Source organism: Agrobacterium sp. 22-221-1, assembly GCF_053522445.1.
Map to the genome: position 1 here is coordinate 1 of NZ_JBNWCL010000015.1, position 111,396 is coordinate 111,396.

Sequence of the window (111,396 nt, forward strand, 5' to 3'; positions counted from 1 at the left end):
ATGATCTGTTCGTCTGTAAAACGATTGCGCTTCATTCCCTGGTCCTCTCAATGGGCCAGAGCTTACTTCAAAATGGATTATTTCAACGGGGCAAGGTCACTCATCAGCCGCCCCAAAAGCTTATGCCGGTTATTCGTGATCCGAATTGTTTTCCGCTGGATTAATCCGCATCTTCTCCAAGACTTCTGGATTAACAAGTTGCGCTACAACAGGATGTACGCGAATAGGCTGATCTTTCACAACCTGTTTAAAATTCGCGAGCACTGCGGTTGCAATCTTCTGAGACGGCGCGATCACATCGAACAGCCAGTTTATTTCTCCGCTATTCCAGTCACCGTCCTTCAATCGAATCGGAAAAACGCGCGCCTTGATCTGCTCGCGAATGCTGGCGTCCACCTCTTCCGAAACACTGGCCCAGATGGCGATGCCCGCGGTTTCTTCGAGCGCACCCTCACCACCCGTCTTGGCGATTGCGATGCGGTCCCGCGTCAGCGGAGCAACGACGAGATGCATCACATCTGCGAGTGCCTGGTGTCGATAACGAGGCAGATTCATCATCGACAACACCACTTCTCCTATGCTCGCCTGAAGGCGCAGGCGGAAGGCGGATATCTGAGCGGACACCGCAGGATCAAGCGGCGACGCCTGGTCTGCGGCCTTTGCTCCTTCCATCAGGCCTTCGACAGAAATTTCTTTGGTTTCAGCCATCACGTCCGCATTCGTTGACAAAGCGCTTCCTTTCCAATCTCAACCAAGGTCTTTTCATCCGACCCGACAGGGCCATCTGAAACGACATCATTCGGCCAACGCCACATTTCCTTTTCTATAATCGCAATCAACACAATAATTAAGCTATTGTAAACAGCGTATATCACAATATATACCCTGTGATACGCGATATTTATGAGTATTTCTTGATTATAATATTTTAAAAGTATTTAAGTATGCTTCTAGTTTTAGATTTCACAAATATTATGTTTGACGAATTCAAGATAAAACGTTCTGCCCCGGCACCGACGGCCTTTAATTGTCTGTCTAGACATGGCTGCGGGCTAAAACGCTGTAGAAGAGGCTATTTGCACGGTGAATGCGGGCGTCTTTTGCCCCTGGAATTCCAACCCCATTCCACTTTGAAGACGGGCGCTTCATTGGCCACACGGTTATTCGGCAGCAAAGCGGCAAGCGCCGGTCGAGTTAGGCAGAACATAAAGAGCAATTGGCTATGTCCATGATTATCGACGGTAAAATGGATATCCAGAATAGCCAAGTTCCGCCCGGACCGATTTATCCGGAATCTCTTCTGGCGTTCATACTCACCGCAAAATTTCTTGGCATTCCGGCGGACGCTGGACAAATAGCGCATGATCGCGGCGACGAGGGCGAAGATTACCGCCTCGAAGATCTCGCACGAATCGCAAAGCGTCTGAATATTATTGCCAAGCTCAAAACAGCATCATTGCCGTCCCTTAAAAAGCTACCTCTCCCGGCGCTGGCGGAACTGAAAAACGCTACCGCGGTCATTCTGTTGAAAATCGACGAACAACCGGACGGCATGCGCTTTCTCGTCCAGCGCGGCAATGGCGATCGGCCGGAGATCTGGTCCGAAACAGATTTTGCCGCGCATTTTAATGGGCGCGTTCTTCTGATGACCACCCGCGAATTGTTGGGAGGCGCCGCGCGGCCATTCGACATCAGTTGGTTCATTCCTGCACTCGTAAAATATCGCGGGCCGTTGAGGGATGTTCTCATCGGCTCTTTCTTCCTGCAAATCATGGGGCTGGTCTCGCCGATTTTCTTCCAGCTTGTCATCGACAAGGTGCTGGTTCACCACTCGCTGACGACCCTTGACGTACTCGCAATCGGGCTAACGGCGGTTCTTGTTTTCGAGACTGGGCTATCGGGGCTTCGCAATTGGCTTTTTGCGCATACCACCAACCGGGTCGATAGCGAACTTTCCGCGCAGCTGTTCCGGCATCTTCTCAATCTGCCTCTGTCTTATTTCGAAGCGCGACGGGTGGGAGACAGCATTGCGCGTGTGCGTGAACTGGAGAACATCCGGGAATTTTTGACCTCAAATGCCGTTACCGTTGTCATCGACCTCTTCTTTACGCTCGTCTTTTTCGCAGTGATGTATCTCTATAGTCCGCTGCTCACGCTCATCGTTGCGCTCTCAATTCCGTTGTACATTGCCATATCCGTCATTATCACGCCTCCGCTACGGACCCGGCTCGATGAAAAATTTCGTCGCGGCGCCGAGAACCAGTCTTTCCTTGTCGAGAGCGTCACCGGAATCGCCACGCTTAAAGCAATGGCTGTCGAACCGCAGATGCGCTCCCGATGGGAAAAGCAGTTTGCGGGATATACGAGCACCGGTTTTAAAGTCGCAAGTCTTGCAAACTGGGGAAGCCATCTCATTCAGCTTGTCTCCAAGCTGACCACAGTCGCGATCCTTTATTTTGGGGCCAAGGCCGTCATAGCAGGCGATCTTTCGGTAGGAGCCCTTGTCGCTTTCAACATGCTCTCGGGTCGAGTGGCGCAACCGATCTTACGTCTTTCGCAGCTCTGGCAGGATTTCCAGCAGGTGCGCATCTCCGTCGATCGGTTGGGCGACGTGTTGAACGCTCCGGCTGAGCCGGAACACAATCCAAACCGTTCCAGGCTGCCGCCTATCGAAGGCGCGGTAACCTTCGATAGGGTGCGATTCCGATATAGGCCAGACGCGCCTGAGGCTTTGCGTGGAGTCTCGCTTTCGATTGAAGCAGGCGAAATGATAGGTATCGTTGGCCCCTCCGGCTCCGGAAAATCTACTCTGACGAAACTTGCGCAACGCCTCTATGTCCCGGATCAGGGAAAGGTGCTTGTCGATGGGGTCGATCTTGCGCTGGTTGATCCAGCCTGGCTGCGGCGACAGGTCGGTGTCGTTCTACAGGAAAACATTCTTTTTAACAGGTCGGTCCGGGAGAACATCGCTTTGGCGGATCCGACCATGCCCATGGATCGCGTGATTGGTGCCGCTCAATTGGCGGGTGCACATGATTTCATCCTGTCGCTTTCGCATGGTTACGATACGCCGATCGACGAACGGGGTGGTAATCTTTCCGGAGGCCAGCGCCAGCGTATAGCAATCGCACGCGCCTTGATCGGCAATCCCCGCATCCTCATTCTCGATGAGGCAACCAGCGCCCTCGATGCCGAGAGTGAGGAAAGTATTCAGAAAAACCTTTCTCTCATCGCAAGAGGCCGGACTGTCATCATCATTGCGCATCGCCTCTCCGCGGTCCGTCAATGCCACAGAATCGTTACCGTCGAGGGCGGTGAAATCACCGAAACCGGCGATCACACAACGCTGCTCAAACGAGGCGGTCGCTACGCTCAGCTTTACGCTAAACAAACGGGATACGCCGTATGATTGGCCGGCTCTCTCGCTATCTGCCGAACCTTACACGACACGTCGCGATTCTGCGCAGCAGCTGGAATTTGCAGAATGAAGCAGAGCGAAACAAGCGCTCCATAACGGATCATGAATTTCTTCCGGCTGCACTGGAAATCATGGAAAAACCGCCGAGTCCCGGCTTGCGCAGGCTCATCCTGATGACTTGCGCTTTCTTCACATGCGCGCTGATCTGGTCGATCGTCGGCGCCATTGACATCGTTGCAGTAGCAGCTGGCAAGACGGTGCCGTCTGGCAAGGTAAAAATCATCCAGCCGATCGAAATCGGGGCGGTCCGGGCCATCCACATCACGAATGGGCAGCATGTCGAAGAGGGCCAGCTCCTGGTGGAGCTTGATCCGACCCTCGCTTTGGCCGACGAGTCTCAAGCGCGCGCGGCGCTGCTCGCTTCACGCCTGATCGAGGCGCGCAATAGCGCCATCTTGAGCTATCTCCAAGGAGACTTTTCTGGATTCGAGTCCCCCGAAGGCACGCCGCCGGCGAACGAACTCATCGAAAGGCAGTTTGTGCAGACAGCCATCGCGGAATATGAAGCACAGGTTGCGAGCCTCAAGCAACAAATTGCTCAGCGTTGGGCCGAGCGCAATTCAACCTGGGCTGAAATCGCCAAGTTGCGCCAAACGCTGCCGCTTGTTGACGAACAGCTCGAAGCGCGCCGGGAACTCACCAGACAAGGCACCTTCGCCAAGCTGAATTTACTCGATTACGAACAGCGGCGTGTCGAGCATACGCAAAACATCGAGATCCAGCTTGCCAAAGCGGAACAGGCATTGGCGGCAGCAACCTCACTCGAGGCGGAAATACGCAAACTACGCGAAACATTCACCAAAATTGCGGTCACCGATCTGCTTCAAGCCCGCGACAAGTCTGCGCTCGCGGCTGAGGAACTGCGTAAAATGATCCGTCGCCGGGAAATGCTCCAATTGCGGGCCCCCGTTTCAGGAACGGTACAGCAGCTCGCGCTTGCTACAATCGGCGGCGTCGTGCAACCCGCGCAGACGCTGATGATAGTCGTTCCGGATGGTGCGGGCCTTGAGGTCGAAGCCTATGTCCTCAACAAAGACATCGGATTCGTTCGCGAAGGTCAGCAGGTGCGGGTCAAGCTCGAGGCTTTCCCTTTCACGGATTACGGCTTGGTGCCTGGCGTTGTCGAAAGTATCAGCAGGGACGCCATAGATCTGTCGGAATCTCCAGCGCCGGAACCTGGTGCCAATGGACGCCCTGTCCAACAGGGTCTCGTCTACGCCGCGCGTATCCGCTTGCTTGCGAAAACAATCAAAGTGCAAAACAAGGAGCATAAGTTGGGATCTGGCTTGGCTGTGCAGGCCGAAATCAGGACCGGTCAGCGAAAGATCATCCAGTACCTGCTATCGCCGATTGCTCAATCGCTTGATGAAGCCGGGCGTGAACGATAATCGCGATGAACCAACGCCATGACATCGCCAATCGACCATCCGCAGCGTTTAAAAGAAACGGAGGATAAACAGAGTGAAAAGGAGCAAAAGCGGCAGGCCAGCCTGCCAGCCGCCTGTGTGCCGCAGACACCGCTTACGACAGCGACACACTGATCGGTCGAGCACGTCGCCCTGAACGACGGATGCGTTCCTGGGAGTGCTGGACAACTTGCCGGCATCGCGCATGAACAGCGTCATGCCGATACCATCATCGCCCGCAATATCCTGCACGACGTGGCGAGCGATCTGGCCGCTCGCCCCCAGAACGAGCGTTTTGGTCATTGCCCTACCGCCCCGTTCAAATGCGTCTTGAAGAACGGCACCAGCTTTTGCAGCGCAAGGTCGACGGGCTCGGGCTTGTCGTAAAGATCGTAGTGAGACCAGTTCTCCAGCGAGACGATCTGCCGGTCCCTTGAGGCTGTGGCGCGGCCGTAGATTTCCATCCCGTCGCGATAGGCGCCGAAGGCGCCGACCTTCTGGCCGATCACCACCATCATCGGTTGGGTCATCAGCATCTCGGCAAAGGCGAAGGCGTCCCAACCGAGCGTGTTCTGGGCATGGCTGAACAGCATCCGCGTCCCGCCGCCGGGCTGCTGGCCGCGCGGCGTCTTATAATAATCGGTCGCCTCGAACACGTCGCGTTCGGTAAGGCCAGCGGCCCACGCCGCATCGGGGCTGGCGGGGAGAAGTTCGTTTACCTGCAATTCGCCGCCGCGCGCTTCCTTGGTTCGCTGCGCCGCCATCGCTTCAAGCGCTCCGAGCGGATCGTAGTTGCTGAAGCCCTCGCGGAACAGCCGGCCGATATTGACCGGGGTGATCGCGACAACGGCCTTGATACGCTTTTCGGTCAGCGTGGCGTTCAACACATAGCCACCGCCGCCGCAGATGCCGATCACGCCGATCCGGTCGGCGTCGACATAGGGCAGTGTAACCGCATAGTCGATAACGTGGCTGATATCCTCCACCCGCTGGGTCGGATCCTCGATCCAGCGCGGCTCCCCGCCGGATTCGCCCTGGAAGCTCGCGTCATAGGCAATGACGACAAAGCCCTGTTCGGCGAGCGCCTTGCCGTAGACATTGCCCGAAGTCTGCTCCTTGCAGCTTCCGAATGGATGAACGGCGACGATCGTCGGCCAGCTCCTTGCTGCATCGAAATTCGGCGGGAACTGGATGTTCGCGGCGATGTGCCAGGCCATGTCCCGGTTCTGGATTTTCACGGATTCCATGATCGTTTCCTCTCGGTGAGGGCGGCATCGGTGGTAAGCGCCGTCCCGATGCACGCCAGTTTCGTCACTCGGCAGCCTGCGCAGCCGTGGCGTTGGCGGGGAGCTTCGCCTTGAAGAACGGCGCCAGAACCGAAACCGCCTCATCGACGAATGTCTGTCCGTCATAGAGGTCCATGTGATTGGCCCCTTCGACGATGTGAAACGCCTTGTCCGTGCTCGCAGCACGGTCGAAGAGGTCGTCGCTCATCCACTTGCTGCCCGCCACGCTGCCGGCGACGATCTGGATCGGTTGCGTCAGATAGACGTCGGCCATGTGATAGGCATCGTAGGTGATGATCTGATTGAGGCTGCGCAGCGTTGCGAAGCCCGGCGCAGTCGCGCACTCGGCGCGCGGCGTGTGGTAATATTCCCAGGCCTGCCGCAGCTCTTCGTTCGGCGCGTCCTTTTCGGTCAGCGGCGCCAGCGGCATGGTGGCGTAACCCTTGCCTGCGGCGTCCGTCGTGCGGGCGTTCGATCCCGCCTCGACATAGGGCAGCGCGTCGATAGACTTGACGGTGTTTTCCCAGCCATTGCGGAACATCGAACCGATATTGACTGCGCTCACCGTGCCGACCGCCTTGATGCGGCGATCCTGAATGGCGGCATTGGCAGTGTAGCCCGCACCGGCGCAGATGCCCATCGCGCCGATCCGATCCTTCGCGACGTAAGGCAGCGTGGTCAGATAATCGATGACGGCGCTGACATCCTCGGTGCTGACATAGGGATTTTCGAGCTGGCGCGGTTCGCCGCCGCTCTCGCCCTGATAGGAACGGTCGAAGGCGATGGTGACAAAGCCCTGTTCGGCGAGCTTCCTGGCGTAGGTGCCAGCGGTCTGCTCCTTCACGCCGCCGCCGGGATGCGAAACGACGACAGCCGGCCAGGTTTTCGTTTCATCGAAACCTTCGGGGAAATTGATCACGGCCGACATGACGATGGTCGGGTTGTTGGAATTGCTGAAGCTGATCTTGCCCATTTCCAGTCTCCTTCTGTTGAGCCAGCGGCCGTTTGAAATTCTTTCCGGGTATCCGCTTGCCGATGGAGGTAATCTACGCCAGAAAGATTGTGTCGATTAGACAGGGAATTCATATTGGGCCTATCACTGGAGTGATGAATGAGGCGGGATGAGATTGCCGATCTGGCGGCTTTCGTCGTCGTCGCCGAGGAGCGCAGCTTCACCAAGGCGGCGGCGCGTCTCGGCATGGCGCAGTCCGCCCTCAGCCAGATCGTGCGGCGGATCGAGGAAAGGCTCGGTGTGCGGCTTTTGTCGCGCACGACACGGAGCGTCGCGCCGACCGAAGCGGGCGAGCGGCTGATTGCGACGCTCGGCCCCATGCTGCACGATCTCGACGTGGCCGTCGCGTCGCTCGGCGATCTGCGGGATCGACCGTCTGGCACGATCCGCATCACCACCGTGGAGCACGCGGCCAAGACAATCATCGTTCCGGCAATGAAGCGGCTGTTGCCGGACAATCCCGACATCAAGGTGGAAATCACCATCGACTACGGTCTGGCCGATGTCGTTGCCGACCGCTTCGACGCGGGTGTCAGGCTCGGCGGCGATATTGCGAAGGACATGATCGCTGTGCGCATCGGACCGGACACGCCGATGGCGATTGCCGGTTCACCCGATTACTTTCTGAAACATCCGGCGCCAACGTCGCCGTCGCAACTCGTCGATCATCGTGCGATCAATCTGCGGCTGCCGACGTCCGGCACGCTGAACGGCTGGCGTCTCACACCCGGCGGCCGGGAGACACGCGTTCGCATCGACGGGCCTCTGGTCCTCAACACCATCGACCTTATTCTGGACGCGACACTCGACGGGCACGGCCTCGCCTATCTGCCGCTCGATCAGGTTCAGCCGCATCTGGATGCGGGCCGACTGATGCGGGTGCTCGGCAAGTTCACGCCCGACCTGCCCGGCTATCACCTCTATTATCCCCACCGGCGGCATCCATCCGCCGCCTTCAGCCTGTTCGTCGAGACCCTGCGGTTTCGCGGGTAAGATTGAGAGCGCCGGATGAAACGATCCGGCTGGGGCTGCGTCAAAAGGCCCCTGCCCGAGGGCATGAATTGGCGTTGTTGAAGCAGCCGGTTTGAGGTACCCCTATCCTCGATATATTGTGTCAAGTAACAGACTGGAAATACTCAGATGATGGAATGGGATTGGGTAGATTTGTTCCCCTTGGTCTTCTTTCCGTTCAAGATTATCGTGTTGGGCACGGGCATGTTCTTCGCCATCAAGTGGCATCACGATCAGGCGAAGAAGGAAAAGGGCCCCAGCGGCCCGTAAGCGCCCGCCGGTCGGGCAGCGGAAATTTCAGATTTCATCAGATGGATGTTTTCGCGCGTGAACCGGTGCCGGGGAAGCCCATGGCGATGGTTGCCGATGCGGATGATCCAGCCGTCGCGAAGATGTTGCGTTTCGCACGGTGGACATCGATTTTGCCAGAACGGCTTTCGATTGCGCCACATCGTCGTTGAACGCCGGCGGGGATGCCTCCCCGCCGAAGCGCATGCTGGAAACGGACCGCCGCTCAGAATTCCTGCCAGTCGCCCTTTGCCGTATCCACAGCAGCATTGCCCGAAAACGCCGAGGCGATCTTGCGGCCCAGCGCGCGGACGGGAGAGGCGACATATTTGTCGCTGCCACCGGCGCTGCGAACCGGCGCAGGCTGGCTCTTTGGCTGATACGCGCCGTCGGCGAGCCGGAACTGGGAGAGCAGCTGGTTGAGCGACGCCACTTCCTTGGCAAGGCTATGGCTTGCGGCATTGGTTTCTTCCACCATGGCCGCATTTTTCTGCGTGTCCTGATCCATCTGGTTGACCGCCGTATTGATCTGCTGCAGGCCGGAAGACTGTTCCTGCGCGGCCTCCACGATGGAGACGACGTGCCGGTTGATTTCCTGCACTTCCGAAACGATGGTCGCCAGCGCCTTGCCGGTGTCGCCCACCAGCTGAACGCCCTGCTGCACCTGATCGTTCGAGGTGTTGATCAGCGCCTTGATCTCCTTGGCGGCATGGGCGGAGCGCTGGGCAAGCTCGCGCACTTCCTGTGCGACGACGGCAAAACCCTTGCCGGCCTCGCCCGCACGCGCGGCTTCCACGCCGGCATTCAGCGCCAGAAGGTTGGTCTGGAAGGCGATCTCGTCGATAACGCCGATGATGTTGCTGATCTCATTGGCGGATTTCGCAATCTGCTCCATGGCGACCACGGCGCGGCGCACCACATCGCCGGATTGTTCGGCGCCCGCCTTGGCACGGCTGACGATCAGGCCCGCCTCCTGCGCACGCTTGGTGGAATCCCTGACCGTCGTGGTGATTTCTTCCAGAGCGGCGGCGGTTTCCTCGACAGCCGCAGCCTGCTGCTCGGTGCGCTTGGCCAGATCGTCGGCGGCCGATTTAATCTCGTCCGCACCCGCGCCGATGCCGCTGGCGTTCTGGGCCACCTTGGTCAGGGCCGCCTGCAGCTTTTCGGCGGACATGTTGAAATCGTTGCGAACGGCGTCGAGCGTGGCGGTGAACGGCTGGCCGATGCGATAGGAAACATCGCCTTCCGAAAGCCTCGAAAGACCGGCTGCGAGATTGTCGACGGCGAACTTGACGTCGGCCGCTTCCCTTGCTTTCTGCTGTTCGCGCTCGATCCGGTCTTTCTCCGAGAGGCTGCGATTGGCTTCGGTTTCCTGTTCGAGACGAATGCGCTCGATGGCGTTTTCGCGGAAGACCTGCACGGCCTTCGCCATCTGGCCCACCTCGTCGCGGCGCGCCATGCCGTCGATTTCCGTCGCCGTCTCGCCGCCGGCAAGCGACACCATCCGCTCGCGCAGGCGGGCGATAGGGGTTGTGATGCCGCGGGACGCCACGAACAGCGCCAGAATGATGCCGACCGCAAAAGCGATACCGATAACCACCAGCGAGGTGAAGATGGTCGAGTTCGTCTGATCCGTCAGTTCGTCGCTTCCTTCGACGACGCCCTTGGCGAGCTTGTCCAGTAGCGCCGTCAGGGCAACCGAAGTCGCCTGAATGGAGGCGTCCGCCTTGAGCAGCTGGGCAGCGGATTCCTCATTACGGTTTGCCATACCAAGTTCGACAGCCTTGTCCGTCATGGCGGTTATGGCCTGCGACTGCGCGATGAAGGCGTCCATGGCGGCGGACTCTTCGGGAAAAACAGTCTTCACATTATTGAGACGCTGCAGGAGCGCGCCCTTGCTGTCACTGTAGGCCTGCTTGGCGGCCTTTATCTCCGGCCCGTTCACGTCATACGCCATGACCTGATAGGCGCCATAGGCCAGGGCAACCAGATTTCGGTTGGCACGCGCAAGCTCCACCAGAGCGGCGTTATCGTTGGCGATAAAGAGCGAGTAGGCCGTGTCCGCTTCCTTGTAGCGGGTGGACATGAAGGCGGCGGCGCCAAGGCCGACGATGCAGAGCGGAAGAATGAGCGACAGGATTTTGGTGCGGATACTGGCGTTTTGAAGAAAAGACACGGAAAGCCTCACGTCATTGAAAAAACCGCTCCTTCCCCGTGCCGGAGGTGTTCGGCAAGACTGACATTGCACGTCGAACGCCCCGATCATCGAGACTTCGCTAGCCGCATCATAGGCTCTGGCCGCATCTGCATCATGCATGCGCCGCAGAAAGCCGCCCGTCCCTTCCAATACGGGAGGCCGCTCACCACGGTTGGCGCGGCGGCCCGCCAGCAGGCGGAAACACCAGGCCAAATTCCCTGAAAAAAGCGGAAGCGAGCGAATTTTCAGCCGTCGCTCCCGGTCATTTTCCAGTAAAATGATTATAGTCAAAAACTTTACAATTCCTTCACGCCACGGTTGGCAAAGCACGGGTGTTTTTTGCCCCCGGAGACCGGTCGTCAACCGCCCGGCGCAAAGGGCCGCGCCCTTCGCGTGGCCGCCCATCGCTGCAAAATGGCGGCCATGACGGCAAGTCCGGCCATGGCGGCGAATATCATGGCAATGTCGCGATAGGCGGCGGCGAAACCGAAGCGGGCAATCCATGGCTGACTTGCCAGCGGCGAGATGAAATGCCCGAGAAACATCGAAGCGGTGACGATGCCGGCGATACGCCCGCGCAGTCTGAGCGGCGCCAGCATGATGGTGGTGGACATGATGCCCGGCATCACCACGCCGAGGCCGAACCCCACCACCGCAAGCGATGACAGCATGGCGACCAGCCCTTCGGCCATGGCGAGCAGCGCAAAACCCGTCGCCATCGACACCAGCCCGGCGGCAATGATGGCGGTCACACTGGCCCTTGCCCGCAATCGCCCGAAATTGAGCGCCGCCAGCGCCCCGGCCAGATTGAAAATGCCGATGGCGTATCCCGCAATGCTGCCGGAAAACACTCCGAGCTCCCGCAGGAAGAACGGCAATTGCGAGGGAATGGTGTAAAACAGGGCATTGACGAGGAATACCGCCAGCGCCAGCACACCCACCAGCAGCCAGTTGACCGCAAAGTCCTGTTCGCCGCCGGCTTTAATACGGCTGTCGCTTCTGACCGGTTCCGTCAGAAAGAACAGGGCCGCCGGCAGAATGAGCAGGGCGACGGCATAGACCGCGAAAGGCGCGCGCCAGTGCAGATCCGCCAGCAAACCGCCGGCCACCACAAAAACCACGCCGCCGATCTGGGTAAAGGCCTGCTGCAGGCCGAGATAACGCTCCCGCGCCGGGCCTTCGAAATAATCGCCCACCAGCGCCGTGCCGATCGTCATGATGGCGCCGATCGCCAGCCCCAGAAAGGCGCGCCCGACGAGCAGGCCGACAAGGCTATCGGCAAAAAGGCCGGACATGCCGGAAAGGCTGTAGAGCAGGATCGCGCCGAGCAGCAGCCGCTTGCGGCCGAAGCGATCCGCCAGCACCCCGGCAATGGGGGCGCAGAAGGCCACGAAGACCGAGGGCAATGTCAGCACCATGCGGCTCATGATATCCACATGCGGCGTCGACAGGAAAGTCTGCTCGATGGCCGGCAGCGAAGGTGCGACCGTGGTTCCGGCCATGATGGTGAGCGTGGCGACGAACAGCAGCGTCACTTTCAAGGCGAGGGATTTTTCGGCCATCTCACGCCCCCTTGTAAGGCGTTGCGGACCGCGCCTGCTTCAGCGCACGCGCCCACCAGCCGAGCTTGTTCATCATCGTCTCCAGCGCGCCCGCCGCCGGCGCGCCGGCGTCGAACTGGCCGGCAGCATCGACACGATCCCAGGGATTGGCGAAGCTGACGACATCGCGGATCGTCACCGCATGCAGTTCCGCAAAGACGGGACGAAGCTGCTCGGCGGCGCGCAGGTCGCCGGAAATCCCGCCATAGGACACGAAGGCCACCGGTTTGGCGCCCCATTCGTCATAGGCGGAATCGATCAGCACCTTCAGCGCGCCGGGGTAACTGCGATTATATTCCGGTGTGACGACGATGAAGGCATCGGCGCCATCGAGGCTTTTCCGAAGCTCCCGCACCGCGGCGCGCTCGGGCGCGTGGTCCTGCGGCAGATCGAGTTCGCGCGGGTCGATGACCGCAAGCTCCAGTCCCGGCCGGACCTCGAGCCGCTCCAGCAGCCATTTGCCGATGACATCGCAGAAGCGCGGATTGCGGGCGCTGCCGAAGATGATGCGGATGGAAAGTGTATTGTCGCTCATGGAACGTCCTTCAACAGTGTGTTCCATGTCCTGATAATTCCTCAACTATAGTTGAGGTCAATAGCTGCGCATAAAAAAAGCGGCAGGTTCAAAACCTGCCGCATCCGTCTCTTGCAGTGGCGTGGGGCGCTTCAGGCCGCCGCGCGCCGCAGCGCTGTCGCAACCTTGTGGATATGCGCCGCACCAATGCCGCAGCAGCCGCCGATCATGGTCGCGCCCGCATCCGCCCAGGAGCAGGCAAAACGGGAATAGACATCGCCGGTCAGATCCGCGCGCGTGCCATGCAGCCCTTCATTGGCGGCGGAATCGCCCTGCTCGCCTTCGAAGGCATTGGCGTAGACGCCGATTTCCAGCGAAACAGCCTTTTCCGCGAAGACGGAGGCGGCCGTCTCGACGGCGGCATTCATGACTTCTGGCTTGCTGCAATTGAACAGAAGGGCGGCGGCACCCGATTGCGCCGCCCATTCGGCGGCCGCCTTGACCGTTTCACCGGAGCGAAGCGCGGGCTCGCCGCCGGCCGCAGCCGCATCGTCGTTGAGCGTGAAGGAAATCCAGAACGGTTTGCCGGCCGCGGCAACGGCCTCGCGCACCGCTTCGCCCTCGGCGATCAGGCTGAGCGTCTCGCCGAGCCAGACATCGACATGAGGCGCGAGATTGTCGACCAGCACCTTCAGATAGGCCTGCACCCGCGTAGCATCGAAATTCTGCGGCTCATAGGAACCGAAAATCGGCGGCAGCGAACCCGCCACCAGCACCCTGCGACCGGAAGCATCCGCCGCTTCGCGCGCCAGCCTGCCCGAAAGGGCGATCAGCGATGCGCCATCCTTCTGGAAACGCTCTTCGCCGATGTGGAAGGGCACCAGCGCATAAGAATTGGTGGTGACGACATCGGCGCCGGCTTCGATGAATTCCGCATGCACCTGCCGCACGATATCGGGCGCGTCGATAAGCGCCAGCGCCGACCATTCCGGCTGTTTCAGCTCGGCCCCGAGCCGCTGCAATTCGCGGCTCATGCCGCCGTCGAGGATACGGATTGTGCTCATGGTCATACTCCCTGAATGTTTATCGCCTGACCGGCACCTGCTGTTCGACAAGGCCGAAACAGCGGGCGATGATGGCGGTGAGAATGAGATAAAAGACGGTGACGACGATCAGCGGTTCATAGACCAGAAGCGTATCCTGCCGCACCTTGTAGGCGACGGCGTAGAGGTCCATCACCGTCACGGTGAAAGCAAGCGGCGTGGCTTTAAGCTGCATCACCACCTCGCCGGCAATGGTCGGCAGCGCGATGCGGATGGCGCGCGGCAGCCAGATGCGGCGAATAAGGGTGAAACGGCCCATGCCGAAAGCCCTGCCCGCTTCCAGCTCGCCTTTCGGCACCGCCAGCAGCGCGCCGCGCAGAACTTCCGCCTCATAGGCCGCATAATTCAGCGTGAAGCTGACGGCCGCAAAGAAGAACCCTTCGCGCAGCACCGGCCACATGAAGCTCTGGCGCAGGCCGGGGATCATCGGCAGAAGCGAGCCGACGCCGTAATAAAGCAGCCAGAGCTGGATGAGCAGCGGCGTGCCCCGGAAGAAGGTGCAATAGGCCCGCGCCAGGATTTTCGTCACCCGCCCGCCGCTCACCTGCGCAAACGCAAGCCCGATGGCCAGAAGAAACCCGATGCTGACGGAGATGGCGAGCAGCGCCACCGTCTGCCATGCACCCGAAAGGAGAAGCGGCCAATATTTCGCGACCCAGGAGAAATCCATGCCGTCCCCTCCTCAGGCCAGGGCCGGCTGGCCGCGCCGCACGCGGCGTTCGATCAGCGAAAAAACGAGGTTCGAAACGAGCGTGATGGCAAGGTAAAGCAGGGCGGCGGCAAGGAAGAACAGGAAATATTGCTTGGTGCTGGCCCCGGCGAGACGCGTCGCGAGCGCCAGTTCCTGATAACCGACGACCGCCACCAGGGCGCTGTCCTTGGTCACCGCAAGCCAGAGATTGCCGAGCCCCGGCAAGGCGTTCGGCAAAAGCGCCGGCAAGACCACCCGACGGAAACGTAAGGCCGGCGACATGCCGAAAGCGCGCGCCGCCTCGATCTGGCCGCTCGGAATGGCAAGGATCGCCCCGCGCAGCACCTCCGTCATATAGGCCCCCTGCACGAAACCCAGAACCGCAACGGCGGCGACGAAACCGTTCACCTCCAGCGGCGGCATGCCGGCGAGCAGCAGCAGCCGGTTGAGGCCGTCAGTCCCGGCATAATAAAGCCCGACGATGAGGATCAGCTCGGGAACCGCACGGATCGCGGTGGTATAGAGATTGAGCAGCAGGCCAAGCGGCCTGTTGCCCGAAAGCTTGCCGAGCGCCCCGGCCATGCCGATGGCAAGACCGATCAGATAGGCGCCGGCGGAAATGGCAAGCGTCGACGCCGCACCCTTCAACAGAGTGCCGCCCCATCCCGGAGGATAGGGAGACAGAAGTTGCAACGTGGTTTCAAGGCTTGCCATATGCGTGACCGATCAGACCGAATTACTGCCCGTAAATATTGAAGCTGAAGTACTTCCGGGTGATCTCGTCATATTTGCCGCTGGCGCGCACGGCGGCGATTGCCGCATTCAGCTTGGCCTTGAGTTCGGTGTCTTCCTTGCGCAGGCCGCCCGAAACGCCGAGACCGAGGATTTCCTTGTCGTCGGCGACATCGCCCATGTCGGCGCAGCAATCCTTGCCCGCATCGCTCTTCACGAAAGCGTCGAGAACGATGGAATCGCCGAAGACGTAGTCGATACGGCCGGCCGCGAGATCCTGAAACGCCTCGTCCAGCGTCTGGTAGGTCTTCTCATCGGCGACACCGGCGAAATATTTCTTGTAATATTCGGACTGGATCGTCGCCACCTGAATGCCGATGGTCTTGCCCTTGACGTCCTCGGCCGTCGCACCCGCCTTTTCGCCCTTGGCGCCGATCAGCTTGCTCGGCGTGTTGTAATATTTGTCGGTGAAATCGATGATCTTCTGACGCTCCTCCGTGTTCGACATGGAGGACCAGATAACGTCGAATTTCTTCGTCTGCAGCGCCGGGATGAGGCCATCCCAGGAGAGTTCCACGATCGAGCATTTTTCCTTCATTTCCGCGCAGACGGCATCCATGAGGTCAATTTCCCAGCCCTGCCACTTGCCGCTGGCATCCTTGGCGAAGAAGGGCGGGTAGGCCTCGTTCATGATGCCGAAGCGCACCTCGGCGCTGGCGGTGAAGGCGGAAAACGCAAATGCCGTTCCGGCAAGCAGCGTGGCGAAGAATTTCATTCAAGTCTCTCCTGTTAAAACGGACTGTCAGGCAAAAGGGTCAATTGGCGAGCGCGCCGGTAAATTCACGGCAGCGGGCGCTCAAGGGGTTTCCGAACACCTGCGCCGGCGGCCCCGCCTCCTCCACCCGGCCCTGATGCAGAAACACGACCTGCGAGGATACATCGCGCGCAAAGCGCATTTCGTGGGTAACGAGCAGCATGGTGCGGCCTTCCTCGGCCAGATCGCGAATGACCTTCAGAACCTCGCCCACCAGTTCCGGATCGAGCGCTGAAGTGGGTTCGTCGAACAGCATCACCGCCGGTTCCATGCAGAGCGCACGCGCAATGGCGGCGCGCTGCTGCTGCCCGCCGGAAAGAAATGCCGGGTAGGCGTTTTTCTTGTCATAAAGCCCAACCTTGTTCAGCAGGGCTTCGGCCTTTTCGACCGCCTCCTGCCGCCTCACGCCGAGAACATGAACGGGCGCCTCGATGACGTTTTCGAGAACGGTGCGATGGGCCCAGAGATTGAAATTCTGGAACACCATGCCAAGGCCGGTGCGCAGTTTTTCCACCTGCCGCCAGCTTTTCGGCACCGCCTTGCCGTCGCGGCCGGTTTTCGTGGCGATTTCCTCGCCATTGACGATGACGCGGCCGCGATCCGGCGTTTCGAGAAAATTCATGCAGCGCAGAAAGGTGCTTTTGCCGGAACCGGAGGACCCGATGATCGAGATGACATCGCCCTTGTGGGCTTGCAGCGAAACGCCCTTCAAAACTTCATGCGTGCCGAAGCTCTTGTGGATATCATCCGCCTCGAGCGCGCAGGCGCCTGTATCTGCCATCGATTGACCTAGCCGATCCGTTTTTTCAGTGCCGCCGCGCCAATAACCGGGGTTTCGCGGTGCGACGTGCACAATAACAAAGACTTGAGCCGCGCATGTTTAGCGAAAATAGCCGCAGACGCGCGCAACAATCGGCTCTTTTACATATTTATGACGAAAAATCATTTCAAAATATCATCTGGAGCGAACGACAGGGGAAGCCTGCCCCCGCAGCGGTGTCGGGGCAATGCCCGCTCCACCGACGGCTCTCTCCGCTTCCCCCTCCGCCTCGTCCTCCACGAGGCTGGCATTGGCCTGAAGATGCAGGCCCATCACGGCGACGATGAGGAAGAACCAGACGAACCCGGTGCTGAGGAAAAACAGCGTTTCCAGAAAGCCGTAGAGCAGCACATAAAGCCATACGCCGACATAAAGCCGCGTCAGCGGACTGTTGCGCGTGGCCTCGTTCATTTTGCCGAGATAATGCAGCGGCAGGAGATAGATCCACACCATCACCAGCACCAGACCCGGCACGCCGCCGGCCAGCAGAAGGTCGAAATAACCATTGTGCGAATCCGGCGCGGTCGTCGCCCAAGTATTGTTCTCGGTGAAACTCGACATCAGGGCGTCGCTGCGCCAGAAGGCCTGATAGCCGTATCCGAGGAGCGGGCTTTGACGGATGTAATCGATGGCGACGGTCCAGATATCCCTTCTGCCGGTAAAGCTGGCATCGAGCCCCAGCTTCGTCAGCATCTGCGAAAAGACGGGATCGACCGTGGTGCCGACGGTCACCAGCGCGAAAACCGCCAGAAACAGGGTCACGACCGTGTAACGCCAGCGGGGCCAGCGCAGGATGAACCAGCCTGTCGCAATGATGATCGGCATCAGCCCGAGCGCGGTCTTGCCGCCCGACTTGACCAGAAAGACCAGCGACAGCAACAGCACCGACAGCCCGCCGATGAAGGACCAGCGCTTGCAGAGATAAATACCGACGATGATCAACACCGCCATGACCGAGGCGGCCTCGTTCTTATGGCGGAAAACCCCGCGCCAGTCCCCCGCCAGCAGCGGCTCCAGCGCATCGCTGGCCTGATGGATCGAGCGCGAGGGCAGCACGGTGATTCCGAAATAGCACAGGAACAATATGATCAGGGCGCATGTGGCGAGCAGCGTCGTAAAATGCCGCTCGGTGCGCGGCAATTGCAGGAAGCCGCCGGCAAGCACACAGATAATGGCGCACATGACCAGCCGCCTGAGCGAAAATAGCGGCGCTTCGCCCGCAAGCGAGGTCAGGACAAACCAGCCGAAAATCGCCGCCATCAACAGGCGCGGCATGAAGAGGATGGAAAACGACCGCTCCTTCGCCATGAAAGCCAGGAAACTGAAAAACAGGATGATCGCGGTCAACTGGTTGAGCAGGTTGGACCCGGCCGCCATGGCGGAGCCCTGATAGGTCGATGAGAGCGAGATATAGGGCGAAAAGCCGACCGTGAAAAACAGGAACGTCACGTAAAACAACGCGTCCCGCCAGTAGCCACGCCCCTGTTCGCCATGCGCTGCATCCATAAGGGGTTTTTCTCTCCCTCTTTCCTGAAGCCACCCGCATTGAAACTCGTGCTTCGCATATTCGACAATACGAATATCCCGCGCAAATCCTATTTTTTAGTTATCCATGATGCACGGGAAAATAGCACCGCGATTGTGCGCTTTTCCTCGGGAAATCGGAGCCCGGAGACAAAGGACAAGACGGAAGCTTGCCAAAATTGACGCCAGACTCCAAAAAATCGCCTACAAAAATTTATCCATATTTCATCCAAAGGTTGCTTGCTTGAGCGTATTTTGTTAACCTCAACCGAGGCGGTTGATACAGATTAATATATTGATATTAATATGATTTATTCCAAATCCGATACTTTCGATCCCACCGGATTGCAGGTTTTATATCTATATTAATACATTCAAATATACGCTGCCTATGGTTGATTTCGTCAATGCACAAAAGGTGGGGGCCGACGGTGGACGTTCCGATACACACCCATATGGACGATGGCGATAGCGGTCACTTGACACAACGCCCGGTTCAAATCGGTGTGTCCGGCATCCGCCCCATGCGCAGGGAAGACGTTCCGGCTGTCGAGACCGTGCTCAACAGCGCTTTCAGGAAGACCGGGCAGGAGCGGAACTTCGATTTCGGCTCCTATATAGAAAAACTGTTTTTCGGCAGTCCCGCCTTCAGTCCGGAAAACGGCAGCGTTGTCTACGATGCCGGGGAGAGCGGGGTCACCAGCGTCATCCTCGCCGTGCCCATGCGCTTCGTTGCGAATGGAAAAACCATTACCGCAAGGCTGCTCTGCGCCTTCGCATCGGACGGGAAACGCGGCGCACTCGGCGCGGCGCGTCTGTCCCGCGGCATGCGGGCCTCCAAACACGACATGTTGTTCTCGGATACGGCTTCACCCGTCAGCGCCGATCATTGGGTGGCGACCGGCGGCAACATGCTGCCGATTGAAAGCCTGCAATGGCACAAGGCGCTCAAGCCCTTCTGCACCATCGCGCTGCGCATGCCGCGCCGTTCCAAACTGGCAAAGACGACGCTGGCGCTCGCCGCGCTCGGATTTGTGGATGGAATCCTGCGACGGTGGAAAAAGGGTCTGAGACCGCAGGAGGCCGCCGGCGCCACGGTGAGAACCGTGGATTACGAAACCTTCCGCCGCAGGGCGCTCGCGATGATCGAGCGTTTTTCCATTCGCCCGGAATGGTCTCACGAGGAATTCCACTGGCTGATCGAGATGAGCAGGACCAATGAAAGCCTCGGCGAACTGAAGGGCGTGGTGATCGAGAATGCCGAAGGCCATGCCATGGGCGCTGCGCTGTTTTTCGGCCAGCGGGGGAGAACGGCCTATGTGCTCAATCTCGTCTGCGATGCCGGTTGCGAAAACGATGTGCTCAACACCCTGTTCCGCCATTTCGATGACGAGAACTATGCCCATGTCACCGGCATGGCGCAGCCCTTTCTCATCAACGCGCTTTACCGCCAGAACCACATGAGCTTCCGCCATGACGGTTATTTCTGCATGGCGACTCGCGATGACGCCCTGCGGGAAAGGGCGTTGGCCGGCGACATCTATATTGGCGGACTGTGCTCGGAGAGCTGGAGCAAGCTCATCACCGACTATTGAGCCCCCGCCCCGCCTCACGACGGAAGACGAATCGAAATCCTCAAGCCTTGCTGAACCGCCCGACATTGGCCGAGATGAGATGCCGCAGCGCTTTCGCATAACGTTTGGAGCGCGTCTTGGCCGCCAGCGCGCTGGTCCAGTCCACCATCGACCCGTTAATATCGAAATCGCCGAGCTGGCCTTCCGGAATATCGCCCTTTTCGATGCGCTCGACGATGGAGGCGAGCGCCGTATAAAATTCCGGCGAGCGATAGGGCGGATGCAGTGAATACATGCCCTTGCCCGTACCGAGAAAATCGAGGCGATAAACACCCGTGCGCATCATGTTCGTGCTCAGCACCTCCTCGGCGGGCATCGAGACAGGCTGCTGGTTGTAGGCATAGGAGCGAATGCGCCGTTTGACATCGGGCTTGAGCAGTTCCAGCGAGCCGATGCGTTTCGCAAAACGTTCCATGTCGATCATGAAAAGCCGGGTGGAAACGGTGGCGAAACGCCAGGTGGGAATGCGCGACGGCAGCTTGCGCGGCGCAGGTATGTTCTTCACGCCGGGCATGCCGACATGGCGGGAAATATCCAGATCGCCGCGCACCGTCGGCGGCCCGGAAAAGGGCGTGATGCACAGCGCATCCGGATTGGCCTTCTGGAGCGCGATGGCCTCGCCGAACCAGCTCTGGCTGCCGCCGCCGAACATCATGTCGCTGTCCATATGCAGCACATAACGGGCATTGGCGCGTTTCAGCCCGTAGAAATAGACATGGAAAGGCCCGCCATCGAAAGCCTTGGCGGGATAGGGGATCGGCGAGCGGGGAAAGAAGGTTTCCGTCACGGCGCTGCGCGCCGCATCGCTGTAATCGACGATATCCACATGCAGATGCGGATAATTGGTCTGCATTTCCTCCAGCATGTCGAAGAGACGCTGGCGCGCCGCATCGAAACCATTGCCCTTGTAGCGGCCGGCCCCCACCTGGCCCGTATCGACGGTGAGGAGAATGCGGTCCACCTGTCCGCCCCAGACCCTGAGCTGATGCGGCAGGGTCAGGGCCGCATGCGGGGCATCGAAGGGATGCAGGTTGATTTGCAGCGCCTTTTGCACGGGAGGAAGCGGCATTTCAGCATTCATAGTCATGCACCACGGTTCCGGAATTCATTGATGATGGCCATCATGGGTTTTTGGTTGAAACTCCAGTCCAGCGGCAGCGGCCGGTTGGCGGTGCCATCCCGGCGCGGATAGGCCCAGCGAATCCAGCTATATTGATCCGAGATGCCCCATGTGGTGATGGAGGAAAGCGCGCCGCCCGCCGAGGCAGCCTCCAGAAACTCGCGGACCTGGCCGTTGATCAGCATATCGCGTTCGGCCTCCGGCGCGGGCAGCGTCTGGTCCATCACATCCAGCTCCGTTACCAGAACGGCAAGACCGTAGCTGCGCATTTCCGTCGTGAAGGCGGCAAGCTCGTCCTTGGCGATCGGCCAGCCGCCGCGCAAATGCCCCTGCAGGCCGACGGCGTTGATCGGCGCACCCTTCTCCAGCAGTTCGAGAATGAGATTGCGGAAGGCCGCGCGCTTGGCCGGCGATTTCTCGGCGGCAAATTCCACATCATATTCGTTGAGCACGAGCTGCGCCTTCGGATCGACGGCATGGGCGATCTCGAAAGCTTTCTTGATGGCGTCCGGCCCGGCGCCGTAATACCAGGCATCGCGCCGCGCGCGCACATTGCCCGGCACGTCGGGGATCGGCTCATTGACCACGTCCCAGCTATGGATCACGTCCTTATAACGCTCCATCACCGTGACGATGTGGGTCTCCATCAGCTTCTCGACCTTCACGCCGCCGCCGATGCTCGCAAGCCAGGGCGCATTGGAGGCATACCAGATCAGCGGATGGCCGTGCATGGAAAGCTTGTGCTGACGGGCGAAATTGGCGATTGCATCGGCAGCGGCGAAATCGAATACCTCCGCCGAAGGCCGCAGAACCTCCCATTTCATTTCGGTAACGGGGGTGATGCGCGAGCAATATTTCACCACCGCCTCGCCGATGCGGCTATCGGCGGTGAGATCCGGCAGGTAAACAGCCGCGCCATAAGGGGCGGTTTTGCTCGCCGCTTTCTTCTGCGCGGCAAAGGCGGGGCCGCCCACGGCATGCAGCAGACCAGCGCTTGCCGCACCGCCCATAAAATTCCGCCGCCCGATCCGCATGCACCCGCCTCCGCAACCTTTATTCCCAAAACATAACATTCCGATCATAGGAAAAGGATATTAAAGATTTGCAAGGTTAACCGACGTTATACCACGTCATAATTGGCCAGACCCGCTTAATGCGGTAGTAACTTCGCTGTGCGAATTCTTGGCCCACGCCGCATGGAGTTTGAAGTCTTGGTTTCCGTTTCGATTGTCATTCCCGTTCGCAATGGCGAGCGTTACATCGTGGAAGCGATCGAAAGCGTGTTGCTGCAGGGCGAGACCATCGGCGAAGTGCTGGTGGTCGATGACGGCTCCACCGACACCACCGCACAAAAGGTGGAAGGTTTTTCCGACCCTCGCGTCAAATTGCTTGCCCGGCCGCAGGGAAGGCAGGGCGTTTCCGCCGTGCGCAATTTCGGCCTGTCGCAGGCGCGCGGCGAGTGGACGATGTTTCTCGATGCCGACGATCGCCTGAAACCGGGCGCCATCGCGGCCCTTTGCGCCGGCATTTCCGGGCCGGATGTCGTCGCCGTTTATGGCGATTACGAGCGCATCGATGAAAACGGCGTCAAGATCGGCCGGCGCAATCTCATTCGCCGCCGGGAAAAACCCGATGGTTTCATTCTCCAGCCGCTGCTCGGCGGCAACTTCATCGTCAATGGCGGCATCATGCTGGTCAGAACCCGCATCTTTCAGGAATTCGGCGGTTTCGACGAGACTTTGCGTTATGCCGAAGACTGGTATGGCTGGTGCAGGCTCGCCGCCGCCGGCCGTTTCGTTTACCTGCCCGGCTGCCATGTGCTGGATTACCGTGTGCACAGGACGAGCGTGATGATGAACCGGCTTTTGACCTTCCGGGATTGCGAACCGGCGATCGAGGCCGTGTTTTCCGACCCGGCCATCGTCGCTGCCGTTTCGCCGCCGGAGCTGCGGCGGCTTCGCCGCCGATCCGAAAACCACATGAATGCCTATACCGTGGCGCAGGCCTTCCGCGCCCGCCGCTACCGCGAGGCCTTTTCGGCGCTGGCCGATACCTTCCTCAATCGCCCGCGCCAGAGCCTCAGGGCCGTCGTTTTTTCCGCCGCAGCGCTTGCCGGAATTTAGGAGTTTCCATGTCCGAGATCATGCCGGAAGCGGTGGTGTGCATTCCGAGTTTCCGCCGGCCGGAAGGCCTGAAAAAGACGCTTCGGTCACTCGCGGCCCAGAAGGTCGATTTTCCCTTCGCCATCGTCGTGGTCGATAATGACGGCGCGGGCCAGGCGGGTCTTGCGGTCGCGCGCGCCTTTTTCGCCGAAAGCGGCATGGCCGGCGAGGCATTGGTCGAACCGACGCAGGGCAATTGTTACGCCATCAACACCGCCTTCCGCACCGCCCGGCAAAGCTATGCTTCGGCTGAGTGGTTCCTGATGATCGATGACGACGAGGCCGCCTCCCCCGTCTGGCTTACCGAAATGGTTTCGGCAGCGAAATCCTTCGGCGTCGATATCGTCGGCGGCCCGGTCAACCGGGAATTCGACGCACCGGCTTCGAAGGCGGTTCTCTCGCATCCGCTGTTCGGCTCCATCGAAGCGCCGACCGGCCCCGTCGAGCAAATCCACGGATCGGGCAACTGCCTGATCTCACGGCGGGTTTTCGAGACGCTGGCGAAACCGGAATTCGACGTGCGCTTCAACTTCCTCGGCGGCGGCGACATGGATTTCTTCACCCGCTGCCGCAAGGCAGGTTTCAAATTCGCCTGGAATGCGCAAGCCCTCATCATCGAATATGTGCCGGAAAACCGCATGGCGCCGCGCTGGATCATGGAGCGCTCGCTCCGAACCGGCATCATCAATTACAGCATCGACCGCGCCCGACGCCCCGGCCTGAAAGGCGGGCTGCTGCTTGCCGCCAAAAACGCCGTCAGCCTGTGCCTGTCTCTTGTCCGCGCCGTTTCCGCCTTCGTGAAAACCGGAACCCTGCTGCCAGCCACGCATCCGCCGCTGATGTCCATCGGCCGCGTGATGGCAAGCCTCGGCATTACGCTCACGCCCTACAAGGCGCCGGCGAAGAAAACCTGAAGCAGGATAGTTTCGGCTCAGCTAAGGGTTTTTTGCCTGCCGAGCGAGATCGTATTCGTGAACCGTTTCTGGAAACCGAACGACGACAAGGCCGTCGCGAGGACGAGGAGCGGCACGAGCACCGGCCAGAAGAAACAAAGGACAATGCCGGTGACGCGATAAAAATCCCAGTCCTTGTCGCGGCGGGCGCCTTCGATATAGGTCATGGCGAGAGAGGTAACGGTGCCAATTCCATATATAAAAAGAGAAATGGACGTAATCACCATTGGTGGCCTCAATAAATCTATGATTCGAATAAATTTGTAATATTGATGCAGTGTAGCGCAGATGTTCGCAGTTGCAACGGATTTCAGCGACACAGCGCATCCATTCAATACGTTAGGAAAATCTTATATTGTCGGGCGGGAGGCGCAGGCGCGCTTTATTCTTCGCGTAGCAACGGCTTGTCGCGATGATCTAGCGACCTTGTCCCGAAGCTCCGAAGCGATACTTCAGCAGCGAATATATGGCGATAGGATTGGTCAGTAGGTAACGTTTTCCGAGCCGCTTCGGCTCGAGCATGGCCCGGTAAAGCCATTCCAGCCCCATATCCTGCATCCATTGCGGCGCCCGGCTGTTCTTGCCGGCGAGGAAATCGAAAAGGCCGCCGCAGGTCTTGATCACGGCGATGCCGGAAAGCCTGTCCAGATTGCGCGAGACGAAACGCTGCTCCAGCGGTATGCCGAAGCCCACCCAGAGAATATCCGTCCCGGATGCCGCGATATCGGCGAGGATCGCCTCTTCCTCGGCCCGGCTGAAATAACCGTTGCGCCGCCCCGCAAATACGAGGCGCGGATAAAGCCTCTGCATTTCCTCGACCGCCGCGCGGTTCACCTCTTCGGAGCCGCCGAGGAAATAGAACCGGCTGCCCGTCTCTTCGGCGCGCTTCGCAACCGCATGAACGAGATCCGTGGTCGCAACCCGTTCTCTCAATGCCTTCGGGCAGAATTTACGGGAAAAGATCACCAGCGACATGCCGTCCGCATGAATCTGGTCCGCCTGCCGCAGCATGGCGTCGAATTCCCTATCGTGATGGCAGAGCGCGATGACCTGACCGTTTGCCGATGTCGAATAAAACGGTCTTGCACCGGCCGCACGCGCCGTCGTCGCGCGCAGGATGAAATCCCGCGCCGTTTCGTCGATGGTCGCGTCGGTAATGGGCAACGCCGCAAGCGGAATAACCGGCCAGACCTGGCCAGTCCCCTCCGCATCCGGCATCTCTCTCCCTGTCATAATCTGTCCGGTGTCCAAGATAGGCATCGTTTCATTGTTATATTCACGCTTATGCTTAGGGTATAAGGCTTCAAACACTACGAAGAACTATCATTAATATTTTTATAAATCCCCGTATGCGGCAGGCATTTTACACGCCTGAAGGTTGTGCGCCACATTTTCCGCCTATTCCGGTTTTCCAGCCGATGGGTTAAGGGACGCGGAAATCAAACCACGGAAGGGCTCCGGCCATGGAAACAATCTCGATCGACAATCGCGGCGATTTCGGCCTCTGGGCGATAGAACGGGCGAAAGAAATCGTCGCCAACGAGGCGTCCGATCTTGCCATTTCGGTTCGCGACGGCGACGAGGCGGGAATTCGCGATGCCGGCAATGCGCTGGGCGCGGCCATCGCCGCCGCCCTGCTCGAAGTTTATGACGGTCTGATTTCGGAAGAATAAGGCGACGCGCAGCCGCCTTGTCTTACCGCACCGCGACATCCGCGTGATCGTCCCTACGAAGATAACCCCAGAGGCCGAGCGCCACGGCAATTGCGAGACCGAGGAACAGGCCGCCCATGCCGCCGGCAATCAGGAACGTCAGCTTGCCCGGCGGCCAGCTTCTGGAATTGGGCGCAACCGGCTGCGAAATCACCCGCACATTGGTAGAATCGATCGACTGCTGTTCGGCAAGCTGGCGCGAGCGCGTCAGATAGGTTTCATAGATCGCCGCCGCCGAGCGGGCGTCACGATCGAGATCACGCAGCCGCACCTGCGCCTCATTGTCGGTAAAGACATTGGCGCGTTCCGCCACCGCTTTCAGCCGCAGGGCATCGAGTGAGGAGCGCGCCTCCGCGACATTGATCTTTGCCGCTTGAAGGATACGCCGCGCCTCATCCGCCATTCCCTGTTCCAGCATCGCCCGCTCCGCACCCGCGGTCGCAAGACGCGGATGGCGCGCGCCATAGGTCAGCGTCATCGCACCGATCTGCTGTTGCAGCGTGCTGTATTGCGCGCGGATCGTATTCATCGTTTGGCTGTCGAATATGGCGTCGCTCTGGGTGCGGTTCTGCGCAATCGCCGCCTCCATCTGCTTGAGGCGCGATTCTTCCTGAATGAGGCGCTGCTGGGTCGCAAGCACCTGAGCGTTCAGCTCACCGGAAGCCAGATTGCTGACGAGCTGGCCGTTATTTTCCTGCAGGCCGTTCTCACGGCGGAAATCGGCCACGCGCTTTTCGGCGGCGGTCACATTCTCGCGCATTTCCTCGAGCCGCTTCCTGAGATCGTCAACGACGCGTTGACTACTGTCGGAGTTTGTCTGGAATAGCTCGCTTTCGAAGGCCTTCACGATGGCCTTGGAGACAGTCACGGATTTTTCGGCATCATTGGTCCAGACCGAAAGCGTCACGACAAAGGAGCGCGGGTCGCGTTCCGCCGCCACCCGATCGCCAAGCGAACGAAGCGCGCCGACCCGGTTGTCGTCATCTTCCGGTTTCGATGAGAACATCGCCTTCAGCCGGGCGAGCGGCGGCGGGCTGATGAATTCGGCGTCCTTATCGAGCTTCAGCTCGTCCACCACCCGCGCCAGCACGTTGCGCGAGGTGATGGTGCGCAGCTTGCTTTCCACCTCGAGAATTTGCGTGTCGCGCTGCTGGTTGGGTGAAAACACCCCGTCATTGACGACGTTCAGGTTGGAAGGATTGACGACAATATCCGTATAGGCCTTGTAGCGCGGCGGTGTCATAGAGGCGTAGGTCAGCGCGCCGGCGACGCAGAGAACGATTGCCAGCACGATCCAGACGATGCCTTTGCGAAGCCAGAGGATGACGTCATCCACACCGATCCTGTCGATATGTTTCAGGCCCGGCAGCGCAGCCGCCAGACTGCCGCTCGGCGAAGCCGCCTTCACCCGCGTCTCGGCCGCAGCCGGCTCGGCGACGGTCTTCGCCGGTTTCGGCTCCAGATGCTCCTTCAGCACCGTGCGCTCGAAAACCTCGTCCTCATCCACCAGATCGTCCAGGAGGGAACCATGGGTTCTCGCGGCAGGCGCCGTTTTTTCATCGAGCGGACGTGCCTGCTTATGTCCCGCCTTTTGAAGCCTGTACATCAGCCAATCCAACTCGAACGAACCACAAAAAGGCCGGCAACAGAGGGTTCCCATCGTCGCCAGAGCCGCTATCGACGGACAAGTTTAAATATGACGGGTGAATTTTAGGTTACCCGCATCAGTCCCGCCATCATCGCCTATTCGCGGCCACGTTGAAAGGGATGATTGACTCGAATGGATCGATACGGTTCTTTCAACCGTTATATTTTTGCATTATCCATTTGACCCTCAAAGATTTTATCGAAACGGAGTTTGGAATGAGCCTGAAATTTGGAACGAGCGGCCTTCGCGGCCTCTCCGTCGATCTGAAAGGAAAAGCCTCGGCCGTTTATGCCACGGCATTTGCGAGGCACCTTCTCACATCGGGCCAGGCAAAGGCGGGCGATCCCATTCTCGTCGGCCGCGATTTTCGCGATTCGAGCCCGGATGTTTCCGCCACCTGCATCGCCGCGCTCAAAAAAGCCGGCGTGACCCCGTTCGATTGCGGCACGGTGCCGACACCCGCGCTGGCGCTTTATGGCCTGTCGCTGAAGGCCGGCGCGCTGATGATCACCGGCTCGCATATCCCGGCCGACCGCAACGGCATCAAGTTCTACCGCCCGGACGGTGAAATCGACAAGCAGGACGAGACGGCGATTGCCGCTCTTGCCGCCGAAATCGAAGCGGAAGGCATCAGCGACGAGGCGGCGACCGCCGAAGACCATTCCGCCACCGCAGCCGAACTTTTCTACGAGCGCAACATCGCGCTGCTGCCGGAAAAGGCGCTTTCCGGCCTCAAGATCGGCGTTTACCAGCACAGCACGGTGGCGCGCGATCTCTTTGTCGACGTGCTTGCCCATTATGGTGCGGATGTCGTTCCGCTCGGCCGCTCCGAAACCTTCATCCCTGTCGATACCGAAGCGGTCTCGCCGGAAACGCTGGCCCTTCTCAAAAAATGGTCGCCGGAGCACGGTCTCGACGCCATCGTTTCCGCCGATGGCGACGGCGACCGTCCCCTGCTGACCGATGAAAACGGCGTGCCGCTGCGCGGCGACCTCATCGGCCTGATCACCGCCAATTTCCTCGGCGCCGGCGTGGTCGTCACCCCCGTCACCTCCAATTCCGGCATCGAGGCGAGCGGTTCGTTCGACGTCGTCCGCACCAAAGTCGGCTCCCCCTTCGTGATCGCGGGCATGGCTGAGGCGCTCGCCGCCGGTAAGAACGGCGTCATGGGTTTCGAGGCCAATGGCGGTCTGCTGACGGCCTCCGCCTTCACACTTAACGGCAGGGCGCTTTCGCCGCTGCCGACGCGTGACAGCTTCCTCCCGGTTCTCGCCGTGCTGCTTCTCTCGGCAGAACAGAAAAAGCCGCTGTCGCAGATCGCCGCCGCTTATAACCTGCCGGTCGCCGCCGCCGACCGTCTGGAGAACTTCGCGCAGGAAAAGAGCGCCGCCCTGATGACGCATCTGCGCGCTTCGCGCAGCAATCTCGAGGCCTTCCTCGCACCGGTCGGCACCGTGAAGGCGCTGAGCGACATCGACGGCCTGCGCGTCGCGCTCACCGATGGCAGCACCATCCATTTCCGCCCTTCCGGCAATGCTCCCGAAATGCGCTGCTACGTCGAAGCGGCCAATCAGGATGAGGCCGAAACGCTTCTGAAAAAGGGACTCGATCTCATCCGTAATTTTGGGTGACGCTTGCGCGATGCCGGGCTTGCCCGGCATCTGTCCTCCTTGACCTGTCCCAAATGTCGCACCCCGCCCGTGCCCTGTTGCTCTTCCGGCTCCATGGAGCGATAAGGACCGGAGGGCCACAAGAGGCGGATTATGAGCGGCGAGACCATTACCCTTTATGAAGCGATCGGTGGCGATGCGACCGTCAGGGCGCTGACCCGGCGCTTTTACGAATTGATGGATACCCTGCCGGAAGCGGCGCGCTGCCGCGCCATCCATCCCGCCGATCTTTCCGGCAGCGAGGCGAAGTTTTACGATTATCTGACGGGATATCTTGGCGGACCGCCCGTTTATGTCGAGAAACACGGCCATCCGATGTTGCGGCGTCGTCATTTCGTCGCCCCCATCGGCCCCGCCGAGCGGGATGAATGGCTGCTCTGCTTCCGCCGCGCCATGGACGAGACCATCGAAAATCCGAAGCTGCGAGAGATCATCTGGGCGCCGGTCGAACGGCTGGCTTTTCACATGCAGAACCAGGAGGCGGACAGCCAATGACCACGCAGAGCGCGACCATCGCAAGCCTGCCGCGCGAAAGATTGCGGGCCTTCATTTTGTTGCTGGGCGGCCTGCTCGGCGCGGCCGGCGTCATGCTCGCAGCCGCCGCCACCCACACCGGCGAAACCTATATGCTCGGCAACGCCTCGGCCATGGCGCTGGCGCATGCGCCGGTGCTGGTGGCGCTCCATATCGGCGCGGATCGCATCAGAACCGCCATTCCGGCAGGCCTGATCCTCGGCCTCGGCACGGCGATCTTTGTCGGTGATCTCGTTACCAGGCATTTTTCCGGCCACAGCCTGTTTCCCTACGCCGCACCCACGGGTGGCCTCGGCATGATCGCCGGATGGCTGGTGCTGTGCGCCGGGGCATTTCTGAAGCCGAAGGGCTAGAGCGCGCCCGGTTTAAACCGAACCGTCGGACGTGCCCTACCTCTTTGTTTTACGCATTTTCCGGGCGTAAACTGCTGCGCACTTTTACTGGAAATGCTTCAGCTTTAGCCCTTACGCCGCGTCCAGCAAAACGAGAGGATATTGCGGCCCTCTTCGGCCGCCGCGCCGATTTCGAAGGACGGCGTTTCACCGGGCTGACGCGTGCGCAGATAGGGAAAGGTCACGACATTGCCGCCGCTTCTGGCAAGGCGGTTGCGCCTTTCGCGTTCACCGATGATTTCATAGATATCCGTCAGGGCCGGATCGGCAGCCTGCTCGGCCATCTTGTGCAGTTCCACACGGCAGGCTTCCGCCGCCGGCTCTTCACCCTTAAAATTATTGCGCTCGTCGCTCATCGCTGGAGGTCCGTTCATTCATGGTCTGCAGCGCCCGCTCCAGACTGGATTTGCTGCCGTTGCGCAGCGGAATGAACGTCTTGCCGAATTTCTTGCAACCGGACTTCACCCGCAGACACGCATCGTGGCTGATACAGTCGATCGGGCAGAAAACGCAGTCGACGGAGGGGAGCACAGTATCGATGCGGGAGACGGCTTCACGCAGGCCGCCATCGTGATGAATGAGCTCCGCGCCGAAATTGCTGGCGATCTGGCGAAGATGCGCAACCTGACAGTCACGGCCGCCGACATAAAGAAAGCTTTTCGGACCGGAAAGCTGCTGTTCGGCCACGTCCCGCTCGGTCTGGGGAGCGCCCTTGCCCTGCTTGCCGCCGCGTTCGGCCTTCTTCTTTTCCTTGCGTGCCATTCCCTCACCTGCCGGTTGATTTTTCAATGCCCCGACGTTGGGGATGCCGGCACCATAATAAAGATGAGTTTTGGAGTAAAGTATAAAGGTGATAATTTTCCTCATGTTTTGACATAAAGAATCGATCACATATTCGCGAGAACGGTTCCGTTCAGCCGTTTATCCGCAATCCGCCCATAAAAAGCTGCTCCAGATGCCGGGCCGCATCCTCAAAACGGCCCTCGCCACCATTCTTCTCGCCGAGCACCGCCCGCACCTGCACATCGAAGTCCGCATAATGCTGCGTGGTCGACCAGATCGAGAAAATCAGGTGATAGGGATCGCATTTGGCCATCCGCCCCGCCTTCACCCAGGCGCGGATGACCTCGGCCTTTTCATCCACCAGTTGTTTCAGCGGCCCCTTCAGCTCATCTTCGATATGCGGCGCGCCCTGCAGGATCTCATTGGCGAACAGGCGGCTTTCACGCGGGAAATCGCGCGACATTTCCAGCTTGCGACGAATATAGGAGCGGATCTCGCTTTCGGGATTGCCCTTGGCATCGAAGGCGCGCAGCGGGTCAAGCCATGTGTCCAGCACCCGCTCGATCAGCGCGCGATGCATCGCCTCCTTGGTGCGGAAATAATAAAGCACGTTCGGTTTCGACATGCCGGCCGCCTCGGCGATCTGATCGATGGTGGAGCCGCGAAACCCGTTTGTGGAAAAAACACTGAGCGCGGCTTCAAGAATCGCTTCCTGCTTTTCTTCCTGAATGCGGGTCCGCTTCTGTGTTTTCGCTGCGCGCGGTATGGCCATTCTCAGCTCTCTGTTTCTTTTCCATGCAATTGCCGTTACAGTATGCTTAAAAAATAATCTACGCGTACAGTTTAGGCAAAATTACTGCGATTCGTCACGAAAATCCCTTGCTGACGCCACCGCGAATTTGCAATGTTTACCAGCCGGTCAATTTATCCCCCATCGCCATCACAAGGCAATGGCTGTTATCTTAACCGGTAAAAAAGGGAACGGCACAAGCTTTGCTTCGATAAAAACAAAACAGGTGAGGACGACACTTCATGGCGGCGGGTAAGAACTTGACGGTCAATGGCGACCGTCTGTGGGACAGTCTGATGGATATGGCGAAGATTGGCCCCGGCATTGCCGGCGGCAATAATCGCCGCACGCTGACGGATGAGGATGCGGAAGGCCGCCGCCTCTTCCAGCGCTGGTGTGAAGCGGCAGGGCTGACGATGGGCGTCGACCGCATGGGCACCATGTTCGCCACCCGCCCCGGCGAGGACCCGGACGCGCTTCCCGTTTATATCGGCAGCCACCTCGACACCCAGCCGACCGGCGGCAAGTTCGATGGCGTGCTCGGCGTGCTGGCCGGGCTGGAGGTGGTGCGCAGCCTGAATGACTTGAACATCAAAACCAAACACCCGATCACCGTCACCAACTGGTCAAACGAGGAAGGCGCGCGCTTTGCCCCGGCCATGCTGGCCTCCGGCGTCTTCGCCGGCATTCACGATCTCGATTATGCCTACAGTCGCACCGATACCGACGGCAAAACCTATGGCGAAGAGCTGAAGCGCATCGGCTGGCTAGGTGAGGAAGAGGTGGGCGCGCGCAACATGCACGCCTATTTCGAATATCACATCGAGCAGGGGCCGATCCTGGAGGCGGAAAGCAAACAGATCGGCGTCGTCACCCATTGCCAGGGCCTGTGGTGGCTGGAAGTGACGTTGACCGGCAAGGAGGCGCATACCGGCTCCACCCCGATGGCCATGCGCGTCAATGCAGGCTTAGCTGCCGCCCGCATTCTCGAAAAGGTGCAGGAGGTGGCCATGGCCCACCAGCCGGGCGCCGTAGCCGGCGTCGGCCAGATGATCTTCACACCCAATTCCCGCAACGTGCTGCCCGGCAAGGTGGTCTTCACCATCGACCTTAGAACCCCCTCACAGGCGAAACTCGACAGCATGCGCGCCATCTTCGAGCGCGAAGTGCCGCAGATCGCCGAAGAACTCGGCGTCGGCTGCTCAATCGAGGCCATCGGCCATTTCGATCCTGTCACCTTCGATCCGGTTCTAGTGGGCCGCGTGCGCTCCGCTGCCGAAAAACTCGGCTACAGCCACATGGACATCATTTCCGGCGCCGGCCACGATGCCTGCTGGACGGCACGGGTCGCCCCCTCCACCATGATCTTCTGCCCCTGCGTGGACGGGCTTTCCCACAACGAGGCCGAAGAAATTTCACCGGAATGGGCCGCCGCCGGCTGCGACGTACTGCTGCATGCGGTGCTTGAGACTGCGGAGATCGTGGAATGATCGTACCCACGATGGCAAGCCCCCTCATCCGGCCCTTCGGGCCACCTTCTCCCCGGCGGGGAGAAGAAACGCGCGGCAATGTTTTCGCCACCACCACCGACGTCATAAAAACCTGCGACGGTGCCTCCCATTTCTTCTCCCCGCCGGGGAGAAGGTGGCCCGAAGGGTCGGATGAGGGGGCAAGCGTCATGGCCGATCACACCGGCAAAAAAGCGTCGAAACGCCATTCCGGCAAAACCCCGCAAGCCCGTAAACTCCGCCGCGACGAAACCGATGCGGAATACCGCCTCTGGTACGAACTGAAAAATCGAGGACTCAACGGCTTCAAATTCAGCCGGCAAGTTCCTCTTGGCCCTTACATCGCGGATTTCGTCTGCCGCGAGAAAATGCTGATCGTCGAGCTGGACGGATCGCAGCACGCCTCTTCCACACATGATCGGCAGCGGACGCTATGGCTGAATAAACAGGGCTATGCGGTGCTGCGGTTCTGGAACCATGAGGTTTTCGAAGAGCACTCCTCTGTGCTCAATACCATCCTGGCCGTCCTGAACGCCGAGACTTTCCTGCCCGATCATCCCGACCGTTATTCGCCAGTCCTCGTTACCGGGAACATCCACCAATGACCGCCACCATCATCAAGAACGGCACCATCGTCACCGCCGACCTCACCTATAAGGCCGATGTGAAGATCGAAGGCGGCAGGATCACCGAGATCGGGCCCGATCTGAGCGGCGGCACGGTACTCGATGCCACCGGATGTTATGTCATGCCCGGCGGCATCGACCCGCATGTGCATCTGGAAATGCCCTTCATGGGCACCTATTCCGCCGATGACTTCGAGAGCGGCACGCGCGCGGCGCTTGCCGGCGGCACGACCATGGTGGTGGACTTCTGCCTGCCGGAGCCCGGCCAGTCGCTTCTTGATGCCCTGCAGCGATGGGACAACAAGGCGACGCGCGCCAATTGCGATTATTCCTTCCACATGGCCGTCACCTGGTGGGGCGAGCAGGTCTTCAACGAGATGAAGACGGTGGTTCGGGAAAAGGGCATCAACTCCTTCAAGCACTTCATGGCCTATAAGGGCGCTTTGATGGTGAATGACGACGAGATGTTCGCCTCCTTCTCGCGCTGCGCGGAACTGGGCGCCATCCCCTTCGTGCATGCGGAAAACGGCGATATCGTCGCGCAGATGCAGGAAAAACTGATGGCGGAAGGCAATGTCGGGCCGGAGGCGCATGCTTACTCCCGCCCGCCGTCAGTGGAAGGCGAGGCCACCAACCGCGCCATCATCATCGCCGATATGGCGGGTGCGCCGCTTTATGTCGTCCACACCTCCTGCGAACAGGCGCATGAAGCGATCCGCCGCGCCCGGCAAAACGGCATGCGGGTCTATGGCGAGCCGCTGATCCAGCACCTGATCCTCGATGAAAGCGAATATGCCAATACCGATTGGGATCACGCCGCCCGTCGGGTGATGTCGCCGCCCTTCCGCAACCGGCAGCATCAGGACAGCCTCTGGGCGGGCCTCGCCTCCGGCTCGCTGCAATGCGTGGCAACCGACCATTGCGCCTTCACCACCGAGCAGAAACGCTTCGGCCTTGGCGATTTCCGCAGGATTCCGAACGGCACCGGCGGGCTGGAAGATCGCATGCCGCTGCTCTGGACCCATGGCGTGGCGACCGGCCGGCTGACGATGAACGAATTCGTCGCCGTCACCTCCACCAACATCGCCAAGATTCTCAACATCTATCCCAGAAAGGGCGCGATCCTCGTCGGCAGCGATGCCGATATCGTCGTCTGGGATCCGGCGCTGGAAAAGACCATCAGTGCGGCGAGCCAGCAATCGGCCATCGATTACAACGTGTTCGAAGGGCAGAAGGTCAAAGGCCTGCCGCGCTACACCCTGTCGCGCGGTCTCGTCAGCATCGAGGAGGCCACCATCGAAACGCAGCCGGGCCACGGCCAGTTCATCGCCCGCGATCCCTATCCCGCCGTCAGCCGGGCGCTTTCCACCTGGAAGGAACTCGTCGCGCCGCGCAGGGTGGAGCGCAGCGGCATTCCGGCATCGGGTGTATGACCGTGAGCGCCGGGCCGAAACGCGAAATCGTCATCGCCGCAGCCGTTCTCCTCAATGAGCGACGGCAGATGCTTGTCGTGCGCAAGCGCGGCACCACGCAGTTCATGCAGCCGGGCGGCAAGATCGATCCGGGCGAAACGCCGGAACAGGCGCTTCACCGCGAACTTGCCGAGGAAATCGGCCTGACGCTGCCCGAAAATGCCGCCCGTTATGAAGGCGTCTTTCGCGAGGAGGCCGCCAATGAGACGGGGGCCGACGTCGTCGCCCATACATTCATCGCCAGACTTCAGACAGAGGTCGCCCCGCAGGCGGAAATAGAGGAAGTGCGCTGGCTCGATCTCGACCGCCACACCGGCATAACGATCGCAAGGCTTACGGAAACCCAAATGCTGCCGCTGGCGCGCGCGGCCCTGACGGAAAGCGAAACCAAGCCCAGATGAACCAGGCCTCCCCCTATTCCGTCGTTTCCGCCAGAAATCTCGGCCTCACCTTTGAAACGGGCGATGGCCCGGTGCACGCACTCTCCAATGTCGATCTGGAGGTCGGCAAGGGCGATTTCGTCTCCTTCATCGGCCCTTCCGGCTGCGGCAAGACCACCTTTCTGCGGGTCATCGCCGATCTGGAAAAACACACATCCGGCGACATCACCGTCAACGGCACGACGCCGGAAAACGCCCGCCGGGACCGCTCTTACGGTTACGTTTTTCAGGCCGCCGCTCTTTATCCCTGGCGCAGCATCGAAAAGAACATTGCGCTACCGCTCGAAATCATGGGCTGTACCAAGGCCGAGCAGCGCGAGCGCATCGAGCGCACGCTCGATCTCGTCAACCTCAACGGTTTCGGCAAGAAATATCCATGGCAGCTTTCCGGCGGCATGCAGCAGCGCGCCTCCATCGCCCGCGCGCTCGCCTTCGATGCCGACCTGCTGTTGATGGACGAACCCTTCGGTGCGCTGGATGAGATCGTGCGCGATCACCTCAACGAACAGCTTCTGAAACTCTGGGATACGACCGGCAAGACCATCTGCTTCGTCACCCATTCCATTCCCGAAGCGGTGTATCTCTCGACCAAGATCGTCGTCATGTCGCCGCGGCCGGGTCGGGTGACGGATGTGATCACATCGACGCTGCCGCGGGAAAGGCCGCTCGAGATTCGCGAGACACCGGAATTTCTGGCGATTGCGCATCGGGTGCGTGAGGGGCTGAAGGCGGGGCATAGCTATGAGGGGTGAGGTCATCGCAAGCGCTACCCCCCTCTGCCCTGCCGGGCATCTCCCCCTCAAGGGGGGAGATCGGCAGGAGGCGCACTCCCCTCTTAATTCTCGAGCTTTGAGATGGCCGAGACCCAACCACGAGTCGATCTCCCTCCTTGAGGGGGAGATGCCCGGCAGGACAGAGGGGGGTAAGCCGCACCCTCGGAGCAAACGTAACCCCCACCCACCGAGGGCACCGCAATGACCCTCCTCCGCCACCGCATCCTCCCCATCCTCACCGTCCTCCTCGCCATCCTCATCCTCTGGCACCTCGCGGTCGTCTACCTCAACATGCCCTTCGCCCGCGACCAGGCCACCCGCGCCGGGCAGACGCCGGGCTTCTTCGAACTCCTGCCGCAAACCTTCGCCCAGGAGCGCCCGGTTCTCCCCGCCCCGCACCAGGTTGCCGCCGAACTGTGGGACACCACGGTCAACAAGGCCATCACCTCCAAGCGCAGCCTCATCTATCACGCCGGCGTCACGCTTTCGGCCACGCTGCTCGGTTTCGCCATCGGTGCGGCGCTCGGCATCCTGCTTGCCGTCGCCATCGTGCATAACCGCGCCATGGACCGCTCCGTCATGCCGTGGATCATCGCCAGCCAGACCATCCCGATCCTCGCCGTCGCACCGATGATCATCGTCGTGTTGAATTCCATCGGCATTTCCGGGCTGCTGCCGAAGGCGCTGATCTCCACCTATCTTTCCTTCTTCCCCATCGTCGTCGGCATGGTGAAGGGCCTCAGAAGTCCGGAAACCATCCAGCTCGACCTGATGCACACCTATAATGCCTCGTCCGGCCAGATTTTCTGGAAGCTGCGCTGGCCCGCAGCGCTGCCCTATCTCTTCACCTCGCTGAAGATCGCCGTCGCCATTGCGCTGGTCGGCGCCATCGTCGGTGAATTGCCGACGGGCGCCGTTGCCGGGCTCGGCGCGCGCCTGCTTTCCGGCTCCTATTACGGCCAGACGGTGCAGATATGGGCGGCGCTGTTCATGGCCGCCGGTGTGGCTGCCCTTCTCGTATCCATCATCGGCATCGCCCATGCCGCCGTCCTCAAGAGAATGGGAGCCCGCCCATGACCCATCCCGGCTGGTTTTTCGGCGCGATCCTGTTCTGGCTTGCCGCCTGGGCCTTCAACGAATGGCTGGTGCGCCGCCACGTCTCCACGCCAGCGGCAAAACGTATCGGCCGCATCGCCGTGCCGCTCCTCTTCGGGCTGGCGATCCTCGCGCTCTGGGAAGGCGTGGTGCGCGGTTTTTCCGTGCCGCCCATTCTGCTGCCGGCTCCGAGCGCCATCCTCGCACGGCTCGCCGGCTCCCTGCCGATCCTCTGGGCCGACTTCCGCCAGACCTTCATCAAATCGGTACTGACGGGTTATGTGCTGGGCTGCGGCCTCGGCTTTGCCGTCGCCATTCTCATCGACCGGTCGCCTTTCCTCCAGCGCGGGCTGCTGCCCATCGGCAATTTCGTCTCGGCTCTGCCTGTTGTCGGCATCGCACCCATCATGGTCATGTGGTTCGGCTTCGACTGGCAGTCGAAAGTCGCCGTCGTCGTTATCATGACCTTCTTCCCCATGCTGGTGAACACGGTTCAGGGGCTTGCCGCTTCCAGCCACATGGAACGCGACCTGATGCGCACCTATGCCGCCGGCTGGTGGCAGACATTGCTGAAACTGCGCCTGCCCGCCGCCTGGCCCTTCATCTTCAACGCGCTGAAGATCAATTCCACGCTGGCGCTGATCGGCGCCATCGTCGCGGAATTCTTCGGCACACCCATCGTCGGCATGGGTTTCCGCATCTCGGCGGAAATGGGCCGCAGCAATGTCGATATGGTCTGGGCCGAAATCGCGGTCGCCGCGCTCGCCGGCTCCGGCTTTTATGGTCTCGTGGCGCTCGCGGAGCGGGCCGTCACCTTCTGGCATCCGTCCGTCCGTGGGGGACGAACGTAATAATGAAAAAGGGAACAGCGATGAAAATGAAACTTGCATCCATGCTTCTTGCCGGCGCGTCACTCCTGACCGCATTCGGAGCGCAGGCCGCCGACAAGATCACCCTTCAACTCAAATGGGTCACCCAGGCGCAGTTCGCCGGATATTACGTCGCCAAGGACAAGGGTTTCTACGAAGCCGAAGGCCTCGATGTCGACATCAAGCCCGGCGGCCCGGACATTGCCCCCGCACAGGTTCTGGCCGGCGGCGGTGCTGATGTCATCGTCGACTGGATGCCATCCGCACTCGCCACCCGCGAAAAAGGCGTGCCGCTGGTCAATATCGCCCAGCCGTTCAAATCGTCAGGCATGATGCTGACCTGCCTGAAAGAAACCGGCATCACCAAGCCGGAAGATTTCAAGGGCAAGACGCTGGGCGTCTGGTTCTTCGGCAATGAATATCCGTTCCTGTCGTGGATGGCGCACCTGAAAATCCCGACCACCGGCGGGGCCGATGGCGTGACTGTTCTGAAACAGGGCTTCAATGTCGATCCGCTGCTGCAAAAACAGGCCGCCTGCATTTCCACCATGACCTATAATGAATATTGGCAGGTCATCGATGCCGGCATCAAGCCGGAGGAACTCGTCACCTTCAAATACGAGGCGGAAGGCGTGGCGACGCTGGAAGACGGGCTTTACGTTCTGGAAGACAAGCTGAAGGACGCCAAGTTCAAGGAAGACATGGTCAAATTCGTCCGCGCTTCCATGAAGGGCTGGAAATGGGCGGAAGAAAACCCTGACGATGCCGCCGATATCGTTCTCGAAAACGACGCCTCCGGCGCCCAGACCGAAAAACACCAGAAGCGCATGATGGGCGAAGTGGCAAAACTGACCGCCGGCTCGAAGGGCGCACTCGACAAGGCGGACTATGACCGTACCGTCAAGACGCTGCTGGGCGGCGGCTCCGATCCGGTCATCACCAAGGAACCGACAGGCGCCTACACCACCGAAATCACCGATGCGGCGCTGAAATAGCCGGACCGACCGCCAAATCACCGAACGCGCGGTATTTCCGCGCGTTCGGATTCACAAAGAAATTTAAGACCTCTCCTCCGTCATGCCGGACTAGATCCGGCATCCAGCCACGGCGCGTCTGCGCCGTTATAAGAGTCTCTCGCGATCAAGGACTTGATCGCGCTGGACCCCGGATCTAGTCCGGGGTGACGGTATGCGGATGATACGTTTTGCCAAAACGCACAGATTTTGCGAAACTTTACGAACAATGCGAACATGCAGCCGGCCGGACACTCCACTGGTAACCCATTTGACGAATTACAATATCCCGACCTATACAAAAATGTATATCAACCATCGCGGCTATGCGGATTGATTTGTACGACAACAAGAATTACAGTCCCGCCCACAAGACTGCCAAATTTGATCTTGTAAAATAAGCACAGGGCAAAGGTGCTTAAGATTCGCGTTGAGGGGCGTTTGAATCGGGAGGATCGAAAAGGAAGTATTGTGATCCCTTGTTTCACATTCGCTATCGCATGACCTTTTAAAAAAGAGCCTTGGGGCTGCAGGACATGCGATCGGATATTGCGCGAGCCAAGACACATGCAGCATAAAGTCACGTTTAACCGCTTTGTATTCCTTCTTCTTTCCGCAACGGCGCTTCCCCTCTCCGCAGCCGCCGAGGGAGAGGCGCAGGCGCCGGTCAAACAGCAGAACCTGCCTTCCATCATCGTCGCCCATGCGGCAAAACGCGATCTCGTGGACCGCATCATCGCCACCGGCACGATCCGTCCCGTGGACGAGATTTACGTCCAGCCGCTGGTCGACGGCCTGTCGATCGACACGCTGAACGCCGATATCGGCGACCGGGTGGAAGCGAATGCGGTTCTGGCCGTGCTGTCCTCCGACAGCCTAGTGCTGCAAAAGAGCCAGCTTGAGGCCAACAAGGCCAAGGCCGAAGCCTCCGTCACCCAGTCGAAGGCGCAGGTGCTGGAAGCGCAGGCCAATCTCAATGACGCCCTTCGCCAGCGCGACCGCGCCGCCAAGCTCGGCCAGAGCGGCTCCGGCTCCGTCTCCGAAACGGAAAAGACCGAAGCGGCCGCTCAGGTGGCGCAGGCCCGCCTCGATGCGGCCAAGCAGGCCGTTTCCGCCGGCGAAGCCGACATCAAGGTCGTCGACGCGCAGATCGACGACATCGATCTGAAGCTGACGCGCACCGGCGTGAAAACCCCGGTCGCCGGCATCGTATCCGCCAAGAACGCCAAGGTTGGCGCAATCGCCAGCGGTGCGGGCAATCCGCTGTTCACCGTCATCAAGGACGGCGCGATAGAACTCGTCGCCGATCTCTCCGAAACCGATATCCAGAAGGTCAAGGCAGGCCAGAAAGCCTATTTGACGGTTGCCGGCGGAGCTGAGAAAATAGAGGGCAAGGTGCGCCTCGTTTCACCCACCGTCGACCCGACGACGCGCCTCGGCTCCGTGCATGTGGTTCTGCCGACCGACAGCCCGGCGCGTTCCGGCATGTATGCCAGCGCGGCGATCATCGTCGAGGAGACGAATGCGCTCGCTTTGCCGCTGTCGGCCGTCACCTCCGGGCGTGAAGGCTCGACCACCCGCAAGGTGGAAGGCGACGTCGTCAAGCAGGTGAAGATCGAGACCGGCATCGAAGACGGCGGTTTTATCGAGATTGTCAGCGGTCTTGCCGCTGGAGACAAGGTTGTCGAGAAAGCTGGAGCATTCGTGCGTGATGGTGACCGGATAAGACCGGTGGAAGCCCAGACGGCTGCGTCCAACTGACTGAGGGAATGAGATGAACTTTTCCGCATGGTCAATCCGTAACCCGATTGCGCCGCTGCTCGGCTTCGCGCTTTTGATGATCCTCGGCATGCAGGCGTTCAACACCCTGCCCATCACCCGTTTTCCGAATATCGACGTTCCCGTCGTGGCCGTCACGGTCACCCAGAGCGGCGCTTCGCCGTCCGAGCTGGAAATGCAGGTGACAAAGGAGATCGAGGACGCCGTCGCCGCCATCAGCGGCGTCGACGAAATCCAGTCCACCGTGGTCGACGGACAGTCGACGACAACGGTTGTCTTCCGCATCGAAAAGCCGACGGAAGAGGCGGTTCAGGACACCAAGGACGCCATCGACAAGATCCGCAGCGACCTGCCCGCCGATATCGAAGTGCCCGTCGTCAGCAAGATCGACGTCGAGGGACAGGCGATCCAGACCTTCGCCGTCTCCTCGCCAAACATGACGCTGGAAGAACTGTCCTGGTTCGTGGATGACACGATCAAGCGTTCGCTCCAGGGCCAGTCCGGCATCGGCAAGGTCGACCGTTACGGCGGCGCGGACCGCGAAGTTCGCGTGTCGCTGAGCCCCGAAAAGCTCGACGCCTATGGCATCACCGCAACAGAGGTGAACAGCCAGCTGCGCGGCACCAATATCGATCTCGGTTCCGGCCGCGGCCAGGTCGGCGGCAACGAGCAGACCATCCGCACGCTCGGCGACACGCGCGATGTGAGCCAGCTCGCCAACACCACGATTGCGCTTTCCAACGGCCGCTTCGTCAAGCTTTCCGAGCTCGGCACGGTCGCCGACACCTATGAGGAACAGAAGTCCTTCTCGCGCTTCAACGGCAACCCCGCCGTCACCTTCGCGGTGTTCCGTTCCAAGGGCGCGAGCGAGGTCTCGGTCGCCGAAACCGTGGCGGCAAGCCTCGATCAGGTGCGCAAGGATCATCCGGATGTGTCGATCGAAATGGTCGATGACGCCGTCTATTTCACCTATGGCAACTATGAGGCTGCGCTGCACACGCTGATCGAAGGCGCGATCCTCGCCGTCATCGTCGTCCTGCTCTTCCTGCGCAACTGGCGCGCGACCCTGATTGCCGCCGTAGCCCTGCCGCTTTCCGCGATCCCGACCTTCTGGATCATGGATATCATGGGCTTCTCGCTCAATCTCGTCAGCTTCCTGGCGCTCACGCTCGCCACGGGTATTCTCGTCGACGACGCCATCGTGGAAATCGAGAACATCGCCCGCCATATCAAGATGGGCAAGACGCCCTATCGGGCGGCACTCGAAGCGGCGGATGAAATCGGCCTTGCCGTCATCGCCACCAGCTTCACCATCATCGCGGTCTTCGTGCCGGTGTCGTTCATGCCCGGCATTCCCGGCCAGTACTTCATCCAGTTCGGCCTCACCGTCGCCTTCTCGGTGTTCTTCTCGCTCGCCGTGGCCCGCCTCATCACACCGTTGATGGCGGCCTATCTGATGCGCGCCGAAGATGCGATGGACGATCACCACGACAATGACAGCCGGTTGATGAAGGCCTATACGCGCATGGTAACCGCCACCACCCGCAAATGGTGGGCGCGCTATCTGACGCTGCTCGGCGCCATCGGCTTCCTCGTCGCTTCCGTCATTCTGCTTGCCGGCGTTCCGGGCAGCTTCCTGCCGCCGGACGACGCCTCACGCGTGACGCTTTCGGTGGAACTGCCGCCCAATGCGACGCTCGACGAAACCGACCGCACGACGACGCAGATTTATCATGCCCTGCGTGACATCAACGGCGTCGAAAGCGTCTTCATCCTTGGCGGCGCTTCGCCCAAGGGCGATCTGGAGCTTCGCCGCGCCACCGTCAACGTCATCCTTCAGAAGATCGACCATTCGTTGCTGAAGGTGCTGGTCAACAAGGGGCTGGGTTCCATTCCGCTCATCGGCCAATATCTTCCGAAGGTGGAGGAAAAGGGTCGCACACGTCCGCAATGGGATGTGGAACGGGATATTTTCGCACAGGTGCGCGGCATTCCGGATGTCCGCATCATCAAGCTGAACGACCGTGCGGAACGTGAGCTCTCCTTCAACTTCCTTTCCACCAATGAGAAGGACCTGAACGACGCCGTCGGTATTCTCGAAAGCCGCCTGCGCGCCTCGCCCATCCTTGCCAATGTAAGCTCGGAAGGTGCGTTGCCCCGCCCCGAACTGCAGATCCGCCCGCGCAAGGATGAAATCGCCCGTCTCGGCATCACGCCGCAGCAGATTTCGCAGACCGTGCGTGTCGCCACCATCGGCGATATCGATGCGCAACTGACGAAGATTTCGCTGGATGACCGGCAGATTCCGATCCGTGTGCAGGCCTCGCTCGATACCCGCCGCGATCTCGCCACCATCCGCGCGCTGAAGATCAAGACTGCCTCCGGGTCGCTGGTGCCGCTCTATAGCGTTGCCGATATCGACTATTCGGAAGGTCCAAGCTCGATCAAGCGCAACGACCGCAACCGCGTGGTCTCCATCGGCTCCGACGTTCCCTTCGGCACGGCGCTCGATACATCGACGGCCGAGTTCAAACGCATCGTTTCGGAAACCGACCTGCCGGCAAGCGTGCGCCTTGCCGAAAGCGGCGACGCCAAGGTGCAGGGCGAAATGCAGCAGGGCTTCGTCAACGCCATGCTGCTTGGCCTGATGCTGGTGCTGGTGGTGCTCATCCTGCTGTTCAAGGATGTCATCCAGCCCTTTACCATCCTGTTTTCGCTGCCGCTTGCCATCGGCGGCGTGGCGGTCGCGCTCATCATCACGCAGAACGCGCTGTCCATGCCCGTTCTCATCGGCATCCTGATGCTGATGGGCATCGTGACGAAAAACGCCATCCTGCTGGTGGATTTCGCCATCGAAATGCGCCGTCACGGCATGGAGCGGGTGCACGCCATGGTCGAGGCCGGCCGCAAACGCGCCCGCCCGATCATCATGACCTCCATCGCCATGTCGGCGGGCATGTTGCCATCCGCGCTCGGCGTCGGCGAAGGCGGTTCGTTCCGCGCGCCGATGGCGATTGCGGTGATCGGCGGCATCATCGTCTCGACGGTGCTGTCGCTCATCGTGGTGCCGGCCTTCTTCCTCATCATGGACGACCTGTCGCGCCTGCTCGCCCACCTCTTCGGCCGCTTCGTCGGCAAGAAGGAAGAGGAGGAAGAGGCCCTCTCCAACGAAAAACTCTCGGAGATCGCCCGCGAAAACAGCCTGGCGCTCTCCTCACTGGAGGCACGCGTCGCCAGCATGGAAAAGGGCACCGGCGACAAGGCCGCGGACAAGGGCAGCAACATATTGCGGCTACCGCCGCTCGCTGCGGAGTGAAGCTTGCAGAATAACGATTGAGACGCCGGGCCCTGTGCCCGGCGTTTTCTTTTGGGGGGATGTTTAAAGGGCAAAACGTCGCCGCTTCTTTCTTCTCCCCGAGGGGGAGAAGGTGGCCCGAAAGGTCGGATTAGGGGGCTACGTTGCCGAATATCTCTACCCTTGCCCCCTCATCCCGCTGCCGCGACCTTCTCCCCCTCGGGGAGAAGAAAGACGCGGCACCCGCTCACTCCATATTTCCCCCTGTGCTTCTAAGCCCGAATGGACAAACCATTTCCTCCCCCGTAACGACTGCAATCCTGTTTGATCGAAATCAATTCGCTTTCCAGGTGAACTGCTAATCTCCCTCGCATCGGGAATTGCCGGTCGAAGGATAATGCGATGAGCTCTTTTCAGATAGGCGTGCGGGAACACGAACATCCCCGGTTTCGTATCGCTTCGGACAGCCCGGCAAAAGGTATGAGCGGGAGCCGGATGGACGTGAACAAGACCGTGAAGCTGAGCAACAGGGACAGGAATATTCTGCTGCGTGCACCCTTGATCGGGATAGCGGATGATGCGGCGGCATTGAAGCTGATGGAGGCGGCGACCATCACCAATGTGAACGCCCGCCATGTGCTCTTCAAGGAAGGCGAAGCGGCGCAGCATTTTTACTGCGTGCTGTCGGGTTATATCAGGCTTTACCGGCTGGACCGGCACGGGCGCGAGGCGGATGTGCGCGTCAGCGGCCCCGGCGATACCTTCAATGAATGCCTGATTTTCGGCAGCGATACCTATCGTTACAGCGCGCAGGCGGCGGAAAGCTGCACCGTGGCGCGGTTCGAACTTGCGAGAATCCGCAGCCTGATCGATCAGGAGCCGGCCATCGCCAAGGCCGTCATGCGCTGCCTGTCCAACAGCCTGCTGGCCACCATGGATTGCATCGCCAACGACCGGCTGCAGACAGCGCCGCAACGTGTCGCCCATTACCTCATCAATCAGGGCCCGCGCGACGCGACATCCTTTTCGCTGCGGCTGCCATTCCAGAAAAGCCTGCTCGCCGGCAAGCTCGGCCTCGCGCCGGAAGCGCTGTCGCGCGCCTTTTCGGCACTCAAAAAGGCTGGCGTTACCGTGCGCGGACGCATCGTGCAGGTCAATGACGTCGCCGCGCTGAAGCAGATCTGAAAATACCGGGAGAGGACAAAGAGCGGGATGCCATCAGGCATTCCGCCCTTCTGCATGTCCGAAATCGGAAAATCAGTCCGGTTGCGGCACGAAGCGGAAGCTGTCACCCTGCTGCTCGACACGGAAAAATCCGCCGAGATGACCGCCGGAAACCAGCCAGCCATGATCGGCGGCCTCAGCCAGCGCCTTGAGGCGTGTTTCGTAAGCAAGCGCGGAATCGATATCGTAGACGAAGCCGACGCCGGGATCTTTCACCTGCAACGCGCTGACATGCAGCACGTCGCCCCATAATAACAGCCGCTTGTCGCCACTGCCGATCAGATAACCGGTATGCCCCGGCGTATGGCCGGGCATGGCGACTGCCTCAATGCCCTCGGCGACCCCGCCCATGGGGATCGGCCGCAGCATCGGGCCGCAAATGTCGAGCAGCCGCGCGGCAAGGTCGAAACCGCCCTGCCGGGCCGGCGGCAGGCTCTTGCGCGCCTCCGCGCTGCTGAAAAAGCCGAGATCGGCCTCGGGAACCCATATGTCGGCATTGGGAAAATAAGGCTGGTCGCCGTCGATGAGGCCAAGCGCATGGTCGCCATGAATATGGGTGAGGATGACACGCCTCACATCTGCCGGCTGGATCCCGGCGGCGATCATCGCCGCGCGGGCATGGCCATAGGCTGCACCCCAGGCCGTGCCGCAACCGGCATCGATCAGCCAGATGCCGTCAGGCCCGGACAGCGCGAAACAGTTGACGTCCATGTCCACCGTTTCGCCCTGATGGCCGGCAAGGGCCGCAGCCAGCGCTTCGGCGCCCTGACGATGGATGAGATGGCCGACGGGCGCCTTGTAGACACCGTCGACAAAACGGGAAACCTCGTAAGCGCCGAAACGGCGGGAGATAGCCATATTTCAGAGACCGCCCTGCTCTTTCAGAAAACCGACGATGCGATCCACGCCGTCGCCGCGTTTCATGTCGGTGAAGACGAAGGGCATCGCGTTGCGCATGCGGGTCGCATCGTTGTCCATGACGGTGAGGTCAGCGCCGACATAGGGTGCAAGGTCCTTCTTGTTGATGACCAGCAGGTCCGAGCGGGTGATGCCCGGCCCGCCCTTGCGCGGAATTTCCTCACCCTGGCAAACGGAGATCACATAGATGGTGATATCGGCCAGATCGGGCGAAAAGGTCGCGGCAAGATTGTCGCCGCCGGATTCGATGAAGACCACATCGAGATCGGGAAAGCGCGCATTGAGTCCGGCTATCGCCTGCAGATTGATCGTCGCATCCTCACGAATGGCCGTATGCGGGCAACCGCCCGTCTCGACCCCGACGATACGCTCGGACGGCAGTGCCTGCATGCGCACCAGCGCCTCGGCATCTTCCTTAGTGTAGATATCGTTGGTGACGACCGCGACGGAATAATCCGCGCTCATCGCCTTGCAGAGCTTCTCCGTCAACGCCGTCTTGCCAGAACCGACCGGCCCGCCAATGCCGACGCGCAGCGGCCCATTACCCGATTTCATCACTCTGTTCCCTTCGATATGCTTTGGTCTTGTTTCACCATAGTCCCTCAGCGGGACGCTTCAATATATGCAAGGACCGTGCCGCGCGTTTCTTCTCCCCGCCGGGGAGAAGGTGGCCCGCAGGGTCGGATGAGGGGGTACCCTTGCCGGATTTCGGAGAACTCGCCCCCTCATCCCGCTGCCGCGGACTTCTCCCCGGCGGGGAGAAGAAATGCGTAGCGCGCCCTCGCCCTTTCATGACCGGAAAAGCCGGGTGCCCTGCGTTTCATGGCGCATGGCTGCCGTATCGGCGATGATCGTCGCGCTGCCGAGATCGTCGAGCGTGGATTGCATCGCCCGCGCCGCCATCGCCGCGATGATCGCCTCGCTTGCGGCCAGAATGGTAACGCCATCCTTCTGTCCCGCGACCCCGAGGCGGATGCCCGCTGAAACGATCTGCGAAGCGCCGGCATGCAAAAAGGCAGCAATCGTTTCCCTGAGCGGCACCGCATGGCCAGAAGCAACCGCCCCGACGGCGATGGGATAGGGAACGTCTTTCGGCAAGAGGTCCAGAACCGCATGCGGCCAGGCGCTGGCGGCAGAAACGAAGGCATCGCCCAGAAGCACCGTCTCGCGGTATCGCTCCGCCGAACCGGCCAGCGCCCGCGCCAGATCGGCCGTTTCGCTCAAGATGGCCGCGTTCCCGGCGCTGCGCCAGGCATGCGCCAGAAACATCGCATCGTTCCACAGGCTGCCGTGGCGCAGCAGCGTTTCGAGCCAGTCGCGCAGGGCCGCCGCATCGCCGACGCGCCGATCCTCCACCGCCTTTTCAAGACCGCCGGAATAGGAAAAACCGCCGACGGGAAAGGCAGGCGACATCCAGGCCATGAGCCGCAGCAGCGCGGCGACGCCGCGATCTTCACTCACGGCTCAGCCGTGATCGTGATGGTGATGCCCGTGGTCATGACCATGGGAATGGCCGCCATGGGCGTGGTAAGCGCCGCGGGCCGGCTGGAATGGCTCTTCCACCTCACGAACGGTGGCGCCCAGACCTTCCAGCATGGCGCGGATGACATGATCGCGCAGAATGAGAATACGCTCTTCCTCGATCTGAGCGGAAAGGTGGCGGTTGCCCAGATGCCAGGCTAACTCGATCAGGTGAAGACGGTCCTTCGCCTTGATTTCGAACAGCTTTTCATCCGCCGCGCGAACCTCGATCAAGTCGCCGTTCTCCACCACCAGAAGATCGCCATGGGCAAACAGCACGGCTTCCTTCAGGTCCAGCATCACCATCTCGTCATTTTGCAGATGCAGCAGCTTGCGGCGCAGATGCCGCTGGTCATGCGCCAGGGTGACATAACCGGAGGCTTCGTCGGCGGGGGTTCCGGCCGGATGATAGGAGGTGACGCGCAGCATGAAATGATCCGTTTCAGAAACTGTCTTGGGGGTCTGATTTTTGCCGGATAGGCGGGGTGATTTCAAGGTGAATGAATGCAGGGCATGAAAAAGGTCGGCCTTGCCGGCGTAAAGACTTGAGGCGTCCGGCAACTTCTCCTCCGTCATGCCGGACTGGATCCGGCATCCAGCCACGGCGCGTCCGCGCCGTGAGAGTAGTCCGGGGTGACGGTGTGCGGATGATGCGGCACCGCGAAAGACAATCACGTCCCAGAAAACGAAAAAAGCCCGGCATTGCGGCCGGGCCTTCGTCAAATCGCAAAACCAAAATCAGGCCGCAGCGCGGGCCTTCAGGTTTTCCAGAATGTTCTGCGGCGCGGAAACGCCATAGGGGTCGGATTCGCAATTGTCCGAATAGCCCTCTTCCTCGAACCACTGCTCGACGACGCCATCGTTGACGACGGCGGCGTAACGCCAGGAGCGCATGCCGAAGCCGAGATTGTCCTTGGCGACCAGCATGCCCATCTTGCGGGTGAACTCACCCGAACCATCCGGAATGACCTTGACGTTTTCGAGGTTCTGGCCCTTTGCCCAGGCATTCATGACGAAGGCGTCATTGACCGACAGGCAATAGATGTCATCGACGCCGAGCGCGCGGAACTCGCCCGCCAGCTTTTCGAAATCGGGCAGCTGGTAGGTCGAGCATGTCGGCGTGAAGGCGCCGGGCAGCGAAAACAGAACGACCTTCTTGCCCTTGAAATAATCGTCGGAGGTCATGTCCTGCCAACGGAACGGGTTGGGGCCACCGACGGCCTCATCGCGAACGCGCGTGCGGAAGGTTACGGCGGGCACTTTTTTGCCGAGCATGTCTTGTCTCCTGTTCTGGCGTTTTGCGAGGATCGCTTGGGATCGATCCGCGCGGAATTCTTTTGCCGTTTCCATAGCGCAAGAAGCGCTGCGGTGCAGCATAAAAATCCCGATTTCAAAGGAGATTCGAACAGGCATGTACTACCTGATACAACTATAAAGTACGGTTTACACAAATACACTTTTAAGTAATATTCCGCCACCCAACGGGAGACACTGAAATTGATTTTGAAAGATCGCGTACTCAATCATCTCGACAGTACCCTCAGAGCCTATTTCGACTATAGCGACGGCCCGCAATGCTCCAATCTGCGTGGCTTCGTCGCAGGGCTGGTCACGGATGTCTGCGAAAAGATGGATGGAGACTTGCTGCGGAAGGTCGCGGAAAAGGTAGACGGCAAGAGTTTCGCCGAATGGCGGTCATGGTACATCGATGAAGTTGTGACCTTGCAGGCCAGCGCGGTCGGAGCATTCGCCCATCGCATCATTGACGTGGAAACGCTCAGCCCCTCGGCGCTCAGCCGAAAAGTGCCCTGCGAGCTTGGCTACAGACATGCGGATGAATTCATCGCCTGCTGGGAGGAGACCTATGCAAAGCGGCAAGCGGAGAAGGAAAAGCTGCCTTCATCGAGAAAATTTCAGGACAAGCGCAACAGCCACACGGAGCCGCCTTACCTGATGAAAGATATCCTAGGGCTGTCCTGGTGGCGCAAGCGGTCAAAATGAAGGACGGCAACAAGGAATCGACCAAGGAAATGCTGGCGGTTTTCCGTATCATCGCCAGCGCCGGGCTTTCGCTGATCCTCCTTCTGGCCACTTTCAAGAACAGGACGCCGGACCTTTCCAATTGGCTGGTATACCCAGCCGCCCTGTTTTTCAGCGCCTCTTTGCTGTTCTGCCTCTACCTGTTTCTGCAGGCCATAACCCTGCTTGCGGGCGAGACGGACGCCATCATCGATCAGTCGAGGATCAAAGTCCCCGCAATGGCGGCCATGGGGCTATTCATGGCCGGCGTTGTAAGCCTGCTGACCGCGCTCATGTGCATCTGAGCGCGGAGCAGCCGTTTCTCAAAACAGGAAATAACGCTGCGCCATCGGCAGCACCGTCGCCGGTTCGCAGGTCAAAAGCTCGCCATCGGCGCGCACTTCGTAGGTTTCCGGATCGACCTCGATATGTGGGGTGAGCGAATTGTGGATCATCGACGCCTTGGAGATGCCGCCGCGCACATTCTTCACCGGCAGCAGCTTCTTGGCAACGCCGAGGCGCTGGGCAAGGCCCGCATCCAGCGACGCCTGCGACACGAAAGTGACCGAGGAATTCGTGCGCAGCTTGCCATAAGCGGCGAACATCGGCCGGTAATGCATCGGCTGCGGCGTGGGAATGGAGGCGTTCGGATCGCCCATCGGGGCAGCGGCAATCGAGCCGCCGAGCAACACCATCTCCGGCTTCACGCCGAAAAAGGCCGGGTTCCACAACACCAGATCGGCGCGCTTGCCGACTTCGATGGAGCCGATCTCATGGCTGACACCCTGGGCGATGGCCGGGTTGATGGTATATTTGGCGATGTAACGGCGAACACGGAAATTGTCGTTTTCGCCGGTCTCTTCCTTCAGGCGGCCGCGCTGGCGCTTCATCTTGTCGGCCGTCTGCCATGTGCGAATCGCCACTTCGCCGACGCGGCCCATGGCCTGGCTGTCGGAAGAGATGATCGAAAACGCGCCGATATCGTGGAGAATATCCTCCGCCGCGATGGTTTCCTTGCGGATGCGGCTTTCGGCAAAGGCGATATCTTCAGGGATGGACGGCGACAGGTGGTGGCACACCATCAGCATGTCGAGATGTTCGGCGAGCGTATTGACGGTATAGGGCCGTGTCGGGTTGGTGGAAGACGGAATGACGTTGGGATTGCCGCAGACCTTGATGATATCGGGCGCATGGCCGCCGCCCGCCCCTTCGGTGTGGAAGGCATGGATGGTGCGGCCCTTGATGGCGGCGACCGTATCTTCCACGAAACCGCTTTCGTTCAGCGTATCGGTGTGGATCATCACCTGCACATCGTATTGATCGGCCACCGTCAGGCAATTGTCGATGGCGGCAGGCGTCGTGCCCCAGTCCTCATGCAGCTTCAGCGACGACGCGCCGGCAAGGATCATTTCCTCCAGAGGGGCCGGCAGCGAGGCATTGCCCTTGCCCGCGAGCCCAAGATTCATCGGGAAGGCATCGAAGCTTTCGATCATCCGCTCGATGTGCCAGGCACCGGTGCATGTGGTGGCAAGCGTGCCATGCGCCGGGCCGGAGCCGCCGCCCAGCATGCAGGTGATACCGCTCATCAGCGCTTCCTCGATCTGCTGCGGGCAGATGTAATGGATATGCGCGTCCATGCCGCCAGCCGTCAAAATCCTGCCTTCGCCGGCAATCGCCTCCGTCGATGGGCCGACGATAATCGTCACGCCCGGCTGCGTATCCGGGTTGCCAGCCTTGCCGATGGCGTGGATGCGGCCGTTCTTCAGGCCTACATCCGCCTTGTAGATGCCGCTATGGTCGACGATCACCACATTGGTGATGACGGTATCGACCGCGCCTTCGGCCCGCGTCGCCTGGCTCTGGCCCATGCCGTCGCGAATGACCTTGCCGCCGCCGAATTTCACTTCCTCGCCATAGATCGTGTGGTCCTTCTCGATCTCGATGAAGAGTTCGGTATCGGCAAGACGCACCTTGTCGCCAACGGTCGGGCCGAACATGCCGGCATAGGCGGCGCGGGAAATCTTGTAGGGCATGGGCTCAGGCTCCTTCGGACGCGGAGAAAATCGATGTGGGAGAAATTCGTGTCAGCCGGCCCTCGCCCGCGAGGGCTTCGACCAGCTGTTGTTCGGCGGTAAATGGATGGCCACTCCAGCCCTGATGGCCGAAACCGGCAATCGCCACCTCGTCGCCATCGTCGCTCACGCTCTCAAGAACATGGGCGATGGCGAAAAGGCCGGTGCTGGGGCAGACATAGGGCATAGGCGCATAGGCTTCGAGCGCGGCATCGAGCCTTTCATGCACACCGCGCGGAATGACGATGTGACCCTTGCCGGCTTCTCGTGCGATGGCGGCAAAACCGGCGGTATAATCGGCGCAGAAATCTGTCAGTTCCGGCCAGCGCGCGCGGATATCCGGCTCCATTTCGGAAAATTTTGCCGGATCGCGCACAGACCAGATGGCAGAGGCCTGCCGCACGCCGTCACTCTCGCGCCATTCGCTCCCCTCAGTCATCTCAAGGCCCGGCCGCCCGGTATTGCACACCGCCACCACATCGGTGCGCGTGCCGCCCGGTCCCAGCGACCGGCAATCATTGAAGCGGATGACGATATCGGAACAATCGATGAAATCAGCAGCACCCGGCGGCAGTTCCCCGTTTCCAACGATCGTGATGCGCCGCCCCATGCGTTCAGAAACCTTCCGACAACTGACGCAATTCTTCCGCCCGCTTGCCGCTCATCTCGGCGAGGCAGGAGGAAATCAGCATCGGCTCCATCGAGCCGCCGCGCGCCTGAAAGCCTGAAAGCGCACAATTGGCGTCACGAAACGCCACCCAGGCGCGCTGGGCAGTCACCAGCGCGTCGGTCGCACCCTTGCCGTCCGCATCCGCCGTTTTGTCGCGTTCGGTGAGCAGCTTGCGCAGCTTCTGATATTCGGCGTTCAACTGCTTGTCGGCCTTTTCGTAATCCTTGCCAGCGCAGATGGTCATGTCCGCCTGCGTCTGCGGGGCCTTGCAATCCGTCTCGCCCTGTGCGGCGGCCGACATGGACAGGCCGGCGGTCGCGCAGAGAAGCACAGCCGCCAGAAGGACGCTTTTTCGGCTCATCTCCATCGCTCAGGCCGCCGCGCCATCGAAAGCCTGCGGCTTCAGCGCCCGGGGGTCGACACCATCGAGACAATTGGCATTGACCGCCACCATCGGCGTTCCGTCCGGCCCATCGGCATAAGCAAAGCTCTCGATGCCGCAGGTGGAGCAGAAAAGATGATGGATCTTGTGCTTGTTGAAGAGATATTCCGCCAGCTTGTCCTCCCCGGAAAGCAGCGTGAATTTCTCACGCGGCGCAAAGGCCAGCGTGGAACCCAGGCGCTTGCAGCGCGAACAATTGCAGATGACGGTATGGTCGAGATCGGCATCGACCTCGAAGCTCACATCGCCGCACTGGCAGCTTCCATGATAATGCGCCGTCGCCATTTCATAACCTCCCCATGACCTGTTGACGGAAACCGTAAACCTCGCGCTTGCCGGAAAGCGGCACCAGCGTCACTTCCCGCTTCTGGCCGGGTTCGAAACGAACCGCCGTGCCGGCGGGAATATCGAGGCGCATGCCGCGCGCCTTGTCGCGGTCGAACAGGAGACCGGCATTGGTCTCATAGAAATGATAGTGGCTGCCCACCTGCACCGGCCGGTCGCCCGAATTGGCGACTTCGATGGTCACGGTCGGCTGGCCGGCATTGAGTTCGATGCTGCCCTCTGCGGTAATGATTTCGCCGGGTTTCATGGTATTTCCCCTTTTGTCTCAGGCAGCGTTGGCCGCCGTGCAGCCTTCGGCCTTCAGGACGCGCCGTGTCGACGCGGGATTATTGACGAGTTTCGCCGCCGGGCGAACGGGCCTGCGAACCAGCTCACCGCCGCAATTCGGGCAGGCACCGTGAAGCACATCCGTCACGCAATCGACGCAGAAGGTGCATTCGAACGAGCAGATCATCGCGTCCCGGCTGTCGGGAGCAAGATCGCGGTCGCAGCATTCGCAATTGGGTCGAAGCTCCAGCGCCATATTCGCCCCCTCACCGTATCGGTTCGTGAACGGTCACCAGCTTGGTGCCATCGGGAAACGTCGCTTCCACCTGCACATCATGGATCATCTCCGCCACACCTTCCATCACCTGATGGCGGGAGATGACATGCGCGCCGGCTTCCATCAGCTCGGCCACGGCGCGGCCGTCGCGGGCGCCCTCCACCACGAAATCGGTAATCAGCGCAATCGCTTCGGGATAGTTCAGCTTCACGCCGCGTTCCAGCCGGCGGCGCGCCACCATGGCGGCCATGGAAATCAGCAGCTTGTCTTTTTCTCTTGGGCTAAGGTTCATCGTGGTCCCGCAGCTTGGAACCTGTTCCGCAAGCATGGTTGCGGCAAGCAGATCCGACATGTTGACAGACCCCGAAGGCCGCCGGTTGCCGACGATCCGAAGGGTTTACAGATTCCAGACTTTCGGCACTGGCGCGCCGTTTCGCAAGAGCGAAATGATCGGAAAAAGCAATTTTCTCAAGGAGAAACCATCGGCGGCAGAGACCCGAACGACAAGCTTGCCCTGCCATTCGCTGGCGCCGCCGCTTTCCCCGGCAATAGCCCGGATTTTAGGCAGAAGCGCCTCGGCCAGCGGCCCGATATAAAGCAGAGTGGCAAAGGCGACCTGACCGGCCAGAACCGCCGGTTTCGCGGTCAGCGCCGCTACCTCGCCTTCCAGCAGAAGCTCTTCGGCATGCACCAGTCTGCCCCCGTGGCGAATGCGCCAGCGGTCACGAAAAAGGCCATGCGCCATCGCCTCGCCCATGGCCTGACGGCCAAGCAGCACGGCCTCCACGGCGATGAATTCGGAGGATTGGTCGAGATCGGCTTCCAGCCGGCGGGTCAGCGACGCCCGGTCGAAAAGGATGGTTTCCTGCGGCAGCCAGTGCAATCTGGCGCCCGGCCCGGCGGAAACCCGGGCGGTAACGGTGGCTGTGCCGGAGGATGCCTTGTAGACCTTCTCGCAGGCCTGCGTGGTCACGACAAGCGATGTGCCGGCGCCGGCCACCGCCTGCCATTCCAGTTCGTCCCCGCCGGTCAGGCCGCCGGAGGAATTGATGAGAATGGCTTCGGCTTCGTTCGAAAAGGTTTCCGGCAGGCGGATTTTGGCGCAGCCTTCCTGGAACAGTTCCTCCAGCCGGCTGCGCCCTTCAACCGCTTTGGTTACAATGCGTCCTCTGCCACGGGCGCGCTGCTGCCGGACAGGTTGAGTGTCTTGGCGACCGGAAGGGCCGATGGCTTGCTGTTCTGGCTGCACGCGGTCTCCGAAGCGGTTGCGGAAGCGGATGAGGCCTTTGCGCCGCAATCCTTCTTGACGACGGCATCCACGACCAGCTGCCCTTCCGTATTGCGGAAGAAATCCCACATTCTTTCCGCCGCATCAACCGTGCGCGTCACTTCGCCTGTGGGCATCTTGCGCTCCACGGCCGGTTCCGCCTTCGGCGTCTGTTCGCCGCCCGGCTTGCGGGTGACGACGGCGTTCGCCGCCAGCACTTCCGCCTTCATGGTGGCGCGCGGCCAGGCGTGATCCCAGTCGTTGATGACATAGGACTGAATGCGTGCGCCGGCCTTGCAGACATCATAGGAATTGACGGTGAAACTTTCGCCCACCTTGCTTTTGGCAGCGCCCTTGCAGCCGTCCATCTCGGCCCAGCGCTTCAGCGCCGTCTCGCCGCCATATTGCCAATAGGACTTACCGCCGCCCTGATAGGGATTGGCGGGATCCTTCAACCCGGCAAAGGCGATGATCGACATCGGCCGCGCCGGCGTGCAGCTTGCCGCATCCGGTGCCCATTTGCCCTCGGTTTCCAGCGGATAACCCGCGCGCAGCGAGGCAACGAAACCGGCAGCGGTGAAATCCGCGCTGCCATTGCAGATGAATTGCGACAGCATGCGCCCGCCGCCGGAATAACCGGAACCGTAAAAACGCTCCTCATCGACGCAGAACTTGCCCTTCACCATGGTGATGGCATCGCGAATGAAGCCGACCTCGTCCAGCCCGCCCGGACGCTTGGTGACGCCGGGAACATTCCAGGCATGGGTGCCGGGCAATTCGCCATTCAGGCTGCCGGCCAGCGCCACGACCACCAGACCGTCACGTTCCGCCAGCTTGTCCCAGCCGCTGCGGTTCAGCTGGCCATGCGGATTGCTGTTGGAGCCATGGAAATCGAACACGACAGGCAGCGGCTTTTTTCCGTCATAGGCGGAGGGAACAAAATAGACGCCGTCGCGTTTTTCACCGTTGGAGAGAATGGAAAAATCATGCCTGCCCGGTTCCATGCCGGGTCCGGGCAACTGACCGCAGGTCGATGCCGACGCTGCGACACCCGCGCTCGCGCACATCGCAAGACCCAGAAAGAGGGTGCGGGCGGAGCGGAACAGCCGGGCGGCCCGGCCAATGGCAAAGTCTTGATTCATTGACACGCCTTTATTGGGCACGGTTTTCCCGACGATACGTCGGACGTGCGTGGAATGTAAGGGATCAACTGTCGCGGCGTGCGAATAGACTTTTCCTGTGTCTCGCATGCAGCATTTTCGCTGCCAATATCACAGGCAATTATTCAATGAAATGCTAAAATTACGCATGAAAGCCATGTCGAGACGCATAGGCTTTCAAAATATTAATCGGCCGTTTGCACGCCGTGATCGGCGCACAGGGGTTTTAGTCTCGATTTATACTGTCAGGTGACGCCGCGCTTCCGGCGTATCCAGCGTTTCGGCCAGCCCCTGATGCACGATTTCGCCGCGGTCCATGATGTAGACGTAATCGGCAAGCTCGCGGCAGAAATCCAGATATTGCTCGACCAGCAGGATCGCCATGCCGGTGGAATCGCGCAGATATTTGATCGCCCGGCCGATATCCTTGATGATCGACGGCTGAATGCCCTCGGTCGGCTCGTCGAGAACGAGGATTTTCGGCCGCGTCACCAGCGCCCGGCCGATGGCGAGCTGCTGCTGCTGGCCGCCGGAGAGATCGCCGCCGCGTCTTCCCAGCATGGATTGCAGCACCGGAAACAGGCTGAAAATATCGTCCGGGATGAACCGTTCCTTACGCGGCAGCGGCGCATAGCCGCTTTCGAGATTCTCCTGCACGCTGAGCAGCGGAAAGATTTCTCGCCCCTGCGGCACGTAACCGACACCACGCTTGGCCCGGTGGTAAGGCGCCAGCCCATCCAATGCCGCCCCTTCAAAGCTGATCGTCCCGGCGCTGATGGCGTGCTGGCCGGTAACGGCCCGCAGCAGCGAACTTTTGCCCACCCCGTTGCGGCCGAGGACGCAGGTGATCTTGCCCATCTCCGCCGTCAGCGAAACGCCGCGCAGGGCCTGCGCCGCGCCGTAGTGGAGATTGATGTTGTCGACGTTCAGCATGGTGAAACTCCATTGGCGGTATGGTGGGCGGCGTTACCCCCCTCTGCCCTGCCGGGCATCTCCCCCTCAAGGGGGGAGATCGGCAAGCGGCGAACACCCTGCTCCACAACAGCTTTGAGTTGGAACGAGCGGGTGCGGCATCTGATCTCCCCCCTTGAGGGGGAGATGCCCGGCAGGGCAGAGGGGGGTATGGCCAACGCAGACGCTTCCATCACCGCCCCAGATAATTCTCGATCACCTTGGGATCGTTCGACACAAAATCGATCGATCCCTCAGCCAGCACCGAGCCTTCGGCAAGACACGTCACCTTCACCCCCAGTTCGCGGATGAAACCCATGTCGTGCTCCACCACTACCACCGAACGGGTCTTGGCGATTTCCTTCAAAAGCACGGCGGTTTCGGCGGTTTCCGCATCCGTCATGCCGGCCACCGGCTCGTCCACCAGCAGCAGCTTCGGCTCCTGCGCCAGGAGCATGCCGATTTCCAGCCATTGTTTCTGGCCGTGCGAGAGGTTGGCGGCAAGATCGCCGCGGCGGTGGCCGAGGCGCACGGTCGCGAGGATTTCCTCGATGCGGGCCTTGTCTTCCTCCGTCAGCCGGTAAAACAGCGTCGCGAAGACGCCGCGCTTGCGGTTGAGCGCCAGTTCCAGATTGTCCCAGACGGTATGGCTTTCGAAAACCGTCGGTTTCTGGAACTTTCGCCCGATGCCAAGCTGGGCGATATCCGCCTCGTCCTTTTTGGTGAGGTCGATGCTGTCTTCGAACAGCACCGTGCCCGTATCCGGCCTTGTCTTGCCGGTGATGATGTCCATCATCGTCGTCTTGCCAGCACCGTTCGGGCCGATAATAGCGCGAAGCTCACCCGGTTCCACCACGAAGGAGAGGGAATTGAGCGCCCTGAAACCATCGAAGGACACCGAGACGCCATCGAGATAAAGCAGGCTTTTCGTTCTGTTTTCGGAAATCGTGTTCATGTCCGCCTCACTCCGCCGCCTGTTGCGCCACTGTCGAGCCGCTGTCATTGCCCGGCTGGGCGTCGCCTGCCGCAAGCGCGACCCGCTTTTCGCGCCGCCGGGCCAGATAGTGTTGCAGGGTGCCGACGATGCCCTTGGGGAAGAATAGCGTCACCGCGATGAAGAGCCCGCCCAGCGCAAACAGCCAGAATTCGGGGAAAGCGCCGGTGAAATAGCTTTTTCCGCCGTTGACGAGCAGCGCACCGATGATCGGCCCGATCAGCGTGCCGCGCCCGCCCACCGCCGTCCACACCACCACTTCGATGGAGTTGGCGGGAGAGAATTCGCCGGGATTGATGATGCCCACCTGCGGCACGAACAACGCACCGGCAATGCCCGCCATCATGGCCGAAACGACAAAGGTGAAAAGCTTGATGTTTTCCACCCGGAAACCGAGGAAACGCACCCGGCTTTCGGCATCGCGCACGCCCACCAGCACCTTGCCGAATTTGGAATTGACGATGCCCGATGCGATAAGCAGCGAAAGCGCCAGCATCACCGCCGTCATGGCAAACAGCACGGCGCGGGTGCCATCCGCCTGCACGGAAAAGCCGAGAATATCCTTGAAATCGGTGAGGCCATTATTGCCGCCGAAACCCATGTCGTTGCGGAAGAAGGCAAGCAGCAGGGCGTAGGTCATGGCCTGGGTGATGATGGAGAGATAAACGCCGTTGACACGCGAGCGGAAGGCGAACCAGCCGAACACGAAGGCCAGCAGCCCCGGCACCACCAGCACCATCAGCGCCGCAAACCAGAACATGTCGAAGCCCTGCCAAAACCACGGCAGTTCCTTCCAGTTGAGGAACACCATGAAATCAGGCAGCACGGGATGACCATAAACCCCGCGCGTGCCGATCTGACGCATCAGATACATGCCCATGGCATAACCGCCAAGCGCAAAGAAGGCGGCATGGCCGAGCGAGAGAATGCCGCAGTAACCCCAGACAAGATCGAGCGCGAGCGCCAGCAGCGCATAGGCCAGATATTTGCCGAGCATCGACATGATATAGGTCGGAATGCGGAATGCGCTGTCGGCCGGCAAAAGCAGGTTGGAGGCGGGCACCAGCACGGCGATGGCCAGAATGATGCCGATGGCGATGGAAATGCGGCGGTCGAGCGCGCGCAGGAGGAAGCCGGTAATCATGCTTCGATCGCCCTTCCCTTGAGTGCGAAGAGACCGCGCGGCCGCTTCTGGATGAACAGGATGATGAGAACGAGCACGAGGATCTTGCCGAGCACGGCGCCGACCGTCGGCTCGAGGAACTTGTTGAGCACGCCGAGAGACAGGGCGCCAACCAGCGTTCCCCAGAGATTGCCGACGCCGCCGAACACCACCACCATGAAACTGTCGATGATGTAGCTCTGGCCGAGATTGGGCGAGACATTGTCGATCTGCGACAGCGCCACGCCGGCAAGACCGGCAACGCCGGAACCGAGCGCGAAGGTAAAGGCATCCACCCAAGGGGTGCGAATGCCCATGGAAGAGGCCATGCGGCGATTCTGGGTCACGGCGCGCATCTGCAGGCCGAAGGAGGAGCGCTTCAGGAGAACCAGCAGCGCGAAGAACACCGAAAGCGAGAAGCAGACGATCCACACCCGGTTCCAGGTGAAATTGAGATAACCGACGCTGAAGGAGCCGGACATCCAGCTCGGGCTGCCGACCTCACGATTGGTAGGCCCGAAGATGGAGCGCACGCCCTGTTGCAGGATGAGCGAAATGCCCCAGGTGGCGAGAAGCGTTTCGAGCGGTCGCCCGTAAAGGAAACGAATGACGCCGCGCTCCATCACGAGGCCGACGAAGGCCGTCACCAGAAAGGCGGCGGGCAGAGCGATGGCGAGCGACCAGTCGAACAGGCCGGGGAAATGCGTGCGGATCACCTCCTGCACCATGAAGGTGGAATAGGCGCCGATCATCACCATCTCGCCATGCGCCATGTTGATGATGCCCATGACGCCGAAGGTGATGGCAAGGCCGATAGCGGCGAGCAGCAGAACGGAACCGAGCGACAGGCCGTACCAGACGTTCTGCGCATAGTCCCAGAAGGCAAGGGAGCTTTCGATGCTCGATATGGCGCTGTCGATATCCGACTTCAGGCTCTGATCCACCGACGAGGAAGCCGCCATGAGAATGCCGATGGCATCGCGCCCGCCAAGGCTCTTGATGGTGGCGATTGCCTCTTTCTTTTGTTCGAGCGACCGTTCGGAGGAGAGCAGCGAGACAGCCCGCGCCTCCTCCATCCGGGTCCGCACCTCAGTATCGGTCTCCTTGGCGATGGCCGCTTCCAGCAGTTCGAGATTTTCCGCGCTCGGCGCTTTCAGAACCGCGTCTGCCGCGGAAAGCCGCACGGATTTTTCCGGGCTGAGCAGGGTCAGACCGCCAAGTGCGGCGCGGATGACGCGGCGCAGATTATTGTTGACCTTGATCTTGCTGACAGCCGCCTTCGGCGCTTCACCCGCACTTTCGCCCGTCAGCGGGTCGATCAGCGTAAAATTGGAACCTGCCGGTTTCGTCATGAACACCAGATTGTCGGCCTTGCGCACGTAAAGATCGCCCGCCGCAAAAGCCTCGAGCGCCGGCACGACACGCGCATCGCCCGTGGCGGCAAGCTGCCCGATCAGCACTTCGGCCTGCTTGAAATCCGCCGTGCCGAGCGCATCGATCAGCGCCTTCGGCTCGCTTTGCGCGAAGGATTGGGCTGCGATCCCCAGGGTGAGCCAGAGGAAGATGGCTCCGAGAAAAGATCGGATCGTCATGTCGGGTTCCTTGGGCGGTTTGCGACGGGGCGTTTGAATTTGGCGCGACCTGAATATGCGGCTTCACCCCCCTCTGCCCTGCCGGGCATCTCCCCCTCAAGGGGGGAGATCGGCAAGATGCTTTCCCGCCATTTCATTCTCGAACTCCGAGATGGGCGGGACCTCGCCGCAGGTCGATCTCCCCCCTTGAGGGGGAGATGCCCGGCAGGGCAGAGGGGGTAATTCTTGTTCAGTTTCCAATGAGAAAACCGCCCCCAAACAAAGGGAGCGGCACCCACCTCGCTAATCAGCTACCCTTGCCGCCGCACTTGCCGCTGGCCACATTGAAGTTGCCGCAAGACATCGGCTTCCGCCAATCCGAAATCAGGTCCTTCGAATCCGGCAGATAATCCGACCATTCGTCACCCACGACCTGCGGCGTCTGCTGCACGATTTCGAACTGGCCATCGGCCTGGATTTCGCCAATCAGCACCGGCTTGGTGATGTGGTGGTTCGGCATGACGGTGGAGTAGCCGCCCGAAAGGTTCGGCACGGAAACGCCGATGATCGAGTCGAGAACCTTGTCCGTATCCGTCGTGCCGGCGGATTCGACGGCCTTTACCCAGGCGTTGAAGCCGATATAGGCGGCTTCCATCGGATCGTTGGTCACGCGCTTGTCGTTCTTGGTAAAGGCATGCCAGGTCTTGATGAATTCGGCATTGACCGGCGCATCGACGGACTGGAAGTAGTTCCAGGCGGCAAGGTGGCCGACCAGCGGTGCGGTATCGAGACCGGCAAGCTCTTCTTCACCGACCGAGAAGGCGACGACGGGAATGTCTTCAGCCTTGATGCCCTGGTTCGCCAGTTCCTTGTAGAAAGGCACGTTGGCGTCGCCGTTGATGGTGGAAACCACGGCGGTCTTCTTGCCGGCCGAGCCGAACTTCTTGATGTCGGACACGATCGTCTGCCAGTCGGAATGACCGAACGGCGTGTAGTTGATCATGATGTCCTCTTCCTTGACGCCCTTCGACATCAGGTAGGCCTTCAGGATCTTGTTGGTGGTCTGCGGATAGACATAGTCCGTGCCGGCCAGAACCCAGCGCTCCACACCTTCGGTGCTGGCGAGATAATCGACGGCCGGAATGGCCTGCTGGTTTGGCGCTGCACCCGTGTAGAAGATGTTGCGCGAGGATTCTTCACCCTCGTACTGAACCGGGTAGAACAGGATCGAGTTCAGTTCCTCGAAGACCGGCAGAACCGACTTGCGGGAGGAAGACGTCCAGCAGCCGAAAACGGCGGCGACCTTGTCCTGCGAAATCAACTGGCGGGCCTTTTCGGCAAATAGCGGCCAGTCGGAGGCCGGATCGACCACCACGGCTTCGAGTTTCTTGCCGAGCACGCCGCCCTTCTTGTTCTGCTCGTCGATGAGCATCAGCATGGCGTCCTTCAGCGTCGTCTCTGAAATGGCCATGGTGCCGGACAGCGAATGCAGCACGCCGACCTTGATGGTGTCGTCAGCGGCAAAAGCGCCATGGAAGGCGGTGGTGGACAGGATCGCGCCAAGCAGCGCGGCACTAAGCGTCTTGCGGAATATCATCGGAAGAACCCCTCTCCTTGTTTGGCCTCTCGTGGAGGCTCAGCGGCATCTGCGGCCGCTGCTGGGAGGGACTATCGATCTCGTGAGAGCGAAACCGTATACGTCAATTGACGTAGGCGGGGTGGCGAAAGATGCATGAGGGGTTGGGAATAAGCTGAACCTGAAGGTGCTTGTCTGTGAAGCAGAAGGCCTCAGCTTGTTTCTTCTCCCCGCCGGGGAGAAGTCCGCGGCAGCGGGATGAGGGGGCGAGCGCCGCGATATACGGAGGGGTTGCCCCCTCATCCGACCCTTCGGGCCACCTTCTCCCCGCCGGGGAGAAGAAATGCACGGCACGGTCTCACATCAGGAATGCGGCCATCAGGAATGCGGCTTGTCGTTCCGCTCTTCGTCGCGGATCGCATCGTCGTGATACCACGAACCGAAATCGATATGCGGCTCCTGCGCCTGACGCTCGAGGTCGCTGAGGCTGCTGTTGCGGAACTTGGAAAGACCCGCGCGCCCGCCGACCGGGAATTGATAGATCGTTGCCGTCTCGCGATGAATGCCAGTTGCCATTTCGATCATCTCACTTTGTTTGCATCGAAGCACTTTGTGTCTGGAGCTAACCCGCAAAGGCCAGATTCGCTCCGTTTGATTAAAAAAAAATCACCTTGCGAAAAATATAGGCATTAATCGTCTCATCTACAAGAAAAACCATTCCGAAAGCGCCGGTTTTTGGGGCAAATGCCAATCCCTCGCGCGCAACCGAAATCATTGCACCGCAGCAGGGCATTCCGCCTGGAGACGCCGGCTATCTATCAGGATTCAATGATGAAACATGAGGGGTGAATTTGCCTGCCGCAGTGCAGCAGAACCAGCCACGCGCGATATCCAGGCTCCTGCGCGACAGGGCCCCTGAAAGATTTTTCGAAAAAATCGCCTGATATCGCCAATCTGGCACGCGGCATGCATCTAAGGGGTCAGCCCTTGAACGCGAATGCGCTTCGGTGGCCAAAGCCACGGGAGGCCTCAAGGCTTCGCATTGTTACCTATGAGAGGTTCGTAATGACTAAGTTCAAACTCGAGTACATCTGGCTGGACGGATACAAGCCGGTCCCCAACCTGCGCGGCAAGACCCAGATCAAGGAATTCGACGAATTCCCCACACTCGAGCAGCTGCCGCTTTGGGGCTTTGATGGCTCGTCCACGCAGCAGGCCGAAGGCCACTCGTCGGATTGCGTGCTGAAGCCCGTCGCGATCTATCCCGACCCGGCCCGCTCCAACGGTGCACTCGTCATGTGCGAAGTCATGATGCCCGATGGCGTCACCCCGCATGCTTCGAACAGCCGCGCGACCATCCTCGACGACGAGGACGCATGGTTCGGCTTCGAACAGGAATATTTCTTCTACCAGGACGGCCGCCCGCTCGGCTTCCCGGAACAGGGTTACCCGGCTCCGCAGGGTCCTTATTACACCGGCGTCGGCTTCAAGAATGTTGGTTCGGTTGCCCGCGAAATCGTTGAAGAGCACCTCGATCTCTGCCTCGAAGCCGGCATCAACCACGAAGGCATCAACGCCGAAGTGGCCAAGGGCCAGTGGGAATTCCAGGTATTCGGCAAGGGCTCCAAGCGCGCCGCCGACCAGATCTGGATCGCCCGTTACCTGCTGCTGCGTCTTTGCGAACAGTACGGCATCGACGTCGAATTCCATTGCAAGCCGCTCGGCGACACCGACTGGAACGGTTCGGGCATGCACTGCAACTTCTCCACCAAGTTCATGCGCGAAGTTGGCGGCAAGGAATATTTCGAAGCCCTCATGGCCGCTTTCGCCAAGAACTGGAAAGAGCACATCGACGTTTACGGTCCGGACAACCACCTGCGCCTGACCGGCAAGCACGAAACCGCCCCGTGGAACAAGTTCTCCTACGGCGTTGCCGACCGTGGCGCGTCGATCCGCGTTCCGCATTCCTTCGTCAACAACGGTTACAAGGGTTACCTTGAAGACCGTCGTCCGAACTCTCAAGGCTGCCCTTACCAGATCGCTTCCGTCGTTCTGAAGACGATCGCAGAAGTGCCGCTCGCAAAGTCGGCTGCTGCCTGATAAGCCAAGACATGGCGTCGCCCGCAACCGGGCGACGCCATTTTTCTGTCCACCGAACGGCCGGGCCGGGCAGGCGACCTTTCGCCGAGCGCCGCACACGGCATAGTCTTCCCATACGCAAGCTCAAACAAGCGGCGTGGCTTTGACCAACAGCCTCGGATTTTCCGAAAACCGCAATATCGTTTTCGGTCCGACGCTCTAAAGCAAGAAGGTGAGCGATGGGCATTCTCCAGAAATTCTCTCTCGAAAACCGAACGGCCATCATCACCGGCAGCGGCCGCGGCCTCGGTTTTGAAATTGCCAGCGCCTTTGCCGAAGCAGGCGCGCATGTGTGGCTGACCGGCCGCAATGCCGAAACGCTGGAACAGGCCGTCGACACGTTGCGCAAGGCTGGCGGCAAGGCCGATTACGCCGCCTTCGATATTGCCGATACCGCAGCCGGCAGCGCCCTTGTTCGCCGTATCATGGACGAGTTCGGCCATCTCGATATCCTCGTCAACAATGTCGGCGCGCGCGACCGCCGCCCGCTTGCCGAATTCAGCGACGAGGACGTGCTGGAACTGATCCGCACCGATCTTACCTCCTCCATCTCGCTGTCGCGGGATGCGGCGGAGGCCATGAACGCCAATGGTTACGGCCGCATCATCACCATCACCTCCATTCTCGGCCACATCGTCCGGCCGGGGGACGCGATCTATCCCGTCGCCAAACAGGGGCTGACCGGGCTGATGCGCGCCATTGCCGTGGAATATGGCGCGCGCGGCATCACCAGCAACGCCATCGCGCCCGGCATGTTCGCCACCGAAACCAATGCCGCCCTTGCCGAAAATCCTGAGATGGTGGCCTTCGCCAAGCTGCGCGTGCCGCTGGAGCGCTGGGGCCGGCCGGATGAAATCGCCGGCGCTGCCCTGTTTCTGGCCAGCGATGCGGCCTCCTTCGTCAACGGCCATGTGCTGACGGTGGATGGCGGCATGTCGGTGCGGCTGTGAGAGGCCCGTTGCGGAAAGGCGCTAGATAGGCATGGCCGCACGGCAACGCATCATCCCCGTCAGGCGCGAATATAACCGCTGGGTCGCCAACCAGACGCTGGAAGATTATGCGCTGCGCTTCACCGCCAAGAGCGCCCGGCAATTTTCCTCCAACCGCATTTCCCACACCGCCATCGGCGCGATTTCCTTTCTGGCGCTGGAAGCCATCGGCGGGGCGATCACGCTCTCCTACGGCACCACCAACGCCTTTTACGCCATCCTCGTCGCCGCCATCGCCATGCTCGCCGTCGGCCTGCCGATCAGCCGCTACGCCATCCGCCACGGGGTCGATATCGATCTTTTGACGCGCGGCGCGAGCTTCGGTTATATCGGCTCCACCATCACCTCGCTCATCTATGCCGCCTTCACCTTCATGCTCTTCGCCATCGAGGCATCGATCATGTCCGGCGCGCTGGAACTGGCGCTCGGCATTCCGCTCTGGATCGGCTACATCATCTCGGCCGTCATGGTCATTCCGCTCGTTACCCATGGCGTGCGGCTCATCAGCCGTTTCCAGATCATCACCCAGCCCTTCTGGATCATCCTCAACGTCCTGCCTTTCGTGTTCATCGCTTTGTTGGACTGGGAAAAATACGATCTCTGGCGCGCCTTTGCCGGCATTCATCACGCCTCCGGCCCGCCGGGAACGGTCGCGGATTTCAACCTCGTGGAATTCGGCGCGGCCTCGGCCGTCATTCTGGCGCTGATGTCGCAGATCGGCGAACAGGTGGACTTCCTGCGCTTCCTGCCGGCCGAAGGCCAGAGCCGCCTGCGCCACCGCATCGCGGTGTTCCTGGCGGGCTCGGGCTGGGTCGTCGTCGGCGTGCCGAAGCTGCTCGCCGGCTCCTTCCTCGTGGTGCTCACCTTCAGTTCCGGCGTCTCGGTGGATCGCGCCGCCGATCCGGCGCAGATGTATCTCACCGCCTTCGGTTACATGATCCCCAACGAGACGGCGGCCATGCTGTTGATGGTCGCCTTCGTGGTTGTCTCGCAGCTGAAGATCAACGTCATGAATGCCTATGCGGGTTCGCTCGCCTGGTCGAACTTCTTCTCGCGTCTCACCCACAGCCATCCCGGCCGCGTCGTCTGGCTGGTCTTCAACGTCGCGATCGCGCTGCTTCTGATGGAGCTCGGCATTTACCGGCTGCTCGAAGAAACGCTCGGCATCTTCTCCATCATCGCAATGGCGTGGCTCTGCACCATTTCCGCCGATCTCTTCATCAACAAGCCGCTCGGCCTTGCCCCGCCCGGCATCGAATTCAAGCGCGCCCATCTTTACGATATCAACCCCGTCGGCGTCGGCTCCATGACGCTTTCGGCCACCATTGCGCTGATGGCGCATTTCGGGGCCTTCGGACCGCTCGCCGCATCGCTCGCACCCTATCTGACGCTGATCGTCGCCTTCATCGCCTCGCCGCTGATTGCCTGGGGCACGAAGGGCAAATTTTATCTCGCCCGCAAACCGCGCCAGAAATGGCGCGAAGAGAGCAGCATCACCTGCTCCATCTGCGAACACCCTTTCGAGCCGGAAGACATGGCCTGGTGTCCGGCCTATGCCGCGCCGATCTGTTCGCTCTGCTGCTCGCTGGACAGCCGTTGCCACGACATGTGCAAGCCGAAGGCCAAGCTGAACTATCAGGTCGCCACCGTCGCGAAATCCTTCCTGCCGGATCAGCTGGTGGCGAAGCTTGCCACCCGGCTCGGCCGCTACGGCATGGCGGCGGCGATTGCCGTCACCGCCATCGGCGGCATATTGGCGATGATCGCCCATCAGGTCGGCACCGCTTCGCCGGAAACGGCCGATGTGGTGAACCGCACCATCCTTATCGTATTTTTCGTCTTCGCCGTCATTGCCGGGATCGTCTGCTGGTTCCTCGTGCTTGCCCATGACAGCCGGGTGGTGGCGGAAGAGGAATCCTCGCGCCAGAACACATTGCTGCTCAAGGAAATCGCCGCCCACAAGAAGACCGACGCCGCCCTTCAGGACGCCAAGGAAACCGCTGAGGCCGCCAACCGCGCCAAGAGCCGTTATGTGGTGGGCCTCAGCCATGAATTGCGCACGCCGCTCAATGCCGTCCTGGGTTATGCCCAGATCCTCGAGCGCGACGATACCATTCCCCCGCCCCGGCAATCGGCGATCAAGGTCATCCGCCGCTCGGCCGATCACCTGTCCGGCCTGATCGACGGGCTTCTCGATATTTCCAAGATCGAGGCGGGCCGTCTGCAGGTCTATTCCAACGAGATCAATATTCAGGATTTCCTCGACCAGATCGTTGACATGTTCCGCCCGCAGGCGCAGGCCAAGGGGCTGGAATTCCGCCACGACCGCTCCCGCGCCCTGCCGCAATATGTCCGCACCGATGAAAAGCGGCTGCGGCAGATCCTCGTCAACCTCATCTCCAACGCCATCAAATTCACCGATGAGGGCGCAGTCACCTTCGATGTCGGTTATCGCAGCCAGGTGGCGAGTTTCACCGTTTCCGATACCGGCCGCGGCATTGCCGAAAAGGACCTCGCCCGCATCTACGAGCCCTTCCAGCGCGGCGAGGCAGACAGCGTGCGCCCCATGCCGGGCCTCGGCCTCGGCCTGACCATCACAAGGCTCCTCACCAATACGCTCGGCGGCGAAATTTCCGTTTCCAGTGCAAAGGATGAAGGCTCCACCTTTCGCGTGCGCCTCATGCTCTCTGCCGTGCACCGGCCAAGCACGGCGCCGGCGGCGGAAAAGACCATCCGCTCCTATTCCGGCCCGCGCCGCACCATCGTCGTGATCGATGACAATGAGGATCATCGCGAGCTGATGCGGCAGGTGCTCTCGCCGCTGGATTTCGTGGTGCTGACGGCGCAAAGCGGGCCGGAATGCCTGACGCTCATCGAAGGCGTGAAGCCCGACCTCTTTCTCATCGATATTTCCATGCCCGGCATGACCGGCTGGCAGCTTGTGACGAAACTGCGTGAAGCCGGGCAGACCGCCCCGCTCATCATGCTCTCGGCCAATATCGGCGACGGAACCGTGGCGGGTGCGGGCGAGGACAACCACAATGACGCCATCGCCAAGCCTGTCGATATCCGCCAGCTTTGCGACAGGCTTGCCGTGCATCTCGGCCTGAAATGGATCTACGAGGCGGATATGCCGCCCCCGCCATCGCCGCCGCCCGTGGCGCAGATCGTCCATCCCGGTGCAATCCACATTCAGGATTTGCAGCGGCTCGGCGAAATAGGCTACATACGCGGCATCGAGGCGAAACTCGCCGATCTTGCCCGCAACACGGAAAACCTGCCCTTCACGCAGGAGCTCGGCACCTATGTGCAGGCCTTCGATCTGGCCGGTTACGCGCATTTTCTCAAACGGTTTGCGGATAACGACACGGGAGACGGCAAGGCATGAGCGGTCAGGCGGCGGCAGCCCCGAGAGACATCGTATTGCTGGTGGATGACAGCCCGGAAGCACTCGGGTTCCTCACCGATGCGCTGGAACAGTCAGGCTTTTCCGCACTCATCGCCACCTCCGGCCAGGCCGCGCTCAACATTGCCGAACGCATCACGCCCGATATCATCCTGCTCGACGCCGTCATGCCGGCCATGGACGGCTTCGAGACCTGCCGCCGCCTGAAGGCCAATGCGGCGGTGGCGCAGGTGCCCGTCATCTTCATGACCGGGCTGACGGAAACAGAACATGTGGTGCGGGCGCTCGAATCCGGCGGCGTCGATTATCTGACCAAGCCGATTAATATAGACGAGCTGCGCGCCCGCATCCGCGTGCACCTCTCCAATGCTCGTTCGGCGCAAAGCGCCCGCGTCGCGCTCGACGCCGCCGGCCGCCACCTGCTTGCCGTGCGCGCCAACGGCGCCATCCACTGGTCGACACCGCAGGCGACGCGCCTCGTCAACGCCGCCACCGGCCGCGACGACGGCATGGAAATCGTCACCAGCCATATTGGCCGCTGGCTCGCAGAACGGGCGGCGGCGGAAACCGGCCGCGACGTGCCGCTGACGATCACCGAGGCCGGGCGGCCCGCCCTGCAACTGTCTTTCCTCGGCGCCATGGGGCCGGATGAATTCCTCTTCCGCCTCACCGCCGCCAATGAGAAATCCGGCGATCACCTGCTGCGCGAACATTTTTCCCTCACCGCGCGGGAATCGGAAGTGCTGCTGTGGATCGCCAGAGGCAAGTCCAACCGCGATATCGGCGACATCCTCGGCCTTTCCGCGAGAACCGTGAACAAGCATCTGGAGCAGATCTATGTGAAGCTCGGGGTGGAAAACCGGGCATCGGCGGCCGTGAAGGCAGCGCATATTCTGCATCAGGGGTGAATTCCGGCGCGTTATGCGCTAGCTTTCCCCTGATCCCCCTCCGAATAGCCGCTTCCGGGTGAGCGTCCGCCACTTGTTTCTTCTCCCCGCCGGGGAGAAGTCCGCGGCAGCGGGATGAGGGGGCAAGGGTAGAGATATTCGGAGAGCTGGCCCCCTCATCCGACCCTTCGGGCCACCTTCTCCCCTGCGGGGAGAAGAAACAAGCGGTGACCCACCACCCCAAAATCAACGTTAGATCCGCTGAACCCAACACAGGAATAAACGTCCATGGACCGTTTCATCATCCTTTCCGGCTGCTCCGGCGGCGGAAAATCCACGCTTCTCGCCGAGCTTGCCCGGCGCGGTTTCGCCACCGTGGAAGAGCCCGGCCGCCGCATCGTCATCGAAGAAAACCGCAATGGCGGCACGGCCCTACCGTGGATCGACATCGAAGCCTTCGCCCGCCGCGCCATCGCCATGGCGCTCGAAGACCGGCAAAAGGCCCCGCCGGAGGGCTCGGTCTTCTTCGATCGTGGCCTGATCGACGCCGCCTCAGCGCTTCGCCATATAAATGGCGATGCCTTCATCGAGACGCTGCGGGTTGCACACCGCTATAATCGTCTGGTCTTCCTCACCCCGCCATGGCCGGAAATCTACAGGGGCGACAACGAGCGCAAGCATGGCTTCGATGCGGCGGTCGAGGAATATGAGCGTTTGCTCCGCGATTATGACGAGCTTGGTTACGATATTTCCGTGCTTCCGAAATCCGGCATAGGGGAACGTGCGGACTTTATTCTGACGCGGATCGACTGAAGCGCTCTGGCAAGAGAATGGGCTTCAGCGGTTTTCGAGCAATTGCGAGACGGTGACAAACTCAAACCCGCGTTGACGCAGACCGTCGATGATCAAGGGCAAAGCCTGCCTGGATATCTCGCGGCTTCGATACATGACGTGCATGATGATGATGGAGCCGTTTCCGGTCTGCTCGATGACGTGCCTGGCGAAGGCGCCCGCATCCTCGGCGACATCGGGAAAGGATTCCGGCTCGACATCCCACATGATGGTTTTCCGGTCATGCCGGGAAAGATACCAGGGCAAGGTGAGCAGCTTCTTGCCATAGGGCGGGCGGAACATGATCTCGCCTTCATAACCCGCAGCCCGAATGGCCGCATCGGTGCGCTCGATCTCGTCCCCGATCCGCGCCGGCCCCATCAGCATCATGTTGGAATGCGTGTAACTATGGTTGCCGATCTGATGCCCGTCGCTAACGATCATGCGCGCCTGCGGCAGATTTTCTTCGGTCTCCTGACCGGTCAAAAAGAAAGTCGCTTTTACCCCGCGCTCCCTCAGGATCGCCAGGACATCAGGGGTGAAACGCACCGACGGCCCATCGTCGAAAGTCAGCGCCACCATCGGCCTCGCTGTTTCGACCCTTGCGATGATGCCGCCGAATAATTGCGTCGTCCGGGATTTGCTGAAGAAATGCAGGCCGACAAGCGCCGTCGCCAGCACGGCGAGAACAAGGAAGAGCGACACGGCTCGCTTTGTCGTCATTGCCATCCCTCATTGCAGTTCCCGAGAGGATTAGTTTCCTGCCTTGTTGTCCCTAGTGTGGCCGAGACCGCAAACAAAAAGCCCGGCATCGCTGCCGGGCTTCGATAGGTGTAGCAGAAGGGCTTAGCTGCCCTGCTGGATGTAGGTGAACTTGCCGTCCGGACCCTTCTTCCATTCGTACATGACGTAGCCGGGAAGCTTCGGGTCGCCCTTCTCGTCGAAGGAGATCTCGCCGAGCGCGGTCGGGAAGGTGCCGGACTTCAGGGCCTCGGCAACCTTTTCCGGCTCCACGGAACCGGCGGCCTTCGCCGCACCGGCAATCGCCTGCATCGCGGCATAGGAGTAGAGCGTGTAGGCTTCCGGGTTGAAGCCGGCGGCCTTGAACTTCTCTACCAGTTCCTTGTTTTCCGGGCGCAGCGTCGGATCGGGGCCGAAGGTGTTGAGCGTGCCTTCGACGGCGTCGCCGGCGATGGAAGCAAGTTCGTTCGAGACGATACCGTCGCCCGAAACGAGCTTGGCCTTCAGACCCTGGTCAGCCGCCTGACGGATGATGAGGCCGGCTTCGGTGTGCAGGCCGCCCCAGTAGATGATGGAAACGCCGGCTTCCTTCATCTTGGAGATCAGCGCGGAGAAGTCCTTGTCGCCGACGTTGACGCCTTCATACATGACTTCCGTCACGCCGGCGGCATTGGCAGCCTTCTTGGTTTCATCGGCAAGGCCCTGACCGTAAGGCGTCTTGTCGTGAATGATGGCGACCTTGGCGTCCTTGAAATGATCGGCCAGGTACTTGCCGGCAATGCCGCCCTGCTGGTCGTCACGGCCGCAGGTACGGAACGTATTCCACAGGCCGCGCTCGGTGAAGACCGGGTTGGTTGCGGCGGGTGTGATTTCGAGAATGCCGTTTTCGGCGTAAACTTCAGAAGCCGGAATGGAAACGCCGGAGTTGAAGTGACCGACAACGAATTTCACGCCGTCAGCGACGAACTTGTTGGCAACCGAAATACCCTGCTTGGGGTCGGATACGTCGTCGCCCAGCACGATCTTGATCTGCTCGCCATTGATGCCGCCGGCGGCATTGATGTCTTTCGCGGCCTGTTCGGCACCCTTCTGGATCTGAGCGCCGAAAGCAGCGTTCGGGCCGGTCAGCGGTGCGCCGACAGCGATCACGACATCGGCCCAGGCCGAACCGCCAAACGCGACCATGGCGGTCAGCGCAACAGCGGAAAGAAGAGACTTCTTCATTACTTTACTCCCAGTTCCTTTGGATGGGTTGATTGCAAGGACCTGTTCAGTACCCACCTTCACTGAACAGGAAACTGTTCCACTCTGACGAGCATTGTGCAGCCGGAAAAATCCGCCTGTCAATCTTTCTTCTTGTAGGAAAATGCCGATGTCCGGTCGTAAAGCCAATAGTAGTTATTGACCATCTGGCTTGTCCGGCGCGTGCGGAAACCGACGCTGGAAAAAACCAGAAGAAGAACGACGTCAAACACGTAATAGAAGCCGTTGATGAACGGCCCGTTGAACAGCGCGTGATGCAGAAACCGCATCACCACACCCAGAGCGAGCGTATAGATCACCACCCGCGTATAACCGCCCCAGCCATCGGCCACGGACTTGCCCGTGCGCCATGCCGTCCAGAAACCCAGAAGAACAACCAGCGCGCGCAGAACATACCGCACGCCGTTATCCGTTTCGAAAAAAAGGCCCTGCATCTCTTTCCCCATCAGTGCCGGGCTGAAACGCCCTGACCCTGCCTTGTCTGTCGTCCCGTCGTTTTCCCGCCGGGCATTTTATTGTTTGCACCCCGCCATGGTTCCTTAAGGTTTGGCCGAAAGGACGACAGGCCGCCGTTTGCAGTCTTGCGCCGCAAAATTTCCGGCGCAAGTAAAATCTTTCAGTGCCGTCCGCCTTCGAGATAGGCGGCGCGCACCTGCGGATCGGCGAGCAGTTCCCTGCCCGAACCGCTCATCGTCACCTTGCCGTTGACCATCACATAGGCGCGGTCGGAAAGCTTGAGCGCGGCAAAGGCGTTCTGCTCCACGAGGAAGACGGTCAGCCCCTCTTCCTGGTTGAGTTTCTTGATCGCCTCGAAAATGCCCTTGACGATCAGCGGTGCGAGGCCGAGCGACGGCTCGTCCAGCAGCAGGAGCTTCGGCCGTGCCATCAGCGCACGGCCGATGGAAAGCATCTGCTGCTCGCCGCCGGAAAGCGTGCCGCCGCGCTGGCTCTGGCGCTCCTTCAGGCGCGGGAACATCACGAATATCTTCTCGACGTCTTCCTTGAAATATTTCAGGTTGTCGAGATTGGCGCCCATCTGCAGGTTTTCCAGCACCGTCATGCGCGGGAAAATCCGGCGGCCTTCGGGCGACTGGGCAATGCGCTTGCGCGCGATCAGATGGGTCGGCAGATGGGTAATGTCCTCGCCGTCGAAGACCACTTGGCCGGCGCGCGCCTGCGGGCTGCCGCAGATGGTCATCATCAGCGTCGACTTGCCGGCGCCGTTGGCGCCGATCAGACTGACGATCTCACCCTTTTTGACCTCGACATCGACACCGGCCAGAGCACGGATATTGCCGTAATAGGTTTCGACACCCTGGACTTTCAGAAGCGGTTCACCGGACATCAGGCCGCTCCTCCGTCGAGTTCTTCCGCAATCACGTCTTCCACTTCATCATCCTCGACACCCAGATAGGCGGCGATGACCTTCGGGTCGTTCTTCACATGGTCCGGCGTGCCGTCGGAAATTTTCTGGCCATATTCCAGAACCACCACATGGTCGGAAATCTGCATCACCACGGACATGTCGTGCTCGATGAGGAGCAGCGACGTGCCCTCGTCGCGAATGCCGCGCAGAAGCGCGTTGAGCGCCAGCGATTCCTTCGGATTGAGGCCCGCCGCCGGCTCGTCGAGGCACAAAAGCTCCGGCCCCGTGCACATGGCGCGGGCGATTTCCAGACGGCGCTGCGCACCATAGGGAAGGTCGCCGGCCGGGTCGTCGGCGCGGTCGATCAGATCGGCCTTTTCCAGCCAGTATTTGGCCTTTTCGATAGAGGCATCCACCGCCCGCCGGTAAGCCGGCAGACCGAGAAGACCGAGGATCGTGTAACCCGAAGCCTTCATCAGCGCATTGTGCTGCGCCACCAGCAGATTTTCCAGAACCGTGAGGCCCGAAAACAGGCGGATGTTCTGGAAGGTGCGCGCCACCTTGGCCTTCTTGGTGATTTCGAAATCCGGCAGGCGCTCGAGAAGATGCGCCTCGCCGCTTTGCTGGCGCATGGTGATCATGCCCATGGTCGGCTTGTAGAAGCCGGTGATGCAGTTGAAGACCGTGGTCTTTCCAGCACCGTTGGGGCCGATCAACGCCGTGATCTCGCCGCGCTTCGCCTCGAAGGAGAAGTCGTTGATGGCCATCAGGCCGCCGAAGCGCATCGAGAGATGTTCGACCTTGAGGATCGTATCGCCAGTCGTATTGGGTGTCATTGTTGCCGTTCCGGAAGCCATCAACCGTGACCTTCCTTGGTAAAGCTGCCGGAGACGGCCTTGCGTTCCTTGAGGAAGGCCGTGGGTTCACGCGAGCCGACGAAGCCGCGCGGCTTGAACAGCATGACGATGACCATGCCCAGACCGAAGAGCAGCATGCGGTAGAGTTCCGGTGTGAAATCAGGCCCGAAGACATGCTTCAGGAACTCCATTTCACGTAGCGCCTCGGTGCCGCCGACCATGACCAGCGCCGCAATGGCGATACCCGTGAGCGAACCCATGCCACCGAGCACGACGATGGCGAGAATGACGGCGGATTCCACAAACGTAAAGCTCTCCGGCGATACGAAACCCTGGCGGGCGGCAAAGAACGAACCGGCAAATCCGCCGAGCATGGCCCCCGTCGCAAAGGCACTGAGCTTGGTGATGACGGTGTCGATACCGAGCGAACGGCAAGCGATTTCGTCCTCGCGTAATGCCTCCCAAGCCCGACCGATCGGCATGCGGCGCAGCCTAATTGTAACATAGGCCGTCAGCATGCAAAGCAGCAGGATCACGTAGAACAGGAAGATTTTGTAGTAGGCGGAAGACGGCGGAAGACTGAAGGCCTTGATGAAGTAATTGGATGCGCGGGCATCGAAAGACCAGATGCCGAAGACAGATGCCTTGGCGATGCTTGAGATGCCGAAAGTGCCCTTGGTCACTTCCGTCCAGTTCACAATAACAAGACGGATGATTTCACCGAAGGCAAGCGTCACGATCGCCAGATAGTCGCCGCGAAGACGAAGCACCGGGAAACCGAGGATGATGCCCCAGAAGCCCGCGAGAATGCCGGCGACCGGCAGGAGCACCCAGAAAGACAGGCCGAAATAGCTGGAGAGCAGCGCATAGGAATAGGCGCCCACCGCATAAAAGGCCACGTAACCGAGATCGAGCAGGCCGGCAAGGCCGACAACAATGTTGAGGCCCCAGGCCAGCATCACATAGATCAGGATCTGAACGCCGAAATTATCGACCATTTTCAGCGAACCCTGAAAGCCGAACAATTGCACGGCGATAACCGGATAAAGCAGAAGAAGAATGAGCGCCAGCTTCAGAAAGTGCTTATGAAAAAAGCCTTTCTCTTCGGAAATCTCCAGCACGCCGCTTTTGGCCTTGGCAAGCTTGCGACGATCGAGCGACGGCTTGATGAAACCGACCACGAAGAAGCGGCCAACGGCGGCAACGGCGACGAAAATTGCGAGAAGGCCCCAACGGGTGCCCCAGATCAGCTGGTTGTTGATATCCTGATAGGTGACGATGCCGACATAAAGAACGAACATGCCGAACGAGATGAGGCCCGCAATCAGGCCCTCCTTCACAGCCGTCGCCATCAAGCTCGGGCCGGAAGAGGTGTTTTCGGAAACGATGTTTGCCATGATGTCACACCTTCTCGACTTCCGGGCGACCGAGAATACCGGTCGGCTTGAAGATCAGCACGAATGCCAGGATGCCGAACGCCGCGACGTCCTTATAAGCAATGGAGAAATAGGCGGACCAGAGGGACTCGATGAGACCGATGAGCAAGCCACCCAGCACAGCGCCCGGCAGCGAGCCGATGCCGCCCAGAACGGCGGCGGTGAAGGCCTTGACCCCCGGAATGAAGCCATCGTTGAACGTGGTAACGCCATAATACATCAGGTACATCGTACCTGCGACGGAAGCGAGCGCCGCACCCATGATGAAGGTGATGGAGATCGTCTTGTCGACATCGACGCCGAGCAGTGCCGCCATCTTGCGGTCCTGTTCGGTGGCGCGCTGCGCCCGGCCGAGCGGGGTCTTGTTGACGATATACCAGAAGGCGAAGAGCAGCACCGAGGTGACGACCATGATGATGAGCTGCTTCAGCGAAACGGTGATGGTGCCGAAATGATAGCTTTCCGTCACCATCGACGGGATCGGCTTGTTGCGCGGACCCTGCGTCACCTGAATGAAGTTGGACAGCACTATCGACATGCCGATGGCCGTGATCAGCGGTGCAAGACGGAAGGAGCCTCTGAGCGGGCGATAGGCGACGCGTTCGATCACCCAGTTCCACAGGCCGGTCATCAGCATGGCGACGACCATCATCAGAAGCAGAAGAAGCGCCACCGGAATGCCGGCGACAAAGGATGTCACGATCAGGAAAACGATCAGCGCGGCGAAGCCGCCGAGCATGAAAATATCGCCGTGGGCGAAGTTGATCATGCCGATGATGCCGTAAACCATCGTATAGCCGATAGCAATGAGGCCGTAGATCGATCCAAGAGTCAGCCCGTTGATGAGCTGCTGGATAAAATACTCCATGTCTTTCCCCCGGGCACGACCTCGAATGGGCCACGCCTCGTTATGTTAATTATAGGAGCGCCCTTGCAGGCAGGCCCCCACCCCCAAAATGCATATCGTGTTCGTTAAAAATGTGAAGTCAAAAACGGGCGATCCTGCACAAAATTTGGAATTTCCACATGGACTGCCGCTTTCCCGGTCAAAAGAGCCATGATTTTGGCAGGAAGTGCTGAAAAAATGACGGCCGGATGCTTATTTCAGCATTGTCCGACGCCATTATTTGACGGGCAGCGGGCAAAGGAGTAGCGAAGATCGGAACGGCGATATCCCGCAGACGGGATCAATTGGCAAAGAGATGATCGACATATTGACGAAAGCGGCGCTGGACGCCGGGCAGGCCATCATGGCGGTCCACCGTGCCGGCCCGCATGTGTCGTATAAGGATGACTGCTCGCCGGTGACCGAGGCGGATCAGCGCGCCGAGGCGATCATTCTTGCGGCGCTCGCCGCCCATTTTCCCGATATCCCCGTGGTTGCCGAAGAGGCGGTATCGAGCGGCATCCTGCCGGAAACCGGCGCGGAATTCTTCCTCGTCGACCCGCTGGATGGCACCAAGGAATTCATTTCCGGCAAGGACGATTTCACCGTCAACATCGCGCTCATCCGCAACGGCGCTCCCGTGGCCGGCGTGGTTTACGCCCCCTGCCGCGGGCAGGCATGGACGGGCGAGGACAATGCCGCCGAAAAGCTCGCCATTTCCGGTGAAGGCGCCATCCTGTCGCGCCACTCCATCCGGGCGCGCCAGCGCGGCGCCTCCCCCGTGGCGTTGATCAGCCGCTCGCATTGCACGGCGAAAACGGAAGCCTTCGTGGCCGAACACGGCCTGAAGGACTGCATCTCCGTCGGCTCCTCGCTGAAATTCTGCATGCTGGCCGAGGGCGCCGCCGATATTTACCCCCGCTTTAGCCGCACCATGATGTGGGACACGGCCGCCGGCGACGCCGTGCTGCGCGCCGCCGGCGGCAGGACGCTCGATTGCGAGGGCAGGCCGCTTGCATATGCGGTGAGGGGCGATGGCGAGGATGCGCTGGCCAATCCGGATTTCATTGCCGAAGGGGCGATGGCAGTGGAGCACGCGGGGTAACGGGCGCTCGGCGTTTGCTGCGGCCATTGGTGAGCTTCGGCGTATGCCGCTTCATTCGTAAACGTCGTGATAGGCGAGACCTATCCACGAGTCGATCTCCCCCCTTGAGGGGGAGATGCCCGGCAGGGCAGAGGGGGGTGAAACGGCACACACCAAGGCCCCCCCAAAAAATAATCCCATCCCCACCCCACGCCACCGCCCCACAATGCCCCGCAACGAAACACCGCAGCGCGGAAGGCACATCATGACGGAACAGACGGCGAGACTTCGGCTTCCCTATATCCTCCCCTCGCAGGCACAGAAACACGTCACCCATAACGAAGCCCTGCAAAGGCTGGATGCGATCGTGCAACTGGTCATCAAGGCCATCGTCACCACGCCGCCCGATAACGTAGCGGAAGGGGATTGTTTCCTCCTCTCCGCCGATGCTGCGGGCGACTGGGCCGGCAAGGGCGGCAGGCTCGCCTTTCGGCAGGATGGCGCCTGGCTCTCGATCGCGCCGCAACCGGGCTGGACGGCGTGGTTTGCGGCCGAGAGCAGATATCGCATCCTGCGCGACGGCAACTGGCGCGACATGCCGCTGCCGGCTACCGGGCGGCTGGAAAGGCTGGGCATCGGCACCGAGGCCGACGCCACCAACCGGCTGGCGCTCACCTCCCCCGCCAGCCTCTTCACCCATGCCGAAGAAGGCGGCAGCCACCGCATGACGATCAACAAGGCGGGCAAGAGCGATACCGCCTCGCTGCTGTTCCAGTCCGGCTGGAGCGGCCGGGCGGAAATGGGCCTTGCCGGCAATGACGGGTTTTCGATCAAGACCAGCAAGGATGGCGCCTCATGGCACACCGCACTTCTCTGCAGCGGCGACGGCCGGGTCTCGATGCCGAACCGCCCGCTCGCCGTCGCCGGCCTGCCGGCGGGCACGACGAAACCCGCCAATGGCGCGGCGGCAGGTTTTTCGGTGCTCTCCATCGCCGAGGGCGGCTTTGCGCTCGGCGATGCGGTGAGCGGCGGCGGGCGTGAACTCGTGGTTCCGGCAAAGGGCCCTTATCTGGCGGCCCTGACGCTCGCCGTGGCCTCCTCTTCCGGCCACCGGGTGACGCTTTTCATCAATGGCGCGGCGGCCAGTTTCGGCATCGCCGGCGATGCATCGACGTCAGGCACATCGCAGTCGGCAACCTCCATCCTTTCCCTCGACGCCGGCGACCGCCTGCGGCTGCAGCATGAGGGAACGGCGGAATTTACCCAGGGCAGCGGGAAAACGTGCCTTTCGCTTGCGGCACTCTGACGGAAACAACCGATGAGAGAGAAAAATTGCGATTTTTGGAAAAATTTTTTCCCGGCAAAATAAGGCGACTCGAACAAATCAGGCGAAACCGTTCAAATTCTTAATAAATTGTCACGAGCTGCTTAGGCAATTTTTAAAGGTACCGGGATAGAGTTCCCGTCATATGGTCTTGAGTTTGTATAGAGTGTCCAATGACCGAAATGATACGCCCACGAGTTAAATATGTCATCGGCCCCGATGGCAGCCCTCTGACGATCGCGGATCTTCCGCCTGCCAATACCCGTCGCTGGGTCATTCGCAGAAAGGCGGAGGTGGTTGCAGCGGTACGCGGGGGACTGTTGAGCCTCGAGGAAGCCTGCGAGCGTTATACGCTCACTGTCGAAGAATTCCTGTCCTGGCAGTCCTCGATTGCCGATCATGGCCTTGCCGGCCTGCGCACCACGCGCATTCAGCAATATCGCCACTAAAACAGTGCGCCGGCGCGAAAACGTGCCCAGACCGAGTTTCCAGAACGCCCCCGCCGGATTATCGACGGGGTTTTCGGTTTGATTTCGGATTTCCCCCCTGAGAACTGCCCGACAAAGCCGGCGATTGTCGCCGGTTTGTGTCCGCTGCGTTCGCTATCCCGCTGTTTCAATTCAGGCTGAAGCCGGTACAGTGGCGACAACGAACAGCAATGCGGAAGGCGCTCATCATGGACATCAAGACAACCGAAACCGGATCGCACGGCGAATATTCGGCGACCATCGACGGCCACAAGGCGGAGATGACCTATTCGCGCACCTCCCCTTCCCTCATCATCATCGACCATACCGGCGTGCCCGATGCGCTGCGCGGCAAAGGCGTCGGCCAGGCGCTTGCCGCCCATGCGATCGATGAAGCCCGCAAGGGCGGCTGGAAAATCATTCCGCTCTGCCCGTTCTTCAAGGCCCAGACGTTGCGCCATGCCGAATGGGCGGATGTTATTCAGGGGTAAATGGGCAGACATAACGAGCGTTATGTCAGTTATCTACGTATCGACGGATGTTTTGGCCAAAACGGAGCATCCACACGCCGTCACCCCGGCCTTGAGCCGGGGTCCAGCAAGCTCAAGTCATTGAGCTGAAAAGACTCTTCTCGTCGCGCAGACGCGCGCCGACTGGATGCCGGATCAAGTCCGGCATGACGGCGAAGATATTCGGGTGTGCCAGCAATCACGCCACCTTCAACGGCGGCGTCCCGGCATGCATGCTCCGGCGGACTTCTTCACGGAATTCGAGCGTATCCTTTGCGCCATGCACGGCCACGGCGTGTTGCACGGCCGCTTCCATAAGTTCCTCCGGAGAATCGGCGGAGATGGCGACAGTGCATCTGCTGTCACTGGGGAATTCGCGGCAATCGATATATTGGCGGGCCATTTTTTCCTCCCTGCAAGTGCCGCCCGCACCCGCACGGGGCGCGTGCGCGTAAAAGCCTCCGGCTCACGGTCGGAACCTCCGTAAAATACGCCTTTCCCCACCTCCGGACAATCGAAATCAGGCCTGACCGTCCTGGCGGGAAACACCGGCGACGCGGCAAAACAAAAGGCCGCCCTTAAGGAGCGGCCTTTCGAAAAAATGCATGGCGTCCCGTCATTGAAAGCCGCCTCCTGATCCACCGGCAGCCGTCAATGAGGACGATCTTCGTCAATTCCTGCGCCTATAGGTCAGGCGCGGGCGCGGATGGCTCCGTCGCGGTTTTCGAGGGCAGCGGCCTTTTCATATTCGGCCTGCACCTCTTCCAGCGAAGCTTCGGCGGCTTCCTGCTGGGCCTTCAGCTCACGGATCGAGACCTGAAGATTATCCGCCCGCTGGCGCGCGGCCTTGGCGAAGGTCGGATAGGCGAAATGCGTCGGATCGGTAATGCCCGACTTGCTTTCTTCCAGAGATATCTGATGCACCAGTTCCTTTGCCATCCGCTCGAACTCGGACATCATCTGCTGCAGCTGGTTAAGCTGCCGGCGTTTTTCATTGACCTGAAATTCCTTCAGGCGAACCAGGCTGTCACGCGACTTCATACGCAATACTCCATGGATAGCGAGACCCGGATCAAAAAGGCACTATGCCACCCTGATCGGCCCGTTTAACCCGCCCGTTTTTCCGTAAGGGTTGACCCCTGTCCCGGAATGATTCCCAAAAGTTACCCGACGTTAATAAAAAACCGCCGTCGTTAACCTTTCGTTTACGGGCATCGTTAATGATAACGACGATCATTTAAGGGTCGGTAAATGCCAGGTCCAAAAAAATGGACCCGACGATGTAAGAGTCGATTGAATCACTTAACGGGATTTCCTCACGTTAAGCTTCAATTTTGGCGATGGTGGATTCACGTGCAAAAACAGCGAAATGCCTACTTTGCTTAATAAATTCGATACACCTTGCCAAAGGCAATTAGAATTTGTTAACCATTTGGTGGCAGCCTGCAAATCAGGCAACGTCTGGATCCGCATCGCGCGAGGCAATGATTTACCGGTTCGCGGGCGGCAAAGGGGATAATTATGCGGGTTCTACTTATTGAAGACGACAGCGCGACAGCGCAGAGCATTGAACTGATGCTCAAGTCGGAGAGCTTTAACGTCTACACGACCGACCTCGGTGAGGAAGGCGTGGACCTCGGCAAGCTCTATGATTACGACATTATTCTTCTCGACCTCAACCTGCCCGACATGTCGGGTTACGAGGTTCTGAGAACGCTTCGCCTCTCCAAGGTCAAGACGCCAATCCTCATCCTGTCCGGCATGGCCGGCATCGAGGACAAGGTTCGCGGCCTCGGCTTCGGCGCAGACGATTACATGACGAAGCCGTTCCACAAGGACGAGCTTGTTGCCCGCATTCACGCCATCGTCCGCCGTTCCAAGGGCCATGCACAGTCGGTTATCGCCACCGGCGAGCTGATCGTCAATCTCGATGCCAAGACGGTTGAAGTGGGCGGCCAGCGCGTTCACCTGACCGGCAAGGAATATCAGATGCTCGAGCTGCTTTCGCTGCGCAAGGGCACGACGCTGACCAAGGAAATGTTCCTGAACCACCTCTATGGCGGCATGGACGAGCCGGAACTGAAGATCATCGACGTCTTCATCTGCAAGCTGCGCAAGAAGCTCGCAAACGCCGCCGGCGGCGCAAACTACATCGAAACCGTCTGGGGCCGCGGCTATGTTCTGCGCGAGCCGGATGGCGCGACGGAATTCCTCGAAACCGCCTGATCCATTCCGGAACAGGACAGTTTTTAAAAGACCCGCTGGAAACGGCGGGTTTTTTGTTGCGATTTCAAGGTCGCAGGTAACGGTGTCATTGGCATATCACGACACACGATCATATTCCGGCGCATGGATACTCCCTCATTCCTGTGCTTGTCACAGGAATCCAGCCGATGCGCGTCTGCGCAGCGAGAGACTCTTTTCAGCCCAAAGACTTGGGCTGGCTAGATTCCTGTGACAAGCACAGGAATGAGGGAAGAAGAGCTAGGCTACGCGCCGCAAAAGGATGACGGCACATGAACCACCCTATCCCTACCCTCAAGACCGAACGCCTGACTTTGCGCCCGCTGATGATCACAGACTTTCCCGCCTATCGAGATTTCATGACGTCATTGCGCTCCATCGGTGTCGGCGGTCCTTACGACCTGCCCTCGACATGGGGCGTGTTCTGCCACGATCAGGCCAACTGGTACTTTTTCGGCCATGGCGCGCTGATGATCGAGCTTGGCGAAACGGGACAATGTGTCGGCCAGGTCGGCATCAATCACGGTCCGCTGTTTCCGGAAAAGGAACTGGGCTGGCTGCTCTACGAAGGCCATGAAGGGCGCGGCTATGCGGCGGAAGCCGCCTCGGCGCTGCGCGACTGGGCCTTCAAGACCCTGAACCTGCCAACGCTTGTCAGCTACGTCTCGCCGCAGAACCGCAAATCCGCGGCCGTCGCCGAACGAATCGGCGGCAGGCTCGACCCGGCGGCACCCCGTTCCGATCCCGAAGATCTCGTTTATCGGCACCATCCGGTAAGCGCCGTTTGAAAAAGGGACGCCTCAGGACCATCCGGCCACGAGGCGTCCGGAAAACCCGACCTAACGCATTTCCGCTTTCAGAAAGCCGAGGATCACCTGCGCGATCTGCGCATGGATGGCCGCGCGGTCCCTGCCGCCGCCATCCCGGCAGACGAAACCTTCGCCCGGTGAAAGCTCCTCCACGATCTTTTCGCCGTTCGGCCTGCAAATCTGCATGAAGCTGAAATGGCTGGCATCCGGTATTTCCCGATAAACAGTCGTCGCCTTTGGCAGATGCCGGGCAATATAGTCGGAATCGGCCTTGATGGCGGCGATCTCTGGTGTCTCCACACCCGCGGCCAGAACCAGAACCGGCACGCCGACGGCTTGCAGCGTCTCCGGCAGGAAACCGGCGGCCGGCCCGAGATCCAGCGCGATGGCGGCGCGGATGCGGGTATCCTTCAAATCCATCGAAAGACGCGGATCGGCTCTGCCGTCACCGACAACCCCGACTTTGGCGAGCAGCCGCGGAGCCTTGCATTGCGGCGGGCGTTTTTCTCCTTTGCAGTCCTTCAGGGCAAGATCGGCGCTGTATCGCGCGCCAACCAGTTCCATTGCGGTCCAGCCGCCGAGGGAATGGCCGATTACGGCGATGCGCGTCGCGTCGATCCTGCCGGCGAATCGGTCATCGCCGAGCAATGCGGTCAGCGTTCTGCTGATGTCGCGCGGCCGTTCCCACAATGGAACGATCTCGGTCGCATTTTCTTCGGTGAACGATTCGCCGCCGTGATCCGGGGCGGCCACGACATAACCTTCCCGAACAAGCTCACCGGCAATCCAGTTCAGATTGCGCCAGCTTCCGCCGAAACCGTGCGACAGCAATATGAGAGGACGTGAACCGGCAAGAAGGGAAGCGCCCGGTTGAACCTCAAGGCCGTAAAAGGCGGCATTTTCGCCGACGATCTCGCTTTTGCCCGACGGTGCGGCCGGGTACCACAATGAAACGGCTAGCGTTCTCGAACCGGCCTCATCCGGCAATTCGATCTGTTTAAAACCGATGCCGCTTTCCGCCGTTGCGGACTGGACAGTGGAAAAAATGACGATGGCCGCCAGAAGAAGATAGCGCATGGAACACTCCGGAGTTGATATGGACCAACTCCTGGTTCAATCCGCCGCCCGCCGAGACCTCGAACAGGTTTCAGGTCGTCCTGAAACGCGATTGGAGACAGCAACACCGGGCGCTGGAGAAACCCGCGTCACACTCTTACTGGAAATGCTCTGCCTCTTTGTTTTCACGCATTTTCCGGACGTAAAACCGCTTCGCACTTTTACTGGAAATGCTCTAGATATCCGCGATCCGCTCGAAAAGCCGAACGGGGCTGTCGCGGAACGCCGTATCGCGAAATGGCCGGAAGCCGAATCGGGCGGCTATGGCCAGCGACGGGCTGTTGAGCGGATTGATCATGCAGACGGTCCGCTGGGAAATCCCGCGATCATCGAACCATCGCAGCGCCGCGTCCACCGCCTCGGTCGCGACACCCTTGCCCGCCAGCGCCCCGTCGATTTTCCACATCGCCTCGGGCACGGCGTCGAAATCCTCACCGTTGCCACGGCGCATATGGGCAAAACCCACCTCGCCCACGATGCGCCCCGTGGCAAGCTCTTCCACCACAAAGGGGCCGAAGCCGAAAGCGGACCAATGGCCCAGAAAACGCAAAAGCCGGGCGAAGGCGAGTTCCGGGTCCAGCGGCGCAATCGATACGACCCCTTCGATCTGCGGAACATCCGCGCCCCAGAAGGCGCGATAAAGCGCTTCATCCGCGATGGCATGCGGCCGCAGGACAAGGCGAGCGGTTGTCAGACGTGTCATGAACATGCTCCCCAAACGAAAAAGGCCGGCGCGTCGGCAGACGCGGTCCCGGCCCTTTCACAAATTCAGATCGGCGATTGAACGGTCACTCGGCAACCGTCTTGGCGGTAAACACGATGCGGTCGTCATGCACCTTGTATTCCACCGCCATATTGGCCTCCTCGGCCAGAAGCAGCGTGTAATAGGGCTGAACGGAATGGGCGTCGACCGCCTCTTCCAGCCTGCCCTCGTAAATTTCCACGAACTTGGCCGGCACGCGCATCATCCGGCCCTTGACGGTGATTTCGAACCTGGCGTCGCCGTCGGGGCTTTCCAGCAGCACATCCACATTGCCGCCGCGCGGAATGGCGCCATAAGCCACGAGGAAGAGATTGAGCAGAAGTTTGACACGATTCTTCGCAACGATGGCGCGCGGGCCGTTCCAGCTCACCTCCGCCTTCTTTTCGGCGGCGGCGAAATCCTGGGCGGCTTTTTCGGCCTCGCCGGTGTCGATGGACGCGCCGGCGGAGCCGGAAGCGCCGAAAGCAAGGCGGGCGAACTTCAGCCGCACGGATGCGTTAAGGGCTGACGTGCGGATGAGATCGAGCGCATCGTCATCCGTGCCGCCCTCGTCCAAGAGTTCGAGGCCGTTATTGATGGCGCCGACAGGAGAAATCACATCATGGCACACACGGCTGCACAGAAGAGCCGCCAGATCGGGACCGGACAGCGTGATATTGAGTTTGCTGGTCATAAAATTCTCTCCTGCGCAAGGGAGGCGCGGACGGTGTGGAAATTGTTAAGCCATAATGACACCATATTTGGTAAACCGATTGTTAATAGGATGGTTTCAAAATGCCAAATGCCTTAACAGGCCACACTGGAGCCCCGTGTATCCGCAAGGATGCGCGAAACATGCTGTAGAACTTTGACTCTGCGCATCGGCCCTTTCGAAAACCGATTCGGATTTTCGAACCGATGCGCTAACGAAACAGACGGACGGACATGACGATGCGCCTTACGAAAACCCGCACCATTGCACGCCTCGGACTGGGAAAAATTGTCGCGCTCCTTGCGAGCCTCCTGATATGGGTCGCACCGGCCGCGGCCCAGAACAGCGATCAATATTCTTTCCAGGAAGTCGTGGATGCAGGCCACGGATTCTTCGGTGAAACCACCGGCGGTCTTGCCAAGGTGGTGGAGCGCGCCTTCCAGCAATACGGTCTTCCAAACGGTTACATTCTCGGTCAGGAAGGCTCCGGCGCCTTCGTCGCGGGCCTCACCTATGGCGAAGGCACGCTTTACACCAAGAATGCCGGCCAGCACCCCGTCTTCTGGCAGGGTCCCTCCCTCGGCCTCGATTATGGCGGCCAAGGCACCCGCGCCATGATGCTGGTTTACAACCTGCCCTCCGTCGATGCGCTTTACCGCCGTTACGGCGGTGTGAGCGGCTCCGCCTTCATCGTCGCCGGCGTCGGCATGACCTATCTGAAGAGCAGCGACGTAACGCTTGCCCCCATCCGCACCGGCATCGGCGCACGCCTCGGCATCAATGTCGGTTACCTGAAGCTCACCCAGCAGCCGACCTGGAACCCCTTCTGATTATGCGAGGGTGCCGCGTCTTTCTTCTCCCCGGCGGGGAGAAGGTGGCCCGAAGGGTCGGATGAGGGGGCACCGTTACCGTATCTCACCACCCTTGCCCCCTCATCCCGCTGCCGCGGACTTCTCCCCCGCGGGGAGAAGAAACAAGCGGCGCCGACACCGCCTGTACAATTGCCGGGAGACCCCTCCCCACGGTTGCAATAATAGCGTAACGTGCTTTCGCGCCCCTCTTTCCGAATGCGCGCGTATCTGAGTTTCGGAGACTGTCCCGCGTGATCGAATATGCCATTCTCTTCGGATTGGGTTTTCTCACCGCAACCCTGCTGGCCCTGCTGATCGCACCCGCGATCCACCGCCGCATCGTCGCCTATACGGAAAACCGCATACGCGCGACGATGCCCATCAGCCCGCAGGAAGTGCGCGCCCAGAAGGACATGGCGCGTGCGCTCTACGCCGCCGAAAACGCCAAAGTCCGCCAGGAACTGGATACGGAACGGGAAAAGAACACCTCGCTGCGTCTCGCCAACGAGGCCGCCTCCAGCGATGCCTATCGGCTGGGCGAGCAGAACCGCAGCTTCTCCCTGAAAATCGAGGAGCTGACGCTGGAAATCGGCGAATTGCGCGCGGCCCTCGATGCCGCCGAAGAACACGCCGGCGCCGTACAGGCGAACCTCGCACAACAGGAGCAGGCCGCCAACGAGCGCGCCGGCCAGATGTCCGATCTCACCGCGCGCCTCACCAATCTGACGCGCGAGCTGGATGATTCGAAAATCCTCGCCGCCACCCGCGATCTGGAGGCCGAGCAGGCCAAGCAGAGCGCCACGCGTTTCCGCAAGGAAGGCGAGACCGCGACCCGCGAATTGCAGGATGTGGCGGCCCGCAACAAGGAGGCGATGACGGCGGTTGCGCGCGAAAGCCGCAAGGTCACCCGGCTTGAGGAACAGGTCGCGACCGTCATGGCGAAAAATGCCGATCTCGACACGATGCTGACGCTGCGCAACCAAGAAGTCGCCCGCCTCAAGGAACAGCTTGCCGCAACCGGCGGCCGCGCCAATGACATGATCATCCGCCTGCCGAACCCGGCCGTGCCGGTCGAGAAAACGGTTAGCCCATCGCAACCCGCGGCCCATGCCCCAGCCGCCGCGCTCGAAACCGCACCCGCCGCCGAAGAAGAGGCGGCACCGGCGGTGGCCGCAGAGGAGCCAGCCCCCCCGGTCGTGACGGGGCCAGCGGCGTCGCAAGGTCTGGAGCAGGAAATCGAGGATATCCGCAATCAGGGCACCGCGCTCACTGAACGCCTGCTGAACGTGCGCGGCACCGGCAATGACGAACCCATCCGCCGCGAAATCGCAAGGATCGCCGCCGAGATGATCGCGCTCACGGCCGCGCAGGAGGGCGAGAAATCGCCCATTCCGGGGCTGCTCGCCAAGGCCTCCGGCTCATCGGGGCGGGAGAGCCTTGCGAAACGGGCGAAGGTGGTGATGGAGAAGCGGGAACATTAGGTCCGCGGTGGGTGTGGTTTACCCCGCGTTGAGTGTGCGGCTTACCCCCCTCTGCCCTGCCGGGCATCTCCCCCTCAAGGGGGGAGATCGATATGCGGCACTCTTCAGCCCAACTCTAACGTTGCGAATGAGCGAGCGTTAGCTCCCAGCTGATCTCCCCCCTTGAGGGGGAGATGTCCGGCAGGACAGAGGGGGGTGAAGCCGCATACGCCTCGGCATCACACCCGCCCCATAACCCCCGCCATCTGATAAAGCGCCAGCCCCGAAGCCGTCCCCGCATTCAAGCTATCCAGCTGCGGCGATTGCGCAATCCGCGCCGTATGGAACCGCGAGAGCACCGATTGCGGCAGCCCCTCGCCTTCCGTGCCGATCACCAGCGCCATGCGCTCGGATCGGGGAATATCGCGAATCTCGGTCTCGCCATTGGGCGAAAGGCTCCAGATCGCAAACCCGGCCTCCGAGAGCCGCTCCAGCATCTCCACTGCGCCGCCGCCGCGATGATAGGGAACGGACAGGACCGAACCGACTGACACCCTGAGTGCCTTGCGATAAAGCGGATCGCAGCACGTCTCGTCCAGCAGCACCGCATCGGCATAAAACGCCGCCGCATTGCGGAACATCGCCCCCAGATTATCGTGATTGGAAATGCCGCAACCCACAAGCACCAGCGAAGAGGCGGGAAGTACCGCCGTCATCTCTTCCAGTCCGCGATCCTGAACCCGCCGCCCAAGCGCCAGAATACCGCGATGCAGGTGAAAACCGACAATGCCATCCAGCACCGGCGCTTCAGCCACATAAACCGGCACATCCGGCAGGAAATCGGCAAGGATATCCGCGACGCCCGAAAGCCGGTTTCTGAGGATGAGGATGCTCTCGGCCGCAAAGGCGCCGCCCGCTTTATGGGCGGCGGCCAGCATGCGCAGCACCACCGTGCCTTCGGCAATGAAGCGGCCCTGACGCCCGGTCAGGTCGCGCTCGCGAATATCGCGAAAGGCGGCGATGCGCGGATCGGCCGGGTCCTCGACCGGGATCAGCGCCCGCCCATCCAGCAGCTTATTGGCCTTACTGGCCATCGACCGTCACATCGGCGAGGAACCGGCCGGCCGCGACGTTGAAGACCAGCGCCTTGCGGGTGCCGTTCGCGAGCCGCCCGTAAAACAGCATGTCGCCGCCGGAATAGCTGACATTGTCGATCGTGAAGCCCTGCGGCAGGCTGGCGGTGACGGCAACCGGCCCGTTACCGGTGGGAACGGCGAGGTTCGGCGCTTCGCTCTGCGTCTGGACGGCCTTCGACGGCCCCATCGCCTTGTAGACAACCGCACCGAAGACGGCCATAAGGCTGATAAACATCACGGAGCCCGACACGATCTGCAAACGGATCATCTTGCGGCGAACTTTTTCCATGGCCGGATCAAGCGGCTTGTCTTCCTGTTCGTCTTGCTCGATCTGCGTCATCGGGTTCCCTGAAATGCTGATGGATCGGAAAAATAAGAATGAACGACCCCTTTAAACAAGGCGGAGACGCAAGGAAAGTCCTGATTGCCGGGGAAAACGCCGAAGGCCGCCTCGATTCATGGCTGGCAGGCGAAGTGGGCGGCGACTTCTCCCGCAGCCGGCTGAAAGCGCTGATCGAGCAGGGCGCGGTCTCCATCAACGGCCAGCCGGTGACGGAGCCGAAAAAGAAGGTGCATCCCAAGGACCGCATCGAAATCGTCATGCCCGAGCCGGAAGACCCGGAACCCAAGGGCGAGGACATTCCGCTCGACGTGGAATATGAGGATGAAGACCTGATCGTGCTCATCAAGCCCGCCGGTCTCGTCGTGCATCCGGGCGCCGGCAACTGGACCGGCACGCTGGTCAACGCCCTCATCCACCATTGCGGCGACAGCCTCTCCGGCATTGGCGGCGTCAGGCGGCCGGGCATCGTGCACCGGCTGGACAAGGAAACCTCCGGTGTCATGGTCGTGGCGAAGAACGACAATGCACACCGCCATCTCGCCGCGCAATTTGCCGACCATGGCCGCACCGGGCCGCTGGAGCGCGCCTACAAGGCCGTTGTCTGGGGACGCCCGCGCACCCTGCGCGGCACCATCGATGCAGCGCTCGGCCGCAGCGCCGACCGCACCAAACGCGCCGTCAAGCACGAGGATTCGGACGATGCCCGCGAGGCGATCACCCATTACGAGGTGATGGAACGTTACCATGAGCGGCCGGACGCCACCTGCCTCGCCTCCATGGTGGAATGCCGGCTGGAAACCGGCCGCACCCACCAGATCCGCGTTCACATGGCCCATATCGGCCATCCGCTGATCGGCGATCCCGAATATGGCGCGGCCTTCCGCACCAAGGCGAACCTTCTCGAAGAACCGGCAAAGAGCACCGTTCGCGGCTTTCCGCGCCAGGCCCTGCATGCCTATCTGCTCGCTTTCGAACATCCGCGCACCGGCGAGGTGATGGAATTCGAAACCGACCTGCCGGATGACATGGAAGCGCTGACCGCCGCATTGCGTGGCTGAAAACCTGCATGGCGCGGTCAAAAAAACTGCGCCATGCATTTCGCCGGAAGCCCCGGATAATAAAAAAAGATTAGCGGATAGCGATATTCCGCAGTCGGTCCTTTTTATAGACCGCCCCAATTTCGCTTCAATCGTCGCACCTCCTCGGCCCCGCAAAGCCTGAAATCGCCGCCGTTAAACCGTGCCGATTTCAAGCCTGCCAAATAAAGCCGCAGGGACGCCATTCGTTCGATCCGCCCCCGAACGGAACCGGCATGATGACGGGATCTATCGCATGAATATCGAAGACCGCCGGTTTATCTTTCAGGAGTTGCGCAGCGTCGAAGGCTATATCGACCCGCCCGATGCGCTCGTCTTCAAGGCGCTGTTGCAGGCCCAGACGAAAAGCGGCCTCCATGGCGGCATGGCGGAAATCGGCGTTTATTACGGCCGCTCCTATTTCCTGCTGCGTAAATTCGCCGGGAGGCAGGAAAAGGTGCTGGGTGTCGATCTCTTCGATCTCGATCCGCCCGAAGATGGCAGCCTCGACCAATATGAACGCCTGATGGAAAACGGCCGACGGCTGGGTTTCGCCATGGATGAAGACCTGATCATCAGGGGCGACAGCACGCAGCTGGCGCCCGCCGACATCACCTCCCGCATCGGCCCCGCCCGCTTCTTCAGCATCGATGGCGGCCACAACCTGCACCACGTGCTGGCCGATGCGAAACTGGCGATGGAGGTGATCGCGCCGCATGGCGTGATCGTCTTCGACGACACCTTCAACCCCGCCTGGCCGGAAGTGACGGTGGGCGTCGCCGATTTCCTGCGCACCCATGGCCACAGCCTCGTCTGCTTCGGCATGACGAAATACAAAACCTATGTCTGCCGCCGGGAATTTCACGCGACCTATGCGGACGCGATTGCCGCCGATCCCGATCTGCAGGCGCTTGCCCATGTGGAGACGCAGTTCCTCGGCTCGAAGGTGGTGCGCCTGCACAATCCCATGCGCAGGCGGGTGATGTATGAGCTGATGGTGCGCTCCGGCCTTGGCGGTTTTTCGGAACGAATCTACCGTTCGAAAGTTAAACAGGTCAAAGAAGGTGTCACTGGAACATAACGCATGTGTGAACGCAGCGTTCGCTTGAAACGCGGCGGGCGCGTACATATCTGTCACATGGGTTCGTGCGGGGTCGGTAACGACCCGCAGCTTACGGTGTGCCTCCGGCGGGTCAGTCGCCGATCAAAGAGGGTGCCGTTCCAGACCATAGATAAGGGGGTGCTTTATGGCCCGCAATAGTTTGCCTACGATTACAGCCGGCGAAGCCGGTCTCAATAGATATCTCGACGAAATCCGCAAATTTCCGATGCTGGAGCCGCAGGAAGAATACATGCTTGGCAAGCGTTATGCCGAGCATGGCGACCGCGACGCCGCGCATAAACTCGTCACCAGCCACCTGCGTCTCGTCGCCAAGATCGCCATGGGTTACCGCGGTTACGGCCTGCCGATCGGCGAAGTCGTCTCCGAAGGCAATGTCGGCCTGATGCAGGCGGTGAAGAAATTCGATCCGGAGCGCGGTTTCCGCCTCGCCACCTATGCCATGTGGTGGATCAAGGCCTCGATCCAGGAATATATCCTGCGCTCGTGGTCGCTGGTGAAGATGGGCACGACCGCCAACCAGAAGCGCCTGTTCTTCAACCTGCGCCGGCTGAAAGGCCGCATCCAGGCAATCGACGATGGCGATCTGAAGCCGGAGCATGTCAAGGAAATCGCCACCAAGCTTCAGGTGTCGGAAGAAGAAGTCATCTCGATGAACCGCCGCCTGCATGGCGACGCCTCGCTGAATGCGCCGATCAAGGCGTCCGAAGGCGAGTCCGGCCAATGGCAGGACTGGCTGGTGGACGACCATGACAGCCAGGAAGACGTGCTGATCGAACAGGACGAACTGGAAACCCGCCGTCGCATGCTGGCGAAAGCCATGGGCGTGCTGAACGACCGCGAACGTCGCATCTTCGAAGCCCGCCGGCTTGCTGAAGACCCGGTGACGCTGGAGGAACTTTCCTCCGAGTTCGACATCAGCCGCGAACGCGTGCGCCAGATCGAGGTTCGCGCCTTTGAGAAGGTGCAGGAAGCGGTGCAGAAGGAAGCGCTGGAAGCTGCGCGTGCGCTGCGCGTGGTGGATGCTTAAGGCCGAAGTGGCCGTCTTAGTTCTGGATTGAGCTATCCGCTCGTTGAGCCCGCAGATCGCAAGGTCTGCGGGTTTTTCTTTGAGGGAACAGCGCGGCTGCGCAAAACAGCAGGCGTTGCCCCCTCATCGCCTCGCTGCGCTCCGGCACTTCTCCCCGGCGGGGAGAAGAAGCTGGGGAACCGTCTCGTTCCGCATGAGACTTCGGGTAAGGCTTTTTATAGGTCGATAGGGCGCGGCAAATTCTTCTCCCCGCCGGGGAGAAGTGCCGGAGCGCAGCGAGGCGATGAGGGGGCGAGCTATCGGTGGAACGCCCCCATAACCATCACTGCCCGGTCGCCGGCGTTGCCGCCGCCCATTCGCTGAGCGCCTTGTCGAAGGCGGCGATGCCGTCATTGCCCTTTTGCAGGGTCAGCAGCGCACGCCGGCCGTTGCGGTAGGAAACCGGGATGTCGATCCAGTTGCGGCTCTTCAGAAGCTCCAGATTGGTCTTCATCGCATCCGGGAAGTCGTTGAGCGCGATCATGTGGAAATCGTCGGTGATCTTGGCCGGAACCGCGATCAGCGCGTTGCCGCGATCCTGCTCGGTGCTCTTCATCGCGATGCGCTGGACGCTGTCGATAGCGCCACCTTCGAAGCCGGGCGAAACCGAGAAGACGATCTCGATCAGATGGCTGGCCGGCAGCGACGGATCGGTATTGCGCTTGAAGGTGATCAGCGCGCTGAGGCCACGGCCGGGAACGGTGATCTGGCCCTGCACGGTCGGAGAAGGTTTGCCCTCACCGTCATTTTCCTGCTGCAGCGACCAGGAAACGCTGCCCTGAATGGCGGTCGGCACCGTCTGGCCCAGCACTTCCTCATAAAGGAACATGCGGTCGCCGGCAGCGGCGGCAGGCTGCTGCGCCGGCGGCGTGCCGGCAGGCGTTCCGGCGGGCGCACCGGCATTATTGGCCGGAGCCTCGCCCGCAGGCGGCGGCGCGACATTCTGCTCATAGACCGACTGGCCTTCGGCGGTGACCGGCTGGCCGTTCGCACCGGCGGCAGGTCCCTCGTCACGCTCGGTGCCGTCGGCCAGAAGCCGCTGGGTGAACTTGGTGCCGGTGACGGAGCCGTCATCGCCATGGGTCGGGGTCTGATGGTTGGTCGGGGTTGTCGGCTGCTGCCCCGTGGCGGGCGGCTGCTGGGCCGCCGGCGGTGTCGAGGTCTGCGCCTCACCCGTGCCGTTCGAAGCCGTCTGGCTGGTGCCGCCGTTCTGTGCGGAGCTGACCAGCCCGCCGACCATATCGTTCAGCGCATCGCGGTTCATCCACACGGCATAACCGCCGCCGGCAAGCAGCGCCACGCCGACAAGGGCCAGAACCAGCGACGCATAATTGCGGCGCGGCTTCTTCTTGACCATATAGGCGGGCGTTGCGGCGGCAGCGCCCGCGCCATTCGTTTCGCCCGAAGCCTGACGGGTGGAGGACGACGCGCCGTCATAACCGATCAGCTCGTCCAGATCGTCCCAGGGCGTGCGTTCCTTATTGTCCTTTGCCGCTGCCTGATCGCCGAAGAGATCGTTATCCGCGCGCGGCAGCGCCGGCGCGTCCTTGGCGGGAATGGCAATATCCGCATCCTGGAAATAGGACGAGAAATCCTCGACCACGGCCGCCTTTTTCGGAGCCTGCTCTTCCGGCTGGCGATGGTCGTCAAAATCGTGCCGACCGCCAAACGCCGGAGCATGCTCCACGGCGGCGGGGCCGAAATGGTCGTCCGCCTCGCGCCGCTCATCCTTTTCGTAAGGGGCGGGCTCGAAACTTACTTCCGGCTCCTGGTAATGCTGCGCGGCATAACCGGCAACGAGCGGACGTTCGTCGGTCTCGTTGCGAACCTCTTCATATTCCTCGGCGGCCGGACGCACATCGTCGTCCTGCGCTTCATCGAGCTTGCGCCAGTCATCCTCATCCACCGGCTGCGCCCAATGGGAGGGAACGGAATCATCGGCAGCGCCGAGCGCCGTTTCAGGCTCCGGCTGGTGAGCCGGCTCTTCATCCGCCCGTGTGAAATAGGTGCCGACGGCTTCGTCGGAGCCGTGTGCCGGGGCGGGAGCGGCATGAACCGTTTCCGGCGCATCATAAAGCTCTTCCGGCTCGCGGTCGCCGTGATGCTGCTCCTCATCGGCAGCGGTGTCAGCGTGCCGGGGCTCTTCCTCTTCGGCCGCGTCTTCGTAAACCGGCTCCGATTGCGCGGGTTCAGCGGATGCGGGCTCTTCGTAGGCCGGCTCGTGCCGCGCCTCTTCCCCGTCGGTATCCTCTGCCAGCTCGGCGGCGCGGGCCTCGTCTTCGTCGGCAGCATCCTGCTGGTAATAGGATGCCGCCGTCTCTTCTGCAGCGGGAGAGACAGCGTCATCTTCCTCCAGCGCCGGAAGCGCCTCGGCATATTCGCTGTCCACCTCGGCTATGGCGGCGTCCAGCTTGGCGATCTGCCGGCGCAACAATTCTTCCGGCGGACGTGGCTTCATATTCTCGAGTTGGCGCACAACCGCACTGCGCGCCTTGTCGTAAACCTTCGCCCGGTTTTCGGGAGTATTGTTCGCCAAGCCATCCACGGCCTTGCGAATGACTGCTACAAAATCCGCCATAAGCACTTTCTCGTCGTGACCGGCGACGTACCGGCCCGATATGGTTTATGAATCTAGATCGCCGAGGACATTAATCCTCAAACGGATCAGTCACAAGTATGGTGTCGTCACGCTCCGGACTTGTCGACAGAAGTGCGACAGGCGCCCCGATCAATTCCTCGACCTGACGGACATATTTGATTGCCTGAGCAGGCAAATCCGCCCATTTTCGGGCACCGACGGTAGATTCCTTCCAGCCTTCCAGCGTGACGTAGATCGGCTCGACCCGCGCCTGCGCACCCTGGCTTGCCGGAAGATGGTCGATTTCCTGCCCGTCCAGCTTGTAACCGACGCAGATTTTCAGCTCGTCGAGACCATCCAGAACATCAAGCTTGGTGAGCGCGATGCCGGTAATACCATTGGTGGCGACCGACTGGCGCACCAGCGCGGCGTCGAACCAGCCGCAGCGGCGCTTGCGGCCGGTGACGGTGCCGAATTCGTGACCCTTTTCGCCGAGGAACTGGCCGATCTCATCGTTCAGCTCGGTCGGGAACGGACCTTCGCCAACGCGGGTGGTGTAAGCCTTGGTGATGCCGAGAATATAACCCAGCGAACCCGGACCCATGCCGGAACCGGCGGCGGCCTGGCCGGCAACCGTGTTGGAAGAGGTCACATAGGGGTATGTGCCATGGTCGATATCGAGCAGTGAGCCCTGAGCGCCTTCGAACAGGATGCGCGCACCGGCGCGGCGCTTCTTGTCGAGCAGCAGCCAGACGGTTTCGCTGAAGGGCAGGATGCGCTCGGCAATCGAGCCCAACTCTTCCATGATCGTCTCGTGCGAGACTTCGGTTGCACCGAAACCGCGGCGAAGCGCATTGTGATGCGTCAGAATACGGTCGACCTTGGCGGAAAGCGCCTCCATGTCAGCCAGATCCATGACGCGGATGGCGCGGCGGCCAACCTTGTCTTCATAGGCCGGGCCGATGCCGCGGCGGGTGGTGCCGATCTTCGTGCCGCTGTTGGAGGCCGCGTCTTCGCGCATGCCGTCCAGCTCGCGGTGCAGCGAAAGAATAAGTGTGGCATTGTCGGCGATACGCAGGTTTTCCGGCGTCACCTTCACACCCTGCGCTTCCAGACGGCCGATTTCGGCGATCAGCGCATGCGGATCGACCACGACGCCATTGCCGATGACGGCGAGCTTGCCGGGACGCACGACGCCGGACGGCAGAAGCGAAAGCTTGTAGCTGATGCCATCGATGACAAGCGTATGGCCGGCATTATGGCCGCCCTGATACCGCACGACGACATCTGCCCGCTCGGACAGCCAGTCGACAATCTTGCCTTTGCCTTCGTCGCCCCACTGCGAGCCGACCACCACAACATTCGTCATTTCTTGCTTTCCTGCTCATGGCGCTTGCGCGCCCGATAACCCGATGGGAAACCCAAACCCGCGAATGTATACTGTGTTGTTTTACGGAAAGCGACCCTGTTTCTTATGGAGAATTTTGCTTTTTCCGTGACAAGGCGCGGATTTCCCGCATTATCTCGCCCCGTGGGGGCCAAGCGCGGGCGCAAGACCGCCATTCACCCCTTAGCCGTTTTCCCGCCCCGTGAAGAAGCGAAACATCAGCGTGCCCTCCAAAGCCTATATCGCCCTCATCATCGCCACGCTCTGCTGGGGCGGCAACACCGTTGCCGGCAAGCTCGCCGTCGGCCACATCAGCCCCATGGCCTTCACCTTCCTGCGCTGGGTCTTCGCCGTCGCCATCATCTTCGCCATTTCCGTACCGCAGCTCATCAAGGACTGGCCGGTGGTGAAAAAACGCCTGCCCTATTTCCTCGTGCTTGGCAGCGTCGGTTATACCGCCTTCAACGTGTTTCTCTACACGGCTCTGCAACACACCTCGGCCATCAACGCCGCCGTCATCCAGGCCGGCATTCCCATGGTCATCTTCGTGCTGAATTTCATGCTGTTCCGCACCCGCGTGCTGTTCGGCCAGATCGCCGGCTTCTGCCTCACCATCGCCGGCGTGGCGCTTCTCGCCTCGCATGGCGATCCGGTCTCGCTGCTGCAACTGGAAATGAATGTCGGCGACGCGATCATGCTGCTCGCCGTGCTGGTCTATGCCATCTACACCGTCATCCTGCGCTGGAAACCGGCGGTCGACTGGCGCACGCTGATGGCCATCCCCGCCTTCTTCGCCCTCGTTACCTCGGTGCCGCTGATCTTCTGGGAAATCTCACGCGAGAGCGTCGTCTGGCCGGATCAGAAGGGCTGGGTGCTGGTGGTCTATGCCGCCATTTTTGCCTCTCTCGTCGCGCAGATCCTGTATATCAAGGGCGTTGAACAGATCGGCGCCAACCGCGCTGGCCTCTTCATCAACCTCGTGCCCGTCTTCGGCACCCTACTGTCGGTTATCGTGCTCAGCGAGACGCTGCATACCTATCAGATCGTCGCTCTTATCATGGCGCTGGCGGGCATTGCCGTCGCGGAACGAAAAAAATCGCCGGCTTCCTGAACCGACAGGGTCAGGAAAACCGGCGCAGTCTGGCAGGCATGAAAGAATGGAGCATCGGGCCGAAAATCTTTCCGATGCTCGAACGAAAGGTCAGAGCGCGGTTTCGCGCTCGGCCGGAGAAAAGACGGCGTTGCCAAGGACGATATCGCCCTTGTCGGTGGTGACGATCAGCACTTTTTCGAGCGATCCGTCATTGTTCAGCGAAAAGGCAAGGCGCAGCGCGCTGGAAGACCAGCCGGCGCCGGCAAGGGCCGTGCGCTTGATGGCGGCGCAGTCACCGCAATCGCCAAGGCTCAACGACGGCGTTGCCGGAACATCGGTTGCAAAACCGGAGAAATAATCGTCGAGCGCGCCCATGGTGGCGTTCACATCGCGGTTGACGCGCAGCAGTTCCTCGCGGCGCTCACCGGTCAGCGGCGCGGCGATGGTGGAGACACATTGGCCGGCGGAAAGAACGCAGCCATCGAAACCGCCCGGCGCGGAAACACCGATCTGCGTCACCGCGGATTTCTCGACGGCGGCAAAACCGCGGGCAAAACCGGCAGCGCCAGCCGCGTCGGCATGATTGGACATGGAAGCAACGGCAATTCCGCAGATGGCGGCAGCAATAATCTTCTTCAGCATTTCATACCCCGTTTGCGATCCGCCGGCTTGTGCCGGTCTCGATTTCTGTTTTGTGGAGCGTCTCTTTCAAAGGCCGCTCCCCGTCTGTGATCCCACAATGGCACAGCACTGTTTTCAGCCGCTTTAAGCCGATTGCTACAATTTTATCGGTTTTCATTTTTGTACAGCGGACGCTTTTTTTCGAATATGCGCCGACACCGTCACCGCGAATTCCGCGGCAACGTTGGGAAGCGATATAGGGGCCACATCGCTGCGGGGGTATCAAAGGGTATTGCAGGGGTTTGCAGACGATGCGGCCCCGGCTTGAAAGATATGACCCGCCCGCCAAACCGGTTCCTGTTTGGAGGATGGGCATATGCCGGCCGCCTCAACCGTGACATCGGGAAACTCCCCGGTTTCGGCCGCCTGCCCCGTCCACCTTGCGCCGCGCGCACACCTGATGACCGGGATGGGCCAAGTATAGCCGGACCGGCGGGACCGTGGATGTGCGGGGATGAACGCTTCTTGAAAAAAGGCGCTCGGGAGGCGGCCTCGCCCCATCCCGGCCACAGGAATTTTCAGCGGGTTAACGGCCGCCCGATCGGCGGCATTTGAATTAACCTTGTCTTAAAACCCGACGTTAATGGTTAGCAATTTAAGAATAGCGGAACGAAAGGGTTCCGTTATGCGTGGCGTATTTGCCGTTGTTTTTCTGATGCTCGTTCTGGCCGGCTGCGCCACCGCACCGTCGCAGGTGACCAATGCCTGTGCGATTTTCGAGCAGCGGAACGGCATCTTCAACAACTGGCGGCGCGATGCGAAAGCGGCCGAGCGCGAATTCGGCGTGCCCGTGCCTGTCATGATGGCGACGATCTACACCGAATCCGCCTTCCGCCCCTATGCGCGGCCGCCACGCACCAAGCTTCTCGGCTTCATTCCCTGGACACGCCAGTCGAGCGCGTATGGTTATGCACAGGCGCTGGACGGCACATGGAGCGTTTACCAGCGTGAAACCGGCCGCTGGTCGGCAAGCCGCACCGATTTCACCGATGCCATCCACTTCGTCGGCTGGTATCACGCCAAAAGCCGGCGCGAAAACGGCATTTCGCTGAACGACCCCTATAATCTCTACCTCGCCTATTATTCCGGCCATGCCGGTTATGCGAAGGGCAGCTGGCGCAACAATTCCGCGGTCCAGAAGGCCGCCCGCCGCTCCGCCAACATGGCGCTGCGTTACGAGGCGCAGTTGCAGCAATGCGGATATCGCTGAGGTGGCAGCACAGGCGAATGCCGGCTTAAAAGCCGGCATGGTGCAGACATCCAGCTAAGCGTTATAAGCCGCCAGAAAACCCCTGACCGCATCGATCTCGCCGGAGCGGATTTCATGCCCGCCCGGGTGCCACACGGTTTCCACCGTGCCGCCCTGCGCCTTGAGGTTCTCTCCCAGCGCCTTCGTCAGCGGCACCGGGCAGATCGGATCGCGCTCGCCGGCCGTAATCAACACCCGGCGCGAGGCCTTGGCAGGAGAGATTTTCGGTTCGAACGGGATGAGCGGATGCATCAGCACCGCCGCATCGAAAAGCCCGGGCTCTTCGATCAGCACATTGGCGAGAATATTCGCACCATTGGAAAAACCGAGGCCGACGATCGGACCGGCCTGATAATGCTCCCGGTTCGCCCTGATGAAGTCCGCCATCTTGACGGTCGCCCGTTGAAGGTCGGCCATGTCGTAGACGCCCTCTCCCGTGCGCCTGAAAAACCGCGCCGCGCCATGTTCGGAGACATCGCCGACGGGTGAGAGAATGGTCGCCTCAGGCAGCAGGCGCGAGCCGAAATCGAAGAACTGGTTTTCATCGCCGCCGGTGCCGTGCAGCAAAACGAAAAGCGGTGCACCGGCAGCGCCGGCGCGGGATTTGTGGAAATAGCTGTCCCTGGTCATGGGGGATCCTTTCTGAAAGGAAGAGGTTCAACGGCTTCCGCGCGGCTTCTCCGCCAGGCGCGGAAATCTCACGTGGAGCGAGGGGCTTCCGCTGGTTTCTTCTCCCCGTTCGGGGAGAAGGTCGCGGCAGCGGGATGAGGGGGCAAGGGTAGAGATATGCGGCAACGTTGCCCCCTCATCCGACCCTTCGGGCCACCTTCTCCCCGGCGGGGAGAAGAAACGTGTGGCAACGTCCTGCCAAACTCAATGGCCAAGCCCGGATGATCAAACCGCCTTCTCGTCCCCCAGCGGCTCCAGATGCTCTTCAAGCACGGAGCGCAGATGCGCGTGCTGGGTCGGCAGCTTCAGCGCCTCACCGAGATGGGCGGTGTCCTCGTCACGGTCGAAACCGGGTTGGTTGGTGGCCACTTCGAACAGCACGCCGCCCGGTGTGCGGAAATAGATCGCCCAGAAATAATCGCGGTCGATCACCGGTGTCACCTGATAGCCGGTATCCATCAGCGCCTTGCGCACCTCCAGCTGCTTTTCGCGGTTTTCGACCGCAAAGGCGATGTGGTGCACGGACCCCGCACCCAGCCGCGCGCCAGAAATATTCGGCATGGTTTCGATGTCGATAAAGTCGGCACCGTTGCCGCCGGGAATGCCGAGGCGCAGAACGCCATCCTGACGATCCACTTCCTGATAGCCCATGAATTTCAAAAGCTCGGCCGTCGCACCTTCATCGCGAAGTCGCAGCGAGGCACCCTGAAAACCATGGATTGCCTGATCCGCCCCGACGCCATTGCCGATCCACTGCGCACGGTTGTCATCCCTGACCTCGACCAGCGCAAAACCGTCGCCATCGGGACCTGCGAAATGCAGGCGCTTGTTGCCGAAGGCTTCATCGGCCTTCAGGCCATCCACGCCGGCCTTGGAAAGACGGTCCTGCCAGTAGCCGAGCGACCCTTCCGGAACGGAAAACAGCGTCGTGCCCACCTCACCGGTGCCGGGACGGCCGCGGGCGATATGCGGGAACGGAAAATAGGTCATGACGGAGCCGGGCGTGCCGACCTCATCGCCATAATAGAGATGATAGACGTCAGGCGCGTCGAAATTGACCGTCTTTTTCACCCGGCGCAGGCCGAGCGTATCGGTGAAAAAACTGTTGTTCTGGCGCGCGCTCGCCGCCATGGACGTGACGTGGTGCAGGCCCTTGATCTGGTTGAGCATGATAAACCCCTTTTGCCTGGCGGGCCTCACGGTTGGGGCCTGCCCTGTTCATGGCGTAAAGATGGGGTAACAGCGCTCTCAGGCATAGAGCGGACAACGGGAACGGATTGTTCCCGAATGATGAACGATAAAACCGACTGTTCAACGGGCCCGATAGGGCAGCTCAATGATCGTCGGCGACGCCCAGGGTCCAGTAGCCGACGGCGCGCAGCGATGCTTTCGGGAAAGAAATCTCGTCGGTGAGGAAGGATTTTGCCGCCCTCGCCTCGGATTTTTCGCAGGCGACAAAGACATGCAGGCCGTCATGATCCGCGCTCCAGGCGCGGTCGCGCAACGCCTTTTCGATGAGGCCGGCGGTGCCGGCGGGCTTGCCGCGGCGATAAAGCCATGTCCACTCGACATTTGCCGTGCAGACGATTTCCTGCCGTTCGGCTTCATCGTCGATTTCCGCATAGACGCTGAGCTTTTTGCCGGCCGGCATTTCGGCCGCCATGCGCAGCATCACCGGCAGCGCCGTTTCGTCGCCGGCAAAGACATAACGCTCGGCTTCCGGGCAGACGCCGCTCGGGCCGATGATGCCGAGAACATCGCCCGGTTTCGCCGTCGCGCCGAAGGTCGCGCCCGGCATGTGGTCGCCCTCGTGCATGACGAAATCGATATCGACTTCACCGCGCGCGATATCGCCGGAACGGATGGTGTAGACACGCCGTGTGAGAAGATCGTCGCCCGCCGGCCAGACGATGGCGCCGGTGGGCGCAAGATAAGGCCAGACCGGCGCGCGGGCCTGATCCGGCACCAGAAGCAGGCGCACATGCATGCCGCCGGTCAACAGCCTTTCGATGCCGCTTTCGACGGAAACCACCAGCCGGCGCATATGCGGCGTCAGATTATAGGCGCGGGCAACCTTGCCGACGAAGAGATTGGGCAGCTCACGCTGTTGCGCGCCATGGCCGCTCCAGCGGAAATCCAGCCCCGTCTCGCCGGAGAATTCGACGATATGCTCGGCGACCATCGCCTTTACCGACATCAATATATGTTCGGAAATGCAGCTCACCCTTGCCGCGAAACGGCCGCCCTCGGCGCTGAAGCTGCCATGGCCGTATTCCGTCTTGAACCGCACTGTCGCGCCTTCGCGTTCCATCTCCATATGCTCGGAAAAATGATCCTCGAAAGCATCGACGATCGACAGCGGATCGGGCAGCGAGACGGAGGTTTCGGCAGACAGGAGAGACACGGGCATAATCCTTCACTTCGTAGTCCGGTTATCTTTAATCCCGACAACCGCAAAGCGTAAAGGTATTTTATGAGTGTCTAGAGAAGGTTTTTGTCGCTTCCCACCGTTTCCGGCAATTGCCAGTCGATCGGCTGGCGGCCATGGGAGGCAAGAAAGGCGTTTGCCTTGGAAAAATGGCCATTGCCGAAAAAGCCGTTATGGGCCGAAAGCGGAGACGGATGCGGCGAGCGCAGCACGAGATGCTTGCGCTGGTCCACGAAGGCCGCCTTCTTCTGGGCATAGGAACCCCAGAGCAGGAAGACGACATGGTCGCATTCGTCGTTGACGGCGCGGATGACGGCGTCGGTGAATTTTTCCCAGCCCTGCCCCTGATGCGAGGCGGCGCGGGATTCTTCCACCGTCAGCACGCTGTTGAGCAGAAGCACGCCCTGTTTCGCCCAGCTTTCCAGAAAACCGTGACCCACCGGGCGAATGCCGAGATCGCTCTGCAATTCCTTGTAGATATTGACGAGCGAGGGCGGAATGCGCACGCCGGGCTGGACGGAAAAGCACAGCCCATGCGCCTGACCGAGCCCGTGATAGGGGTCCTGGCCTAAAATGACGACCTTGACCTCATCGAGAGGCGTGAGATCCAGCGCCCGGAAATATTCCGCACCCCTGGGGAAGATGCGCTTGCCGGCGGTCTTTTCGGCAAGCAGGAACTCCTTCAGCTTCAGCATATAGGGGCTGGCGAATTCGCCGGAAAGAACGCGTTTCCAGCTATCCTCGAGTTTGACGCCTGCCTCTGCCATGCCCGCCTCTCCCATAATCGCGCTTATTTGAACCGGTTGCCGCGTTGCAGCACTTCGATCTTGTAACCGTCCGGATCGCAGATGAAAAAGTATTTCGCGAAAGGCTGGCCCTTATAATCGGCTTCGATGATTTTTCCGGGGGAAAGGCCGATCTCGGTGAAGCGCTGGTGCTCGCCATCCACATCGGCCACGCTGACCGCAAGGTGACCATAACCGTCGCCCAGCGCATAGGGCACTTCGCGACCCCGGTTAACGGTCAGTTCCAGCTCGAAATCGCCCTCGGCATTGCTGAGATAGATCAGCGTGAAGTTTTCGAACTCGGCGCGTTCCGCAACCTCAAGCCCGAAAGCCTGTTTGTAAAATTCCACCGAACGCTTTTCGTCCAGCACCCGGACCATCGAGTGGATCAGCTTGGCCATGGTGTTTTCCTTCTTCTTCTTAACCTTTGACGGCCCGGTTATGCTCCGGGCATCGCGGCCCAAGGGGATAAAGACTGCGTGCTTCGCTTTCAACCCTAAAGGCGCTTTTAGACCGACGGGCCAAACGCCGATCACGATAAATGTGATGGAGAAAAACTCTGCTTCGCCCCCTGCGGTAAGGCTCTGCGACAAGGGCCTGCGGCAACAGGGCTCACAGATTTCATGCCGCCGCTCTATCATGAGTAGAGAACTCATGATACCGGCTTATACATGCGCCTTCTTTATCTCTGTCTTGGCTGGCTTATGGTCGCGACCGGCATTGTCGGCGCGTTTCTTCCCGTTTTGCCCACCACGCCGTTCCTGCTTCTGGCGCTGTGGTGTTTTTCCCGCTCCTCGCCAAGACTCGAGGCATGGCTGCTGGCCCATCCCAGATTCGGCCCTTCGCTGCGGCGATGGCGCGAACGCGGCGCAATCGCGCGCAATGCCAAGGTCGCAGCGCTTTCTGCCATGTCCGTCAGTTACGCCGCTTTCTGGTTCCTGAGCGAGCCGCCGCCGCTGCGGGCCGCCATCGTCGCCGCCGTCATGCTCGGCTCGGCGCTCTTCATCGCCACCCGTCCGGAAAGCTGAGGCGAAGGACAGTCCTTAACGGTGGCGCGACTGCGGCAACACGTAAGGAATATGCCGCGCCGGCAGCCGGCCGACGACACCGCCAATGCCATAGACCCTTGCAATCGTCTCGTCGCTGATCGTTTCCAGCGAGGGGCCGCTCGCCGTCACTCGGCCGCCATGCATGACGATAAGTTGATCGGCAAATTCCGCCGCAAGGTTGAGATCGTGCAGGATGGCGAGCACCAACCCGCCGCCGCTTGCAAAATCGCGCGCCGTTTCCAGCACGGCGATCTGGTGGCCGATATCGAGACTTGCGGTGGGCTCGTCGAGGAAGAGCGCCCGTGCCTCGCCATTTTCCATCGGGTTCGGCACCTGCGCCAGCGCCCGGGCAAACTGCACCCGCTGCTGTTCGCCGCCGGAGAGCATGTTGTAGGACCGCTGCTCGAAACCGCGCAGCCCGGCCCTGGCGAGCGCGCGGCGGGCCTGCTCTTCCGGCGCGCGGGACCCCTGTGCGACAGCCCCCATCCGCACGATTTCGAGCGCGGTGAAGGGGAAAGCAAGCTGGGTGCTCTGCGGCAGCACGGCCCTGAGACGGGCGAGCTGGACCGGCGTGAATGCCGGCAGGCCGATGTCGTTATAGGTCACCGAACCGCCCTCGGCGCGCATTTCGCCCGAGAGAACCTTCATCAGCGTGGATTTGCCCGCACCGTTGGGGCCGATGATGACATTGACCTTGCCGGGCTTCAGATCGACGCTGACCGCATCGAGAAGCCGGCGGCCGGAGCGGATGAGGGTGAGGTTTTCGGCCCGGATCATGACATGTTCCGCATGGAAAAACCGCCGCGTCCCAATAGCAGGAACAGGAAGACCGGCGCACCGATGAGCGCCGTGACGACGCCGATGGGCAGTTCCGCCGGTGACGCGACGGTGCGGGCGAAACTATCGGCCAGAAGCAGAAGCGCCGCCCCGCCAAGTGCGGAGGCCGGCAGCAGGAAGCGGTGCGACGGACCGATGGCGAGCCGCAGAAGATGCGGCACGACGATGCCGACGAAACCGATGGAGCCGGCCGCCGCCACGCTTGCCCCGCAGGCGGCGGCAACGGCCAGAATGACGATCCGCTTCAGCCGCTGCACCGGAATGCCCATGTGAAAGGCGGCAGCATCGCCGAGAATGAGCGCATCCAGCCCGCGCGCGACGAAGGGAATGATGGCCAGCACGATGACGATGAAGGGCAAGGTGGCGAGCACCTTGGCGGGCGTGGCCCCGCCGAGCGAACCGAGCGACCAGAAGGTAATGTCGCGCAGCGCCCGGTCATCGGCCATGAAAATCATCAGCCCCATCAGCGCAGCGCTGATCGCCGCCACCGCAATGCCGGCCAGAATGAGCGTGGTGGTGGAGGTGGCGCCATCCTTCGTCGCGATCAGGTAAAGCACCCAGGTGTTCAGCAGCCCGCCGAAAAACGCCATCAGCGGCAGAAAATGCGGGCCGAAAAACACGGCGACGGTGGCAAGCGTGCCTTCCCCGAGAGAAATGGCCGCGACCGCAAACAGCGCCGCACCCGAGGTGACGCCGACAATGCCGGGATCGGCCAGCGGATTGCGGAACAGGCCCTGCATCATCGCCCCCGAAACGGCAAGCCCCGCGCCGATCAACATGCCGAGCGCCGTGCGCGGCAGGCGAACCGCCTCAAGAATGACCCTGTCGCGCGCATCGAGCTGATCCGCGCCGCCGGTGAAATAGGCCCAGAGTTCGGACATGCCGACGCCCGTGGGTCCGCTGACCAGCGACACGCCACAGGCAAACAGCAGGATGCCGACGAGCACGGCGAGGGTGACGACCCCCTGGCGGGATCTGTCGCCCGCAACCCTGCCTTCAGCGGAACTCAAGGCGGCAAGGCTCACGGCTTCACCACCTCAGGATAGAGCTTAGCTGCCAGCTCGCGGCCCGCAGCAGGCGTGCGCGGACCAAAACCGATGAGATAAAGCCCATCCATGCTGATGAGCGCCTTGCTGGCGGCAGCAGGCGTGGACTGGAAGGCCGGCAGCGCGAAGATCTCTTCCGCCTTGGCGGCATGGTCGCCGCGCGCCATGGTCAGCACCAAATCGGGTGCCGCGGCAATGACCGCCTCATCCGTCAGCGGCTTGTAACCATTGATCTCCTGAGCCGCATTGATGCCGCCCGCCATTTCGATGATCGCGGCCGCTTCGGTATCCTTGCCCGCCGCCATGATGCGGCCGCCGGCGGTGGAAAGCACGAAGAGAACCCGCTTTCTGCCCTTTTCCGGCACGGCCGAAACATCCCTGGCGAGCGCATCGAGCCCGGCCTTGGTCTCGGCAGCCAGCGCCTTCGCCTTGTCAGAAAGACCGACCGCCGCGCCGACATCCTCGATCTTTTTGGGGATGGCGTCGCCGCTCGGCGGCGTATCGACGGTGACGAAAGGCACCGCACTCGCCTTCAGGATGGCGATGACATCGGCCGGGCCGGACCCGTCCTCAGAGAGGATGAGATCGGGCTTCTGCGACAGGATGCCTTCCGACGAAAGCGCCCGCATGTAACCGATATCCGGCTTGGCAAATGCATCGGCCGGATAGCTGCTGGTGCTGTCACGCGCAACGACGCGGTCTCCTGCGCCCAGCGCATAAAGGATTTCGGTGACCGTGCCGCCCACCGCGACAATGCGTTTCGCTTCCGGATTGCCCTTGTCCGAAGCCATGGCGGCAGGTGCGGCAAAGGCGATTGCGGCGGGCACGAGGGCGGCGAAAACGAAGGAACGAAGGCGGGAATTCAACATGGCGCTATCCTGAAACACAACCCGGCGCGGCTTAGCCCGCGTCATTTAATCTTGAGTTCTTTACACATGTTTATGGGCGGCGCAATCGATAAGTGGAGTAAATTTGTTCGCTTTGTCGTGAACCCCTTTCCAACCTCCCTGCGGCTGGATATCCTGACTCAAACTGGAAACTAAAGGGAGAATTTCATGTTTATCGCAATGAACCGCTTTCGCGTGGTGCCGGGTTATGAGGAAACCTTCGAATCCATCTGGCGCGAGCGCAAATCGCATCTGAGCGAATTGCCGGGCTACATCGAATTTCACATGCTGAAAGGCCCGAAGGCGGATGACCACACGCTTTATGCCTCGCACACCGTCTGGGCCACCAAGGACGATTTCCTCGCCTGGACGAAATCCGAACAGTTCCGCGCCGCCCACGCCAAGGCCGGCGAAAACCGCGGCAAGGTGGAATATCTCTCCGGCCCGCATTTCGAAGGCTTCGACGTCATCATCCATGAAGACAAGAATGGCGAACGCCGTTCGATTGCCGCCTGAGGCCGCCCGATGAGCATTGCAGCCCAAAAGACCGACGACGACAGGCAGGCCCGCGCCGCCGCTGCGCTCGCCGAAAAGCCCGATGGTATCGTGGAGGCCATCGCCGCCAAGGCCGAGGTGACGCCGGCCGAAATTCTGGCGATCCTGCCGGAAGGTGCCGCCGTTTCCGCTGCCGCCGACCGCTTCGACGCCATCTGGAACGAGATGCGCGGCTGGGGCGAAGTCCTGATGATCGTGCAGACCGGCGATATCGTGTTCGAAGTGCCGGGCCACCTGCCGGAAGGCAGCGAAAGCCACGGCTGGTTCAACATCCACGGCGACAGCCCCATCGGCGGTCACATCAAGAAGGACAATTGCGCCGGCATCACCTTCGTCGATCGCGGCTTCCACGGCCGTCGCTCCTGTTCCGTCTGGTTCATGAACGCCGCCGGCAGCGCCATGTTCAAGATTTTCGTCCGCCGCGACGAGAACAAGGAACTGCTGGCCGGGCAACTGGCGAAGTTCGAAGCGCTGCGGGACGGTTTCCGCGGCTGAGACCCGTGGGGAGGCTGCCAGCTGCCTCCCCACTGCTTTCATAATCGCACGCGTCATCATTCGCCCGGGACCTCTCCGGCTCACGCGTGAGAAAACAACCACCGGTTCATCGCCCGTTCAGTGCCGTTTTTTATCATCCGCTGAAATTCGAACGGAACCAGCACGGAGCACGCACCATGACCGACCGCCAACCTCTTCTTTCGCGCCGCAGTTTCGCCGGGCTTGTTGCGCTTGCGCCGCTTTTTGCGGCGGGCGGCGCGGCTGCCGCACCGGCAAGCCTGCGCGGCAGCGTTTCCTATCGCGAGCGCATCGCCCTGCCGCCGGGCGCGACCGTCACCGTGCGCCTGATCGACGTTTCGCTGGCGGATGCGCCGTCGCAGACGATTGCCGAAACCACCATCCGCCCGCGCGGGCAGGTGCCGGTGCCCTTCGTGCTGCGTTATGATGACCGCGACATCCGTGGCCGCCGCTCCTATGCGCTGAGCGCCGAAATCCGCGACCGCGACCGGCTGCTCTTCACCACCACCCGCCGTTATTCGGTGCTGACCGGCGGTCGCGACGATACCGATCTGGTACTGGAGCGCGTCGGCGCGGGTCCGGGCCGGCCGGAGCCGGAAGCCGGTATCGACGGGCGCTGGCTGGTGCAGGACATCCGTGGCGAGCGGGTTCGCGGCCGCCGTCAGGCGACGCTGGAAATTACCCGCGAGGGCCGCGTTTCCGGCAATGCCGGTTGCAACGGCATCGGCGGCGAGGTGAAGATCAGCCGCAACCGCGTCGATTTCGGCCGGATGATTTCCACCCAGATGGCCTGCGCGCCTGACATCATGCGCCAGGAACGGCAGTTCATCGAAGCGCTGGAAGGCGCCCGCTCCTTCAGGCTGGAGCCGCGCCGCGGCACGCTGGAACTGCTCGATGGTCGCGGCCGCACGGCGATGCGCCTGCGCCGCGTCTGAGGCCGGCAACCTGCCGAAACACCCTGCATCGCCGTGCTGGCCCAAACGGTGCTGGCCATGGAACATTCCATGTCGCTTCCGGCACGGCGCGCTGCCCTTTCCAGCCCTATGACTTTGGCTGCGTTCGTCTTGACGCTTTGCTCCGCCGCGGAGCTGCGCTATGGAACGCGCCGAACTGCGCCGGTTGATGCCGGCGCGACGTCTTTGAGGGAAAACGAATGACATCCTATGTTCTGACCGTAGCCTGCAAATCGACCCGTGGCATTGTGGCTGCGATTTCCGGTTATCTGGCGGAAAAAGGCTGCAACATCGTCGACAGTTCGCAGTTCGACGACCTCGAGACCGGCAAGTTCTTCATGCGCGTCTCCTTCATCTCCGAAGAAGGCGTCACCCTTGAGGCCATCACCGACGGCTTCAAGCCGGTGGCGGAAAAATTCGGCATGGAGGCGGATATCTATCCGGACGGCCAGCGCATGAAGACGCTGTTGATGGTCTCCCGTTTCGGCCATTGCCTCAACGACCTGCTCTATCGCTGGAAGATCGGCGCATTGCCGATCGACATCGTCGGCGTCGTCTCCAACCATTTCGATTACCAGAAGGTCGTCGTCAACCACGACATTCCCTTCCACCACATCAGGGTGACGAAGGAGAATAAACCCA

The 111,396-nt window shown here is 60.8% G+C and carries 112 protein-coding genes and 1 pseudogene (1 of these 113 only partly in view); 47 read left to right on the plus strand and 66 right to left on the minus strand.

The genetic code is table 11. The features are described from left to right. Positions 1-129: 129 nt before the first annotated feature. Positions 130-708 (minus strand): toxin-activating lysine-acyltransferase, encoded by a 579-nt coding sequence (locus ACQZ5N_RS19905; RefSeq protein ID WP_448733890.1) that lies wholly within the window; start codon positions 706-708, stop codon positions 130-132. Between the two features lie 514 nt (positions 709-1,222). On the opposite strand from ACQZ5N_RS19905, the gene ACQZ5N_RS19910 reads away from it, so the two are divergent. Continuing rightward, entirely contained in the window at positions 1,223-3,409 is a 2,187-nt protein-coding gene (locus ACQZ5N_RS19910) for a type I secretion system permease/ATPase (RefSeq protein WP_448733891.1), read from the plus strand. Next, positions 3,406-4,866 carry an HlyD family type I secretion periplasmic adaptor subunit gene (locus ACQZ5N_RS19915; protein WP_448733892.1) on the plus strand — a complete coding sequence of 487 codons (1,461 nt, stop codon included), beginning with the start codon at positions 3,406-3,408 and terminating at the stop codon, positions 4,864-4,866. Before ACQZ5N_RS19910 ends, ACQZ5N_RS19915 begins: the two co-directional genes overlap by 4 nt. A 48-nt stretch (positions 4,867-4,914) precedes the next feature. Here ACQZ5N_RS19915 and ACQZ5N_RS19920 read toward each other — a convergent pair whose 3' ends face one another. The 3 genes from ACQZ5N_RS19920 to ACQZ5N_RS19930 form a co-directional block, all read right to left on the minus strand. Next, positions 4,915-5,187 carry an NAD(P)H-binding protein gene (locus ACQZ5N_RS19920; RefSeq protein ID WP_448733893.1) on the minus strand — a complete coding sequence of 91 codons (273 nt, stop codon included), beginning with the start codon at positions 5,185-5,187 and terminating at the stop codon, positions 4,915-4,917. Next, positions 5,184-6,131 (minus strand): alpha/beta hydrolase, encoded by a 948-nt coding sequence (locus ACQZ5N_RS19925; protein WP_448733894.1) that lies wholly within the window; start codon positions 6,129-6,131, stop codon positions 5,184-5,186. Before ACQZ5N_RS19925 ends, ACQZ5N_RS19920 begins: the two co-directional genes overlap by 4 nt. Before the next feature lie 64 nt (positions 6,132-6,195). Then, complete coding sequence (locus ACQZ5N_RS19930; protein WP_448733895.1) at positions 6,196-7,143, minus strand: alpha/beta hydrolase; 948 nt, start codon at positions 7,141-7,143, stop codon at positions 6,196-6,198. 138 nt (positions 7,144-7,281) lie between these two features. Here ACQZ5N_RS19930 and ACQZ5N_RS19935 point away from each other — a divergent pair, with 138 nt between their 5' ends. Both ACQZ5N_RS19935 and ACQZ5N_RS19940 read left to right on the plus strand, forming a co-directional pair. After that, positions 7,282-8,175, plus strand: coding sequence for a LysR family transcriptional regulator (locus ACQZ5N_RS19935; RefSeq protein ID WP_174057258.1), 894 nt, complete (start codon positions 7,282-7,284; stop codon positions 8,173-8,175). A gap of 147 nt (positions 8,176-8,322) precedes the next feature. Further along, positions 8,323-8,463, plus strand: a complete 141-nt coding sequence (locus tag ACQZ5N_RS19940; protein WP_104679577.1) for a hypothetical protein — start codon at positions 8,323-8,325, stop codon at positions 8,461-8,463. 244 nt (positions 8,464-8,707) lie between these two features. On the opposite strand, the gene ACQZ5N_RS19945 is transcribed toward ACQZ5N_RS19940, so the two are convergent. The 9 genes from ACQZ5N_RS19945 to uppW all read right to left on the minus strand — a co-directional run bounded on the left by ACQZ5N_RS19945 (position 8,708) and on the right by uppW (position 18,459). Continuing rightward, positions 8,708-10,657, minus strand: coding sequence for a methyl-accepting chemotaxis protein (locus ACQZ5N_RS19945; protein ID WP_448733896.1), 1,950 nt, complete (start codon positions 10,655-10,657; stop codon positions 8,708-8,710). A gap of 380 nt (positions 10,658-11,037) precedes the next feature. Beyond that, complete coding sequence (locus ACQZ5N_RS19950; RefSeq protein WP_448733897.1) at positions 11,038-12,240, minus strand: MFS transporter; 1,203 nt, start codon at positions 12,238-12,240, stop codon at positions 11,038-11,040. 1 nt (position 12,241) lies between these two features. Continuing rightward, on the minus strand, positions 12,242-12,814 hold the full coding sequence (locus ACQZ5N_RS19955) for an NADPH-dependent FMN reductase (RefSeq protein ID WP_448733898.1): 573 nt from the start codon (positions 12,812-12,814) through the stop codon (positions 12,242-12,244). Positions 12,815-12,945: 131 nt separating this feature from the next. After that, complete coding sequence (locus tag ACQZ5N_RS19960; protein WP_448733899.1) at positions 12,946-13,857, minus strand: homocysteine S-methyltransferase family protein; 912 nt, start codon at positions 13,855-13,857, stop codon at positions 12,946-12,948. Positions 13,858-13,876: 19 nt separating this feature from the next. After that, on the minus strand, positions 13,877-14,566 hold the full coding sequence (locus ACQZ5N_RS19965) for an ABC transporter permease (protein ID WP_065655092.1): 690 nt from the start codon (positions 14,564-14,566) through the stop codon (positions 13,877-13,879). 12 nt (positions 14,567-14,578) lie between these two features. Next, positions 14,579-15,301 carry an ABC transporter permease gene (locus ACQZ5N_RS19970; protein ID WP_078051708.1) on the minus strand — a complete coding sequence of 241 codons (723 nt, stop codon included), beginning with the start codon at positions 15,299-15,301 and terminating at the stop codon, positions 14,579-14,581. 22 nt (positions 15,302-15,323) lie between these two features. Next, a complete protein-coding gene (locus ACQZ5N_RS19975) occupies positions 15,324-16,094 on the minus strand; it encodes a transporter substrate-binding domain-containing protein (RefSeq protein WP_020808862.1) in 771 nt (256 codons plus the stop codon). 40 nt (positions 16,095-16,134) lie between these two features. Further along, complete coding sequence (locus ACQZ5N_RS19980) at positions 16,135-16,914, minus strand: ABC transporter ATP-binding protein (RefSeq protein WP_020808861.1); 780 nt, start codon at positions 16,912-16,914, stop codon at positions 16,135-16,137. 174 nt (positions 16,915-17,088) lie between these two features. Beyond that, a complete protein-coding gene (gene uppW, locus ACQZ5N_RS19985) occupies positions 17,089-18,459 on the minus strand; it encodes a Wzy-type polysaccharide biosynthesis protein UppW (RefSeq protein ID WP_425646936.1) in 1,371 nt (456 codons plus the stop codon). Between the two features lie 542 nt (positions 18,460-19,001). Between uppW and ACQZ5N_RS19990 the strand changes: the two genes are divergently transcribed. After that, on the plus strand, positions 19,002-20,072 hold the full coding sequence (locus ACQZ5N_RS19990; protein WP_448733944.1) for a GNAT family N-acetyltransferase: 1,071 nt from the start codon (positions 19,002-19,004) through the stop codon (positions 20,070-20,072). A gap of 40 nt (positions 20,073-20,112) precedes the next feature. Here ACQZ5N_RS19990 and uppG read toward each other — a convergent pair whose 3' ends face one another. Beyond that, positions 20,113-21,192, minus strand: coding sequence for a polysaccharide biosynthesis glycosyltransferase UppG (uppG, locus tag ACQZ5N_RS19995; protein WP_448733945.1), 1,080 nt, complete (start codon positions 21,190-21,192; stop codon positions 20,113-20,115). Between the two features lie 2 nt (positions 21,193-21,194). Next, positions 21,195-22,265, minus strand: a complete 1,071-nt coding sequence (gene uppI / locus ACQZ5N_RS20000) for a polysaccharide biosynthesis UDP-hexose transferase UppI (protein WP_448733900.1) — start codon at positions 22,263-22,265, stop codon at positions 21,195-21,197. Between the two features lie 177 nt (positions 22,266-22,442). Here uppI and uppH point away from each other — a divergent pair, with 177 nt between their 5' ends. Next, positions 22,443-23,354, plus strand: coding sequence for a polysaccharide biosynthesis endo-1,4-beta-xylanase UppH (gene uppH, locus ACQZ5N_RS20005; RefSeq protein WP_233283546.1), 912 nt, complete (start codon positions 22,443-22,445; stop codon positions 23,352-23,354). Positions 23,355-23,362: 8 nt separating this feature from the next. Then, a complete protein-coding gene (gene uppJ, locus ACQZ5N_RS20010) occupies positions 23,363-24,307 on the plus strand; it encodes a polysaccharide biosynthesis UDP-hexose transferase UppJ (protein WP_448733901.1) in 945 nt (314 codons plus the stop codon). A 17-nt stretch (positions 24,308-24,324) separates the two neighbouring features. On the opposite strand, the gene ACQZ5N_RS20015 is transcribed toward uppJ, so the two are convergent. Then, positions 24,325-24,573 carry a hypothetical protein gene (locus tag ACQZ5N_RS20015; RefSeq protein ID WP_003520570.1) on the minus strand — a complete coding sequence of 83 codons (249 nt, stop codon included), beginning with the start codon at positions 24,571-24,573 and terminating at the stop codon, positions 24,325-24,327. A gap of 190 nt (positions 24,574-24,763) precedes the next feature. Further along, positions 24,764-25,564: a polysaccharide biosynthesis UDP-hexose transferase UppL gene (gene uppL / locus ACQZ5N_RS20020; RefSeq protein ID WP_269832771.1), complete on the minus strand. Its 801-nt coding sequence runs from the start codon at positions 25,562-25,564 to the stop codon at positions 24,764-24,766. 245 nt (positions 25,565-25,809) lie between these two features. Between uppL and ACQZ5N_RS20025 the strand changes: the two genes are divergently transcribed. Beyond that, positions 25,810-26,019, plus strand: a complete 210-nt coding sequence (locus ACQZ5N_RS20025; protein ID WP_003509414.1) for a hypothetical protein — start codon at positions 25,810-25,812, stop codon at positions 26,017-26,019. Positions 26,020-26,041: 22 nt separating this feature from the next. Here ACQZ5N_RS20025 and uppM read toward each other — a convergent pair whose 3' ends face one another. After that, positions 26,042-27,664 (minus strand): polysaccharide biosynthesis protein UppM, encoded by a 1,623-nt coding sequence (gene uppM / locus ACQZ5N_RS20030; RefSeq protein WP_448733902.1) that lies wholly within the window; start codon positions 27,662-27,664, stop codon positions 26,042-26,044. A gap of 257 nt (positions 27,665-27,921) precedes the next feature. Between uppM and uppO the strand changes: the two genes are divergently transcribed. The 3 genes from uppO (at position 27,922) to ACQZ5N_RS20045 (ending at position 30,263) form a co-directional block, all read left to right on the plus strand. Next, positions 27,922-29,337, plus strand: a complete 1,416-nt coding sequence (gene uppO, locus ACQZ5N_RS20035) for a polysaccharide biosynthesis phosphomannomutase UppO (RefSeq protein WP_448733903.1) — start codon at positions 27,922-27,924, stop codon at positions 29,335-29,337. A gap of 132 nt (positions 29,338-29,469) precedes the next feature. Beyond that, positions 29,470-29,871, plus strand: coding sequence for a group II truncated hemoglobin (locus ACQZ5N_RS20040; RefSeq protein WP_448733904.1), 402 nt, complete (start codon positions 29,470-29,472; stop codon positions 29,869-29,871). Continuing rightward, positions 29,868-30,263 carry a DUF423 domain-containing protein gene (locus ACQZ5N_RS20045; protein WP_020813662.1) on the plus strand — a complete coding sequence of 132 codons (396 nt, stop codon included), beginning with the start codon at positions 29,868-29,870 and terminating at the stop codon, positions 30,261-30,263. The genes ACQZ5N_RS20040 and ACQZ5N_RS20045 overlap by 4 nt, the downstream gene beginning before the upstream one ends. 104 nt (positions 30,264-30,367) lie before the next feature. Here ACQZ5N_RS20045 and ACQZ5N_RS20050 read toward each other — a convergent pair whose 3' ends face one another. The 3 genes and pseudogenes from ACQZ5N_RS20050 to rutR form a co-directional block, all read right to left on the minus strand. Then, on the minus strand, positions 30,368-30,658 hold the full coding sequence (locus ACQZ5N_RS20050; protein ID WP_448733946.1) for a hypothetical protein: 291 nt from the start codon (positions 30,656-30,658) through the stop codon (positions 30,368-30,370). Beyond that, positions 30,639-30,962: pseudogene (locus ACQZ5N_RS20055) on the minus strand (DUF2325 domain-containing protein); the annotation flags it as partial. The pseudogene ACQZ5N_RS20055 and the gene ACQZ5N_RS20050, both read right to left, overlap by 20 nt. Before the next feature lie 253 nt (positions 30,963-31,215). Further along, positions 31,216-31,857: an HTH-type transcriptional regulator RutR gene (gene rutR, locus ACQZ5N_RS20060; protein ID WP_020813660.1), complete on the minus strand. Its 642-nt coding sequence runs from the start codon at positions 31,855-31,857 to the stop codon at positions 31,216-31,218. A 260-nt stretch (positions 31,858-32,117) separates the two neighbouring features. On the opposite strand from rutR, the gene ACQZ5N_RS20065 reads away from it, so the two are divergent. The 11 genes from ACQZ5N_RS20065 to ACQZ5N_RS20115 all read left to right on the plus strand — a co-directional run bounded on the left by ACQZ5N_RS20065 (position 32,118) and on the right by ACQZ5N_RS20115 (position 45,930). After that, entirely contained in the window at positions 32,118-33,365 is a 1,248-nt protein-coding gene (locus ACQZ5N_RS20065; protein WP_448733905.1) for a Zn-dependent hydrolase, read from the plus strand. Then, entirely contained in the window at positions 33,362-33,988 is a 627-nt protein-coding gene (locus ACQZ5N_RS20070) for an endonuclease domain-containing protein (RefSeq protein ID WP_448733906.1), read from the plus strand. Before ACQZ5N_RS20065 ends, ACQZ5N_RS20070 begins: the two co-directional genes overlap by 4 nt. After that, positions 33,985-35,442, plus strand: a complete 1,458-nt coding sequence (hydA, locus tag ACQZ5N_RS20075) for a dihydropyrimidinase (RefSeq protein ID WP_448733907.1) — start codon at positions 33,985-33,987, stop codon at positions 35,440-35,442. The genes ACQZ5N_RS20070 and hydA overlap by 4 nt, the downstream gene beginning before the upstream one ends. Then, positions 35,439-35,882: an NUDIX hydrolase gene (locus ACQZ5N_RS20080; RefSeq protein WP_188128747.1), complete on the plus strand. Its 444-nt coding sequence runs from the start codon at positions 35,439-35,441 to the stop codon at positions 35,880-35,882. Before hydA ends, ACQZ5N_RS20080 begins: the two co-directional genes overlap by 4 nt. Then, the gene (locus ACQZ5N_RS20085; RefSeq protein WP_448733908.1) at positions 35,879-36,673 is read left to right on the plus strand and encodes an ABC transporter ATP-binding protein; all 795 of its coding nucleotides are present in this window, start codon (positions 35,879-35,881) and stop codon (positions 36,671-36,673) included. Before ACQZ5N_RS20080 ends, ACQZ5N_RS20085 begins: the two co-directional genes overlap by 4 nt. Before the next feature lie 222 nt (positions 36,674-36,895). Then, the gene (locus tag ACQZ5N_RS20090; protein ID WP_448733909.1) at positions 36,896-37,771 is read left to right on the plus strand and encodes an ABC transporter permease; all 876 of its coding nucleotides are present in this window, start codon (positions 36,896-36,898) and stop codon (positions 37,769-37,771) included. Further along, complete coding sequence (locus ACQZ5N_RS20095; protein WP_080851011.1) at positions 37,768-38,640, plus strand: ABC transporter permease; 873 nt, start codon at positions 37,768-37,770, stop codon at positions 38,638-38,640. Before ACQZ5N_RS20090 ends, ACQZ5N_RS20095 begins: the two co-directional genes overlap by 4 nt. Positions 38,641-38,660: 20 nt before the next feature. Further along, a complete protein-coding gene (locus ACQZ5N_RS20100; RefSeq protein ID WP_020813653.1) occupies positions 38,661-39,653 on the plus strand; it encodes an ABC transporter substrate-binding protein in 993 nt (330 codons plus the stop codon). A gap of 585 nt (positions 39,654-40,238) precedes the next feature. Further along, entirely contained in the window at positions 40,239-41,432 is a 1,194-nt protein-coding gene (locus tag ACQZ5N_RS20105) for an efflux RND transporter periplasmic adaptor subunit (protein WP_003520590.1), read from the plus strand. 13 nt (positions 41,433-41,445) lie between these two features. After that, entirely contained in the window at positions 41,446-44,766 is a 3,321-nt protein-coding gene (locus tag ACQZ5N_RS20110; protein ID WP_448733910.1) for an efflux RND transporter permease subunit, read from the plus strand. 474 nt (positions 44,767-45,240) lie between these two features. Beyond that, positions 45,241-45,930, plus strand: coding sequence for a Crp/Fnr family transcriptional regulator (locus ACQZ5N_RS20115; protein WP_003520592.1), 690 nt, complete (start codon positions 45,241-45,243; stop codon positions 45,928-45,930). Between the two features lie 72 nt (positions 45,931-46,002). Here the strand turns inward: ACQZ5N_RS20115 and aidB are convergent, their stop codons facing one another. The 5 genes from aidB to ACQZ5N_RS20140 all read right to left on the minus strand — a co-directional run bounded on the left by aidB (position 46,003) and on the right by ACQZ5N_RS20140 (position 49,683). Then, positions 46,003-46,827 (minus strand): AidB family quorum-quenching N-acyl homoserine lactonase, encoded by an 825-nt coding sequence (gene aidB, locus ACQZ5N_RS20120; protein WP_448733911.1) that lies wholly within the window; start codon positions 46,825-46,827, stop codon positions 46,003-46,005. A gap of 3 nt (positions 46,828-46,830) precedes the next feature. Next, the gene (gene ureG / locus ACQZ5N_RS20125) at positions 46,831-47,442 is read right to left on the minus strand and encodes an urease accessory protein UreG (protein ID WP_059754473.1); all 612 of its coding nucleotides are present in this window, start codon (positions 47,440-47,442) and stop codon (positions 46,831-46,833) included. A gap of 234 nt (positions 47,443-47,676) precedes the next feature. Beyond that, positions 47,677-48,348, minus strand: coding sequence for an urease accessory protein UreF (locus tag ACQZ5N_RS20130; protein WP_448733912.1), 672 nt, complete (start codon positions 48,346-48,348; stop codon positions 47,677-47,679). A 3-nt stretch (positions 48,349-48,351) separates the two neighbouring features. Then, a complete protein-coding gene (gene ureE / locus ACQZ5N_RS20135) occupies positions 48,352-48,837 on the minus strand; it encodes an urease accessory protein UreE (protein ID WP_003520598.1) in 486 nt (161 codons plus the stop codon). 309 nt (positions 48,838-49,146) lie between these two features. Beyond that, positions 49,147-49,683: a peroxiredoxin gene (locus ACQZ5N_RS20140; protein ID WP_003520599.1), complete on the minus strand. Its 537-nt coding sequence runs from the start codon at positions 49,681-49,683 to the stop codon at positions 49,147-49,149. A gap of 222 nt (positions 49,684-49,905) precedes the next feature. On the opposite strand from ACQZ5N_RS20140, the gene ACQZ5N_RS20145 reads away from it, so the two are divergent. Both ACQZ5N_RS20145 and ACQZ5N_RS20150 read left to right on the plus strand, forming a co-directional pair. Then, on the plus strand, positions 49,906-50,409 hold the full coding sequence (locus ACQZ5N_RS20145; RefSeq protein ID WP_448733913.1) for a hypothetical protein: 504 nt from the start codon (positions 49,906-49,908) through the stop codon (positions 50,407-50,409). Continuing rightward, complete coding sequence (locus ACQZ5N_RS20150; RefSeq protein ID WP_448733914.1) at positions 50,406-50,732, plus strand: hypothetical protein; 327 nt, start codon at positions 50,406-50,408, stop codon at positions 50,730-50,732. The genes ACQZ5N_RS20145 and ACQZ5N_RS20150 overlap by 4 nt, the downstream gene beginning before the upstream one ends. Positions 50,733-50,750: 18 nt before the next feature. Here ACQZ5N_RS20150 and ureC read toward each other — a convergent pair whose 3' ends face one another. The 15 genes from ureC to ACQZ5N_RS20225 all read right to left on the minus strand — a co-directional run bounded on the left by ureC (position 50,751) and on the right by ACQZ5N_RS20225 (position 63,766). Continuing rightward, on the minus strand, positions 50,751-52,460 hold the full coding sequence (ureC, locus tag ACQZ5N_RS20155) for an urease subunit alpha (protein WP_020808771.1): 1,710 nt from the start codon (positions 52,458-52,460) through the stop codon (positions 50,751-50,753). Positions 52,461-52,464: 4 nt separating this feature from the next. Beyond that, positions 52,465-53,109 carry a Urease operon accessory protein gene (locus tag ACQZ5N_RS20160; protein WP_448733915.1) on the minus strand — a complete coding sequence of 215 codons (645 nt, stop codon included), beginning with the start codon at positions 53,107-53,109 and terminating at the stop codon, positions 52,465-52,467. 4 nt (positions 53,110-53,113) lie between these two features. Further along, the gene (locus tag ACQZ5N_RS20165) at positions 53,114-53,536 is read right to left on the minus strand and encodes a lysozyme inhibitor LprI family protein (RefSeq protein ID WP_448733916.1); all 423 of its coding nucleotides are present in this window, start codon (positions 53,534-53,536) and stop codon (positions 53,114-53,116) included. A 3-nt stretch (positions 53,537-53,539) separates the two neighbouring features. Beyond that, positions 53,540-53,896 carry a GFA family protein gene (locus ACQZ5N_RS20170; protein ID WP_020808768.1) on the minus strand — a complete coding sequence of 119 codons (357 nt, stop codon included), beginning with the start codon at positions 53,894-53,896 and terminating at the stop codon, positions 53,540-53,542. Between the two features lies 1 nt (position 53,897). Further along, positions 53,898-54,203, minus strand: coding sequence for an urease subunit beta (locus ACQZ5N_RS20175; protein ID WP_035219981.1), 306 nt, complete (start codon positions 54,201-54,203; stop codon positions 53,898-53,900). Between the two features lie 18 nt (positions 54,204-54,221). Further along, complete coding sequence (locus tag ACQZ5N_RS20180) at positions 54,222-54,479, minus strand: DUF1272 domain-containing protein (RefSeq protein ID WP_142779660.1); 258 nt, start codon at positions 54,477-54,479, stop codon at positions 54,222-54,224. Between the two features lie 10 nt (positions 54,480-54,489). Further along, positions 54,490-54,792 (minus strand): urease subunit gamma, encoded by a 303-nt coding sequence (locus ACQZ5N_RS20185; RefSeq protein ID WP_031233386.1) that lies wholly within the window; start codon positions 54,790-54,792, stop codon positions 54,490-54,492. A gap of 105 nt (positions 54,793-54,897) precedes the next feature. Further along, positions 54,898-55,749 (minus strand): urease accessory protein UreD, encoded by an 852-nt coding sequence (locus ACQZ5N_RS20190; RefSeq protein WP_448733917.1) that lies wholly within the window; start codon positions 55,747-55,749, stop codon positions 54,898-54,900. Beyond that, positions 55,656-56,909 (minus strand): alpha/beta hydrolase family esterase, encoded by a 1,254-nt coding sequence (locus tag ACQZ5N_RS20195; RefSeq protein WP_448733918.1) that lies wholly within the window; start codon positions 56,907-56,909, stop codon positions 55,656-55,658. Before ACQZ5N_RS20195 ends, ACQZ5N_RS20190 begins: the two co-directional genes overlap by 94 nt. A 255-nt stretch (positions 56,910-57,164) precedes the next feature. Continuing rightward, entirely contained in the window at positions 57,165-57,860 is a 696-nt protein-coding gene (urtE, locus tag ACQZ5N_RS20200) for an urea ABC transporter ATP-binding subunit UrtE (RefSeq protein ID WP_031233384.1), read from the minus strand. Between the two features lie 211 nt (positions 57,861-58,071). Next, the gene (gene urtD, locus ACQZ5N_RS20205; protein WP_020808761.1) at positions 58,072-58,833 is read right to left on the minus strand and encodes an urea ABC transporter ATP-binding protein UrtD; all 762 of its coding nucleotides are present in this window, start codon (positions 58,831-58,833) and stop codon (positions 58,072-58,074) included. A gap of 7 nt (positions 58,834-58,840) precedes the next feature. Then, positions 58,841-60,016, minus strand: a complete 1,176-nt coding sequence (urtC, locus tag ACQZ5N_RS20210; RefSeq protein ID WP_425646913.1) for an urea ABC transporter permease subunit UrtC — start codon at positions 60,014-60,016, stop codon at positions 58,841-58,843. Then, positions 60,013-61,626, minus strand: coding sequence for an urea ABC transporter permease subunit UrtB (gene urtB, locus ACQZ5N_RS20215; protein WP_448733919.1), 1,614 nt, complete (start codon positions 61,624-61,626; stop codon positions 60,013-60,015). Before urtB ends, urtC begins: the two co-directional genes overlap by 4 nt. A 286-nt stretch (positions 61,627-61,912) precedes the next feature. Further along, positions 61,913-63,202, minus strand: a complete 1,290-nt coding sequence (gene urtA / locus ACQZ5N_RS20220) for an urea ABC transporter substrate-binding protein (protein ID WP_003520618.1) — start codon at positions 63,200-63,202, stop codon at positions 61,913-61,915. Between the two features lie 357 nt (positions 63,203-63,559). Further along, positions 63,560-63,766 (minus strand): DUF2735 domain-containing protein, encoded by a 207-nt coding sequence (locus ACQZ5N_RS20225; protein ID WP_003520619.1) that lies wholly within the window; start codon positions 63,764-63,766, stop codon positions 63,560-63,562. Positions 63,767-64,246: 480 nt separating this feature from the next. Here ACQZ5N_RS20225 and ACQZ5N_RS20230 point away from each other — a divergent pair, with 480 nt between their 5' ends. From ACQZ5N_RS20230 to ACQZ5N_RS20250, 5 genes are all read left to right on the plus strand, one after another. Next, positions 64,247-65,281 (plus strand): glutamine synthetase beta-grasp domain-containing protein, encoded by a 1,035-nt coding sequence (locus ACQZ5N_RS20230; protein ID WP_035260390.1) that lies wholly within the window; start codon positions 64,247-64,249, stop codon positions 65,279-65,281. Positions 65,282-65,499: 218 nt separating this feature from the next. Beyond that, positions 65,500-66,270, plus strand: coding sequence for an SDR family oxidoreductase (locus tag ACQZ5N_RS20235; RefSeq protein WP_035260389.1), 771 nt, complete (start codon positions 65,500-65,502; stop codon positions 66,268-66,270). Positions 66,271-66,301: 31 nt separating this feature from the next. Beyond that, positions 66,302-69,697 carry a hybrid sensor histidine kinase/response regulator gene (locus tag ACQZ5N_RS20240; RefSeq protein ID WP_448733920.1) on the plus strand — a complete coding sequence of 1,132 codons (3,396 nt, stop codon included), beginning with the start codon at positions 66,302-66,304 and terminating at the stop codon, positions 69,695-69,697. After that, on the plus strand, positions 69,694-70,623 hold the full coding sequence (locus tag ACQZ5N_RS20245) for a response regulator (protein WP_035260385.1): 930 nt from the start codon (positions 69,694-69,696) through the stop codon (positions 70,621-70,623). Before ACQZ5N_RS20240 ends, ACQZ5N_RS20245 begins: the two co-directional genes overlap by 4 nt. Before the next feature lie 267 nt (positions 70,624-70,890). After that, positions 70,891-71,415 (plus strand): AAA family ATPase, encoded by a 525-nt coding sequence (locus ACQZ5N_RS20250; RefSeq protein ID WP_448733921.1) that lies wholly within the window; start codon positions 70,891-70,893, stop codon positions 71,413-71,415. Positions 71,416-71,439: 24 nt separating this feature from the next. Here ACQZ5N_RS20250 and ACQZ5N_RS20255 read toward each other — a convergent pair whose 3' ends face one another. The 7 genes from ACQZ5N_RS20255 to ACQZ5N_RS20285 form a co-directional block, all read right to left on the minus strand. After that, positions 71,440-72,156, minus strand: a complete 717-nt coding sequence (locus ACQZ5N_RS20255) for a polysaccharide deacetylase family protein (protein ID WP_448733922.1) — start codon at positions 72,154-72,156, stop codon at positions 71,440-71,442. A 123-nt stretch (positions 72,157-72,279) separates the two neighbouring features. Then, positions 72,280-73,398, minus strand: coding sequence for a branched-chain amino acid ABC transporter substrate-binding protein (locus tag ACQZ5N_RS20260; RefSeq protein ID WP_003522916.1), 1,119 nt, complete (start codon positions 73,396-73,398; stop codon positions 72,280-72,282). 119 nt (positions 73,399-73,517) lie between these two features. Next, entirely contained in the window at positions 73,518-73,871 is a 354-nt protein-coding gene (locus ACQZ5N_RS20265) for a DUF6867 family protein (protein WP_003522917.1), read from the minus strand. Positions 73,872-74,053: 182 nt separating this feature from the next. Next, the gene (locus ACQZ5N_RS20270) at positions 74,054-74,782 is read right to left on the minus strand and encodes an ABC transporter ATP-binding protein (RefSeq protein ID WP_448733923.1); all 729 of its coding nucleotides are present in this window, start codon (positions 74,780-74,782) and stop codon (positions 74,054-74,056) included. Continuing rightward, on the minus strand, positions 74,782-75,660 hold the full coding sequence (locus ACQZ5N_RS20275) for an ABC transporter ATP-binding protein (RefSeq protein ID WP_003522919.1): 879 nt from the start codon (positions 75,658-75,660) through the stop codon (positions 74,782-74,784). Before ACQZ5N_RS20275 ends, ACQZ5N_RS20270 begins: the two co-directional genes overlap by 1 nt. Continuing rightward, positions 75,660-77,012, minus strand: a complete 1,353-nt coding sequence (livM, locus tag ACQZ5N_RS20280) for a high-affinity branched-chain amino acid ABC transporter permease LivM (RefSeq protein WP_448733947.1) — start codon at positions 77,010-77,012, stop codon at positions 75,660-75,662. The genes ACQZ5N_RS20275 and livM overlap by 1 nt, the downstream gene beginning before the upstream one ends. Before the next feature lie 49 nt (positions 77,013-77,061). Further along, a complete protein-coding gene (locus tag ACQZ5N_RS20285; RefSeq protein WP_003522921.1) occupies positions 77,062-77,964 on the minus strand; it encodes a branched-chain amino acid ABC transporter permease in 903 nt (300 codons plus the stop codon). 334 nt (positions 77,965-78,298) lie between these two features. On the opposite strand from ACQZ5N_RS20285, the gene cysQ reads away from it, so the two are divergent. From cysQ to ACQZ5N_RS20305, 4 genes are all read left to right on the plus strand, one after another. After that, positions 78,299-79,087, plus strand: coding sequence for a 3'(2'),5'-bisphosphate nucleotidase CysQ (gene cysQ, locus ACQZ5N_RS20290; RefSeq protein ID WP_448733924.1), 789 nt, complete (start codon positions 78,299-78,301; stop codon positions 79,085-79,087). Positions 79,088-79,331: 244 nt separating this feature from the next. Further along, on the plus strand, positions 79,332-80,372 hold the full coding sequence (locus tag ACQZ5N_RS20295) for a DUF2793 domain-containing protein (protein WP_448733925.1): 1,041 nt from the start codon (positions 79,332-79,334) through the stop codon (positions 80,370-80,372). A 191-nt stretch (positions 80,373-80,563) separates the two neighbouring features. Continuing rightward, on the plus strand, positions 80,564-80,839 hold the full coding sequence (gene sciP / locus ACQZ5N_RS20300) for a CtrA inhibitor SciP (protein ID WP_003491799.1): 276 nt from the start codon (positions 80,564-80,566) through the stop codon (positions 80,837-80,839). A gap of 227 nt (positions 80,840-81,066) precedes the next feature. Next, positions 81,067-81,348, plus strand: coding sequence for a GNAT family N-acetyltransferase (locus tag ACQZ5N_RS20305; RefSeq protein WP_003522924.1), 282 nt, complete (start codon positions 81,067-81,069; stop codon positions 81,346-81,348). A gap of 217 nt (positions 81,349-81,565) precedes the next feature. Here ACQZ5N_RS20305 and ACQZ5N_RS20310 read toward each other — a convergent pair whose 3' ends face one another. Together ACQZ5N_RS20310 and ACQZ5N_RS20315 are read right to left on the minus strand one after the other, a co-directional pair. Further along, a complete protein-coding gene (locus tag ACQZ5N_RS20310) occupies positions 81,566-81,769 on the minus strand; it encodes a DUF1059 domain-containing protein (protein WP_003522925.1) in 204 nt (67 codons plus the stop codon). 287 nt (positions 81,770-82,056) lie between these two features. Beyond that, the gene (locus ACQZ5N_RS20315; protein WP_003491821.1) at positions 82,057-82,407 is read right to left on the minus strand and encodes a flagellar export protein FliJ; all 351 of its coding nucleotides are present in this window, start codon (positions 82,405-82,407) and stop codon (positions 82,057-82,059) included. A 480-nt stretch (positions 82,408-82,887) separates the two neighbouring features. Between ACQZ5N_RS20315 and ctrA the strand changes: the two genes are divergently transcribed. Continuing rightward, positions 82,888-83,592 carry a response regulator transcription factor CtrA gene (gene ctrA / locus ACQZ5N_RS20320; RefSeq protein ID WP_003522926.1) on the plus strand — a complete coding sequence of 235 codons (705 nt, stop codon included), beginning with the start codon at positions 82,888-82,890 and terminating at the stop codon, positions 83,590-83,592. A 290-nt stretch (positions 83,593-83,882) separates the two neighbouring features. Beyond that, positions 83,883-84,398: a GNAT family N-acetyltransferase gene (locus ACQZ5N_RS20325; protein ID WP_448733926.1), complete on the plus strand. Its 516-nt coding sequence runs from the start codon at positions 83,883-83,885 to the stop codon at positions 84,396-84,398. A gap of 51 nt (positions 84,399-84,449) precedes the next feature. Here ACQZ5N_RS20325 and ACQZ5N_RS20330 read toward each other — a convergent pair whose 3' ends face one another. From ACQZ5N_RS20330 to chpT, 3 genes are all read right to left on the minus strand, one after another. Next, complete coding sequence (locus tag ACQZ5N_RS20330) at positions 84,450-85,496, minus strand: alpha/beta hydrolase family protein (protein WP_448733927.1); 1,047 nt, start codon at positions 85,494-85,496, stop codon at positions 84,450-84,452. Positions 85,497-85,710: 214 nt separating this feature from the next. Beyond that, positions 85,711-86,238, minus strand: a complete 528-nt coding sequence (locus ACQZ5N_RS20335) for a GNAT family N-acetyltransferase (protein ID WP_448733928.1) — start codon at positions 86,236-86,238, stop codon at positions 85,711-85,713. Between the two features lie 85 nt (positions 86,239-86,323). Beyond that, positions 86,324-86,971: a histidine phosphotransferase ChpT gene (gene chpT, locus ACQZ5N_RS20340; RefSeq protein WP_003522930.1), complete on the minus strand. Its 648-nt coding sequence runs from the start codon at positions 86,969-86,971 to the stop codon at positions 86,324-86,326. A gap of 251 nt (positions 86,972-87,222) precedes the next feature. Between chpT and ACQZ5N_RS20345 the strand changes: the two genes are divergently transcribed. Beyond that, entirely contained in the window at positions 87,223-87,819 is a 597-nt protein-coding gene (locus tag ACQZ5N_RS20345) for a DUF1134 domain-containing protein (RefSeq protein ID WP_003522931.1), read from the plus strand. Positions 87,820-88,091: 272 nt separating this feature from the next. Further along, positions 88,092-89,321 carry a hypothetical protein gene (locus ACQZ5N_RS20350; protein ID WP_448733929.1) on the plus strand — a complete coding sequence of 410 codons (1,230 nt, stop codon included), beginning with the start codon at positions 88,092-88,094 and terminating at the stop codon, positions 89,319-89,321. A 218-nt stretch (positions 89,322-89,539) separates the two neighbouring features. On the opposite strand, the gene ACQZ5N_RS20355 is transcribed toward ACQZ5N_RS20350, so the two are convergent. Together ACQZ5N_RS20355 and ACQZ5N_RS20360 are read right to left on the minus strand one after the other, a co-directional pair. Next, positions 89,540-90,394 carry a TrmH family RNA methyltransferase gene (locus ACQZ5N_RS20355; protein WP_448733930.1) on the minus strand — a complete coding sequence of 285 codons (855 nt, stop codon included), beginning with the start codon at positions 90,392-90,394 and terminating at the stop codon, positions 89,540-89,542. Further along, positions 90,384-90,776: a hypothetical protein gene (locus tag ACQZ5N_RS20360; protein ID WP_269830169.1), complete on the minus strand. Its 393-nt coding sequence runs from the start codon at positions 90,774-90,776 to the stop codon at positions 90,384-90,386. The genes ACQZ5N_RS20355 and ACQZ5N_RS20360 overlap by 11 nt, the downstream gene beginning before the upstream one ends. 38 nt (positions 90,777-90,814) lie before the next feature. Between ACQZ5N_RS20360 and ACQZ5N_RS20365 the strand changes: the two genes are divergently transcribed. From ACQZ5N_RS20365 to rpoH, 3 genes are all read left to right on the plus strand, one after another. Then, positions 90,815-91,837: an RluA family pseudouridine synthase gene (locus ACQZ5N_RS20365; RefSeq protein ID WP_035259711.1), complete on the plus strand. Its 1,023-nt coding sequence runs from the start codon at positions 90,815-90,817 to the stop codon at positions 91,835-91,837. Between the two features lie 274 nt (positions 91,838-92,111). Beyond that, positions 92,112-92,936, plus strand: coding sequence for a class I SAM-dependent methyltransferase (locus ACQZ5N_RS20370; RefSeq protein ID WP_448733931.1), 825 nt, complete (start codon positions 92,112-92,114; stop codon positions 92,934-92,936). A 166-nt stretch (positions 92,937-93,102) separates the two neighbouring features. Beyond that, positions 93,103-94,005, plus strand: coding sequence for an RNA polymerase sigma factor RpoH (gene rpoH / locus ACQZ5N_RS20375; RefSeq protein ID WP_003522581.1), 903 nt, complete (start codon positions 93,103-93,105; stop codon positions 94,003-94,005). Positions 94,006-94,327: 322 nt separating this feature from the next. Here rpoH and ACQZ5N_RS20380 read toward each other — a convergent pair whose 3' ends face one another. Both ACQZ5N_RS20380 and ACQZ5N_RS20385 read right to left on the minus strand, forming a co-directional pair. Further along, complete coding sequence (locus ACQZ5N_RS20380; RefSeq protein ID WP_448733932.1) at positions 94,328-96,622, minus strand: hypothetical protein; 2,295 nt, start codon at positions 96,620-96,622, stop codon at positions 94,328-94,330. Between the two features lie 70 nt (positions 96,623-96,692). After that, the gene (locus tag ACQZ5N_RS20385; RefSeq protein ID WP_003522583.1) at positions 96,693-97,991 is read right to left on the minus strand and encodes an adenylosuccinate synthase; all 1,299 of its coding nucleotides are present in this window, start codon (positions 97,989-97,991) and stop codon (positions 96,693-96,695) included. Between the two features lie 241 nt (positions 97,992-98,232). On the opposite strand from ACQZ5N_RS20385, the gene ACQZ5N_RS20390 reads away from it, so the two are divergent. Next, positions 98,233-99,120 carry a DMT family transporter gene (locus ACQZ5N_RS20390; protein ID WP_003522584.1) on the plus strand — a complete coding sequence of 296 codons (888 nt, stop codon included), beginning with the start codon at positions 98,233-98,235 and terminating at the stop codon, positions 99,118-99,120. A gap of 90 nt (positions 99,121-99,210) precedes the next feature. Here the strand turns inward: ACQZ5N_RS20390 and ACQZ5N_RS20395 are convergent, their stop codons facing one another. Next, positions 99,211-99,744, minus strand: a complete 534-nt coding sequence (locus tag ACQZ5N_RS20395) for a transglutaminase-like cysteine peptidase (protein ID WP_080850964.1) — start codon at positions 99,742-99,744, stop codon at positions 99,211-99,213. 664 nt (positions 99,745-100,408) lie between these two features. Here ACQZ5N_RS20395 and ACQZ5N_RS20400 point away from each other — a divergent pair. Next, positions 100,409-100,993, plus strand: coding sequence for a transglycosylase SLT domain-containing protein (locus ACQZ5N_RS20400; RefSeq protein WP_003522586.1), 585 nt, complete (start codon positions 100,409-100,411; stop codon positions 100,991-100,993). A gap of 54 nt (positions 100,994-101,047) precedes the next feature. Here the strand turns inward: ACQZ5N_RS20400 and ACQZ5N_RS20405 are convergent, their stop codons facing one another. The 5 genes from ACQZ5N_RS20405 to ACQZ5N_RS20425 all read right to left on the minus strand — a co-directional run bounded on the left by ACQZ5N_RS20405 (position 101,048) and on the right by ACQZ5N_RS20425 (position 105,315). Then, positions 101,048-101,662, minus strand: coding sequence for an alpha/beta hydrolase (locus tag ACQZ5N_RS20405; protein WP_448733933.1), 615 nt, complete (start codon positions 101,660-101,662; stop codon positions 101,048-101,050). Between the two features lie 264 nt (positions 101,663-101,926). Then, positions 101,927-102,871: a VOC family protein gene (locus tag ACQZ5N_RS20410; protein ID WP_448733934.1), complete on the minus strand. Its 945-nt coding sequence runs from the start codon at positions 102,869-102,871 to the stop codon at positions 101,927-101,929. A gap of 163 nt (positions 102,872-103,034) precedes the next feature. Further along, complete coding sequence (locus ACQZ5N_RS20415) at positions 103,035-104,111, minus strand: siderophore-interacting protein (RefSeq protein WP_448733935.1); 1,077 nt, start codon at positions 104,109-104,111, stop codon at positions 103,035-103,037. 71 nt (positions 104,112-104,182) lie between these two features. Next, positions 104,183-104,896, minus strand: a complete 714-nt coding sequence (ung, locus tag ACQZ5N_RS20420; protein ID WP_448733936.1) for a uracil-DNA glycosylase — start codon at positions 104,894-104,896, stop codon at positions 104,183-104,185. A 23-nt stretch (positions 104,897-104,919) separates the two neighbouring features. Further along, entirely contained in the window at positions 104,920-105,315 is a 396-nt protein-coding gene (locus ACQZ5N_RS20425; protein ID WP_003522591.1) for a VOC family protein, read from the minus strand. Positions 105,316-105,585: 270 nt separating this feature from the next. Between ACQZ5N_RS20425 and ACQZ5N_RS20430 the strand changes: the two genes are divergently transcribed. After that, positions 105,586-105,942 carry a YbaN family protein gene (locus ACQZ5N_RS20430; RefSeq protein WP_020809733.1) on the plus strand — a complete coding sequence of 119 codons (357 nt, stop codon included), beginning with the start codon at positions 105,586-105,588 and terminating at the stop codon, positions 105,940-105,942. A gap of 15 nt (positions 105,943-105,957) precedes the next feature. Here the strand turns inward: ACQZ5N_RS20430 and ACQZ5N_RS20435 are convergent, their stop codons facing one another. The 3 genes from ACQZ5N_RS20435 to ACQZ5N_RS20445 are packed head-to-tail and all read right to left on the minus strand — an operon-like array spanning position 105,958 to position 108,715. After that, on the minus strand, positions 105,958-106,740 hold the full coding sequence (locus ACQZ5N_RS20435; RefSeq protein WP_448733937.1) for a heme ABC transporter ATP-binding protein: 783 nt from the start codon (positions 106,738-106,740) through the stop codon (positions 105,958-105,960). Continuing rightward, positions 106,737-107,825 (minus strand): FecCD family ABC transporter permease, encoded by a 1,089-nt coding sequence (locus tag ACQZ5N_RS20440; protein ID WP_059754580.1) that lies wholly within the window; start codon positions 107,823-107,825, stop codon positions 106,737-106,739. Before ACQZ5N_RS20440 ends, ACQZ5N_RS20435 begins: the two co-directional genes overlap by 4 nt. Further along, a complete protein-coding gene (locus ACQZ5N_RS20445; protein WP_448733938.1) occupies positions 107,822-108,715 on the minus strand; it encodes a heme/hemin ABC transporter substrate-binding protein in 894 nt (297 codons plus the stop codon). The genes ACQZ5N_RS20440 and ACQZ5N_RS20445 overlap by 4 nt, the downstream gene beginning before the upstream one ends. 186 nt (positions 108,716-108,901) lie before the next feature. On the opposite strand from ACQZ5N_RS20445, the gene ACQZ5N_RS20450 reads away from it, so the two are divergent. The 4 genes from ACQZ5N_RS20450 to purU form a co-directional block, all read left to right on the plus strand. Next, positions 108,902-109,249, plus strand: a complete 348-nt coding sequence (locus ACQZ5N_RS20450; protein WP_003522597.1) for an antibiotic biosynthesis monooxygenase family protein — start codon at positions 108,902-108,904, stop codon at positions 109,247-109,249. A 9-nt stretch (positions 109,250-109,258) separates the two neighbouring features. After that, entirely contained in the window at positions 109,259-109,783 is a 525-nt protein-coding gene (gene hutX / locus ACQZ5N_RS20455) for a heme utilization cystosolic carrier protein HutX (RefSeq protein WP_020809737.1), read from the plus strand. A gap of 176 nt (positions 109,784-109,959) precedes the next feature. Then, complete coding sequence (locus tag ACQZ5N_RS20460) at positions 109,960-110,736, plus strand: YbaY family lipoprotein (RefSeq protein WP_448733939.1); 777 nt, start codon at positions 109,960-109,962, stop codon at positions 110,734-110,736. A 218-nt stretch (positions 110,737-110,954) separates the two neighbouring features. Then, positions 110,955-111,396, plus strand: the 5' end (the start) of a protein-coding gene (purU, locus tag ACQZ5N_RS20465) for a formyltetrahydrofolate deformylase (protein WP_448733940.1). Its footprint extends 443 nt past the window's final position; 442 of the gene's 885 nt are visible here — the first part of the coding sequence; its start codon is at positions 110,955-110,957; its stop codon lies off the right edge, out of view.

Excerpts from the sequence above, each read along its gene's own strand:
- ureG (WP_059754473.1), bottom strand. The coding sequence starts at position 47,442 with ATGAAATCGGGTAATGGGCCGCTGCGCGTCGGCATTGGCGGGCCGGTC.
- ACQZ5N_RS20195 (WP_448733918.1), bottom strand. The coding sequence starts at position 56,909 with ATGAATCAAGACTTTGCCATTGGCCGGGCCGCCCGGCTGTTCCGCTCC.
- ACQZ5N_RS20315 (WP_003491821.1), bottom strand. The coding sequence starts at position 82,407 with ATGAAGTCGCGTGACAGCCTGGTTCGCCTGAAGGAATTTCAGGTCAAT.
- ACQZ5N_RS20025 (WP_003509414.1), top strand. The coding sequence starts at position 25,810 with ATGGAAACAATCTCGATCGACAATCGCGGCGATTTCGGCCTCTGGGCG.
- ACQZ5N_RS20360 (WP_269830169.1), bottom strand. The coding sequence starts at position 90,776 with ATGACGCAGATCGAGCAAGACGAACAGGAAGACAAGCCGCTTGATCCG.
- aidB (WP_448733911.1), bottom strand. The coding sequence starts at position 46,827 with ATGGCTATCTCCCGCCGTTTCGGCGCTTACGAGGTTTCCCGTTTTGTC.
- rpoH (WP_003522581.1), top strand. The coding sequence starts at position 93,103 with ATGGCCCGCAATAGTTTGCCTACGATTACAGCCGGCGAAGCCGGTCTC.
- ureE (WP_003520598.1), bottom strand. The coding sequence starts at position 48,837 with ATGCTGCGCGTCACCTCCTATCATCCGGCCGGAACCCCCGCCGACGAA.
- ACQZ5N_RS20335 (WP_448733928.1), bottom strand. The coding sequence starts at position 86,238 with ATGACACGTCTGACAACCGCTCGCCTTGTCCTGCGGCCGCATGCCATC.
- uppG (WP_448733945.1), bottom strand. The coding sequence starts at position 21,192 with ATGAATGCTGAAATGCCGCTTCCTCCCGTGCAAAAGGCGCTGCAAATC.
- ACQZ5N_RS20180 (WP_142779660.1), bottom strand. The coding sequence starts at position 54,479 with ATGGCGCTGGAGCTTCGACCCAATTGCGAATGCTGCGACCGCGATCTT.
- urtA (WP_003520618.1), bottom strand. The coding sequence starts at position 63,202 with ATGATATTCCGCAAGACGCTTAGTGCCGCGCTGCTTGGCGCGATCCTG.
- ACQZ5N_RS19950 (WP_448733897.1), bottom strand. The coding sequence starts at position 12,240 with ATGGCCGAAAAATCCCTCGCCTTGAAAGTGACGCTGCTGTTCGTCGCC.
- ACQZ5N_RS20460 (WP_448733939.1), top strand. The coding sequence starts at position 109,960 with ATGACCGACCGCCAACCTCTTCTTTCGCGCCGCAGTTTCGCCGGGCTT.
- ACQZ5N_RS20095 (WP_080851011.1), top strand. The coding sequence starts at position 37,768 with ATGACCCATCCCGGCTGGTTTTTCGGCGCGATCCTGTTCTGGCTTGCC.
- uppI (WP_448733900.1), bottom strand. The coding sequence starts at position 22,265 with ATGCGGATCGGGCGGCGGAATTTTATGGGCGGTGCGGCAAGCGCTGGT.
- ACQZ5N_RS20270 (WP_448733923.1), bottom strand. The coding sequence starts at position 74,782 with ATGTCCGGTGAACCGCTTCTGAAAGTCCAGGGTGTCGAAACCTATTAC.
- ACQZ5N_RS19975 (WP_020808862.1), bottom strand. The coding sequence starts at position 16,094 with ATGAAATTCTTCGCCACGCTGCTTGCCGGAACGGCATTTGCGTTTTCC.
- ACQZ5N_RS20070 (WP_448733906.1), top strand. The coding sequence starts at position 33,362 with ATGATCGTACCCACGATGGCAAGCCCCCTCATCCGGCCCTTCGGGCCA.
- ACQZ5N_RS20235 (WP_035260389.1), top strand. The coding sequence starts at position 65,500 with ATGGGCATTCTCCAGAAATTCTCTCTCGAAAACCGAACGGCCATCATC.
- ACQZ5N_RS19980 (WP_020808861.1), bottom strand. The coding sequence starts at position 16,914 with ATGGCAGATACAGGCGCCTGCGCGCTCGAGGCGGATGATATCCACAAG.
- ACQZ5N_RS20230 (WP_035260390.1), top strand. The coding sequence starts at position 64,247 with ATGACTAAGTTCAAACTCGAGTACATCTGGCTGGACGGATACAAGCCG.
- urtB (WP_448733919.1), bottom strand. The coding sequence starts at position 61,626 with ATGACGATCCGATCTTTTCTCGGAGCCATCTTCCTCTGGCTCACCCTG.
- ACQZ5N_RS19970 (WP_078051708.1), bottom strand. The coding sequence starts at position 15,301 with ATGGCAAGCCTTGAAACCACGTTGCAACTTCTGTCTCCCTATCCTCCG.
- ACQZ5N_RS20100 (WP_020813653.1), top strand. The coding sequence starts at position 38,661 with ATGAAAATGAAACTTGCATCCATGCTTCTTGCCGGCGCGTCACTCCTG.
- ACQZ5N_RS20365 (WP_035259711.1), top strand. The coding sequence starts at position 90,815 with ATGAACGACCCCTTTAAACAAGGCGGAGACGCAAGGAAAGTCCTGATT.
- ACQZ5N_RS19935 (WP_174057258.1), top strand. The coding sequence starts at position 7,282 with ATGAGGCGGGATGAGATTGCCGATCTGGCGGCTTTCGTCGTCGTCGCC.
- ACQZ5N_RS20385 (WP_003522583.1), bottom strand. The coding sequence starts at position 97,991 with ATGACGAATGTTGTGGTGGTCGGCTCGCAGTGGGGCGACGAAGGCAAA.
- ACQZ5N_RS20380 (WP_448733932.1), bottom strand. The coding sequence starts at position 96,622 with ATGGCGGATTTTGTAGCAGTCATTCGCAAGGCCGTGGATGGCTTGGCG.
- ACQZ5N_RS19990 (WP_448733944.1), top strand. The coding sequence starts at position 19,002 with ATGCGCAGGGAAGACGTTCCGGCTGTCGAGACCGTGCTCAACAGCGCT.
- ACQZ5N_RS20370 (WP_448733931.1), top strand. The coding sequence starts at position 92,112 with ATGAATATCGAAGACCGCCGGTTTATCTTTCAGGAGTTGCGCAGCGTC.
- ACQZ5N_RS19930 (WP_448733895.1), bottom strand. The coding sequence starts at position 7,143 with ATGGGCAAGATCAGCTTCAGCAATTCCAACAACCCGACCATCGTCATG.
- ACQZ5N_RS20405 (WP_448733933.1), bottom strand. The coding sequence starts at position 101,662 with ATGACCAGGGACAGCTATTTCCACAAATCCCGCGCCGGCGCTGCCGGT.
- ACQZ5N_RS20115 (WP_003520592.1), top strand. The coding sequence starts at position 45,241 with ATGGACGTGAACAAGACCGTGAAGCTGAGCAACAGGGACAGGAATATT.
- ACQZ5N_RS20080 (WP_188128747.1), top strand. The coding sequence starts at position 35,439 with ATGACCGTGAGCGCCGGGCCGAAACGCGAAATCGTCATCGCCGCAGCC.
- livM (WP_448733947.1), bottom strand. The coding sequence starts at position 77,012 with ATGGCGACGGCTGTGAAGGAGGGCCTGATTGCGGGCCTCATCTCGTTC.
- ACQZ5N_RS19940 (WP_104679577.1), top strand. The coding sequence starts at position 8,323 with ATGATGGAATGGGATTGGGTAGATTTGTTCCCCTTGGTCTTCTTTCCG.
- ACQZ5N_RS20345 (WP_003522931.1), top strand. The coding sequence starts at position 87,223 with ATGACGATGCGCCTTACGAAAACCCGCACCATTGCACGCCTCGGACTG.
- ACQZ5N_RS20355 (WP_448733930.1), bottom strand. The coding sequence starts at position 90,394 with ATGGCCAGTAAGGCCAATAAGCTGCTGGATGGGCGGGCGCTGATCCCG.
- uppM (WP_448733902.1), bottom strand. The coding sequence starts at position 27,664 with ATGTACAGGCTTCAAAAGGCGGGACATAAGCAGGCACGTCCGCTCGAT.
- ACQZ5N_RS19910 (WP_448733891.1), top strand. The coding sequence starts at position 1,223 with ATGTCCATGATTATCGACGGTAAAATGGATATCCAGAATAGCCAAGTT.
- ACQZ5N_RS20105 (WP_003520590.1), top strand. The coding sequence starts at position 40,239 with ATGCAGCATAAAGTCACGTTTAACCGCTTTGTATTCCTTCTTCTTTCC.
- ACQZ5N_RS19905 (WP_448733890.1), bottom strand. The coding sequence starts at position 708 with ATGGCTGAAACCAAAGAAATTTCTGTCGAAGGCCTGATGGAAGGAGCA.
- ung (WP_448733936.1), bottom strand. The coding sequence starts at position 104,896 with ATGGCAGAGGCAGGCGTCAAACTCGAGGATAGCTGGAAACGCGTTCTT.
- ACQZ5N_RS20165 (WP_448733916.1), bottom strand. The coding sequence starts at position 53,536 with ATGGAGATGAGCCGAAAAAGCGTCCTTCTGGCGGCTGTGCTTCTCTGC.
- ACQZ5N_RS20090 (WP_448733909.1), top strand. The coding sequence starts at position 36,896 with ATGACCCTCCTCCGCCACCGCATCCTCCCCATCCTCACCGTCCTCCTC.
- ACQZ5N_RS20110 (WP_448733910.1), top strand. The coding sequence starts at position 41,446 with ATGAACTTTTCCGCATGGTCAATCCGTAACCCGATTGCGCCGCTGCTC.
- ACQZ5N_RS20175 (WP_035219981.1), bottom strand. The coding sequence starts at position 54,203 with ATGAAACCCGGCGAAATCATTACCGCAGAGGGCAGCATCGAACTCAAT.
- ACQZ5N_RS19965 (WP_065655092.1), bottom strand. The coding sequence starts at position 14,566 with ATGGATTTCTCCTGGGTCGCGAAATATTGGCCGCTTCTCCTTTCGGGT.
- ACQZ5N_RS20160 (WP_448733915.1), bottom strand. The coding sequence starts at position 53,109 with ATGGGGCGGCGCATCACGATCGTTGGAAACGGGGAACTGCCGCCGGGT.
- ACQZ5N_RS20050 (WP_448733946.1), bottom strand. The coding sequence starts at position 30,658 with ATGAGCGACGAGCGCAATAATTTTAAGGGTGAAGAGCCGGCGGCGGAA.
- urtD (WP_020808761.1), bottom strand. The coding sequence starts at position 58,833 with ATGAACACGATTTCCGAAAACAGAACGAAAAGCCTGCTTTATCTCGAT.
- urtC (WP_425646913.1), bottom strand. The coding sequence starts at position 60,016 with ATGATTACCGGCTTCCTCCTGCGCGCGCTCGACCGCCGCATTTCCATC.
- urtE (WP_031233384.1), bottom strand. The coding sequence starts at position 57,860 with ATGCTGAACGTCGACAACATCAATCTCCACTACGGCGCGGCGCAGGCC.
- uppL (WP_269832771.1), bottom strand. The coding sequence starts at position 25,564 with ATGCCGGATGCGGAGGGGACTGGCCAGGTCTGGCCGGTTATTCCGCTT.
- uppJ (WP_448733901.1), top strand. The coding sequence starts at position 23,363 with ATGTCCGAGATCATGCCGGAAGCGGTGGTGTGCATTCCGAGTTTCCGC.
- ACQZ5N_RS20415 (WP_448733935.1), bottom strand. The coding sequence starts at position 104,111 with ATGCCCGTGTCTCTCCTGTCTGCCGAAACCTCCGTCTCGCTGCCCGAT.
- ACQZ5N_RS19960 (WP_448733899.1), bottom strand. The coding sequence starts at position 13,857 with ATGAGCACAATCCGTATCCTCGACGGCGGCATGAGCCGCGAATTGCAG.
- ACQZ5N_RS20250 (WP_448733921.1), top strand. The coding sequence starts at position 70,891 with ATGGACCGTTTCATCATCCTTTCCGGCTGCTCCGGCGGCGGAAAATCC.
- uppO (WP_448733903.1), top strand. The coding sequence starts at position 27,922 with ATGAGCCTGAAATTTGGAACGAGCGGCCTTCGCGGCCTCTCCGTCGAT.
- ACQZ5N_RS20040 (WP_448733904.1), top strand. The coding sequence starts at position 29,470 with ATGAGCGGCGAGACCATTACCCTTTATGAAGCGATCGGTGGCGATGCG.
- ACQZ5N_RS20245 (WP_035260385.1), top strand. The coding sequence starts at position 69,694 with ATGAGCGGTCAGGCGGCGGCAGCCCCGAGAGACATCGTATTGCTGGTG.
- ACQZ5N_RS20410 (WP_448733934.1), bottom strand. The coding sequence starts at position 102,871 with ATGCTCAACCAGATCAAGGGCCTGCACCACGTCACGTCCATGGCGGCG.
- ACQZ5N_RS20330 (WP_448733927.1), bottom strand. The coding sequence starts at position 85,496 with ATGCGCTATCTTCTTCTGGCGGCCATCGTCATTTTTTCCACTGTCCAG.
- ACQZ5N_RS20305 (WP_003522924.1), top strand. The coding sequence starts at position 81,067 with ATGGACATCAAGACAACCGAAACCGGATCGCACGGCGAATATTCGGCG.
- rutR (WP_020813660.1), bottom strand. The coding sequence starts at position 31,857 with ATGGCCATACCGCGCGCAGCGAAAACACAGAAGCGGACCCGCATTCAG.
- ACQZ5N_RS20435 (WP_448733937.1), bottom strand. The coding sequence starts at position 106,740 with ATGATCCGGGCCGAAAACCTCACCCTCATCCGCTCCGGCCGCCGGCTT.
- ACQZ5N_RS19925 (WP_448733894.1), bottom strand. The coding sequence starts at position 6,131 with ATGGAATCCGTGAAAATCCAGAACCGGGACATGGCCTGGCACATCGCC.
- ACQZ5N_RS20085 (WP_448733908.1), top strand. The coding sequence starts at position 35,879 with ATGAACCAGGCCTCCCCCTATTCCGTCGTTTCCGCCAGAAATCTCGGC.
- ACQZ5N_RS20255 (WP_448733922.1), bottom strand. The coding sequence starts at position 72,156 with ATGACGACAAAGCGAGCCGTGTCGCTCTTCCTTGTTCTCGCCGTGCTG.
- ACQZ5N_RS20240 (WP_448733920.1), top strand. The coding sequence starts at position 66,302 with ATGGCCGCACGGCAACGCATCATCCCCGTCAGGCGCGAATATAACCGC.
- ctrA (WP_003522926.1), top strand. The coding sequence starts at position 82,888 with ATGCGGGTTCTACTTATTGAAGACGACAGCGCGACAGCGCAGAGCATT.
- ACQZ5N_RS20170 (WP_020808768.1), bottom strand. The coding sequence starts at position 53,896 with ATGGCGACGGCGCATTATCATGGAAGCTGCCAGTGCGGCGATGTGAGC.
- ACQZ5N_RS20295 (WP_448733925.1), top strand. The coding sequence starts at position 79,332 with ATGACGGAACAGACGGCGAGACTTCGGCTTCCCTATATCCTCCCCTCG.
- uppW (WP_425646936.1), bottom strand. The coding sequence starts at position 18,459 with ATGGATGCAGCGCATGGCGAACAGGGGCGTGGCTACTGGCGGGACGCG.
- ACQZ5N_RS20185 (WP_031233386.1), bottom strand. The coding sequence starts at position 54,792 with ATGAACCTTAGCCCAAGAGAAAAAGACAAGCTGCTGATTTCCATGGCC.
- ACQZ5N_RS20275 (WP_003522919.1), bottom strand. The coding sequence starts at position 75,660 with ATGGCTTCCGGAACGGCAACAATGACACCCAATACGACTGGCGATACG.
- cysQ (WP_448733924.1), top strand. The coding sequence starts at position 78,299 with ATGATCGACATATTGACGAAAGCGGCGCTGGACGCCGGGCAGGCCATC.
- ACQZ5N_RS20310 (WP_003522925.1), bottom strand. The coding sequence starts at position 81,769 with ATGGCCCGCCAATATATCGATTGCCGCGAATTCCCCAGTGACAGCAGA.
- ACQZ5N_RS20450 (WP_003522597.1), top strand. The coding sequence starts at position 108,902 with ATGTTTATCGCAATGAACCGCTTTCGCGTGGTGCCGGGTTATGAGGAA.
- ACQZ5N_RS20260 (WP_003522916.1), bottom strand. The coding sequence starts at position 73,398 with ATGAAGAAGTCTCTTCTTTCCGCTGTTGCGCTGACCGCCATGGTCGCG.
- ACQZ5N_RS20425 (WP_003522591.1), bottom strand. The coding sequence starts at position 105,315 with ATGGCCAAGCTGATCCACTCGATGGTCCGGGTGCTGGACGAAAAGCGT.
- ACQZ5N_RS19955 (WP_448733898.1), bottom strand. The coding sequence starts at position 12,814 with ATGAGCGACAATACACTTTCCATCCGCATCATCTTCGGCAGCGCCCGC.
- ACQZ5N_RS20015 (WP_003520570.1), bottom strand. The coding sequence starts at position 24,573 with ATGGTGATTACGTCCATTTCTCTTTTTATATATGGAATTGGCACCGTT.
- ACQZ5N_RS20150 (WP_448733914.1), top strand. The coding sequence starts at position 50,406 with ATGAAGGACGGCAACAAGGAATCGACCAAGGAAATGCTGGCGGTTTTC.
- hydA (WP_448733907.1), top strand. The coding sequence starts at position 33,985 with ATGACCGCCACCATCATCAAGAACGGCACCATCGTCACCGCCGACCTC.
- ACQZ5N_RS20225 (WP_003520619.1), bottom strand. The coding sequence starts at position 63,766 with ATGATCGAAATGGCAACTGGCATTCATCGCGAGACGGCAACGATCTAT.
- ACQZ5N_RS19915 (WP_448733892.1), top strand. The coding sequence starts at position 3,406 with ATGATTGGCCGGCTCTCTCGCTATCTGCCGAACCTTACACGACACGTC.
- sciP (WP_003491799.1), top strand. The coding sequence starts at position 80,564 with ATGACCGAAATGATACGCCCACGAGTTAAATATGTCATCGGCCCCGAT.
- ACQZ5N_RS20430 (WP_020809733.1), top strand. The coding sequence starts at position 105,586 with ATGCGCCTTCTTTATCTCTGTCTTGGCTGGCTTATGGTCGCGACCGGC.
- ACQZ5N_RS20045 (WP_020813662.1), top strand. The coding sequence starts at position 29,868 with ATGACCACGCAGAGCGCGACCATCGCAAGCCTGCCGCGCGAAAGATTG.
- chpT (WP_003522930.1), bottom strand. The coding sequence starts at position 86,971 with ATGACCAGCAAACTCAATATCACGCTGTCCGGTCCCGATCTGGCGGCT.
- hutX (WP_020809737.1), top strand. The coding sequence starts at position 109,259 with ATGAGCATTGCAGCCCAAAAGACCGACGACGACAGGCAGGCCCGCGCC.
- ACQZ5N_RS19920 (WP_448733893.1), bottom strand. The coding sequence starts at position 5,187 with ATGACCAAAACGCTCGTTCTGGGGGCGAGCGGCCAGATCGCTCGCCAC.
- ACQZ5N_RS20065 (WP_448733905.1), top strand. The coding sequence starts at position 32,118 with ATGGCGGCGGGTAAGAACTTGACGGTCAATGGCGACCGTCTGTGGGAC.
- ACQZ5N_RS20140 (WP_003520599.1), bottom strand. The coding sequence starts at position 49,683 with ATGCTCGGCAAAAAAGTGCCCGCCGTAACCTTCCGCACGCGCGTTCGC.
- ACQZ5N_RS20400 (WP_003522586.1), top strand. The coding sequence starts at position 100,409 with ATGCGTGGCGTATTTGCCGTTGTTTTTCTGATGCTCGTTCTGGCCGGC.
- ACQZ5N_RS20395 (WP_080850964.1), bottom strand. The coding sequence starts at position 99,744 with ATGCTGAAGAAGATTATTGCTGCCGCCATCTGCGGAATTGCCGTTGCT.
- ACQZ5N_RS20285 (WP_003522921.1), bottom strand. The coding sequence starts at position 77,964 with ATGGAGTATTTTATCCAGCAGCTCATCAACGGGCTGACTCTTGGATCG.
- ureC (WP_020808771.1), bottom strand. The coding sequence starts at position 52,460 with ATGCCCTACAAGATTTCCCGCGCCGCCTATGCCGGCATGTTCGGCCCG.
- ACQZ5N_RS20445 (WP_448733938.1), bottom strand. The coding sequence starts at position 108,715 with ATGTTGAATTCCCGCCTTCGTTCCTTCGTTTTCGCCGCCCTCGTGCCC.
- ACQZ5N_RS20265 (WP_003522917.1), bottom strand. The coding sequence starts at position 73,871 with ATGCAGGGCCTTTTTTTCGAAACGGATAACGGCGTGCGGTATGTTCTG.
- ACQZ5N_RS20325 (WP_448733926.1), top strand. The coding sequence starts at position 83,883 with ATGAACCACCCTATCCCTACCCTCAAGACCGAACGCCTGACTTTGCGC.